100 protein-coding genes and 2 pseudogenes (1 of these 102 only partly in view) are annotated in these 104,106 nt (G+C 55.0%); 53 read left to right on the top strand and 49 right to left on the bottom strand.

What is annotated here, in order from left to right; translation table 11 throughout:
• Nucleotides 1-557 precede the first annotated feature (557 nt).
• Together ACUN9X_RS15880 and ACUN9X_RS15875 are read left to right on the top strand one after the other, a co-directional pair.
• Complete coding sequence (locus tag ACUN9X_RS15880; RefSeq protein WP_445473723.1) at nt 558-806, top strand: hypothetical protein; 249 nt, start codon at nt 558-560, stop codon at nt 804-806.
• 5 nt (nt 807-811) lie between these two features.
• The gene (locus ACUN9X_RS15875) at nt 812-1,234 is read left to right on the top strand and encodes a hypothetical protein (protein ID WP_445473722.1); all 423 of its coding nucleotides are present in this window, start codon (nt 812-814) and stop codon (nt 1,232-1,234) included.
• A gap of 184 nt (nt 1,235-1,418) precedes the next feature.
• Here ACUN9X_RS15875 and ACUN9X_RS15870 read toward each other — a convergent pair whose 3' ends face one another.
• From ACUN9X_RS15870 to ACUN9X_RS15855, 4 genes are all read right to left on the bottom strand, one after another.
• On the bottom strand, nt 1,419-1,655 hold the full coding sequence (locus tag ACUN9X_RS15870; protein ID WP_445473721.1) for a hypothetical protein: 237 nt from the start codon (nt 1,653-1,655) through the stop codon (nt 1,419-1,421).
• Nucleotides 1,656-1,683: 28 nt separating this feature from the next.
• Nucleotides 1,684-2,307, bottom strand: a complete 624-nt coding sequence (locus tag ACUN9X_RS15865; RefSeq protein WP_445473720.1) for an antitoxin Xre/MbcA/ParS toxin-binding domain-containing protein — start codon at nt 2,305-2,307, stop codon at nt 1,684-1,686.
• A 16-nt stretch (nt 2,308-2,323) separates the two neighbouring features.
• A complete protein-coding gene (locus ACUN9X_RS15860; protein ID WP_445473719.1) occupies nt 2,324-2,959 on the bottom strand; it encodes a metallophosphatase domain-containing protein in 636 nt (211 codons plus the stop codon).
• Nucleotides 2,960-3,047: 88 nt separating this feature from the next.
• A complete protein-coding gene (locus ACUN9X_RS15855) occupies nt 3,048-3,740 on the bottom strand; it encodes an exonuclease domain-containing protein (RefSeq protein ID WP_445473718.1) in 693 nt (230 codons plus the stop codon).
• 415 nt (nt 3,741-4,155) lie between these two features.
• Between ACUN9X_RS15855 and ACUN9X_RS15850 the strand changes: the two are divergent.
• Nucleotides 4,156-4,323, top strand: a pseudogene (locus tag ACUN9X_RS15850) (IS30 family transposase); the annotation flags it as partial.
• Between the two features lie 219 nt (nt 4,324-4,542).
• On the opposite strand, the gene ACUN9X_RS15845 reads toward ACUN9X_RS15850, so the two are convergent.
• Nucleotides 4,543-5,760, bottom strand: a complete 1,218-nt coding sequence (locus tag ACUN9X_RS15845; RefSeq protein ID WP_445473717.1) for a hypothetical protein — start codon at nt 5,758-5,760, stop codon at nt 4,543-4,545.
• 397 nt (nt 5,761-6,157) lie between these two features.
• Here ACUN9X_RS15845 and ACUN9X_RS15840 point away from each other — a divergent pair.
• A pseudogene (locus ACUN9X_RS15840) lies at nt 6,158-6,340 on the top strand (NAD(P)/FAD-dependent oxidoreductase); the annotation flags it as partial.
• Between the two features lie 446 nt (nt 6,341-6,786).
• Nucleotides 6,787-8,703 (top strand): LTA synthase family protein, encoded by a 1,917-nt coding sequence (locus tag ACUN9X_RS15835; RefSeq protein WP_445473716.1) that lies wholly within the window; start codon nt 6,787-6,789, stop codon nt 8,701-8,703.
• 115 nt (nt 8,704-8,818) lie between these two features.
• Here the strand turns inward: ACUN9X_RS15835 and ACUN9X_RS15830 are convergent, their stop codons facing one another.
• From ACUN9X_RS15830 to ACUN9X_RS15820, 3 genes are all read right to left on the bottom strand, one after another.
• On the bottom strand, nt 8,819-10,045 hold the full coding sequence (locus ACUN9X_RS15830; RefSeq protein WP_445473715.1) for an MFS transporter: 1,227 nt from the start codon (nt 10,043-10,045) through the stop codon (nt 8,819-8,821).
• A gap of 86 nt (nt 10,046-10,131) precedes the next feature.
• Nucleotides 10,132-11,190: an NAD(P)H-dependent flavin oxidoreductase gene (locus tag ACUN9X_RS15825; RefSeq protein ID WP_445473714.1), complete on the bottom strand. Its 1,059-nt coding sequence runs from the start codon at nt 11,188-11,190 to the stop codon at nt 10,132-10,134.
• A 220-nt stretch (nt 11,191-11,410) separates the two neighbouring features.
• On the bottom strand, nt 11,411-12,379 hold the full coding sequence (locus tag ACUN9X_RS15820) for an acyl-ACP desaturase (protein ID WP_260034670.1): 969 nt from the start codon (nt 12,377-12,379) through the stop codon (nt 11,411-11,413).
• Nucleotides 12,380-12,753: 374 nt separating this feature from the next.
• Between ACUN9X_RS15820 and ACUN9X_RS15815 the strand changes: the two genes are divergently transcribed.
• Complete coding sequence (locus tag ACUN9X_RS15815) at nt 12,754-14,091, top strand: substrate-binding domain-containing protein (protein ID WP_445473713.1); 1,338 nt, start codon at nt 12,754-12,756, stop codon at nt 14,089-14,091.
• Here ACUN9X_RS15815 and ACUN9X_RS15810 read toward each other — a convergent pair whose 3' ends face one another.
• The 3 genes from ACUN9X_RS15810 to ACUN9X_RS15800 all read right to left on the bottom strand — a co-directional run bounded on the left by ACUN9X_RS15810 (nt 14,092) and on the right by ACUN9X_RS15800 (nt 16,521).
• Nucleotides 14,092-14,667, bottom strand: coding sequence for a TetR/AcrR family transcriptional regulator (locus ACUN9X_RS15810; RefSeq protein WP_445473712.1), 576 nt, complete (start codon nt 14,665-14,667; stop codon nt 14,092-14,094). It lies immediately after the preceding gene.
• Nucleotides 14,668-14,771: 104 nt separating this feature from the next.
• Nucleotides 14,772-15,905: a thiolase family protein gene (locus ACUN9X_RS15805; RefSeq protein WP_445473711.1), complete on the bottom strand. Its 1,134-nt coding sequence runs from the start codon at nt 15,903-15,905 to the stop codon at nt 14,772-14,774.
• A 70-nt stretch (nt 15,906-15,975) separates the two neighbouring features.
• The gene (locus ACUN9X_RS15800) at nt 15,976-16,521 is read right to left on the bottom strand and encodes a PaaI family thioesterase (protein ID WP_445473710.1); all 546 of its coding nucleotides are present in this window, start codon (nt 16,519-16,521) and stop codon (nt 15,976-15,978) included.
• Nucleotides 16,522-16,871: 350 nt separating this feature from the next.
• On the opposite strand from ACUN9X_RS15800, the gene ACUN9X_RS15795 reads away from it, so the two are divergent.
• Both ACUN9X_RS15795 and ACUN9X_RS15790 read left to right on the top strand, forming a co-directional pair.
• The gene (locus ACUN9X_RS15795; RefSeq protein WP_445473709.1) at nt 16,872-17,204 is read left to right on the top strand and encodes a hypothetical protein; all 333 of its coding nucleotides are present in this window, start codon (nt 16,872-16,874) and stop codon (nt 17,202-17,204) included.
• Nucleotides 17,204-17,953, top strand: a complete 750-nt coding sequence (locus ACUN9X_RS15790; RefSeq protein WP_260034661.1) for a PP2C family protein-serine/threonine phosphatase — start codon at nt 17,204-17,206, stop codon at nt 17,951-17,953. Before ACUN9X_RS15795 ends, ACUN9X_RS15790 begins: the two co-directional genes overlap by 1 nt.
• Nucleotides 17,954-18,100: 147 nt before the next feature.
• Here the strand turns inward: ACUN9X_RS15790 and ACUN9X_RS15785 are convergent, their stop codons facing one another.
• Both ACUN9X_RS15785 and ACUN9X_RS15780 read right to left on the bottom strand, forming a co-directional pair.
• Nucleotides 18,101-19,210: a M48 family metallopeptidase gene (locus ACUN9X_RS15785; protein WP_445473708.1), complete on the bottom strand. Its 1,110-nt coding sequence runs from the start codon at nt 19,208-19,210 to the stop codon at nt 18,101-18,103.
• A complete protein-coding gene (locus ACUN9X_RS15780) occupies nt 19,179-20,678 on the bottom strand; it encodes a YjgN family protein (protein ID WP_445473707.1) in 1,500 nt (499 codons plus the stop codon). Before ACUN9X_RS15780 ends, ACUN9X_RS15785 begins: the two co-directional genes overlap by 32 nt.
• Nucleotides 20,679-21,088: 410 nt before the next feature.
• On the opposite strand from ACUN9X_RS15780, the gene ACUN9X_RS15775 reads away from it, so the two are divergent.
• Complete coding sequence (locus ACUN9X_RS15775) at nt 21,089-22,093, top strand: aldo/keto reductase (protein WP_260034656.1); 1,005 nt, start codon at nt 21,089-21,091, stop codon at nt 22,091-22,093.
• A gap of 158 nt (nt 22,094-22,251) precedes the next feature.
• Entirely contained in the window at nt 22,252-22,896 is a 645-nt protein-coding gene (locus ACUN9X_RS15770; RefSeq protein WP_260034655.1) for a transglycosylase SLT domain-containing protein, read from the top strand.
• A gap of 319 nt (nt 22,897-23,215) precedes the next feature.
• Here the strand turns inward: ACUN9X_RS15770 and ACUN9X_RS15765 are convergent, their stop codons facing one another.
• The 5 genes from ACUN9X_RS15765 to ACUN9X_RS15745 form a co-directional block, all read right to left on the bottom strand.
• Entirely contained in the window at nt 23,216-23,791 is a 576-nt protein-coding gene (locus tag ACUN9X_RS15765; protein ID WP_260034653.1) for a porin family protein, read from the bottom strand.
• 332 nt (nt 23,792-24,123) lie between these two features.
• Complete coding sequence (locus ACUN9X_RS15760; protein ID WP_260034652.1) at nt 24,124-24,819, bottom strand: MgtC/SapB family protein; 696 nt, start codon at nt 24,817-24,819, stop codon at nt 24,124-24,126.
• Between the two features lie 55 nt (nt 24,820-24,874).
• On the bottom strand, nt 24,875-26,593 hold the full coding sequence (locus ACUN9X_RS15755; protein WP_445473706.1) for a DUF3592 domain-containing protein: 1,719 nt from the start codon (nt 26,591-26,593) through the stop codon (nt 24,875-24,877).
• A 40-nt stretch (nt 26,594-26,633) separates the two neighbouring features.
• Complete coding sequence (locus ACUN9X_RS15750) at nt 26,634-27,362, bottom strand: response regulator (RefSeq protein WP_445473705.1); 729 nt, start codon at nt 27,360-27,362, stop codon at nt 26,634-26,636.
• 35 nt (nt 27,363-27,397) lie between these two features.
• Nucleotides 27,398-29,035, bottom strand: a complete 1,638-nt coding sequence (locus ACUN9X_RS15745; protein WP_445473704.1) for an ATP-binding protein — start codon at nt 29,033-29,035, stop codon at nt 27,398-27,400.
• A gap of 220 nt (nt 29,036-29,255) precedes the next feature.
• Between ACUN9X_RS15745 and ACUN9X_RS15740 the strand changes: the two genes are divergently transcribed.
• The 4 genes from ACUN9X_RS15740 to ACUN9X_RS15725 all read left to right on the top strand — a co-directional run bounded on the left by ACUN9X_RS15740 (nt 29,256) and on the right by ACUN9X_RS15725 (nt 32,619).
• Complete coding sequence (locus tag ACUN9X_RS15740) at nt 29,256-30,233, top strand: Bug family tripartite tricarboxylate transporter substrate binding protein (RefSeq protein WP_445473703.1); 978 nt, start codon at nt 29,256-29,258, stop codon at nt 30,231-30,233.
• A complete protein-coding gene (locus tag ACUN9X_RS15735; RefSeq protein ID WP_445473702.1) occupies nt 30,230-30,676 on the top strand; it encodes a tripartite tricarboxylate transporter TctB family protein in 447 nt (148 codons plus the stop codon). Before ACUN9X_RS15740 ends, ACUN9X_RS15735 begins: the two co-directional genes overlap by 4 nt.
• Nucleotides 30,676-32,202, top strand: a complete 1,527-nt coding sequence (locus ACUN9X_RS15730; RefSeq protein WP_445473701.1) for a tripartite tricarboxylate transporter permease — start codon at nt 30,676-30,678, stop codon at nt 32,200-32,202. The genes ACUN9X_RS15735 and ACUN9X_RS15730 overlap by 1 nt, the downstream gene beginning before the upstream one ends.
• A gap of 165 nt (nt 32,203-32,367) precedes the next feature.
• Complete coding sequence (locus tag ACUN9X_RS15725; protein ID WP_445473700.1) at nt 32,368-32,619, top strand: YkoF family thiamine/hydroxymethylpyrimidine-binding protein; 252 nt, start codon at nt 32,368-32,370, stop codon at nt 32,617-32,619.
• A gap of 9 nt (nt 32,620-32,628) precedes the next feature.
• Here ACUN9X_RS15725 and ACUN9X_RS15720 read toward each other — a convergent pair whose 3' ends face one another.
• On the bottom strand, nt 32,629-33,429 hold the full coding sequence (locus ACUN9X_RS15720; RefSeq protein ID WP_445473699.1) for a helix-turn-helix domain-containing protein: 801 nt from the start codon (nt 33,427-33,429) through the stop codon (nt 32,629-32,631).
• Nucleotides 33,430-33,572: 143 nt separating this feature from the next.
• Between ACUN9X_RS15720 and ACUN9X_RS15715 the strand changes: the two genes are divergently transcribed.
• Nucleotides 33,573-33,971, top strand: a complete 399-nt coding sequence (locus ACUN9X_RS15715) for a hypothetical protein (protein WP_445473698.1) — start codon at nt 33,573-33,575, stop codon at nt 33,969-33,971.
• A 72-nt stretch (nt 33,972-34,043) separates the two neighbouring features.
• Here ACUN9X_RS15715 and ACUN9X_RS15710 read toward each other — a convergent pair whose 3' ends face one another.
• From ACUN9X_RS15710 to ACUN9X_RS15700, 3 genes are all read right to left on the bottom strand, one after another.
• On the bottom strand, nt 34,044-35,423 hold the full coding sequence (locus ACUN9X_RS15710; protein ID WP_445473697.1) for an NAD-dependent succinate-semialdehyde dehydrogenase: 1,380 nt from the start codon (nt 35,421-35,423) through the stop codon (nt 34,044-34,046).
• A gap of 310 nt (nt 35,424-35,733) precedes the next feature.
• Nucleotides 35,734-36,642: a DNA-3-methyladenine glycosylase family protein gene (locus ACUN9X_RS15705; protein ID WP_445473696.1), complete on the bottom strand. Its 909-nt coding sequence runs from the start codon at nt 36,640-36,642 to the stop codon at nt 35,734-35,736.
• Nucleotides 36,643-36,729: 87 nt separating this feature from the next.
• The gene (locus tag ACUN9X_RS15700) at nt 36,730-37,656 is read right to left on the bottom strand and encodes a LysR substrate-binding domain-containing protein (protein WP_445473695.1); all 927 of its coding nucleotides are present in this window, start codon (nt 37,654-37,656) and stop codon (nt 36,730-36,732) included.
• 86 nt (nt 37,657-37,742) lie between these two features.
• Between ACUN9X_RS15700 and ACUN9X_RS15695 the strand changes: the two genes are divergently transcribed.
• The gene (locus ACUN9X_RS15695; RefSeq protein WP_260034638.1) at nt 37,743-38,612 is read left to right on the top strand and encodes a sterol desaturase family protein; all 870 of its coding nucleotides are present in this window, start codon (nt 37,743-37,745) and stop codon (nt 38,610-38,612) included.
• A gap of 98 nt (nt 38,613-38,710) precedes the next feature.
• On the opposite strand, the gene ACUN9X_RS15690 is transcribed toward ACUN9X_RS15695, so the two are convergent.
• Both ACUN9X_RS15690 and ACUN9X_RS15685 read right to left on the bottom strand, forming a co-directional pair.
• Nucleotides 38,711-41,062, bottom strand: coding sequence for a glucose/quinate/shikimate family membrane-bound PQQ-dependent dehydrogenase (locus ACUN9X_RS15690; protein ID WP_260034636.1), 2,352 nt, complete (start codon nt 41,060-41,062; stop codon nt 38,711-38,713).
• Nucleotides 41,063-41,205: 143 nt separating this feature from the next.
• Nucleotides 41,206-42,189 carry an MBL fold metallo-hydrolase gene (locus ACUN9X_RS15685; RefSeq protein ID WP_260034634.1) on the bottom strand — a complete coding sequence of 328 codons (984 nt, stop codon included), beginning with the start codon at nt 42,187-42,189 and terminating at the stop codon, nt 41,206-41,208.
• A gap of 259 nt (nt 42,190-42,448) precedes the next feature.
• On the opposite strand from ACUN9X_RS15685, the gene ACUN9X_RS15680 reads away from it, so the two are divergent.
• Entirely contained in the window at nt 42,449-43,726 is a 1,278-nt protein-coding gene (locus tag ACUN9X_RS15680) for an O-acetylhomoserine aminocarboxypropyltransferase/cysteine synthase family protein (protein WP_260034632.1), read from the top strand.
• Between the two features lie 104 nt (nt 43,727-43,830).
• On the opposite strand, the gene ACUN9X_RS15675 is transcribed toward ACUN9X_RS15680, so the two are convergent.
• A complete protein-coding gene (locus ACUN9X_RS15675; protein WP_260034631.1) occupies nt 43,831-44,259 on the bottom strand; it encodes an Lrp/AsnC family transcriptional regulator in 429 nt (142 codons plus the stop codon).
• Nucleotides 44,260-44,451: 192 nt separating this feature from the next.
• On the opposite strand from ACUN9X_RS15675, the gene astA reads away from it, so the two are divergent.
• A complete protein-coding gene (gene astA / locus ACUN9X_RS15670) occupies nt 44,452-45,591 on the top strand; it encodes an arginine N-succinyltransferase (RefSeq protein WP_260034630.1) in 1,140 nt (379 codons plus the stop codon).
• Entirely contained in the window at nt 45,581-46,387 is an 807-nt protein-coding gene (locus ACUN9X_RS15665) for a DUF1338 domain-containing protein (RefSeq protein WP_260034628.1), read from the top strand. The genes astA and ACUN9X_RS15665 overlap by 11 nt, the downstream gene beginning before the upstream one ends.
• Before the next feature lie 54 nt (nt 46,388-46,441).
• Here ACUN9X_RS15665 and ACUN9X_RS15660 read toward each other — a convergent pair whose 3' ends face one another.
• Entirely contained in the window at nt 46,442-47,251 is an 810-nt protein-coding gene (locus ACUN9X_RS15660) for a hypothetical protein (RefSeq protein ID WP_445473694.1), read from the bottom strand.
• 264 nt (nt 47,252-47,515) lie between these two features.
• On the opposite strand from ACUN9X_RS15660, the gene ACUN9X_RS15655 reads away from it, so the two are divergent.
• The 7 genes from ACUN9X_RS15655 (at nt 47,516) to ACUN9X_RS15625 (ending at nt 55,783) form a co-directional block, all read left to right on the top strand.
• Nucleotides 47,516-48,592 (top strand): GGDEF domain-containing protein, encoded by a 1,077-nt coding sequence (locus tag ACUN9X_RS15655; protein WP_260034625.1) that lies wholly within the window; start codon nt 47,516-47,518, stop codon nt 48,590-48,592.
• 193 nt (nt 48,593-48,785) lie between these two features.
• The gene (locus tag ACUN9X_RS15650) at nt 48,786-50,468 is read left to right on the top strand and encodes a carbon starvation CstA family protein (protein ID WP_445473693.1); all 1,683 of its coding nucleotides are present in this window, start codon (nt 48,786-48,788) and stop codon (nt 50,466-50,468) included.
• 101 nt (nt 50,469-50,569) lie between these two features.
• Entirely contained in the window at nt 50,570-50,848 is a 279-nt protein-coding gene (locus tag ACUN9X_RS15645) for a cory-CC-star protein (RefSeq protein WP_260034623.1), read from the top strand.
• Between the two features lie 19 nt (nt 50,849-50,867).
• The gene (locus tag ACUN9X_RS15640; RefSeq protein WP_445473692.1) at nt 50,868-51,878 is read left to right on the top strand and encodes an ArsA family ATPase; all 1,011 of its coding nucleotides are present in this window, start codon (nt 50,868-50,870) and stop codon (nt 51,876-51,878) included.
• A gap of 47 nt (nt 51,879-51,925) precedes the next feature.
• Nucleotides 51,926-52,243, top strand: coding sequence for an antibiotic biosynthesis monooxygenase family protein (locus tag ACUN9X_RS15635; RefSeq protein ID WP_445473691.1), 318 nt, complete (start codon nt 51,926-51,928; stop codon nt 52,241-52,243).
• Between the two features lie 307 nt (nt 52,244-52,550).
• On the top strand, nt 52,551-53,708 hold the full coding sequence (locus ACUN9X_RS15630) for a TAXI family TRAP transporter solute-binding subunit (protein WP_445473690.1): 1,158 nt from the start codon (nt 52,551-52,553) through the stop codon (nt 53,706-53,708).
• A gap of 89 nt (nt 53,709-53,797) precedes the next feature.
• Complete coding sequence (locus ACUN9X_RS15625) at nt 53,798-55,783, top strand: TRAP transporter permease (protein WP_445473689.1); 1,986 nt, start codon at nt 53,798-53,800, stop codon at nt 55,781-55,783.
• A 129-nt stretch (nt 55,784-55,912) separates the two neighbouring features.
• Here ACUN9X_RS15625 and ACUN9X_RS15620 read toward each other — a convergent pair whose 3' ends face one another.
• The 3 genes from ACUN9X_RS15620 to ACUN9X_RS15610 form a co-directional block, all read right to left on the bottom strand.
• On the bottom strand, nt 55,913-56,866 hold the full coding sequence (locus tag ACUN9X_RS15620) for an HlyD family secretion protein (RefSeq protein ID WP_260034617.1): 954 nt from the start codon (nt 56,864-56,866) through the stop codon (nt 55,913-55,915).
• A gap of 2 nt (nt 56,867-56,868) precedes the next feature.
• A complete protein-coding gene (locus tag ACUN9X_RS15615; protein ID WP_260034615.1) occupies nt 56,869-57,216 on the bottom strand; it encodes a DUF3302 domain-containing protein in 348 nt (115 codons plus the stop codon).
• Nucleotides 57,217-57,334: 118 nt separating this feature from the next.
• Nucleotides 57,335-57,823, bottom strand: a complete 489-nt coding sequence (locus ACUN9X_RS15610; protein ID WP_260034614.1) for a winged helix-turn-helix transcriptional regulator — start codon at nt 57,821-57,823, stop codon at nt 57,335-57,337.
• Between the two features lie 99 nt (nt 57,824-57,922).
• Here ACUN9X_RS15610 and ACUN9X_RS15605 point away from each other — a divergent pair, with 99 nt between their 5' ends.
• The gene (locus ACUN9X_RS15605) at nt 57,923-58,663 is read left to right on the top strand and encodes an SDR family oxidoreductase (protein WP_445473688.1); all 741 of its coding nucleotides are present in this window, start codon (nt 57,923-57,925) and stop codon (nt 58,661-58,663) included.
• Nucleotides 58,664-58,724: 61 nt separating this feature from the next.
• Nucleotides 58,725-59,315, top strand: coding sequence for a 2-hydroxychromene-2-carboxylate isomerase (locus tag ACUN9X_RS15600; RefSeq protein ID WP_445473687.1), 591 nt, complete (start codon nt 58,725-58,727; stop codon nt 59,313-59,315).
• A gap of 17 nt (nt 59,316-59,332) precedes the next feature.
• Here ACUN9X_RS15600 and ACUN9X_RS15595 read toward each other — a convergent pair whose 3' ends face one another.
• Both ACUN9X_RS15595 and ACUN9X_RS15590 read right to left on the bottom strand, forming a co-directional pair.
• The gene (locus ACUN9X_RS15595) at nt 59,333-60,145 is read right to left on the bottom strand and encodes a hypothetical protein (protein ID WP_260034611.1); all 813 of its coding nucleotides are present in this window, start codon (nt 60,143-60,145) and stop codon (nt 59,333-59,335) included.
• A 208-nt stretch (nt 60,146-60,353) separates the two neighbouring features.
• Nucleotides 60,354-61,349 carry an NADP-dependent oxidoreductase gene (locus tag ACUN9X_RS15590; RefSeq protein WP_260034610.1) on the bottom strand — a complete coding sequence of 332 codons (996 nt, stop codon included), beginning with the start codon at nt 61,347-61,349 and terminating at the stop codon, nt 60,354-60,356.
• Nucleotides 61,350-61,498: 149 nt separating this feature from the next.
• Here ACUN9X_RS15590 and ACUN9X_RS15585 point away from each other — a divergent pair, with 149 nt between their 5' ends.
• Nucleotides 61,499-62,410, top strand: coding sequence for a LysR family transcriptional regulator (locus ACUN9X_RS15585; protein WP_260034608.1), 912 nt, complete (start codon nt 61,499-61,501; stop codon nt 62,408-62,410).
• Nucleotides 62,411-62,445: 35 nt separating this feature from the next.
• Here ACUN9X_RS15585 and ACUN9X_RS15580 read toward each other — a convergent pair whose 3' ends face one another.
• A complete protein-coding gene (locus ACUN9X_RS15580; RefSeq protein ID WP_445473686.1) occupies nt 62,446-63,762 on the bottom strand; it encodes an MFS transporter in 1,317 nt (438 codons plus the stop codon).
• A 172-nt stretch (nt 63,763-63,934) separates the two neighbouring features.
• Here ACUN9X_RS15580 and cyoA point away from each other — a divergent pair, with 172 nt between their 5' ends.
• The 10 genes from cyoA (at nt 63,935) to ACUN9X_RS15530 (ending at nt 72,648) form a co-directional block, all read left to right on the top strand.
• A complete protein-coding gene (cyoA, locus tag ACUN9X_RS15575; protein ID WP_260034606.1) occupies nt 63,935-64,954 on the top strand; it encodes a ubiquinol oxidase subunit II in 1,020 nt (339 codons plus the stop codon).
• Nucleotides 64,955-64,973: 19 nt separating this feature from the next.
• Entirely contained in the window at nt 64,974-66,947 is a 1,974-nt protein-coding gene (gene cyoB, locus ACUN9X_RS15570; RefSeq protein ID WP_445473728.1) for a cytochrome o ubiquinol oxidase subunit I, read from the top strand.
• Between the two features lies 1 nt (nt 66,948).
• Nucleotides 66,949-67,572, top strand: a complete 624-nt coding sequence (gene cyoC / locus ACUN9X_RS15565) for a cytochrome o ubiquinol oxidase subunit III (protein WP_260034605.1) — start codon at nt 66,949-66,951, stop codon at nt 67,570-67,572.
• The gene (cyoD, locus tag ACUN9X_RS15560; RefSeq protein ID WP_260034604.1) at nt 67,572-67,976 is read left to right on the top strand and encodes a cytochrome o ubiquinol oxidase subunit IV; all 405 of its coding nucleotides are present in this window, start codon (nt 67,572-67,574) and stop codon (nt 67,974-67,976) included. Before cyoC ends, cyoD begins: the two co-directional genes overlap by 1 nt.
• Entirely contained in the window at nt 67,976-68,833 is an 858-nt protein-coding gene (locus ACUN9X_RS15555; RefSeq protein WP_445473685.1) for an SURF1 family protein, read from the top strand. Before cyoD ends, ACUN9X_RS15555 begins: the two co-directional genes overlap by 1 nt.
• A complete protein-coding gene (locus ACUN9X_RS15550) occupies nt 68,826-70,175 on the top strand; it encodes an ATP-binding protein (protein ID WP_260034601.1) in 1,350 nt (449 codons plus the stop codon). Before ACUN9X_RS15555 ends, ACUN9X_RS15550 begins: the two co-directional genes overlap by 8 nt.
• Entirely contained in the window at nt 70,165-70,701 is a 537-nt protein-coding gene (locus tag ACUN9X_RS15545; RefSeq protein WP_260034600.1) for a response regulator transcription factor, read from the top strand. The genes ACUN9X_RS15550 and ACUN9X_RS15545 overlap by 11 nt, the downstream gene beginning before the upstream one ends.
• 137 nt (nt 70,702-70,838) lie before the next feature.
• A complete protein-coding gene (locus tag ACUN9X_RS15540; RefSeq protein WP_260034599.1) occupies nt 70,839-71,252 on the top strand; it encodes a MarR family winged helix-turn-helix transcriptional regulator in 414 nt (137 codons plus the stop codon).
• A gap of 24 nt (nt 71,253-71,276) precedes the next feature.
• Entirely contained in the window at nt 71,277-72,155 is an 879-nt protein-coding gene (locus tag ACUN9X_RS15535; RefSeq protein ID WP_445473684.1) for an alpha/beta hydrolase family protein, read from the top strand.
• A gap of 52 nt (nt 72,156-72,207) precedes the next feature.
• Nucleotides 72,208-72,648 (top strand): hotdog fold domain-containing protein, encoded by a 441-nt coding sequence (locus ACUN9X_RS15530; protein WP_445473683.1) that lies wholly within the window; start codon nt 72,208-72,210, stop codon nt 72,646-72,648.
• Nucleotides 72,649-72,661: 13 nt separating this feature from the next.
• Here ACUN9X_RS15530 and ACUN9X_RS15525 read toward each other — a convergent pair whose 3' ends face one another.
• Entirely contained in the window at nt 72,662-73,615 is a 954-nt protein-coding gene (locus ACUN9X_RS15525; protein ID WP_260034595.1) for a quinone oxidoreductase family protein, read from the bottom strand.
• A 382-nt stretch (nt 73,616-73,997) separates the two neighbouring features.
• On the opposite strand from ACUN9X_RS15525, the gene ACUN9X_RS15520 reads away from it, so the two are divergent.
• The 4 genes from ACUN9X_RS15520 to ACUN9X_RS15505 are packed head-to-tail and all read left to right on the top strand — an operon-like array spanning nt 73,998 to nt 77,470.
• The gene (locus ACUN9X_RS15520; RefSeq protein WP_260034594.1) at nt 73,998-74,597 is read left to right on the top strand and encodes a paraquat-inducible protein A; all 600 of its coding nucleotides are present in this window, start codon (nt 73,998-74,000) and stop codon (nt 74,595-74,597) included.
• Nucleotides 74,594-75,214, top strand: a complete 621-nt coding sequence (locus tag ACUN9X_RS15515; RefSeq protein WP_260034593.1) for a paraquat-inducible protein A — start codon at nt 74,594-74,596, stop codon at nt 75,212-75,214. The genes ACUN9X_RS15520 and ACUN9X_RS15515 overlap by 4 nt, the downstream gene beginning before the upstream one ends.
• A complete protein-coding gene (locus tag ACUN9X_RS15510; RefSeq protein WP_445473682.1) occupies nt 75,207-76,877 on the top strand; it encodes a PqiB family protein in 1,671 nt (556 codons plus the stop codon). The genes ACUN9X_RS15515 and ACUN9X_RS15510 overlap by 8 nt, the downstream gene beginning before the upstream one ends.
• Nucleotides 76,874-77,470, top strand: a complete 597-nt coding sequence (locus ACUN9X_RS15505) for a PqiC family protein (RefSeq protein ID WP_445473681.1) — start codon at nt 76,874-76,876, stop codon at nt 77,468-77,470. The genes ACUN9X_RS15510 and ACUN9X_RS15505 overlap by 4 nt, the downstream gene beginning before the upstream one ends.
• A gap of 64 nt (nt 77,471-77,534) precedes the next feature.
• Here the strand turns inward: ACUN9X_RS15505 and ACUN9X_RS15500 are convergent, their stop codons facing one another.
• From ACUN9X_RS15500 to ACUN9X_RS15480, 5 genes are all read right to left on the bottom strand, one after another.
• Nucleotides 77,535-77,984 carry a DUF302 domain-containing protein gene (locus tag ACUN9X_RS15500; protein WP_445473680.1) on the bottom strand — a complete coding sequence of 150 codons (450 nt, stop codon included), beginning with the start codon at nt 77,982-77,984 and terminating at the stop codon, nt 77,535-77,537.
• Nucleotides 77,985-78,116: 132 nt separating this feature from the next.
• A complete protein-coding gene (locus ACUN9X_RS15495; RefSeq protein WP_445473679.1) occupies nt 78,117-78,896 on the bottom strand; it encodes a hypothetical protein in 780 nt (259 codons plus the stop codon).
• 200 nt (nt 78,897-79,096) lie between these two features.
• Nucleotides 79,097-79,498 (bottom strand): VOC family protein, encoded by a 402-nt coding sequence (locus tag ACUN9X_RS15490; RefSeq protein WP_445473678.1) that lies wholly within the window; start codon nt 79,496-79,498, stop codon nt 79,097-79,099.
• A gap of 72 nt (nt 79,499-79,570) precedes the next feature.
• A complete protein-coding gene (locus ACUN9X_RS15485) occupies nt 79,571-80,494 on the bottom strand; it encodes a cation diffusion facilitator family transporter (protein WP_445473677.1) in 924 nt (307 codons plus the stop codon).
• Between the two features lie 84 nt (nt 80,495-80,578).
• Nucleotides 80,579-80,911, bottom strand: coding sequence for a TraR/DksA family transcriptional regulator (locus ACUN9X_RS15480; RefSeq protein WP_260034585.1), 333 nt, complete (start codon nt 80,909-80,911; stop codon nt 80,579-80,581).
• 113 nt (nt 80,912-81,024) lie between these two features.
• Here ACUN9X_RS15480 and ACUN9X_RS15475 point away from each other — a divergent pair, with 113 nt between their 5' ends.
• Nucleotides 81,025-82,023, top strand: coding sequence for a ChaN family lipoprotein (locus tag ACUN9X_RS15475; protein ID WP_445473676.1), 999 nt, complete (start codon nt 81,025-81,027; stop codon nt 82,021-82,023).
• 1 nt (nt 82,024) lies between these two features.
• Here ACUN9X_RS15475 and ACUN9X_RS15470 read toward each other — a convergent pair whose 3' ends face one another.
• Nucleotides 82,025-82,588 (bottom strand): hypothetical protein, encoded by a 564-nt coding sequence (locus ACUN9X_RS15470; protein WP_260034582.1) that lies wholly within the window; start codon nt 82,586-82,588, stop codon nt 82,025-82,027.
• 294 nt (nt 82,589-82,882) lie between these two features.
• Between ACUN9X_RS15470 and ACUN9X_RS15465 the strand changes: the two genes are divergently transcribed.
• Complete coding sequence (locus tag ACUN9X_RS15465) at nt 82,883-83,605, top strand: substrate-binding periplasmic protein (protein WP_445473675.1); 723 nt, start codon at nt 82,883-82,885, stop codon at nt 83,603-83,605.
• Nucleotides 83,606-83,737: 132 nt separating this feature from the next.
• Here ACUN9X_RS15465 and ACUN9X_RS15460 read toward each other — a convergent pair whose 3' ends face one another.
• The 3 genes from ACUN9X_RS15460 to ACUN9X_RS15450 all read right to left on the bottom strand — a co-directional run bounded on the left by ACUN9X_RS15460 (nt 83,738) and on the right by ACUN9X_RS15450 (nt 87,784).
• Nucleotides 83,738-84,952: an SO2930 family diheme c-type cytochrome gene (locus tag ACUN9X_RS15460; protein WP_260034579.1), complete on the bottom strand. Its 1,215-nt coding sequence runs from the start codon at nt 84,950-84,952 to the stop codon at nt 83,738-83,740.
• A 60-nt stretch (nt 84,953-85,012) separates the two neighbouring features.
• Nucleotides 85,013-86,503, bottom strand: coding sequence for a parallel beta-helix domain-containing protein (locus ACUN9X_RS15455; protein WP_260034578.1), 1,491 nt, complete (start codon nt 86,501-86,503; stop codon nt 85,013-85,015).
• Nucleotides 86,504-86,746: 243 nt separating this feature from the next.
• Entirely contained in the window at nt 86,747-87,784 is a 1,038-nt protein-coding gene (locus ACUN9X_RS15450; RefSeq protein WP_260034577.1) for a helix-turn-helix transcriptional regulator, read from the bottom strand.
• 209 nt (nt 87,785-87,993) lie between these two features.
• Here ACUN9X_RS15450 and ACUN9X_RS15445 point away from each other — a divergent pair, with 209 nt between their 5' ends.
• The 3 genes from ACUN9X_RS15445 (at nt 87,994) to ACUN9X_RS15435 (ending at nt 92,448) form a co-directional block, all read left to right on the top strand.
• Nucleotides 87,994-90,840: an HD domain-containing phosphohydrolase gene (locus ACUN9X_RS15445; RefSeq protein ID WP_260034576.1), complete on the top strand. Its 2,847-nt coding sequence runs from the start codon at nt 87,994-87,996 to the stop codon at nt 90,838-90,840.
• Nucleotides 90,841-90,937: 97 nt separating this feature from the next.
• Nucleotides 90,938-91,801, top strand: coding sequence for a substrate-binding periplasmic protein (locus ACUN9X_RS15440; protein ID WP_260034574.1), 864 nt, complete (start codon nt 90,938-90,940; stop codon nt 91,799-91,801).
• Between the two features lie 74 nt (nt 91,802-91,875).
• Nucleotides 91,876-92,448: a gamma-glutamylcyclotransferase gene (locus tag ACUN9X_RS15435; protein WP_260034572.1), complete on the top strand. Its 573-nt coding sequence runs from the start codon at nt 91,876-91,878 to the stop codon at nt 92,446-92,448.
• Nucleotides 92,449-92,459: 11 nt separating this feature from the next.
• Here ACUN9X_RS15435 and ACUN9X_RS15430 read toward each other — a convergent pair whose 3' ends face one another.
• The gene (locus tag ACUN9X_RS15430) at nt 92,460-92,915 is read right to left on the bottom strand and encodes a DUF4124 domain-containing protein (protein WP_445473674.1); all 456 of its coding nucleotides are present in this window, start codon (nt 92,913-92,915) and stop codon (nt 92,460-92,462) included.
• An 88-nt stretch (nt 92,916-93,003) separates the two neighbouring features.
• Between ACUN9X_RS15430 and djlA the strand changes: the two genes are divergently transcribed.
• Nucleotides 93,004-93,777: a co-chaperone DjlA gene (gene djlA / locus ACUN9X_RS15425; protein WP_445473673.1), complete on the top strand. Its 774-nt coding sequence runs from the start codon at nt 93,004-93,006 to the stop codon at nt 93,775-93,777.
• Between the two features lie 60 nt (nt 93,778-93,837).
• Here the strand turns inward: djlA and ACUN9X_RS15420 are convergent, their stop codons facing one another.
• From ACUN9X_RS15420 to ACUN9X_RS15405, 4 genes are all read right to left on the bottom strand, one after another.
• Nucleotides 93,838-94,152, bottom strand: a complete 315-nt coding sequence (locus tag ACUN9X_RS15420) for an AzlD family protein (RefSeq protein WP_445473672.1) — start codon at nt 94,150-94,152, stop codon at nt 93,838-93,840.
• Nucleotides 94,149-94,859 carry an AzlC family ABC transporter permease gene (locus ACUN9X_RS15415; protein ID WP_445473671.1) on the bottom strand — a complete coding sequence of 237 codons (711 nt, stop codon included), beginning with the start codon at nt 94,857-94,859 and terminating at the stop codon, nt 94,149-94,151. The genes ACUN9X_RS15420 and ACUN9X_RS15415 overlap by 4 nt, the downstream gene beginning before the upstream one ends.
• 83 nt (nt 94,860-94,942) lie before the next feature.
• Complete coding sequence (locus tag ACUN9X_RS15410) at nt 94,943-95,857, bottom strand: Nmad3 family putative nucleotide modification protein (protein WP_445473670.1); 915 nt, start codon at nt 95,855-95,857, stop codon at nt 94,943-94,945.
• Nucleotides 95,823-96,428 (bottom strand): methyltransferase family protein, encoded by a 606-nt coding sequence (locus ACUN9X_RS15405; RefSeq protein WP_260034565.1) that lies wholly within the window; start codon nt 96,426-96,428, stop codon nt 95,823-95,825. The genes ACUN9X_RS15410 and ACUN9X_RS15405 overlap by 35 nt, the downstream gene beginning before the upstream one ends.
• 169 nt (nt 96,429-96,597) lie before the next feature.
• Between ACUN9X_RS15405 and ACUN9X_RS15400 the strand changes: the two genes are divergently transcribed.
• Complete coding sequence (locus ACUN9X_RS15400) at nt 96,598-98,028, top strand: amidase (protein ID WP_445473669.1); 1,431 nt, start codon at nt 96,598-96,600, stop codon at nt 98,026-98,028.
• Nucleotides 98,029-98,044: 16 nt separating this feature from the next.
• On the opposite strand, the gene ACUN9X_RS15395 is transcribed toward ACUN9X_RS15400, so the two are convergent.
• Both ACUN9X_RS15395 and ACUN9X_RS15390 read right to left on the bottom strand, forming a co-directional pair.
• Nucleotides 98,045-99,931, bottom strand: a complete 1,887-nt coding sequence (locus ACUN9X_RS15395) for a sensor domain-containing diguanylate cyclase (protein WP_445473668.1) — start codon at nt 99,929-99,931, stop codon at nt 98,045-98,047.
• Between the two features lie 157 nt (nt 99,932-100,088).
• Nucleotides 100,089-100,511 (bottom strand): secondary thiamine-phosphate synthase enzyme YjbQ, encoded by a 423-nt coding sequence (locus tag ACUN9X_RS15390; RefSeq protein ID WP_445473667.1) that lies wholly within the window; start codon nt 100,509-100,511, stop codon nt 100,089-100,091.
• 183 nt (nt 100,512-100,694) lie between these two features.
• On the opposite strand from ACUN9X_RS15390, the gene ACUN9X_RS15385 reads away from it, so the two are divergent.
• From ACUN9X_RS15385 to ACUN9X_RS15375, 3 genes are all read left to right on the top strand, one after another.
• Entirely contained in the window at nt 100,695-102,560 is a 1,866-nt protein-coding gene (locus ACUN9X_RS15385) for a putative bifunctional diguanylate cyclase/phosphodiesterase (protein WP_445473666.1), read from the top strand.
• A 137-nt stretch (nt 102,561-102,697) separates the two neighbouring features.
• The gene (locus tag ACUN9X_RS15380; RefSeq protein WP_445473665.1) at nt 102,698-103,453 is read left to right on the top strand and encodes an amino acid ABC transporter substrate-binding protein; all 756 of its coding nucleotides are present in this window, start codon (nt 102,698-102,700) and stop codon (nt 103,451-103,453) included.
• A gap of 14 nt (nt 103,454-103,467) precedes the next feature.
• Nucleotides 103,468-104,106, top strand: the 5' portion of a protein-coding gene (locus ACUN9X_RS15375; protein WP_260034558.1) for an amino acid ABC transporter permease. It continues 36 nt past the right edge of the window; the window shows 639 of its 675 coding nt (coding positions 1-639); the start codon lies at nt 103,468-103,470; the stop codon falls past the right edge of the window.

Raw genomic sequence — 104,106 nt, 5'->3', positions numbered from 1 at the left:
CATTCCTAAAAAGAGTCTGTACTTACCCCGGCCGTTTAATGCAAAGCCAATCTCTTCATGAAAAGGCCCCTTTCCCAATGGAAGAGCGGATCTTTAGAAAGCGCTGACTAATGTCCGCTTTTGTTTAAGAGCTTGAGCTTAACTGAACGTCCAGAAAGGTCCGCTTTGAAAACAGAGTGGACGCAAAAGTGGGGTGATTTTTTTGCGTGCTACTACATGAACAGAAGTCACGCCATGGTTTCTTTCAGCTAACTTTTAGGATTTTAGATTAGTATGCTTACTAAACCTAAAATCGCTTATTCACTCACTCACACGATCATTTGGGATGTTTTATATTGTTATAGGCAGCAAAGGAGCCAAAGGACCCAACGAATGGTTGCCGCCTAACGGCCAGAGCGTTTATGTCGCTCGCTTCTTTCGGATTGTGAAGGTCTACAAACTTGAGCCGCGACTGGCTGAGAATGAGTGGATACTAGCATTCCTGAATGACTGCCGAAGCTGAACATCTGTGACATTGGGAGTAACCTTGTCATCAAAGCAGTGAAGGAGGGTGATTTATGTCTATCAAGCGAATGACTGAAAAAGAACTTCTCGACGGTCTCGACGCCAAGGGTGCCCATGCCGATGAAGTGGCTAAACCGCTCCCACAGGAACTAACGCCATTGGAACGACTCAAGGGGTCGGTTAAACGCTATGAGCGACCAACCGATCCTGTATGGGAAGAATACGTTGATTCTGATGAGGGTGTGAGTGACGATTTCATGGAAGATCGAGATCAGTTGTCGCCGAGTCCAGGAAAGGACTAAGGGCAATGGCTACCCCCTACATCACAGGCATGACCGCTCTGTGCCTATTTCATCCGGGGCGGACCTGGAAACCCTTTTGGCATTCCGCCGGATCACCTGATAGGTGGCTCATCGCGGGCCAACATTATCCTGACACCTCGTCCTTTTTTGGTGATCAAGAACTCGTTGATTTATCTGAACTTCTGGCTGAATGGAGTATCGAGGCGCCGATCTGTATCAGTGCCAGCTACGAGCGAGCCGTTTTTGAAATTCTGTACAACCACATTGAACTTAACAATCAAATGGTACCAAACGTGCAGCCGTCAGATATTGATGACGTTGTAGATTTCAGTCGTGTTTCGGGCTGGGTGTCAGAGTGGGAACGGTCTGGCCGGCTAAAACGCGGGCCCGCCTTACGGGCATGGCTAGAAACCAAGCGCACTTGGTAAACAGGCTGACCATACTAAGCTTGCCAAAGGGTAATACCCTCACGAGCAATAGACCTCAAAAGATTTGGGTCAACAACTCGTGCGCCCTCAGGCTCTAGCCGTTCGACCTCCCAGACTGGATATGGCCGAATACGAACATCTGTGATTAGCAAACTATCATAAGCCACGCTCGCCAAGGCAAGCTTCATATCAACAAACGCTCCGAGCCGTGGCATTCTCCACGCAATAGAACCGCAACGTTGGTGTCGCTTTCCGCGCGGTAATCACCACGAGCCCGGCTGCCATACGGAATGACCTGCACAGCTTCGTATTGACCATCCAGTTTCTCCACAAACGCTAAAATGGCTTTTCGGATATCCACCCGTTCATTCATCACAGCTTGCACTATTGTTGCAGAGGGCATTTCATCGCTATTCAACATATAACTTACCTGGCCGTTTCGCTGATTATTAGGTTGGGATGCCGTGCTTCAATCGACCAATCAGAGTTCTAACCGTATCGATGCCTTTTGGCGAGTTAAGCAGTTCACTTGGAGCCCTATAGTTTAAACCCCTTACTTGTGAGCATACCCAGTGATCCGCTGCGCTTTTGTTGCCGTTGAAAAGATCCAAAATTTCAGCATAGGCTTGGCTGCGCAGTTGGTCGAGCCCGGCATTACTCATGGACGCATATTCCAAACCAGCGGGCTCGGCGTTTTCCCAAGCTTGCAACTCTTCTGGCATGGGTGCATCGGGATCGCACTGAGCAATTAGCTCATCAAGACTGAAACGCTGTCCCTGACCGGCATCCAGTTCTTCCATGGCCTTAACGATGGTGACGTTGGCCACCTGAACTTTTCTCAAGTATCCTCGGCGACCAAAAATGAGCACGGCCGAGAAGGCACTATTTTCGGTGTCAGAGAATTTTTCCGATGCTTGATACTCGCCATCCCAGTCCTGTGCATTTCGGTACCGGGTGACCTTCAGTGGCTTTAAGCCGGCAATGTCGTCGTAACCTGTTTCATAGCCCTCTACCAACACAGGCGTCTCGGGAGGTAAAGTTTTCAGTCGTTTGATCAGTTCCTCAGTTGTCATCGCTCGATCTCCTGCGTTATTCAATATCCAGCACTATCGGTGGGTTTGTAGGCTCATACCGGACGGTGCAGGTACTGGCATTGATCAGCCGAGCCTTACCCAGAAGATACTCTCCGTATCCTTCGTGGATGTGGCCAAAAACATGCGCTTTCAGGGACAACTGTGTGATTCGATGGAGCAGGTCTACGCACCCAACATTCTGGCAGCGGAATCCCATTTGTGCCTCATCTCCAACGCCCTTTGGTGGGCCATGGGTAATAAGCACATCGGTGTTTTCTGGAATTTTCTTCCAGCGATCGTGAAGCGCTCGTCCGCGATCCAGCATGAATGCCCAGTCCAGAAACGTCGGTGTCCAGGGAGAGCCCCAGAATCGAATCCCCTCGATTTCAACGCCGTTATCCTCAAGATATATGGCATTTGTCAAAGCTTCTCGTGCGAGATCTGGCGCTTCCTGAAACACCCAGTCATGGTTGCCAGCGATGACGATCTTATATCGGTGGGTCAGAGCACCCAACCAGTCGTTGAGATCCTCCACATTGTCCAGTGTGCCGGCGCCCAAGCAGTCGCCAGCATGGATTAATACATCACCCTCTGGAATCTCAGGTATCTGACGATGCAGGCTATGGGTGTCAGAAATACAAACGATCTTCACAGCCCTTCTCCAAGGCGTTTAATACCAATTAGTAACGCAAAATACTAATTAGTAATTCGCGTTACTAATTAGTATTAAAGGTGAGATTTCACTCAAAAATCTTACCTGCGTTTTCTCGGATAGCTTGTTCCATTTCTTCAATACTGATGACTTTACCCGACGTAACGAGGCCTTTCAGGCGCTCGACTCCGGGCCAGGTCAACAACTCCGCTTCCAATGACCAATCCATGAAGGGAAGCAAACGGACCATGTTGCGGGCATCGTCCACACCGCGATGGTGGCGCCCCTCTAATGCCAGTCCGTGATACTCCAAAGCATGGATCATTCCATTCTTGCGCTTCTGTCCCGTTGTTCTGCGCCAAATGCGTTTCAGGTTCAGGTGCGGATACTTCATTATCATCGGAAACGCGCCATATTTCTCACCTTCTGCCTGAATATGCAGGCGATCGTAGTTACCCCAACTGCACCAAATAAAATCGTCATGGGGTTTCCCCAGCCACGCATCGATCATCCGACAGGCTTCCGGAAGATTCGGAGCGGCATCAACCATAGGTTGGGTGATGCCGGTTAACGATGTACAGAATTCGCTTAGCTCTGGGTTCACCGTTGGTCGTACCAAAAATGACTGGCTATCCAGTAGTTCTCCATTCCGTTTGGCCAAGGCACAACCAAACTCAATGATTTCCATGTTGTGATTGGTCTGGGGTTCGCCGGCCGGAGTTTTTCGGTTCTCCCAGCACGTTGCCTCCAGATCGACAACCAACAGAGGACGGTTATCCATACGATGTTCAGCTCCCAACTCAGTCAAAAATCTCGTTAGCTCGCACCAGCACTTTTGCTTCAGAATGTCCGCGTGATATTGAAATCTTAGGGCCTTTGCTCCATGTGAACCTAGGCAAGATGCAAAACGCTATGTAGGCCTCCTCGTTTCAGCATTTTCAGCGGCGTATCGTCAGTATGCTCGGGGTTGTGTCTCACTAGTAAAAACCGGATAAGCTCCTCTGGCACCCAAGATGCTGTCTCGACCAGCAAAGTTTGAAGTCCTGAAAGCACCCGCCCTTTGGGTTCATCAAACTGAAACCGTGGAAAATTTAGCTCTCCGGAGGCCGTGCGTCGGGCAATCAGCGCGTTTTGCAGTGTAAGTGTTCTAACATCGTTTTCACTGATCTCTAGCAGTTGCGCGACCCATTGTAATCCCCCAAGGGACTGACTTTTCCAAAGTTACCCAGCGGGCGCTCAATCAGGTGGTCGAGGAACTGAATAACCGACCCCGGAAACGACTGGGCTACCGCACACCGGCAGAGGTCTTCTGGGGCGAATACTCAGGAGCTCTCAAAACAAGCGGTGCTGCACTTATTACTTGAACTCAGGAAAAAAGCAAACGGCTCTTCAACAAAGGCTCACCAGAAGACTTAACTGGATGCGATGGCGTGGCGAAATACTAACCGGTAAAGAACGTTAGTCAGCGCCGCAACTAAAAAGGGATACTTTCAAAGTAGAGGGGAGCAGATCAAAGAAGCTATTTGGAGTTATTAAATATTATCAGCCCCCTCTGTCAGTCTGGGGTGGATGGTTTAGCGGGATTAAAAGCCAAAGAACCTCTTACGTAAAGAGATCCTCTCGGGCACGTCGGGGGCATGTTCTGGAGAGGAGGGTTCGACATTTTCCCGAGCTTGTATTTTTTCTTTTTCTGCGACCTTTACTTGTGAACTAATGAAGTCAGTAAACTGGACGGTAGAACCGAGATAATTAGGGTAAGCTTTTTCGAGGTTCTTTACATCAGTCGCTGAAACGAGCACAGAGACCAAAACGTCATCTTTTAATTCACTTTCCTCTAATGCTTTCAAAGCATCATCAGACTCGTTCTCTTCAAAGGGCGTGAGTTCGACATCCAAATTAATTGCTTCTTTAATATTTTCTGATCTTTTCATGATGATTAGAAACATTCCCTTATGGTTCTTTATATCTCTGTTATTATTTATATCTCCATATGTCATTACTTTTATGGCAAGACCAAATTTGCCTAACGCTTTCCTTACTTCCAGTTGGCTCTCTAATTCAGTAAACTCCGCAATATACCCGCTGATTTCATCTTCAGGAATCGAAAAAGCGTTTTCTTCATGAGCAACTAAACGGCCTGCGATGTAAAAAAAACGTCTCCAATTATCATGTCCTGAAATTGAGGTTTTAAGGCTAAGATTCTCCAAGGTATCAATGATCTCTAGCGAAGTTGCCCATGCGTGCTGAAGTTCCGTTCTCAATTGAACTTCAATTTTCGAGCCCTTCCAATCACTGTCTCCTTCCTTGCCAGAAAAACAGCTATAAACAAGATGCACTCCGAGGTATCCACTATCCTTTGGATTGGACAAATAGTCGACGGTTTTTATTATCTGATGAACAGATTTGCTCGACTCAAGGCTTTCTTTTAGTTTGTACAAATGCCTCAGCTTTGGAAGTATTACTCTACATCCTCCAATATCCTGCATCCGCGTTAGCCGGATCTTGTTAGTTTGCTTGCCATCTAAAGTGGGCCGTTCAAGCTTATTGATGATGGTGGCTAGGCGTTTAAGACGGCGAACTATAATCGCCTGCTTGGAAACCTTTCGTACTGGATGGGAGAGATGATTTCTTATCAGCATTAACGGATAAAGATGAGTTTCCCTATAGTTTTGAATAACTTTTATTGATTCGTTTCTCAACTCCCCTGTGCAGCCTTGCCGAATATCTCTACTGGCTTTATCGACGCGTTTTTTTGAAAATCTAAGCTTCTTTTTCTGATTGTTGTATGTGTTGCTCGCCATTTTAGGCTCCGGGCTTAGGGGGGGTGCACGTTGCGTCTGTTCAGGGCGATGGATGAAACAATTAACGATGAGCCTTCGCCCTAGTTCAGGGACCTTGCGTAAAAGTCGATGTCCGTGGAGCGTTTATGGTTACGATTGCTTGTACGCCTCATCGTAGATTTCTCTGAGGCGTTTGCCTTGATATCGCCAGCGAGGTAAGTCGCTGAAGTGTATCATCTATATTCAATAAACTCTTGTTAACGCAGTAATCGATTAAGCTTCGCCTTCAAACACCACACTTACTCAGCTAGGTGTGATACGCCCCAGGCTCAAACGGATATCGTCTCAAAGGCTCCAATGCGTTCCTCTGAATGTCCGCTTTGCGACCATTTTTGACAACTTTCTGTGATGTGTTCGGAAAACAGCAGAGGTCACCCTCGGCGGCATCGATACCCGCCAGCTGTCATCAAAAACCATGGCAGTAACCGACAAACCCAACCTGTTCTTTATCGGCGAAGTCGTCGACGTCACCGGTCATCTTGGCGGGCATAATTTCAATTGGGCATGGGCGTCGGGTGTGGCGGCGGGGAATGCCGCCTGATCTCTGGCCTCGGATAATTCGACTTAAGACAACCACAATTGTTTCGATACAAACAAAACCCATTAATAATAATCTTTGGACATTCCCGAGGAGCCGGGGCCTGTCCATAGATCTGAACTCCTGAAAACTCGCCTCTCGGCAAAAGACATGAAATGGCATCGACCTGACATATTGTTGTGGTATCGGGCATTTTTCCGCGATAAAATCTTTGCTTCCTATGAATTGGCTCAGACGTGCGTCCCGTGCATAACGTCTCCGGTAATCGACGCCCCGTTACCCATGCGGAAGACCGTAGTTACGCCAGTTATTCATTTCTTGCCCCTTAGTGCATGTTGCTATTTCCAAAAATGAAACATCAGTCCCGCTTTCGTCAGCTGTCATTGTTTTTATTCCAGTGTTTTCTATTTTCCTTCAGCATACTGATGGTTTCACGCTACGTGTTTTTTATGCATATACAGGATGTGTTGCCGGAAACAGGGGTTGGTGATGACATCTGGAGGGCTTTCTTTGTTGGTGGACGCTTTGATGCCAAGGTAACTGCGATTGCCTATTCACCCCTTTTGTTAAGCGGCACTATCGCCGCTGCATTCCATGGAGCTTACCAGCGCTGGTTAAGATTTGCGGTCAGCTATCATACGGTTGTAGCGGCACTCTATGTGGTTGGTTGCATATGCAATTTCTATTACTACACGACCTACGGCAGTTATGTTGACCTATTTGTTTTCGGGCTATGGGAAGACGACTCTACCGCAGTGCTTATCAATATCTGGGAAGACTATCCCGTGGTACGCAGTTTTCTTGCGGCGTTCATTGTCGGTGTGCTGGCATACCTGACCTCCCGTTGGTTCCTCCGCAGCCGACTGGGTAAAATAAACCCGCGAGCCTATTGGCACTGGAGCGTTACATCGCTGGCGGTAGTCACAATTTTTCTGTCCACCTTTGTGACAGCGCGGGGCACCCTCGACAATCACCCGCTCAAGCGCTATCACGCCAGCGTTTCCCACTACAAACCGCTGAATATGATCACTCCGAATGTATTCATGGCACTGGACTGGGCGACCTCTGATTACGAGGAACAGCGGAGCTTTGAGCCGATTGCTGAAGCCACACTGACCGCCCAGATGGAGAAAGTGCTCGGCCAGCCGACCCCGGTTTACCACACGCCTGAAAACAATTACCTCCAACAGAATCCGCCCCATGTGGTTGTGGCCATGATGGAAGGGATGGGCATGAATATTATGGTGGAAGACAAACTCCCAGGTAACGACCTGCTGGGAAGCCTTCGCCCCCATTTCGCAGACGGTTTTCTTTTTCAGCGCTTTTTGGCGGGCACTTCCGGGACGATCGACAGCATTGTAATGACACTGTTTCATAGTCCCGTGGCGACCATCAGTCATTCCTCGGCCCAGAATACCGCCTTGCCAGGTTCTGCTGTTCTACCCTACAAGCAGGCAGGATATGAAGTGGCGTTCCTGTACGGTGGAAATGGCATGTGGCGTAACTTGGCCAGCTACCTGCCAGTACAGGGGTTTGATCGTGTCTATGATGAAAATGACATTATTGAAGCGATTCCGGAAGCGGCTGAATATTCAGGTACCTGGGGCGTACCTGACAGCTTTCTGTTCCAGTTTGCCAACAAGGTAATGGAAGAAGCGGATAAGCCAACCCTGCTCTTTATTATGAGCACCACCAATCATTCGCCTTACAAAGTGCCGGAGAACTATGAGCCCGGGCCGACGGAAATCAGCGACCGGTTTGCCGCCAGGACCGAGTATGAAGGCGAGCAAGCCAAGGTGCTTCTTGAGACTTTTCAGTACGCCTCTGATGCACTGGGTCAGTTCATCAACCGTATCAAGCAATCATCGGCTCTGCGCGACAAGACTATCGTTGCAGTAACCGGCGACCACCGCGTGCGGAACCTGAGTACAGATGAACCAACGGAGTTTGGCCTTAGTTACGCGGTACCATTCTTCCTGCACGTGCCGGACCCGATCCTTGAAAACACGCCACACAGATATGACCCGATGCGCATCGGGTCTCACCGGGATATTTTCCCGACTCTGTATCATTTCAGCCTGTCAGACCAAGACTACATTACCCTCGGTGGCGAAAACCTGCTGAGCCCGGACGGGATCAGTAACGTGGGGTACAACCTGAAGCGCAGTATCAATGAACATGGAGCGTTCAGTAACAACAAGTCCGGACTGTATTATCCCTGGCAGGAAGATGATCCCCTCCTCAACCATCAGCAGCCGGAGGAGAGCCGGCCATTCGATGCTGGGTGGCCAGAGGAATATCATCGGTTGATGGATTATTATCTTCGGTCCCAAGTACAGGCCTCGACTGGCCCAGAGTCCCCATAGCTATCCAGCAACCTGCCAGCGATTTAATTATTACCAGGGCAAGTCAGAGAAAGTTTTAAGTTACTTTTCAATGAATTATGCCGGGCAAGATTTCTAACCAACCGGCACAAAGCCTTCACGACGTCGCCGCCTGCAGCTCCCGCACCCGGCTTTCCCGAATGGGCCAGTGCAGCAGGACGGCCACGATACTCAGCGCCACGCCCGTCCACCAGACCAGATCGTAGTTGCCTGTACGTTCGTAGATCCAGCCGCCCAGCCACACGCCGGTAAAGCTGCCCACCTGGTGCCCGAGAAACACCACGCCATAGAGCGTTGCCATATAACGCGTACCAAACATGGTGGCCACCAGCCCGGTTGTGGGCGGAACGGTTGCCAGCCACAGAAAGCCTGTCAGGCAGCTGAACAGTAATACGGTGGTGAGCGACAGGGGCAGCAGAAGCAGGCCAACGGTGACGACCGCTCGACTGAGGTAGATAAACATCAGCACCCGCTTCATCGATACCCGCCCGGATATATAACCTGACGCCATCGCACCGATCACATTGCACAGCCCGATCAGCGCGATTGCCCAGGCCGCCACATCGGGGTCAAAGCCGTTATCGGTGAGGTAGCCCGGGAAATGCACAGTGATGAAGGCCAGGTGGAAACCACAGACGAAAAAGCCAACGGTCAGCAGCCAGTACGAGAGATGGCCGCGAGCCAGGCCGATAGTGGTCGCGAGTGAGTCTTCCGTTGCAGAGGAAAGCACGCCGGTTGCAGCCGGTTTTGCCATCCGGGCTAACGGCATGGCCAGAATCACGATGGCAAGGGCCATCAGGCCCATCGCGTTCAGAGCACCGCTCCAGCCGAACAGATCGATAAACTGCTGAGCCAGCGGCACAATCAGGAATTGCCCCATTGAACCGGCTGCGGTGCCGACGCCCAACACCCACTGACGGTCGTCTTCGCTGACCGCCTTGGCCATCAGCGGCAGCACAATGCCGAATCCGGTGCCCGCGATACCCGCTCCCACAAGCAACCCGGCCCCCATTTGCAGCGACCAGACCGAATCAACACCAGCGGTCAGCCATAGGCCCACTGCATATAAAACAGCCCCCACAACAATCACCCGCGTATTGCCAAAGCGGTCGGCCAGACCACCCGCCAGCACGGCAATAATGCCCCACGCCAGATTCTGGATTGCCAGGGCCAGACCAATAACATCCCGCCCCCAGTCGTTGGCAGCGGATATCGGCTGAACAAACAACCCGAAGCTGGCCCGAAAGCCAAACGCCAGCATCAGAATCAGGCAACCTGCGATCAGAATCGTCCAGGCAGATGGCGTTAATCGCGCAGCACTCATCGGTCAGAATCCTTAAAGGTTCGGGGCCTCAGATCCGGTCAGGCTCGGAGGTTTTCAGGTTTCGTGGAATTATCCACGATTGTGAGTCAGATAACGCTCAGCTCTTTGGCCAATTGCACGACCAGTTCACCTGCGGGCAACTCCCGGGCAAGCGCCGCGCCCTGCCCAGCCCAGTGGGCGTTGAAGCCATTATGGCCCGCGTGACGCGCAGCAGCTTTTAATGCCTTTCCGGCAGAATAGGCAATCGGGTAGGCCGGCAAATGGTGAGCCGCCACGCCCTCCACTTCCAACCACCAACGATCGACGATGCCACGGGCGGGCCTACCGGAGATCACCGAGGTAATCCGTGTTTCGAGGGTCTGGGCCTGCTTGAGAGATTTCCGGTAGGTGTCATCGGCGGCTGATTCCGGACACAAAATGAACGCTGTACCCATCTGCACGCCGCTGGCGCCCAGTGCCATAGCGGCGCGAATGCCCCGCCCATCCATGATGCCACCGGCTGCAATCACAGAAATTTCACAGGATGCACTGATCTGCCGCACCAACGGCAAGGTACTGATATCCGGATCCCCTGTCGTCGGCTCAAATACGCCGCTATGGCCTCCTGCCTCCTGACCTTGTGCAATCACCGCGTGCAGACCGGCCCGCTCAATCGCCAGCGCCTCGCTCAGCGTGGTTGCCGTGGCCAGCAGGCGGATGCCTGCAGCTTTCAAGTCGTCAATCCACGCCTGCGGGGGTAATCCAAAATGAAAACTGACAACAGCCGGTCGCTCCATCAGCAACATATCGAGCATGGCCCTGTTTTCGACAAAGCTGGGATAGGGCAAATCAAGCGTTGCCGGTGGCTCTGCATCAAACTCGACGAAGAGATGGGCAAGGTGCCCAAGCCATGCATTTTCCAGCGATGCGTCGGCATGCGCAGGCCGGTGGCAGAACAGATTGACGTTGAATGCTTCAGACGTGAGCGCGCGTGTTTGCCCGATCATAGCCCGCGCCTGCTCAACCGTACTGGCACCCAATCCGATAGAACCCAGCCCACCTGCAGCGGATACGGCTGCCGCCAGCCGTGGTGTTGAAACCCCGACCATAGGCGCCTGAATAATCGGGTGAGCAATTCCGAAAAGGTCTTCCAACTGGCTCATCATCCACTCTCCACATCCAACGTATGAGCTGAAAATAGCACTCGCACAGCATTAGCTGTAGGTCAGCCGCGTTATCTTCATTATTGATCTGATGAATGCAGCGTCTTAGCGGCTATGAGAGCGCCTGGAACAACGGTGGCCGCCCAGCCATGTTCAAGATGGGCCACAAACAGCGAAGGCCCCGAAGGGCCTTCTCGTGAATCATAAGTGGTAAACCAGCGCGTCAAAATTCCATAAGACGCTGGTAAATAAAGTCGAATGAAAAGCTTTTGCTCCGCATCCGGCGCTCTATAAGGTCGGCGAGTTTATCCAGCCGCGCAGGCACGGCCATCATCTTGTCCTGAGCCTCCCGGCCGGCGGCATCGTCTGGCGTCAGATCGGCGATACCCCAGGCATCGAGACACTCCTGCACCACCTTGCGGTAATCTCGTGGCCCATAAATCCCCGCGCGGTGCACGACATCCGCCATATCGCTGTAACCCGCAATATTGTGCCCAGGCATAGCCAGACGCGGCATGACCTTGAGAGCCGACTCCATTGCCCGCGTGCTATCAATGTTGAGCAAGCCAATAAAAGCATCCCGGTAAAAGCGGAAGTGGCGGGATTCATCTGCCGCAATGTGGCCGAGAATCCGCTGGATAATCGGTTCATGCTGCGCCGCCAGTTTGCCGGTGTTGGCATGGGCCGCCTGCGTCGCCCGCTCCTGCAGGCTGGTGTAGGCGAGCAACTGATAAGGATCGTCATGCCACGCCGGATCAAAGCCGGCCTCGATGTATTGATACTGAAGCTGCTCAAAGGCGCGCATATCGAACAAACGAGTATCGCGAACATAATCGTGAAGCACATTACCGTGTCGGTCTTCTTCCGCAGTCCACATGAAGTTCCAGCGGGACCAGGCGTTTTCGCTACCCAAGTGAACTGCGATCAACCGATGAAAATGAGGAAGCCCTTCTTCCGTCAGCAGGTTGAGCGCCAGGGACACCCGCACAGGGTCTGGTACACCGCGCACCCGATCCTGCAGTTCCGACATTGTCTTGATATCTTCGCCCGTCATCTGCTCGCTGGCGGGCAGAAAATCGCTGGGCATCCACAATTTACGGTCACTGAGATGTCTGGCCGTCAACTCTTCGACCAGAGGCTCCAGTGCCGCTAAAGCCTCCGCTTTGCCAGCATGGCCGGTTGCAGTTGCCATTACCTGTTCCTCCGAAAATGGGAAAGTATCAGGGCGAATCTTCCGTCAGGTATGTTCAGTAACCAGACGGAATGCCCAGTCTGGCAGTCTGATATGACAGCAGGACGACCCCTGATCATCTTTGATCAAAACGTATGTCATTCAAACTACCACTGCAGGCGATTCCCCGGCAATGTGTTCAGACTAAAGGATAAGTCATATCAGCCGCTTTCCCGGCGACGCTGTCTTAAACGACATGCGCTACGCGCGTAGGTCGCACCTACTTAAACATCAGGCCTTTTCCCTTTACTTACAATTCTCTACGAAACCTTCATAAAAACGTCACACGATTGTAGTTAGCTTGCTGTCTATCAAACCCTATCGGAGAACGTTTCGTGCCTTACGCCCCTGCCCGCTATCTGAGCGCCGCCCTCGCGACGGTTACCCTCATCACCTTGAGCGCCACTGCGCGGGCCAACGAGCTTGAAATCCATGGCTCAAACACCATTGGTGCCCGCCTTGCACCAGCATTGATCGAAGGCTACCTGGAGGCGCAAGGAGGCACGGGTATCGCAACGCGCCCAGGCAAAGTCGACAATGAACAGGTCGTCACAGGCAACCTCGCCGGCAGGCCATTCGAGGCAAAGGTTGCTGCACACGGCTCAGGCACCGGCTTTAGCGGCTTGAAAAGTGGTGAGTCTGATATTGCGGCCGCATCCCGCCCAGCCAAGGAAAAGGAAGTCGCACTGCTGGCCGGCATGGCGGACCTGCGAGACAAAGCCAGCGAACATGTCATCGCGATTGATGGACTGGCTATTCTGGTGCATCCCGATAACCCGATCGCTGCTCTGGACAAGAAAACGCTGGCCCGCATTTTTGCTGGCGAGACCACCAACTGGAAAATGCTGGGCGGCCCCGATCGCGCTATTCAAGTCTATGCCCGGGATGAGAATTCCGGCACCTGGGATACCTTCAAGAGTCTGGTGCTGGGCAAAGCCTTTCCGCTTTCACCAAAAGCAAAGCGCTATGAATCGAACGATCTGCTTTCTGACGATGTCAGTCGTGACCCTGAAGGCATCGGCTTTACCGGTCTGGCGTCAGTGCGGCAGAGCAAGGTGCTGGCCATTTCCGATGGCGACTCGGCCCCATTACTGCCAAGCCAACTGAATGTTGCGACCGAGGATTATCCGTTGTCCCGTCGTTTGTTCTTTTATTCTCTGGGCGCCAAAGACAAGCGCCCTACTACAGATTTTCTGACATTCAGCCAGGGCCAGCGCGGCCAGGAAATCGTCGAGGAAACGGGTTATGTCTCCCAGAACATTCAGGCGGTTGACGCGACTTTCGATGCTCAGGTTCCGGCGTCATTGAAAAGCCTGACCCGCAATTACCAGCGCCTGAGTGTCAACTTTCGATTTTCAGAGGGCCGCACAAAGCTCGACAACAAAGCAAACCGCGATCTTGAGCGCCTGAAACAGTTCCTTGAAATGAACAATGCCTCCGGCAGCGATCTGATGCTGATCGGCTATGCCGACAAACAATCCAATGAGCTGCGGGCACAGATGATTTCCGAACTCAGGGCATTGTCGGTCAAGAAGGCTTTACGCAAGGAACAGAATATCGAGTTAAAAGCGTACACCGGTTATGGCCAGTACGTGCCCGTTGGTGACAGCGGCGGCGAAACCGGGGCCAACCGCAATGGCCGCGTAGAAGTCTGGTTCCGGACCTCTAACTGATCAAGACGCGGTGTCGTCTGGGTCATACCGCTCGATCAGCAACCTGCGCGTGGTTTTCAGCAACCGGTCTGATAGTTCAGGGTCGTGGGCACTGCGTGATAGTACCAGTGCTCCAACGGCTGCAGACAGCAGCAGAACACTCTCGTCTTTAGACGCGTCGCCCACCATATTATTTTCAATGGCCGCAAGCCGGTTGAGGATCAACTGATCAGTTGTGGCACTGGACTCACCCCGCTGCCCCAGCTCGGCTGACATGGTTGGCAATGGACAGCCCTCGCCAGGTTCATTCCGGTGAGAGGACGACAGATACCCGGTGATAAATGCTTTAAGCGGCCGGTCCGACTCAAAGGCGCGGGCCGACGCATCCTTAAGCTGGTCGGCGGCACGGCGCAACGCGGATTCAACCAACTCGCCTTTCGACTTGAAGTGCGCGTAGAAACCGCCATGGGTCAGCCCCAGCGCCTTCATCAATGGTTGCAAGCCGGTGGCGCCAACACCATCACGCCGAAAACGCCGGGCGGCCTCATCGACGATTTTCTCGTGCGTTCGCGCTTTGTGATCTTCTGAATATCGCAACAGGCACCTCCGGCTCCACAAATTTACATGCCACTCATCATACTATAGCCTTGATGGATACGCAGTGCGGCAAGGTTCCACTGTGCCGAATTTGCCGCTGATGGCTACGTCATTCTTTCCAGCAAGGTCGCAACACCCTGCCCGCCGGCTATGCACTGGGTCGAAATGGCAAATCGACCACCGGTGCGCTGCAACAGGGACGCAGCCTTACCGGTAATGCGGGCGCCGGTCGCACCCAACGGATGCCCCATCGCCAGTGCGCCACCATCAATATTCACCCGGGCTTCGTCGAGGCCAAGTTCATTGAGGCAGGCAATCGACTGGCTGGCAAAGGCTTCATTGATTTCCACCAGATCAATATCGCTCATGACCAGACCGCTACGCTCAAGCACCTTGCGGGTCGCATTCACCGGCCCCATGCCCATGATGTCCGGCGCACAACCCGCAACCGCAACAGCTCGCACGGCAGCAAGCACCGGCAACCCGTGCTCACGCGCAAACGCGTCAGTACACACCAGCACCGCAGCGGAGCCATCAGTGAGAGGTGAAGACGTTGCCGCCGTGACAGATCCACCAAACGCAGGCGGCAGCCCTGCGAGCGTCTCGGGATCGGTCCCCGGACGGATGCAGCCGTCCGCTTCGACAACCCCGTCTGGCGTGGTGACCGGCACTATCTCGTCATCAAAGAAGCCTTGCTCCCGGGCGCTGGCCGCCTTGATGTGGGAACGCACGGCGAAAGCCTCCTGATCACCACGGGTAATGCCATAGCGAAGAGCAACTTCCTCGGCTGTCTGCCCCATGGACCAGTAAACCTCGGGAAAAGATTCCAGCAAGGTTGGGTTGGGAGACGGGTTGAATCCACCTTGCGGCACTCGTGTCATCGACTCCACACCACCGCAGATAAACGCATCCCCGGCTCCAAGCAAAATTTGACCTGCCGCAAAGTGAATCGCGGTCATGGATGATCCACAGAAACGGTTCACCGTCACCCCGCCAAGGGTTTCGGGGAAGCCCGCACGAAAGCTGGCAATTCGTGCGATATTCGCGCCTTGCTCTGCTTCGGGATAGGCGCAGCCCATGATCACGTCTTCGATCAGCACCGGATCGATATCAAGCCTTTCAACCAGAGCTTTCAGGACCTGCGCGGCCATGTCGTCGGAACGCAAATTGATCAAGCCGCCTTTGCGGGCAAACTGAAAGGGTGTCCGGGCGTAGCCGGCAATCACGATGTTATTCATTCAGACTCTCCTTTTTGTTGATCTGGGCGGGCCGCCCACCTCCATTAAATGTCGACCGACATTCTATTGATCACAATGAGTTGGGCATTTGCAGGATCAGACAGGTGGTCGAGCCAACCGCATACAGCCGATCGTCGACGTCATAAATACGTCCTTCGGCGATGGCAGTAGACCGACCCACATGCACCACCTTACCTTCCGCCCGCACCGGCCCCATATCTCCTCGTAAGGCGCGCACATAGCTGACTCTCAGGTCCGTCGTGGTGTATCCCTGCCCGGGTTTGAGCATCGTATGTATTGCGCAACCCATGCATGAATCCAGCAATGTCGCGGCATAACCACCGTGTACTGAGCCCAGCGGGTTGTAGTGGCGACCGTCCGGTGTGCCCTGAAAGACAAAGCGGCCGTCGGAAAATTCGATCGGAATAAAATCGACCAAAGCGCCAAAGGGCGGATGTGGAAACTCACCCCGGGAAATGCCATTAAAGAAATCTGCGGGCTTCATTCCAGCGACCTGGGCAAGCGTCATAGTCCCCGGTGTTGAGAGGTGATCTCTCATCGCCCTTTCTTCGGCTTTCCAGACGGCCAACAGCTCTTCTCTTGATGGTGATTGCATTGCGCTCTCCTTGTGGGTGCTGAACGGCGTACCGATCTGACAGGGTGCTGCCGATCTTTATATTATGACCATAATTCAAATTATATTAAGACTATAATTTAATTACAGCAAGCACAACCTGGAATCATGAAAAGCTTCCATAGCCTGATTCACAGAGGCATCAAAACAATCACTTACAAAAAGCCATCAAGTCTCTACACCCCTCGACAGCTACACTTTTTAGAATCCGCAGAGGCGCTTGAACTCTATTTTACGGAGATTGCATTATTCGCTTCCTGCTTTCGCACCTGTTCAGCCTGCGCCTGATCGTGTTGGCGCTGGGTCTGGTCATTGCTTTGACTGGTGTCGCCTTGCCAGTTTTCCAGCTTATCGATCACACCCTGCTCAGTGCTCTCTGGGGAACGCCTGCCAGCGGAAGCAATCCGGTCGTGGCCTTTTCCGGCAATGGCTTTCACGCCTATCTGCAACAACATCACGTTAAACAGCCCATCTGGATAGCGCCGGCTACCAATGCAGCCCTGATCGCCATCCTCGCACTAATGACGCTGGTGATTCCGGGGCTGAAAGCGATTCAGAAAGACCCGGCCAAGCGCTTTGCCAGTGCATCAGCCATGACCGATGAACTGCGCAGAATCACATCGCGATCAGGCACTCAACAGGAAATACGCAAGGAGCACAGTTAATGCCGCTGCAAGTTACCGGGATCACAGATACCGGCGTAAAGCGCACCAGCAATCAGGATTCAATCGCCTGGTATACCTCCAGGACTAATGACAACGTTATGGGCATCGTGGCTGATGGCATGGGCGGGTATAAGGGTGGCGAAATTGCCAGCCAGATCGCCGTCAACACCGTCACCGACGAACTGATAACACATCTCGAGCACGGCCCCCAACCGACAGAGACACGCATCGAAGCGGTCCGGACGGCGCTGGCGCTGGCCAACGAACAAATTCAGGCTTTACGGTATGAAGACGCCATCCTGTCGCAGATGGGCACCACCGTAGCCTTGTGCTGGGTGCAGGGTAGCGAGGCCATCATCGCCCACATCGGCGACTCGCGATGCTACCTGTTGTCAAAAGGTGAGTTGACCTTGCAGACCCGTGACGACACCGTACTCCAGAGCATGCTCGACGGTGGCAGCATTACCCAGACCGACGCACCACACACGCCTTTTCGTAACGTGCTGACCCGTGCGCTCGGCTCGACAGCTTCCATGAACGCTACCATCCAGACGCTGACCCTGGCACAGGGTGATCAACTCATACTCTGCTCGGACGGACTGACCGATGCCGTGCCGGACCAGCAATGGCCTGGCTTGCTAACGCCCAGCCACACCCTCGATCAACATGCCAGAACACTAATGGATACCAGCCTTGAAAACCGGGCAGCAGACAATGTCTCCGTCGTTCTTATTCGCATGGCGCCATAAACTGACCGCCCCGGAACCTGCATCGGCTGGAGCCTATTTCGGTTTACTGATGAAGAGGAAAGTACACTCGAGAAGACAGCGTTTATTCTGGAGGAATAACCGGACCCGCAGGCCCGGTTTACAACAAAGACTGCAGTGCGATCGGACTTATTGCGCTGCCGCCTCATCAAACATCCGCAGACGTTCTTCTGTCATGGGATGTGATGACACCAGGGCGCCCAGGTCAGACAGCCAGCTATCATCGCTGCTGTCCTCATCTTCCTGTGAAGCCCTGTCGTCAACCTCATCATTATGCTCATGGCTCGCTGACATCCGGCGCATGATGCGCGAGAAATTAGCAGGATCAATCCCCTGCTGCTGCATGGAAGTGAGCGCGAACTGATCCGCTTCCCTTTCCATATCCCGCGAATACGCCAGATTCATAAGTACCGCAGGGCCCGCCACCGTTGAGTCAGCAAATGACGACAAATCGCCTGTCATGATCACGATCAGCCAAAGCGTCAGTGAGGAATGCACCACACCTTTCATGCCATGGTTATGCACCACATGCCCGAGCTCATGGGCCAGCACCGCTTTGAGTTCGTCATCGCTCTGTGCGAGGTTCACCATGTCATCAGTAAAGATGATGGTGCCGTTCGGCAACGCCATTGCATTGGCTCCAATAGCTGGGCTGCTGCGAAAGTTGATATCAACCGGCACCGGCGAAGCCGACGCCAAATAGGTTTCAAAATGCGCCTTGAGTTCGGCCTGTCGGTCCGAACCCAGCTCGGACGGCTCCATCCAGCCTGAATCCAGCGTATCAAGCGTCGCCTGCCCCAACTGCTCAACAATTGACTGGGGCATCCATTCAGCAATGACCCGCGAGGCAAAAGGCACCCCGTAAACAAACGTACCCGCAATCGTCAGGCCGGCCACCACGACCGCCACCAGAATCAGACCGAGGTTATTCTCGAGCCGGTGAAGCATTCGAGCGCCGATGCCGCGCTTGAACTGGCGAGCCAGCTGGTCGACGCCATCGTTGTCCGTTGTTTCGAACACACCGTCATCCGGAAGATGAATGTAGCGCGGTGTGTTCCCCACTCGAGGCATCACGGTGACCGATTCCCAGTCCAGCAACCAGGCATCGGTTTCCGTCTTCAGCGCCAGCTGACCCTCGGCCAGCGACAGGCGAGCCTGCTGCCGGCGCGAAGTAGACCCACTGTAAAAATCACCTTCGATCTGCACCTCAGAATGCCGCAATGCCAACATCGAAAGCATCGCCCAACTCCTGACCAATGGCACTGGTACGACGATTCTCAGCAGCGATAAAGCCATCAAGATCACCCTCAATCACCATCGTTGTGCAGGAGGCGCGATAGCGTGCCATCCGGACCTTGGCCCAGGGGACAAACAGACCCAACGTCAGCGCGACCAGAATGCCATTGCTGATGTAAATCCAGATCATCTGCCCTGGCTGCAAGTCAGACTCGAAGCCGTGTCCTTTGAGAGTTGCGCCGTTCATGAAGATGTTAGACAGTCCTGCCATGAAGTAACCGAACACCGTAATGTAGCCCGCCACGAGCACCAGAGTGAACATGACCTGCCCGAACATCTTTGCACTGATAAAAGTCCCCACCGCAAAGGCAATGGCAATCAGCAACCCCTTACCAAAGAAGGCGTAATACTCACTGTTGGTATTGTGCAGCTTGAATGGCGTCGTGCCATAGCGCATACCATGCGCAATGAACTTGTGAGACTTCAGCACACTGAACGGCGTCAGCAACAGAATGGTCAGCACGTTCAATACCGGCCAGACCACCATTACCATCAAGGCATCGGCATAGCTCGCCTGAAAATCAAACCGGACATTGCGATACGCACTGTTGATGGCCCTGAAGCGAAGCGACCGGATCACGATCCAGGGCACAGCAAACAGGAAGCCGATACCCAATATGATGGCCAGCGGCTGATAAAGCTCGGTGAGCAAGCTGTAGAGGATAAAAATACCGACGGCGAGCAGACGACCTTTGAGGATCGTGACCGGATTAGCCAGATACTGAAAGCTGGCGTCATCCAGCCGGGTGTTTCCGTAGAAATACTGGTTGTTGCGCACGGTCGCCCAAGCAGAATAAATGCCCAGTGTCACGATCGTCAGCAGGATGTTCACAATCCAGATACCGAAGTATTCGCCGCCCCGCCCTACAAACTCGAACGGCGCCTGACGGATATCCTCAGGCTCGACCTCTTTCTTTACCGGTCGGCTTTGAGGCGTTGAACCCACTGGACGGGCTTCAAAACGCGCAGGACCTGTCGATGACGTCTCATCGGCCGCATTTGCGGCCATCGCTGCGGCAGGCGCTTCGCTATCGGCTTGAGACTTATCAGACTCAATTGGCTCAACCGCCAACTCGCTCATTTTGGTCGCATGAACCGGTGGTTTTTCACCTGCAGGTTCGGGTGCAGCAGGCGCTGCTGCCGCCTCATCCTTCATTGTCAGCTCGGGCTTTGGCGCGGCAACTGGCGTTACCCGGGCGTCAGCCCCGGCCTTCATCAGGCGATCACGATAGGCATTGGCGTCATCAAACGAAAGGTCGCTTTTGATCGTTCTAAGTGAACCATCAAACAGCGTTTCGATGCGGTCTGGAGAAAGCCGAAACAACGCTTGCAGGTTCTGTTTCACCAGATCCGGCGAAAATCCCTGAAGCACACGGCCCTCGAACTGAATACGGTAGCGCTCGGTGGTCATAATCAACCCTGTCATCGTCCATAAAAAGGCGCGCTCCGGGAGTGATCTCCTTCACGCGCCGCACGTGCTTCCTTGCTTGCGCAACGGCTGCATTTGGAAAAGTTACCAGAAATTCATGTCAGTGAATTGGCTTCTGCGCGTAATTTTGTCAAATCTCATAAAATCTCGTTACATTGTGTTATAAACACAACACGTAAACTTCAAAATGTTGATAACAAACAGTTAATTGCTGAACATCTGTTCGTTAATTTATCTTGAAATGGGCTCGTTTGCCTGATGAACTGACGGGCGTTGCTTGCATTTCCAAACCGTCACATCCCTTCCATTGATTGAGCCGTACCCCGTCCCCAGAGTATTAATAAGTTCAACGCACATTCTGAAAAGACATTCCGCGCAAAACGGGAGGCACGATGAAAACCAGAACGTTTGGCAATACGGATATTGAAGTTACCCCGGTTGGCCTGGGCACCTGGGCCATTGGTGGCTGGATGTGGGGCGGCACTGATGAGAGTGAATCCATCGACACGATCCACGCAGCTATCGACAAAGGAATTGGCCTGATCGATACCGCGCCGGTGTACGGTTTTGGCCGCTCGGAGGAAATTGTGGGCAAGGCGCTCGCGAATGGCCATCGTGACAAGGTGGCGCTTGCAACCAAAGTCGCCATGAACTGGAGTGACGATGCCGACAACCGGCAAGTCTGGCGCGACGCTTCCGCGGCCCGCATCGAGCGGGAGCTTGAAGACTCCCTGCGCCGGCTCAACACCGATCACATCGATATCTATCAGGTGCATTGGCCTGATCCGCAAACACCGATGGAAGAAACCGCCAGAGCAATGGAAAACCTGCTCAAAGCCGGCAAAATCCGGGCAGTGGGCGTGAGTAACTTTTCGGTGGATCAATTGGACGAATTCCGCAAATTCGCTCCTTTGCACAGCCTCCAGCCGCCTTACAACCTGTTTGAACGGGACATTGAGCAGAATGTTCTGCCCTACTGTCATGACAATGACCTCGCCACCATCACATACGGCGGTCTGTGTCGTGGACTGTTGAGCGGCAAGATGAATGCGGCCAGCGAGTTTGAAGGCGATGATCTGCGCAATAACGACCCCAAGTTTCAAGGGGAACGTTTTGAGCAATACCTGAATGCCGTTGCCGCGCTTGATGAGTACGCTCGCGATCACTTTGGCAAAAGCGTGCTCGCACTGTCATTGCGCTGGCTGATTGATCAACCCGGTGTCACAACAGCACTTTGGGGTGCCCGCCGGCCCGACCAGCTGGATCCGGTCAGCAACGTGGAAGGCTGGTCACTGAACGAGCAGGCGATGAAAGACATCGACGCCATACTGGCGGAACATATCAAGGACCCCGTTGGCCCCGAGTTCATGGCGCCACCTTCACGGGATAGCAAATAAAACGCTGAGCGCAGGCCGGGTCCCTGGTGGGTCCGGTCAATCTGCTGCTTTGAAATCATCCTCCCCGTCACACTTACCCTGCCCGCGTTATACTGATCAATGGCACTGGGAAAACACCCAAGGAGAGGTCCATTCGAGCTCGACTGAAATCGATTCTGATGGTGACCGCTGAAATCGCGATGCCGCTACTCGTACTCGGCATACTGGCCTGGTTGATCGGTGGTTACCGAATTCTGGTACCGCCCCCGCCGACAAATCAGAATGATGTCTGCGAGATTTTCCGGGAGCACCCGCAATGGTATGACTATGCCGTGGAATCAGAAGCGCGCTGGGGCACGCCTGTCGCCACGCAAATGGCATTTGTTCGCCAGGAGTCGGCATTTCAAAGCCATATCCGACCACCACGAACCCGGCTTTGGGATGTCATTCCCTGGCGCCGTCCATCCTCGGCCTATGGCTATGCGCAGGCGCAAGATCCGGCCTGGGCAGACTACATGGAGGATGCAGGCAGTCTCTTCGCCCAGCGTACACAAATGAATCATGCACTGGACTTTATCGGCTGGTATAACGCGCTCTCCCATCAATACGTCGGCATCTCGCTCAACAACCCCGAAGCGCTTTATCTCGCCTATCATGAGGGGCGGACGGGTTACCGGCGTGGGGATTATAAAAAGCGGCCCTGGGTGCAGAAAATCGCCCGCAAGGTTGCCAACCGTGCATCGGTTTATGATGGCCAGCTGCAGGAATGCAGGCAGGAGTTTGAGTGTCGACATTTTTACGAAATCTGGCCGTTCTGCCCGTAAACTCGATGGGTACAAAGGCTGCCACAGGGAGTACCTGTACACTCCCGTGATATGTGATCAACCACAAAAAAAGCGAAGGGCCAGCAATGCCCTGCCGACCCTTCGCTTTCTGTTCAAATCCATTGATTCCGTTTAGTCTTCAGTCGTTCCCTGTCACATCCTGTGACTCCATCTTCCGAACGATTGCCAATGCAATCGCGCCAACTTCCCTGTCAGGCCGAAACGCCTCAGGCTTCATGGGGACAGCGCATCAAGCCCTGCCCCATGTCCTGCGAGAGACGCTCCAAACCTTTAATCAGCTATCTGCTCAGGTGAATGATCAGAACATCACCCGCATACCAACCCGAGCCGTATCAAACTCAGGTCCGTCGTTGGTTACCTGACCGTTGAAGTCGTCTTCATCGATATCGACGTTGTAACGGTCATACTCTGCATAAGCACTCAGCATTTCAGAGATACGGAAGTCGACACCCGCACCTACGAACGGGCTGACCTCGTCATAGGTTTCGTCTTCATCGAATGCATCAACATCGAGCGCTGAAGCGAATGCACCGGCTTTGGCATAAACGCCGAAGCTGTCAGTGATTGGCAGGCGGCCACGAACAGCAAGGCCGAGGCCCTTGAGATCACCATTCACCTCGTCATCTTCACCGAACTCACCAAAATCGAGGTAGTCCGCTTCCAGTGCGAAATATTCGTTGAACTGATACCCCACTTGTCCGCCAAACAGGTCGTTCTTGTCGTCAAACTCACCACCATGGGATTTGTAGCCACCGTAGCTACCGCCCACATAGAAACCCGAATCATTTTCGTACTTGTCAGCCCAAACACTCGGCGCTGCGAATACAGTTGCTGTGAGCAAGGTTGCGGTTGCCAGTCTAGTTTTATGGCTCATAACGATCGGTTCCTTTTATCCAGTATCAATTCAGCTATCAGGCTCAGAGACTTCATAGAGCACCGGGTCGTCTTACGGGAGACCAACGAAAGTTGGAGGGCCCGAATCAGATGACTAAAGCGTACCTAATGTTCTGAATGAAAGGGATTAAATGAGGAATACTATTTCTTAATCGAATGGTTAGGTATGCCTTGCCCTTTCGGGCCAGGTTAGCCGTCACAACCGGTCAGCAGAGGGCTGAAGGAACAACCAATACATTGCAGGAAATTAAAACATGTCGCTTTAGTTGTCATTAACAACAAACTGCACACAGCTCAACAAGTTCAGCACGTTCAACTGCTGATGGGCGAGATACTAAAGGCAAGCACTGATTCATTTTGCTCAAGGGTTTGCGCAAGACGTGAAGCACTGTGCTGGTCAGTTGAACACAACACCATCTTGTGCCTGCGCATACGTGATTTTTCAGCGTAGAGGCGGTAACTGAAGTTGGCGATACTGAACCCGTGACTTTCAATAAAGGCCCGAAGCGCCCCCTCATCCATATCTTTCGTCGGGCTGAACTGGATATCGCAGTGGTAAAAAACCTGAGCAGGCACACGACTTTCAATCCACCGGAAGAGCGACAGAATGGAGAATGTAATCACCACCGACACCACCAGAGGGAAGTAGAAACCGATGCCAGCGAGGATGCCAATAGCAGCGGTGATCCAGATAGACGCGGCGGTTGTCAGGCCCCGCACCGAGAGACCTTCCTTGACGATGACGCCAGCGCCAAGAAAACCGATACCCGTCATGATGCCCTGCGCCATGCGAGTCGGGTCCAGCCTCACCATCGCCTGGGGCACGGTGACCCAATGGGATTCGTATACGGTTACCAGCATCAGCAAACTGGACGCGACACACACCAGTGCATGAGTTCGAAAACCTGCCGGCCGACCGTGATAGGAGCGCTCGTATCCCACCACAGCACCAGCTATGAGTGCGACCAGAAGCCGCAATAGCATTTCCAGCTGGTCACCTGTCAGCATCGGTGTTATTCCTCCGGATCAAGGCGTCATGACCCACGCCAACCGCATGGTGCATTCAGGGCAATCGCAACATCCGCACAAGATTGTCCCTCAGTGCTTCGGCCGCTTCACGCCCTGCGACGCTCTCTGCAATGCGTACCTGCTTACCGCCGGTTTTCACTTCAAGATGTACGTACTCGGTCATCTTGTGGCCTTGCGTCATCTTGCCGCCACTCTCAAGCACCAATTGGTCTGCCCTCTCGAGCTGCCCGGATCTTCGCCAAAGACCCAGCCCGCACCAATAACGGGTAACGTTGATCCGCTGACTCGTAACGCGAGCGTCCAGAGCCCTGCCAGCAACGAACACACCACCAATAAACATGGGGAAACCAAAGAGCCCGAAAACAAAAGACATCACGTATAACATGAAGCCTTCGGTTGCTGCAGCAATCCAGAGTCCGATAGATGCTCCGCCGAAGACGAGACCAAACAACGCCAGACCAAAGGTCATACCGGCGTTGCGGCCGATACGACTGTAGATCCGCATGCCATCACCCATCGGTTCGACATCGATTTGCTCTGCTGCAGAGCTAGCTGCCTGCACGCGGGCCATGCGCTCATATCGCTCAAGATGCGCTTCCGGTAGCGCGATATCCGATTTCAGGCTGCCCGTTACCGCTGGTAGCTCATAGGTGCGCTCCAGTTTTACCGGAGTCGATGGGCCCTCCAGAACCAGACGCCAGAGCACCTGATTACTGCCCTCATCGTCGGTTGCCGGCAAGTCTGCTGATGGCTCAAAACGAAATTGAAGGTGTGCGCCTTCGCCCTTCGGCACCAGATAAGGCGTCTGATGCGCCTGCCAAACAATGCTTTCACTGCGGCTGCTGTTTTTGCCTTTGCTGATACGCACCCGCACACATTGCAGCGTAAATTTCCAGGCCGCATCACCGGTGTCAGCCGTCAGCTTTTTGAGTGTCACTACACCGGCAACATCACCACCAATCTGCCCCGGAAACGGCTCCAGCTTCAGCGGGAGGGGGCCGTAATAACGCCAGTTTCGGCGCATAACCCAACCCATCCGTCCCATCACCACACCCACCACGGGAAATAGCAGTACCACCAGAATCAACCAGTTTTCTTTGCCGATTTCCTTCGGCACTGCCATGACACCGGGAAGGCTGATGGCAATAAACATGAACGACATAAACCAGAGGATCCAATGGCCATGGCGCTCCGATGAGTAGATCACGTCCTGGTTGTTGATCTTTTCCCTGTTACGCAACCGGAACAGAAATATGACACCTGCGCCGGCGCCAGCGAATGTGATCCCGAATAATGTCATGAATGCTATCTTCTTCCAGCGCAGCTCCCGCACCAGATAGCTTTCGGAAGGCGCCTGCGGATCAACCCACACGTGCAGATCCTGCTGGCTAGCCGCTTGTCGCATCCGCCACACCAGGTTTTGCTGGTAATCGCTAAGGTTGTCGCTGCCCCAGTCATAGCCCACACGATCGCCAATATATTGCTGGCCGTTATAGTCATAACGATAGCGCGCTTCCACCGAATAAGTGGGCGAGTTTTCGCCTTGGTGACGACGCAGATCAATCATCTCCAGCGTCGCTGGCACCTGCTGCCAGTTCGATGTCATCAAATGCCGATAAACTGATTCCAACGGGCCAAACACGACGACACCAAGCCCCACCAACAGAAAGATGCCACCGAAAAGAGTGACCCATAAGCGGCCCTTTTTGCTTTCAGTTCCCGAAGTTCCGGGACCTGTGACGGTTACGGCCACAACCTGTTTCTCCGATTGCCGGCCTGGAGGTTCACACCTTTCATGCTTTTTCCTTTGCTGTCGGGTCAGTGTCGCGCGTGACCCACCGGTAACGGCGCTCCGGACGACCTACCGCACCGTAATTCACCTCGGCAGAAAGTTCGCCGGCGCTCACCAGATGCTCCAGATAACGACGCGCCGTTGTGCGCGACGCTCCGATCTCCGCGCCGGCGGCTTCAGCACTCCAGCCGTCGCAACCATCATTGTGGCGCAGGACGTCACGAATTTTATCCAGCGTCAGCGCATCAATGCCCTTGGGCAAGCGCGGCGAGGCGTCCTGGGTCGGTTCGGGTTGAGTGCGAGGCAGTAGTGCATCGACTTCTTTCTGGGCCACATTGTCCAGTCGCTCCAAAGCACTCAGATGCGTGCGATAACGCTGAAGTGCTTCCTGCAGACGCTCAAACACCAGCGGCTTGAGAATATAGTCAAAAACGCCCCCTCTCAGGGCGCTGCGCAGGGTATCCACTTCTTTGGCAGCAGTGATCAGGATAACGTCGGTCGCACTATCGCCGGCGCGTAATTCGCGCAACAGGTCAAGCCCGCTACCATCGGGAAAGTAGACATCCAGCAACACCAGGTCTGGCTTGAGTACGTCAATCTGGTCACGGGCATCAGCCAGTGAGTGAGCAATACCGCAGAGTTCGACATAATCAACGCGCTCGACAAAGCGACGCTGGATCTCGGCAATCTGGCGGTCATCTTCGACGATCAGCAGACGGATGGACTTCAATTGCAGGTCTCCGGTTATCCGGTTGTTTTTGTTTGTTATCTGTTGGGTTGCGACAACTTTGATAACGATAACTTGGGTAAATACAGTGTAAACCGGCTTCCGGCTGGCTGCAGGTTTTCTATCGTAACGGAGCCGCCCCAACGCTCAACAAACTGGCGCACCAGATAAAGCCCGATTCCGTGATCGCCATCAGGTTTATTGGTCACGCCACGCTCGAAGATCCGCTCCTGTTGGGCGGGCTCAACTCCCGGCCCCTGATCCTCTATTTCAAAGATCAGGTCATTGCCCAGATCAGTCATACTCAGGTGCACGATACCGCCCTCGCCGCACTGAAAACGCGTGGCCTCCAGGGCATTATCAATAACGTTGCCCAAGGCGCTCACCAGTTGATCCCTCGGTAACTCTGGCGGCACATCGGCCATTTGGCTACCGGGGTCGATCACCAGCTTCAGCCCCATCTCCCGGGCGCGGTTGTATTTACCCAGCAGACAACCCGCCAACACCGGGTCCGGAACTGAATCCAGTAACAGATGAATGAGCGCCTGGTGATCACTGACCTCACTGCCAATCAGCGCCAGCGCTTCGTCATTGGCGCCAATCTGGATCAAACCTGCGATGGTATGCAGCTTGTTGGAGTATTCGTGGGTCTGGCTGCGCAGGGTATCGGCATACTGCTGGATACGGGTCAGTTGCCGACTTACCTGATCCAGCTCGTCGCGCAGACGGAAACTGGCGACAACACCGATGATCTCACTTCCCTGCTTCACAGGTAGCCGGTTCACGATCATCTGGCGGCCCTGTAACCATATTTCCTTGTCAAAATCAGGCTCGCCACTCTCCAGCACCGACATCAGATCATTTTCTGGCAACACGGATGAAATCGGCTGCCCCGCCAGACGGGTGGCAGGTTCAAGCCCAAGGGTTTCGATAGCGGTGCGGTTGAAGGTGGTGATGACGCCATCGCGATTGATCGCGATTATGCCTTCCCGGACAGATTGCAGCGTGGCGTCACGCTCCTGGAATAGCGCGGCGATTTCCTCCGGCTCCAGTCCGAAAATAGCCTGTTTGAAGCGTCCTGCGATGACAATGGCCGCAATAACGCTACCCAGCAGCATCAGCCCCATGACCGAATAGAGCACCATATTGTAGCGCTGGATAGTGGTAAAGACCTGGTCCAGCGAATAGCCCACCGACACAATGCCTATAATCTCGCCATCGCTGATATCAACGATAGGCGCCTTGCCCCGCATTGAGAGGCCCATACTGCCCAACGCCTTGGCAACGTAACCTTGCCCGTCCCGAAGCGCCAGCAAGCCGTCATCACCGTCGTCGTCAGCCATGCTTTTTCCCAGGCGCCGAGGGTCGGGATGCGCCAGACGAATCGCCTGGTGATCCCCGATCACGATAAACAGCGCTTCGTTGGTGGCCGCTACCCTTTTGCTTAGCACCATCAGAGCCTCGGTGTCCCGCGACCTGACGCCATCGATCACCGACGGCATTGCCGCAACGGTTTTGGCAACCATTAGCGCGCGTTGGCCAATCTGATCGTAGAGCGATTCGCTCAGGTAATAACCGGCAAATGCGCCAATCAACCCCGTCTGCAAGGCGCTGACCAGCCCCAGCACGATGATCATGCGGGTTTTGAGTTTCAGTTTTCGGTAGGAAAAAGCCATGCGAAATACAGTGTTAAGTCTTTGTACTCAGGTTAATGTAGCGCGCACTCCTTTGCCCGTGAACTTTATGCACAAAATGCCCTTTAAGTTCTTTAAAGGCATTACGCCCAAAAACTTCAGGTCAACCGCGTCGCTCCCTAGTCTGGTTGTTACGCCGTCCGAGGGTACACCTGCCCTCTCCAAATTAAACGGCCACAAAAACAAACCAGAGGTGACAACGATGCTTATTAAACGATGCCTGTCTTTCGTGGCAACCGCCGCATTCAGCCTGTCAGCAATGGCATGGCAACCCACCGGAAAAGTCGAATGTATTGCGCCTTCCGATCCTGGCGGTGGATGGGATTTCACCTGCCGCAGTGCCGGCAACGTCCTGAAAGACCTTGATCTGGTGCCAGGCACTGTCCAGACCACCAACATGGCCGGCGCCGGTGGTGGGGTGGCTTTCGCACACACGATCAGCAAGCGCTCCGAAGATGACAAGCTGCTGGTTGCCGCCTCCACCGCCACCACAACGCGCCTTGCCCAGCAGCAGTTCCCGGGAATGGACGCCAGCATGGTGAAATGGGTCGGTGCACTCGGCGCTGATTATGGCGTCATCGCAGTTGGCAAGGATTCGCGCTTCAAGACACTCAAGCAGCTGATGGATGGCATGAAGGAAAACCCCCGTTCGGTTAAATTCGCCGGTGGTAGCGCCCGCGGTGGCTGGGATCACCTCAAGGTGCTGATTGCGGCAAAGGCCGCTGGTGTAGACAAGCTCCCGTCGGTCCCCTACCTGTCCTACAACAACGGTGGCGAAGCGCTGACTCAGGTCATCGGTGGTCAGGTCGATGCCTTCACGGGCGACATTTCAGAAGCGACGGGGTTTATGGATTCCGGCGATCTCCGCATACTCGCCGTGCTTTCTAACGAGCGCCTGCCAGGAAAATTCAGCGAGATTCCCACAGCGAAGGAACAGGGCATTGATGCCGTTGCGCCCAACTGGCGCGGTTTCTACATGCCTAAAGATACCTCCGACGAAGCGCAGGAATACTGGACTGATGCACTGGAGAAGGTCTACGCCAGTGATGAATGGAAAGCCGTCATGAAGAAAAACGGTCTGATTCCGTTCCAGCCCGAGTCCGGCACATTTGAAGAGTTCATCAATAAGCAGGTTGCCGATATTGAGCAGTTGTCCCGTGAAATAGGGCTGCTGAAATGACAGCCCGCGGTGACCGCATACTGGGTATCGGTCTGCTGGTTCTCTCTGTTGCCTACGGCTGGGTTGCCCAAGGGTGGCCCGAGCCGTTCGGCGGCGCCGAGACCGTCGGCCCGGAGACCTTCCCTACCCTGCTGGCAGTCGTGCTAGGGCTCTCCAGCGTCTACCTGATTCTCAAGCCTGATCCTGACACGAAATGGCCTATGGGGCGCACCGGGGCCGAAATTCTGCTGTCGATCGTTATCCTTGCACTCTATGCCTTTCTGCTGGAGCCGCTGGGGTTCGTCATCTCAACAACGCTGGCAGTAAGTGCTCTGTGCTGGCGCATGGGCGCACGTCCGGTCTCTGCTTTTCTGACCGGCCTGATCAGCGCCGTTGTTGTATTCGTTCTGTTCAACTACGCGCTTGAGCTGAGTCTGCCCGCCGGGCTGCTGGAGTTCGAATAATGGATACGCTTCAGTTCTTAATGGATGGCTTTGCCGTCGCGTTGACCCCGACTAATCTGCTGTTTGCACTGTTCGGCGCCTTTATTGGCACCTTGATCGGTGCATTACCAGGTCTGGGCCCCGCCAACGGTGTGGCGATTCTGATTCCGCTGGCATTCACACTGGGCCTGCCACCAGAAACCGCCATGATCCTGCTGACATCGGTCTATGCCGGTGCCATGTACGGTGGCCGCATATCGTCGATTCTGCTCAATATTCCCGGCGACGAGCCGGCGATGATGACCTGTCTCGATGGCTATCCGATGGCACAGAAAGGCAAGGCCACAGAAGCATTGGCCATGTCGGCAATCGCCTCGTTTGCAGGCAGCCTGATCGGCACTATCGGCCTTATTCTTCTTGCACCGGTGCTGGCGCGCTTCGCGCTGACCTTCGGCCCTGCCGAGTATTTCGCGCTATTTATGCTGGCCTTTGCAACGCTTGGCGGTATCACCGGCAAGAATCCAATGAAGACGGTTGTTGCTGCCACCATCGGCATCATGATCTCCACAGTGGGCATCGATATCGCCACCGGCACTCAGCGCTATACCTTTGGTGTGCTGAAGCTCTACGAGGGGATCGATTTCATTCTGGCGATAGTCGGTCTGTTCGCTATTTCAGAGTTGCTGTTCTTCATTGAGGAACGCGCCGGAGCCGGACGCAAGATGATCAAGGTGGGCAAGCTGATGCTGCGCCCCAAAGAGATTCTGGCGGCAGTTCCCACCATGTTCCGTGGCGGCATACTGGGCTTTATCGCCGGCGTTCTGCCTGGCGCAGGGGCTTCTCTGGGCAGTTTTATCAGCTACACCATGGAAAAGCAGTACCTGGGCAAGAAAGCGCACTTCGGCGATGGCGACCCCCGAGGCGTAGCAGCACCTGAAGCCGGCAACAACGGCGCTGCATCCGGCGCACTGGTACCAATGCTGACACTGGGTGTTCCCGGTAGCGGTACAACTGCCGTTCTGCTGGCGATGCTGATCTCCCTCAACATCACCCCCGGCCCCCTGATGTTCACCCAGAACGCGGACATTGTCTGGGGTGTGATCGCGGCACTGCTCATAGGCAACGTGCTGCTGTTGCTGCTGAACATCCCGCTGGTCGGCTTCTTCGTCAAACTGCTGTCAGTGCCGCCGATGTATCTGCTGCCTATTGTGACGATGGTCGCGTTCGTCGGCATCTACTCAATCAGTCACAGCGCCTTTGATCTCTATTTCATGATCGCCTTCGGCGTCGCCGGGTACGTTCTGCGGAAGCTGGAGATACCGATGGTGCCGATCATACTCGGTATGTTGCTGGGGCCCGAAATGGAGAAAAACCTGGGGCACGCGCTGGTTATATCCGACGGCGAATGGAGCATCCTCTGGGCCAGCCCGCTTGCACTGGGGCTATGGATTGTCGCCGGTCTGGGCCTGATCCTGCCCTACATCATCGGCCCGATCCTGCGGCGCCGCATGAACAACGCCATGAAGGAATCACCCACATCTGACTAATCCCGATGATCTGCAGCGGGCTTATTTTGGGGTATCGGGCTTTGCCTGATACCCCTTTTTTTAAATCACAAGTCTTCGAAAACCATGACGTGGCAGCATTTCCTGAGTTAGGCTGACAAGACTACGAAGTTTTCGTTTTACACAAAGCGCGAACAGGGAGGCACCATGTACCTGTCAGTCCAGCTTAGTTATTACCCCCTCACAGATGACTACAAACCACCCATCAAGGCGCTGATTGAGCGGCTCGAAAAAAGTGGTCTGGAAGTGCACTCTAACCGGATGAGTACCCAGGTTTTCGGTGAGTACGATAGCGTGATGACAGTATTTTCCGACACGCTCAGGTGGTCGTTTGAAACTTATGGCAAGGCGGTGTTCACTGCGAACTTTATTGAAGGTGATCGTCGGCCCCGTGATTGAGCTATCGGGTCAGGCACACTCAATGCCGTTGCTCTTCGCGAACCCATGAAAAAACCGGCGCGTGGCATCGTCTACCGGGAAGTAGCTCTCGACCAACAACTCCTGCGCGCCAACATCCAGCGCGGTCCCGAATCGGCTAAGCGTCGAGAACAGACTTAGCCGCTGACCGCCGATTGCCATGTCAAAGGTGATCATTGGCCCTTCGATTCCATCCTCATTCGGTTGCTGCCAGTTAGCAGGCGGATCCATTGCGAGCAACCGGGATAAGAGCCGTCGCATGCTCTCGTCCGGAAATGCGGTCAATTGCCGGCGCAATCGCCTCAACATCCAACTGGCGAGCATTTCCCAATTCGTCACCAATGGTCTGAATGCCTGCGGGTCGAATAACAACTCCAGCACATTCAGCCTGCCCTGGCGTTTTTGTTCAGGAACAATCGCATCCAGCAGTGCAGAATGAACACGGTTGCCCATCAGGATATTCCAGCTGCCATCCACTACCGTTGCGGGAAACGGCTCCTGATTACGCAGCATAACCATTAGCGCATCACGTATCGTTTTCATTTCAGGGCTTGAAAGGTCCGCGTCCGAATATGCAGGCGTAAAACCTCCGGCTGTCAGCAGCATGTTGGTTTCCCTGTGAGGCAGATCCAGCACGTCCGCCAGCCGCATCAACATATCCCGGCTGGGGCTCGCCCGCCCTGTTTCGACAAAGCTGACATGGCGGGTAGACACATTTGCCTGAAGCCCCAGATCAAGCTGCGACATGCGACGGGCTCTGCGGTATTCGGCTAGCAATTGGCCGGCTGACATCGTTGATCTCCTTTGCGCCTCTCACCTGGTTCCATCATTTTCCGGTAGCAGCTTCCAACGTGCCATTACCTCCGGGGTAATTGAGAGCATAACCTTACCGCGCGATTCTAGCCTTGAACTTACAATCAAAAGGAATCGATGCCATGCAAACGATCACACTTAAAACACTCAAAGCCACGCTCTACATCAACGCAATGTCATCAGCGGCGATCGGCCTGCTGCTTGCGGCAGCATCCGGCCCAATCGCATCGCTGATGGGCGGTTTCAATCCAGCCATCGCTTTCTGGGTCGGCGTCGCTCTTATACCATTTGCAGCAGGGGTCGCGTGGGTTGCCAGAGCCCTTCCGAGCGCCCGTTTCTGGGTAAAGGAAATTATGCTTGCAGATATCGCGTGGGTCGCAGCAACGCCCATTGTACTGGTCGTGTTTTCAAATCAGCTCAGCGTGCTGGGCCAGCTTCTGATCGCTGGCGTCGGATTGGTTGTCGCGGGCTTCGCCGCTATCGAATGGCTGGGGACGCGACAGAAAATGCAGACAGCGTGATTGGTTGGCCGACAAAAAAAGCCCGCGCTCAAAGAGTGCGGGCTTTTGGTTTTGCGATGTTCAGTGAATCCGTTACTGATCCACAATCATCACCGACTTCACGTTCACGAATTCCTTGATACCGAAGCCGCCGTGCTCACGGCCATAGCCACTGTCCTTAACACCACCAAACGGCAGTTGAGGTTGAGCCAAGCGGTAACCATTAATGTTGACCATCCCGGTATCGAACAGGTCGCGGGCAATGGTAATGGCCCGATCTTCGTCTTTCGAGAAGATACCACCGCCAAGACCGTAACGTGAGTCATTGGCGACCTCGATTGCCTCTGCCTCGTTTTTAACCCGGATCAACGACGCTACAGGGCCAAACAGCTCCTCATCGTATGCCGGCATGCCGGGCTTGAGATCTTCCAGCACTGTTGCCGGGTAATAGTACCCAGGACCATCCGGAACCTTGCCGCCGGTCAGGCACTTGGCGCCCTTTTCAATAGACTTGCTGACCAGGTCATGCAGCGTGTCCCTAAGATCACCCCGGGCAATGGGCCCAAGCGTGGTGTTCTGATCAGTTGGATCGCCATATTTAACCTGACTCATCTGCGCTACAAAGGAATCACGGAACTGCTCGTAAACCGAGTCCACGACAATAAAGCGTTTGGCCGCAACACAGGTTTCACCGTTGTTGTACATCCGGGCCTGAACACAGGTATTAACCGCTTTTTCGATGTCGGCGTCTTCCAGCACCAGATAGGCATCGTTGCTACCCAATTCCAGCACCGTTTTCTTGAGACATTCGCCAGCTTTCGCGGCTACAGTTGCGCCCGCTCGCGGGCTGCCTGTCAGCGTTACACCGCGGACGTGTTTGTGCTCAATCAACTCGTTTATCTGGTCGTGGTCTGCCAGCAACACAGTGAACACGTTCTCTGGCAAGCCTGCATCTCGATAGATTTTCTCGAGCGCAAGAGCTGAACCCCAGACGTTGGCGGCGTGCTTCAACAGCACCGTGTTACCCGCCATGATGTTCGCAATACTGTAGCGGACCACCTGATAAAGCGGGAAGTTCCAGGGTTGGATCCCCAGAATGACACCAATCGGCTGGTAGCTGACCAGTGCGCGACCACCGTCGAGAGGCCGCTCCTCATCGGCGAGCATTTCATCTGCATTGTCAGCGGTGTATTCGCAGATGGCGGCGCAAAGCTCTACTTCATCTCCGCCTTGGGAAATCGGCTTGCCCATTTCAGTGGTCATCAGACTGACCAGCGAGGACTTGTTCTCGCGGAGCTGTTTGGCGATGGCCCGCAGTATCTTGCCACGCTCATCCAGGTCGGTTTTCTTCCACTCCTGAAAGGCGTCATGGGTTGCCGCCAGCAATGAACGTACTTTGTCGTCGCTCATCATCTCGTAGGTCTGAATTACTTCACCCGTAGCCGGGTTAATCGTCTGGTGCTGTCCACTCATGTTAAACCTCCTCAGATTCACATTGGATATTCGGTGGTTTTACATCTGGTAGTGGGATCATTCTACGAGCAAATACAGAATTAGACCACTCGGTCTAATTTTTCGTAACCTGAGGCGACTAAACAAAACGTAATCATCTGAAGCCTGCACTGCTATGAGGCATTAACATGCACTTCCGGGCATTAACTATCAGACATGATCGATCTCACACAAAACGACCGGCAGTTTATTCAATTGGAATAGTTCGGATAGACACGCGAAGTCAGACGCCTTCTTGCTGCGAGGCCCAGCGTTACTTTTTGGCATTCGATTAATAACCGGATTTAGATTGCATCGCCCATAGATGGGCAGCGACCAGCGCCCGCCAGGGAGAGAACTCCTCAAGCCAACGACGTGTTTCATCCTCCGTCAGCTTTTCGGACTTCCCCAGCAGTGTTTGCAGGTTGCGACGCACGGCCACATCACCATGCAAGGAACCGTCGAGCCAACCAAACCCTCTTAGAAGCGCGTAACTGACGGTCCAGGGCCCGATACCGCGAATAGCCAGCAATTCGTTGCGAATGTCATCAACCGGCAGCGTGTCATCTGCCCAGGACTCGAGCGGGAGCGGTGCCTCTATCACCCGTTCACTCAGAGCGATCAAGGTAGCGGCTTTGGTTGTCGACAAGCCTGCACTACGCAAATCATCCATTCGCTGCGATATCAGCTGCTCGGCTTCCGGGTGGCACCACAGGCCACCAGAATGCTGTTGACCGGCCATCTGAATCAGACGGCGGCGAATAGATACCGCCGCGCTGACACTTATCTGCTGACCGATAACGGCCCAAACAATCGCTTCAAAAGGTGTGATCGCCTGCGGCACACGCAACCCGCTATTGCGCCCCACCACGGCGCCCAACTGCGAATGCCCGGCATACGACTGCTCGAACACATCGATCGGCTGATTCAGCCCCAGCATTCGCTTGAGTCTGCGCAGCAACAGCGCCGAGTCACCAGAGGCAAACACGCCGTCAGAGGTAACCTGCGCGGTCGCGCAACTCTCTTCGAAGCGGATGCTCAGGCAGGCAGGGGACCCGTTCCATATCACACCCTTTTGCATCTGCGCCTGCTCGACCCTTTCCGAGACTTCCTGCTGATCACGACGATGAAAATTCAAAACATCGTTCGCGCGAAAGCCGGCAGGCAGATCAACGCGGCATTGCAGTAACGTTTCCGGCATACCGGTTTCCCTCTTCGATCTCTTGAATTGGCATGACTGCCTGGTGAATGAGGATGGCAAACTCGAACCCAACTGAGCATCGCCCCCTCAAGCGTCGGGAAGTGACAATAAAACGGGGATGGTCTGCATCAGAAATTCGCGAAACCACCGATGGGCTTTATCCTTCTCCAGTGCAATCGGCCAGAACAGATAGATCGGCACATTGGGTGTCGCAACCGGGAAAGAAAAAACCTGCAGATCCAGGTTAGCGGCCATTCTCTCGGCCATCCGCGCAGGGACAGTTGCAATCAGATCAGAACTGCTGGCGACCGACAGCAGGTTGCTGAAGTGCATGACCTGCGCTCCAATCTTACGCTGCCAGCCAGGGTGGCCAAGAATCTGATCCAGAGGCAATGTGTGGCGTTCACGCTCTGGCAGCACGACATGCTCGGCCTCAAGAAACTGCGCCATGGTCAGCTCGCCTGAAATCACCGGATGCCCTTTTCTCGCCACCACTGAAATCTGCTCGTAGCCGATCACAATGCCATTGAGCCGCTCGCTCTCGGGCATCATTGAATCCATGCCGAAGTCCAGCTCGGCGCTGATGAGCTGTCGGTGCCAATTCCCTTGCTGGGGCACTATTTTGATCCCGATTGAACGACTCTGCTGCCGCAAAAAGGCCATCAGCGAGCCCAGCATCAGTGTCTCGAAATAATCGACAGCACATATCTGAAAGACGCGATTGGCCGTACCAGGGTCAAACTGCCGGCCTGGATCCAGTGCATCAGCAATGATGTTCAGCCCGCCGGCAATCTGGTCGCAAAGCTCCCGCGCGCGGGGCGTGGGCACGAGCCCTGTCCGGGAGCGTGTGAACAGCGGATCGCCCGCAGTCACGCGCAGCCTTTGCAGTGCAGCGCTCACAGCAGGCTGGCTCATGCCCAGACGATCTGCAGCCCGCGACAATTGCCCTTCTTCGACGACGGCGACAAACACGGGTAACAGGTTGAGGTCGATAGATCTTAAATTCAGCTTCATGGATATTATATATACAGCATATTCATTAGACGAAAAAGACAACACTGGACATGATGAGCTCAGGTTTAATAAAGCGGAGAACAATAATGGACCTGAACGATCTCGTTGGCGCTGCGGTACTTGGATATATTTTTCTCGCGGCGATCTATGAATGGGCAAGCGGGCGCAGCGCCAACGGTGTGCGCACAGCACAGGACTGGAAAATTGCCGGTCTTACTACCGTAATGATGGTGGTTATTCAGCGGCCGCTGGTACTGCTGATTATCAGCTACACCCTCACATTACTGGTTCCGGGTAGTGCGGGTTCACTGGCATGGCTTGATAACCAGTACTTCTGGCCAACAGTGATTGCCTTTTTCTGTCTTGAAGAACTGATTCACGGTGCCGGTCACTATTTTGCGCATTGCAAGCGCCCAAAGCATCGCTGGGCGCAAGCCATCCAGGCCGTCTACAAACTCTCGCACCGGCCGCATCATTTCAGTGGCGATGATGAACGCGGAAAAGTCACCGTGACACAGACCTTCACCAACGGCTGGCTGTGGTGGCTGATCATGCCCAACTACTGGTTTCAGCTGCTGGCACTCTATCTGGGACTGGTCGACGTCTTTCTCTGGGGCACTGTCGCAAAAGGACTTTGGGCGGCCCATACCCATACGCAATGGAACTACGACCTTTATTTCCATAATCACCGCTGGGCCTGGGTTCGCAAAACCATGTGGGCATTGGCGCATGTGATCACGTTTCCAACCCAACACCATCAGCACCATGCCCGGGGCCGGAACTCTGCAAAAAATGTCTGCGGCTCGCTCGCTCTCTACGACTGGCTGATTTTCGACACGCTAGCAATCGAAACCAAAAAGCCCGAAATCTACGGTTGGCGGCAATCCGAACGGGAACAGAAAAGTGTGCTCTACCGGTATTTCAATACCGACCTGAAGAAATACCTGAAGACCTGAAAGTCACCCGTCTATAACCCACGCACAAAAAAATGCCGCAGCGTAAACTGCGGCATTTTGGTTTCTCACGCTTTACGTGAACATTCAGGACATCACAATCAGCGCAGTTTATACGCCATCACGTAATCGCCAATGGTGGTGCCAATTGAACCATGACCACCTGCAACGATGACCACCATCTGCTCACCTTTACTGTTCAGGTACGTCATGGGTGTAGCCTGACCACCAGCTGGAAGCCGTGCTTCCCAGAGCTGCTCACCATCGGTCACGTTGTAGGCCCGCAGGTAGTTGTCTACCGTAGCCCCGAGAAACGCAACGCCACCGCCGGTAATGATCGGACCGCCGATACCGGGCACACCAAGCTTCAACGGAATCGACAAGGGCGTCATATCCTTGATGGTGCCGTTCTTGTGCTTCCATTTAATCTCGCCACTACGCAGGTCTGCGCCCGCAACATAGCCCCAGGGTGGCTGTTGACAGGGCACACCCACCGGCGACATGAAAGGTTTGAGCTCGACTGAGTACTCAGCCCCTGCGTTCTCGTTAAGGCCCTGTTCTCCCACGTTCATAGGCCCCGTTGGCTCGCCGCCATCTTTAGGCACAAGCCGTGAGGTGAAGGCCATGTACAGCGGCATGCCGAACATCACCTGACGCTCGGGATCAACTGCAATACCGCCCCAGTTGAAGACACCAAAGTTGCCAGGGTACACGATAGTGCCCTGCTCCGAGGGCGGCGTATAACGGCCGTCGTATCGGAGACTGCGGAACTGGATACGACAAATCATCTGATCGATTGCTGACGCCCCCCACATGTCCGATTCAGTCAGCTTGGGCGGCGTGAAGCTCAGGCCGGAAACCGGTTGGGTTTCAGCCGTATGATCGCCGGGAATCGCACCCTTGGGAGCGGGTTTTTCGGTGATGGGGATGATGGGCTCACCGGTTTTGCGGTTGAGCACATACACGTCGCCCTGCTTGGTCGGCACCACCAGCCCGGGCTCTACGCCATTGGCGGTTTTGATATCCACCAGACTGGGTTGGGCCGGTGTATCCATATCCCACAGATCGTGATGGACAAACTGCTGTACCCAGGCGGGCTTGCCGGTTTCAAGGCTAAGTGCCACCACAGAGGTCGCGTATTTCTCTTCTGCCGGCGAGCGGTACATGCCGAGCTGATCCGGCGTGCGATTCCCCATGGGCAGATAGATCAACCCGAGCTCTTCATCCGCACTGGCGACTGACCAGCTATTGGGTGAGCTGGTGGCATAGGTTTCGCCTTCGCCAATCGGCGCGGTTTCATCGGGATTACCGGAATCCCAGTTCCATTGCAGCTCGCCTGTTTTGACATCGTAGGCACGGATAACACCCGATGGCGAGTTGATGTCGTAGTTGTCGTTGACCGACCCGGCCACCACTATTTTCCCGTTCGCCACCACCGGCGGCGAAGTCGCATAGTAGTAACCATTTTGTTTGAACGGCATGTTATGCATCAGATCGAGCACGCCGTCTTCGGCAAAATTGCTGCAACGAGCGCCGGTAGCAGGATCAACCGCGATCAGGCGGGCATCAGATGTGGGCATGAACAACTGCGCGTCGCAGACTTTGCTGTCCAGCGCCTCGGCTGGTGTTAAGGCTTGAGCCTCGCTGTTACCCGCTGCCGCGACTGCTGTCGTTGAATCCGCCGGGGGCAGATAGGACACGCCTCGGCAAGTCTGGTGCTGACGCTGGCTTTCAGCCGGCACTTTGGCGTCATAAACCCAGCGCTTTTTACCGGTGTCCGCGTCCAGCGCCACCAACCAGTTGTGAGGCGTGCAAAGATACAACGTGTTGCCAACCTTCAGCGGCGTCGCTTCATAGGTCGTCTCAGTGACGTCATTCGGCCCTTTGCGATCTCCGGTGCGGTATTGCCACGCCAATTCAAGCTGGCCGACATTTTCCGGGGTAATCTGATCCAGCGGCGAATAGCGCTGACCAAGGTTGCTGCGACCGTAACTGATCCAGTCCCCTTCCGGGACATTGCCCGTATCCGGGTTCTCAATGACACGCTCGGTAGTCAGCTGGCCTTCAATGCGGTGAACATCAGTGAACAGCGTGGAGACGGTTATCAAGCCAACCACCACCCAGACTGACGCCAGCGCGAACACTCCACCCCGGCCGCCGTAACGGGCAGGAAACAGCAACGGAATCGCCAGCAGCAGGAAGACACCGAGGCGGGCTGCCAACGGCCACCAGTCCAGTCCGGATTCCCATATTGCCCAAACCGCTGAAAACAGCAGGAACAGGGCGTAGACCAGCTGCGCACTGGTGCGTTTGCGCATCACCAGACAGCCGGTTACCACCAGCGCGATACCGGCGGGGGCGTAATACCAGCTTCCGCCCAGTGTGATAAGCCACGCGCCACCCGCAAGCAACGTCACGCCCATCAAGACGAAAATAATCGCCATAATGATCATAAGATCAATCCTTTGTAATGAATCTGCGTGAAAGAGGCTACGCATCATAGAGCGACAGTGCGACCAGCCCGGTTGAGACAGCTCATCTCAAGCATAGCCCTGATGACAGAATTTTCCCCGTCAGTCAGGGCGTCACCTGGCTGTCAGTTACCTTCCAGACATCCTTTCTGGCAAACACCGTCTTCATCAAATGACATGGTGGCATCACTTAACGGGATGTAGACCGGCACCTGAGTCGCAGCCGCGAATTCTGCCGTCCTTGAGTCCGGCAGCACTTTGCCCTCTTTGGTAGACGGTTGATTCGCATGGGACGGGATGACAGCAGCGGGCTGGACCAACTCGTTAACAACATGAGCCGCCTCTGTTGGCCCGGTGGTGTAAGTGTCGCCAATGTTCATGACGGCCAACTTCGCTTTGTAGAAGTCATGCACGACCAGCTTCTGGTCGGCAGTAATCCCCGTGTCTCCGGAAAGATAGACCACAAGGCCATTACTGAATTTGAGAATATAGCCGGTCGGTGGTCCAACATAGGCATTCACGCCCGCCTGCTTGAGGTGGTCAGCCAGCGGACCGGTCAAGAACCCCGGCGCAAGTCCGTTGCTGTGCACCGCCGGCACGGTTGTAATGCCTACACCGCCTACCGTCTGCATGGCGCCGAATCGCACCAGTACCGAGTCTTCGGCTTTACCGCCTGCGGCGGTCAGCTTGGTCGCAAAGAAGCTTGGCATCTCACTACCGGTCAGTATTTTAGCCCCCTTCCCGACTGCAATATCGACACTGTTTGAATTGGGCGTTGCGTCAACAGAGGCTTCCGGACTGGCACACGTGCCGGCACCCTGCTCGGCAATCCGTCGATCACCAATGTGATCACCATGAACATGGGACACCAGAACAACATCGATATCACCAAGGCGCGGATCATCCGGCCCGGCGACGGTACGCCCTGCATCGTAAAGGATACGGGTACCGTTCGGATCCTCGAAAACCATGGCCCGGTCCAGTGAACAGAACTCGCCCTTGTGGCTACCAAGCGGTGTAACCCTGACATGATCCTCTGCCGCAGCTTGTGCACTCAGACTTGCCAAACTGACGGTCAGCGCCGCACTCCACCAATGTTTCCAATTCATGACCTATGCTCCTTGCTGCAAACGTTTTAAGAACTGTCAGTATAGCTACGACGCATAACCTGACATGTATCAGACAATGGGAATGCCATTGCAGACCCGATTGTGGCGCTTCAGGGTGCTCGCCAAAGAGTGCTTCAATGGCTGTCGGTGTAATGCCATAGTATCCTCCAAGGCATGCCTTACCCATTGTCCGGGCACACTTCGAATGATCCTGGGTCATTCATCCAACAACAATTCTCACAACAAGGGAAACAACGCAATGAAAGCTGAAACGCTTGCCCTGCACGCCGGGTTCAGCGGCGATCCTACAACCCATGCCGCCACAACCCCGATATACCAGACCACGTCTTACACATTCGACGATACCCAGCACGGCGCTGATCTGTTCGATCTGAAAGTGCCCGGCAATATTTACACCCGCATAATGAACCCGACCAATGCGGTGCTTGAAGAGCGCATGGCAGCGCTTGAAGGCGGTATCGGCGCGCTAGCGGTTGCCTCGGGCATGGCGGCCATCACCTATGCCCTGCAAACCATCTGCCGGGTGGGCAGCAACATCATCAGCACCAGCCAGCTGTATGGCGGAACTTACAATCTGTTTGCGCATTCCCTGCCTAACCAGGGTATTGAGTGCCGTTTTGTCCGGCATGATGATTTTGATGCGATAGAGAAAGCGATTGACGACAACACCCGTGCGCTGTTCTGCGAATCCATAGGCAACCCGGCGGGTAATATCGTCGATATCCAGCAATGGGCCGACATTGCTCACCGGCACGGCGTACCGCTGATCGTGGACAACACCGTAGCCACGCCCTTCCTGTGCCGTCCTTTTGAGCACGGTGCCGACATTGTCGTGCACTCCCTGACCAAATATATCGGAGGCCACGGCACAACCGTCGCCGGTATAGTGGTGGATTCAGGAAAATTCGACTGGGCCGCCAACAAGCAGCGCTTCCCGATGCTTAATGAACCGGACCCTTCCTATCATGGCGTGGTCTATACCGAAGCGCTCGGCGCTGCCGCATTTATCGGTCGATGCCGGGTGGTGCCTCTTCGTAACACCGGCGCTGCGCTATCCCCATTCAATGCGTTCCTGATCATGCAGGGCATGGAAACCCTCGCACTAAGGATGGAACGGCACTGCGAGAATGCCGAAAAAGTGGCAAGCTTTCTGGAAAACCACCCCCTCGTTGAGTGGGTCAACTACGCCACATTGTCCTCCAGCCCCTACAAGGCAACCTGCGACAAAATTTGCGGCGGGCGCGCATCCGGCATTCTCAGCTTTGGTATAAAGGGAGGCAAAGAAGCCGGCGCACGGTTTATCGACGCGTTGCAGCTGATCTACCGACTGGTGAACATTGGCGATGCCAAATCCCTGGCCTGTCATCCGGCGACCACAACCCACCGCCAGCTTAACCCTGAAGAGTTGAAGAGTGCAGGCGTGAGCGAAGACCTGGTCCGCCTCTCCATTGGTATTGAGCATGTCGAGGATATTATTGCCGACGTCGAACAGGCACTGAAGGTGGCTTGTCCATAACTCATAAAGCCGGACATCAGTGGACTGGTTTCAATTGACCCCGTCCCTGTAGCCAAAACTGAAACTTCGGCTACAGGGGCGCTGAACGTCGTTTGGATTAGCCTCTATCGCTTGAATTTGGTTTCCAGCACGACAGCCGAGTTCGTGCGCTCAACACCGTCCAGGTTGCCAATATCATCCAGCACGGCGCTTAACTCCTCCAAAGATTGAGCCTGTACAATCGCCAGTAAATCGTATTCACCACTGACAGAGTAGAGCTGCACCACCTGCCCTATTTGTTCCAGCGCGATATTGGTTTTTGCGGTGAGCTTCTGATGCACTTTGATCGATACATGCGCCTCGACCTTGTTCGCCGAATACTCCCCTCCCACGTCCAGCGAATATCCCCGGATAATCCCCGCAGCCTCCAGTCGGGCGATGCGATTTTGTACCGTCGACCGCGACAGACTCAATTCCCGCGCAAGATCAGAAATACTGGCCCGGGCATTCTGACGCAGCAGAAATAACAACTGCTGATCCTGTTTTTTTATCATAGCGCCACTCTACTAAATCATTTTAACCAATATTCTCATCAATTCGCTCATTTTGACACTGCAAATTAGCCAGCACGCTGTTCATACTGACCGAAATGCGGCTGGATAAAAGGTCACCCTGTTGGAGTCGGCAAGACCAACGGAGACAATCGGCGCGCTCACATAAGATTTTTACGGCGGGGAGTACAGCTGATGTTCATTCGTCCAATAGCCCACAAGGATCTAGACGTCCTGCAGGAGATTGCGGTTGAATCCGGTCCCGGCTTCACGTCGTTGGTTGATGATCGTGACTTTCTCACCCAGAAAATCCAGCACTCCATTGATAGCTTTGCCAGCTCGGTGACGCAACCCTGCAGCGAAAGTTATCTGTTTGTGCTTGAAGATCCGGATACCGGTGATGTTATTGGCACCACCGGAATTGAAGCTTCCGTCGGTATGGACAGCCCGCTTTACCATTACCACAAGAGCCAGGTGGTGCATCACTCCCGTGAGCTTTCGCTATTCAAGCGCGTTGATGTGCTCAACATGTGCAATCACTACACCGGTTGCACCGAGATCTGCACGCTGTTTCTGCGGCCACAGTTCCGCCGCGCCTACGCTGGCAAGTTATTATCAAAAGTGCGCTTCCTGTTTATGGCGCAGCATCCCCAGCGCTTTGCCAACACCGTGATTGCCGAAATGCGCGGGGTTTCCTGTGACGATGGCCGTTCGCCATTCTGGACCTGGTTGCGCGACCACTTTGTTGATCTCGACTTTGCCACAGTGACCGGCCTGGTGGGGTCGGGTAACAATCGGTTCATCGCCGAGCTCATGCCCAAGTATCCGCTCTATACTCATTTGTTGAGTCCCGAGGCCCAACAGGTGATCGGTCAGGTCCACGACAAAACCCGGCCTGCCCTGCATATGCTGGAGTCCGAGGGCTTCCGCCATAAAGGCTACGTGGATCTATTCGACGCCGGCCCAACCGTCGAGGCTGAGCTGAGCCAGATCCGCAGTATCGCAGGCTCAATTGAATGCCGTGTTCAGGTCATTGATGCGGAAACTCCGATATTTAATCGAGGTCAAAAGCAGGATCAGCACGAGGTTCTGGCCATTGCCAATACGGCGACTGCGGATTTCCGCGCCACAGTCACCGAAGAGGCGACGTATCTGCCGCAGCATAACCTGCTACAAATACCGTCAGCGCTTTGCGAATCACTGGGCCTGACGGATGGCGCCACGGCGCGCTTCGTTCAACTGGCGGCCGCCAAATCAGCGACCGCAACCGAGACGCAAACATACGAACTTAAAACCGCCCACAGACACCAACAGGAGTTTTTGTATGCACTCTGATATCCAGTCCTTGTTCAGCAACCTGTGGGACAACTACAAGGCCGTCACGCCATCCGCCCAGGAGATTCACTGTATTCTCGGCGGCACTCAGGGCCACAAGATCATTAACGATCATATTGCCCTGCGCACATTCAATCTGGAAAAAGTGAATCTCGACAAGCTGGCCGCTCATTTTCTGGCGTTGGGTTATACCGAAGGCGGGGACTACAATTTCGAAGCGAAGAAGCTCTATGCCAAGCATTATGAGCATCCGGATCCAGCAGCACCCAAGGTCTTTATCTCGGAATTGCTGGTTGAGAAGTTCTCGCCTGAGCTTCAGGCCGTGGTCCGTGACATCGTTGATCAGGTCGATCCGGACGCCGTGACCGCCGATAACTTCCTCTACTCCGGCACTCATTGGAAAGTGGATTACGCCACGTACAAAGCTCTGCTGGCTGAAAGTGAGTATGCGGCCTGGGTGGCAGCCTGGGGATATCGCGCCAACCACTTCACGGTCAATGTGAACCAACTGGAGCAATTCGACAGTGTCGAAGCTATCAATGAGGTGCTGAAAGAAAACGGCTACAACGTCAACACGTCAGGTGGCGAAGTAAAAGGGTCGCCGGCCGACATGCTGGAACAATCATCAACTATGGCCGACAGGGCAGATGCGCGCTTTGCCGACCAGACCGTATCGATCCCAAGCTGCTTCTACGAATTTGCCAAACGTTATCCAACTGCTGATGGCAGCCTTTACACAGGATTCGTCGCGGCCTCTGCGGACAAGATTTTCGAGAGCACAGACGCCAGAATGTAAAACGCCTGGCCACGCGCTCTAACTTCCGAAGATTGCTCAGGGACGAGCAACATCTTAATCGGCTTTTCCATCATCCGGCTGCTCAACCCGATTCCTTGCGACGTATTCGTCTACTGTATCTTCAATGATCCGATCGTACTCACCACCCCGCTTCATGGCGGAGAGCTGTTGTGACAAACAGGGCACGCTCGCAGCTCTGGTTTCATGTACAAAGTGATACAGCGTCACATGACCAACCGGTTCCCCGACTTCAAGGCCCTTGTCGATTCTGGAATAGACCCGGGCGTCGAATGCCATCATAAGCGCCGCATCAATGCGATGCCGATCAAGCAGGTCGTACAACTGCTTTGTACCCCGCACAGGCACCGCCGTTACTTCAGAGGGCAGCATTCCGGCGAAACGGCGATAACCTTGCAAGACGCCCCACCTTTCACCCGATGCTCCCGTCGGCGGCGACCGATCATTAGCTGAATACACTGGCACCAGCGGCAGTTCGAGCAAGATCTCAGTGAGTGACCGCAATGGTGCTCCGGGTTTTACGGCTTCTTTCGCCCGGGCAAGCTCACCATCAGACTGCCCGGCTTCTGCCATCACAAAAGCCCTGGCCGCCGGCACCTCGAGGAAATGAACGTCGTCGCCGCAGTGCCGATACATGGCACTGACAATGCGTTGCCCTACATTCACAGAGACTTCCCCGGTCGAGGATGGCGAGGTGATAACGCGCTGATCCGCAGCCAGCATCGGGGCGCCCAAAACCGTCATGCTGCAAAATAACCAGCGCACCAGCAAAGCTTGCGCCCTCTGGAGGTAATGATAAATAAGGCTGAACTGGGTATCGCTGTGTTGGGTTGTCGACATGGACATGCCACCCATCTCCCTGAATTACAGATCAAGCTTTTTCCATCAAGCCTGCCGGTACGTACTTCCTGAATTGTAGCAGCCACTCCGAAAAGCGGCACTCAAGGGTTCAACAACAAGCGTCTACGACTTTAGTATCGTTTTTTGTGACATATCATGAAATATGGGCAAGTGGCGTCGAAACCGCGCCGTAACAATCCTTGTTTTCTTGTGTTTGGAGGTAGCGTCTATTAACTTCAGAATGGCAATGACGCATTCCGGACTCCTCAGATGGATATCTCCGAAACGAGCCTTAAACTGGCTCGGCCACATCGTAAAGCCGTGCTGGTTTCCCTTCTATGGCTAACCGCCATAGCCGGCATCATTTTCGGGATAGGGAATATATTTCGCGGCAACATCATGCTGTCTGTCGCTGAACTATGCATGGCAGCCTATTCGATTTTCCTGATGATTGCTGGCCGCAACACCAAGAACCTGCAACGCTGGATTTTCTGTTACACCATACCATTCTTCTGCGTCATGATGTTCGCCATGACCACTCCCCGTGCCACCCTCTCCGTCTTCGGGTGGGTGCTCCTGATCCCACTACTTTCTCATCTTCTGCACGGTCGCAAAACCGGGCTCGTTATGTCCATCACTTTCACACTGATCGCCGGCATTATTTTCGTTATGAAGTACCATGACTCTGCTGAATTGATGCAGCCTATGCCATTGATGAATATTGCTATATTGTCAATCTGCATCGTCACCTTCTCTCATGTTTATGAAGTCAGCCGAGAGCGCACCGAGCTAAGCCTGCTGCAAATGGCGCGCACTGATTTCCTGACCGCCCTGCCCAATCGCGCGATGTTCAGGGAAGTATTTGAGCAGCAAAAGGCGCAGGCGACCCGAAACGCCAGACCACTGACGCTGTTCGTGATCGATCTCGACTATTTCAAGGAAGTTAACGACCAGTATGGGCATGATGTCGGCGACCAGGCGCTCATTCATGTGGCGCGCCTGCTGGAGAAGAACCTGCGTGCAGGGGATCTGGCCTGCCGTCTTGGCGGCGAAGAATTCGGCGTGCTGCTGCCGGGCACCAACAGCTTGCAGGCCCGCACTGTATGCGAACACCTGCGGGACACCCTGGCGAACACCCCATTAACTTTTGAAGACAAAACCATTTCGCTGACAATGAGCGTCGGTATCGCTGAAATCGGCGCCGACGGCAACAGCCTTCGAAGCCTGCTCACCCGGGCAGACCATCGCCTCTATACCGCCAAAGCTGAAGGCAGAAACCGTGTTGTAGGACCCGAGGTCGACGGGCACATGCCCGTACCCGAAACGACGACGTCTCAAACCGCCTGAATTGGCGCCTCCCGTCATTATGACAGCAGTTGCTCCAGAGCACGGGCGCTTGAGCCACATCAATTCCGGTATTAGCCATTAGGCGCAGATCCATTGAATTTTTCAGCCCCAACGCCGAGCATGGCAGTTCTGACTGACCTATCTTTAATAGAACCCTCGCACAACAAACCAACCAACTCTTCAGGAAACTGTGATGAGCGCCATACTGCTGCTGATTATCGGACTGGGAGCGATGGCTGCGGGTTATTTCATTTACTCCCGTTTTCTCGCCAAAGTCATTTTCAAACTGGATGACAAATTCAAAACGCCGGCTCATGAGTTTGAAGACGGCGTCGATTTTGTTCCCACAAACAAATTCGTTCTGTGGGGGCATCACTTCACCTCGGTTGCCGGTGCCGCGCCGATTGTCGGACCGGCCATTGCGGTTATATGGGGTTGGTTGCCCGCTTTCCTGTGGGTCACTATCGGCACTATTTTCTTTGCCGGCATTCATGATTTTGGCGCCATCTGGGCCAGCGTGCGCAACAAGGCAAAGTCAGTAGGGACGCTCACAGGCGAAGTTGTCAGCAACCGCACACGATCAATATTCATGATTGTGATTTTCCTGGTTCTGTTGATGGTCAACGGCGTCTTTGGTGTGGTGATTGCCAAGTTGCTGATCAACAACCCGGGCTCGGTAGTGCCGGTATGGGGCGCTATTGCGGTGGCACTGGTTATTGGCCAGTTGATCTACCGCGCCAAGATGAGCCTGCCCATCGTGTCGCTTCTGGGCGTCACCGCACTTTATTTCCTGATCTACATCGGGCCTTCCGTGCCTGTCGCCCTGCCCGAACAGGTTATGGGCATGTCTGACAACGCAGCCTGGATTCTCATCCTCTTCGCTTACGCCGCCGTGGCGTCACTGCTGCCCGTCTGGATGCTGCTGCAACCCAGGGACTACATCAACGGTCTTCAGTTGTTTGTGGGGCTTATCGCACTTTATGCCGCAGTTCTGATTGGCAACCCGACCGTCGTTGCTCCGATGATCAACAACAACTTGCCGGCGGATACCCCCTCCATGATTCCGCTGCTGTTCGTGACCATAGCCTGCGGCGCAATCTCAGGCTTCCACGGGCTTGTCGCATCCGGCACCACCTCGAAGCAGCTCAACCGGGAATCCGATGCCCGCTTTGTGGGTTACTTTGGTGCCACTGGTGAGGGGGCGCTGGCACTGGCGGCTATCATCGCCGGTACAGCCGGATTTGCTTCGCTGGCCGATTGGCAGGCGGTCTACACCGCGTTTGGCCAGGGCGGTGTATTGGCATTCGTCAATGGCGGCGCGACCATCCTGAGCCAGGGCACAGGTATGGATGCAGCGGTAGCCGGCACCATGCTGACGGTTATGGCGGCACTTTTCGCCGGTACCACGATGGATACCGGTCTTCGCCTGCAACGCTACATTTTCCAGGAGTGGGGCGAGATCTACGACATCAAGTGGATGGCCAAAGCAGCGCCCGCAACACTGCTATCCGTGGGCTCATGCCTGCTGTTGGCGTTCGGTGCGGGAGGCGCAGATGGCTCCGGTGGGCTGCTGATCTGGCCGCTGTTCGGCACAACTAACCAGCTGCTGGCCGGGCTCACGCTACTCGTCGTGACGGTGATGCTGGTACGCCGCGGTTCGCCGACGATTTACGCGCTGGTGCCGCTGATTTTTCTGCTGTCGATGACCCTCTACGCGCTACTGCTGCAACTTAAAGGCTTCTACCTCAAGAGCGACTGGTTCCTCTTTGGTCTTGATCTTGTGGTGTTGGTTGCAGCGGTGCTGGTCACGCTAGAGTGCACCGCCACGCTGCGCAGGGTTAAGCGCGAGAAAAAAGCAGAAGCAGGCAACACCTGACGATACGTCAGCGACTATTCCAATATAAGGTGTAGTCGCTGACAATACCCTTTTTCCAATAACCTGTGCCCTGTCGCGGGCTTGCCGGAACGGAGCGCACCATGAATAAAACCCTGGCTCGTTTCAAATACTGGTACAGGCGCGCCAGCGCGGCAGGTACCGAGTATTACAACGCGCCATACCGTGCCGCAATCGCCCGCGCTCAACGGGACGAAGATGATCTCTTCATGCTACTGGTATTCGGTGAAATGATGGGAATTCCCAACCCTGCCAGCTGGTATTGTCTTGAGCTGCAGCCCCTGTTGCTGGAACGTTTCCATGACTGGCATACCCGCATGGGAATGGAGCGCTCGCCACTTGATAATATGCGCTGCTGCTAATCGCTTACCTGAGGCCTTTATGCTCAATATTCCGGATCTGATTGCAAACCGGCAGCTGCTGATGGTCGGGGGCAAAGGCGGTGTCGGAAAAACCACCGTCGCTTCGGCTATGGCCGTGGCCGCAGCTGATGCCGGACGGCGTGTACTGCTGATCTCAACTGACCCGGCTCACAGCCTGTCCGATGCGTTTGATCGCCCGATCGGCAACCGGCCAACCCGCGTCTGGCCGAACCTGACCGCGCTGGAGCTGGATCCTGACACCGAGGTTGACGCCTACCTCGAGCGTGTTTTTTCTCAGATGAAGCGCTACGTCGGGCCGGATCATGTCAAAGAGCTGCAACGTCAATTGCGGCTGAGCAGCCAGTCTCCGGGCGCTCAGGAAGCCGCACTACTTGAACGCATGTCCCGCCTGATCGAGGACAGCCAGAACGACTACGACCTGTTGATCTTCGACACCGCCCCAACCGGCCATACCTTGCGGCTGCTCAGCCTTCCCGAAGTGATGGCCGCCTGGACAGACGGCCTGCTCAAACACAACAAACGCTCTGAAAAACTCGGCAAGGCGCTGGCGCACCTGACACCAGGCCGTAGCCTGGACAACCCCATGTCCGATCCTTCGGAAAACGCCCTCGAAGGTCTGGACGACCGAAGCCGTGAACTCACCGAGACGCTGCTAGCGCGCCAACGGCTCTTCCATCGCACCCGACGATTGTTAAACGACGCATCCCACACCGCTTTTCTATTCGTGCTGACGCCCGAGCGATTGCCAATTCTGGAGACTGAACGGGCCGTGAATGCCTTGAAAAGTGCCGCTATTCCGGTGGCCGGCGCTATCATCAACCGGCTTTTACCAGAGGACGATGATAGTGCATTCTGGGCGACCCGAAGGGAGAGACAGAGCCGCCACCTGGCGGACATTGATCAACGTCTGAAAGGCATCAAACAACTGAGGCTGCCACTATTCGAGGATGATATTCAGGGTGGTGACGCGCTGCAGGCCTTTGCGGCAAAACTTGTTGATCCGGCGTAAAATTCACGAGCTTGCCCAATTGAGCGCCTGGCCAATACGGAGGCTTTATGAAATACATTTTCGAAGTGCACATCAAGGACGGCCACACCGCAGAGGAGTATGCCGACGCCTGGGTTCGCGCCAGCGAGATCATCCAGCGAGCGCCCGGTGCCCGGGGTACTCGATTGCACCGAAAGCTCGACGATCCGAATGTACTGATTGCCATCGCCAGCTGGGACACCAAGGCTCAAAGAGATGCGATGGAAGGCCAGCACAACCCCGACGTTGCCGAAATCATTCGCAGCGCTGCACCCTTTTGCGATATCCGACCGATCGGGGCTTTTGATGAGCCTGAATGGGTCGTATTGCCGCCGGAGCAATCCTGACGAATACCACTGCTGCGCAGAACATCGCGTTCTGGCAGCGCCTCTCTGGGCGCCTCAGGCCCAATCGATTGTTGCCTCGCACAAATAAATACCCAGCCAATTCGATCCGCATTTTGCTGATGGCCCCGCGCGCCTGAACCGCACTGCAAGAACCTGCTACACACCACCCTCAATGCGACAAAACGTGACAGATTAGACATAACAATTGACACCACCGGCAAGGCCCGTCTATTTTCGTAAATGGATAACAAAATGTTATTTCGCATTGCGAAACGCAGACCCATAAATACAAACACAGGACTGTCTAATGTTACGTGTCTTTCGGTGCTTACTGGCTACAGCCGTTGCAGCCTCTCCCCTGTCCGCAATCAGCGCGGAAAAAGTAGACCTCCCCAACACCCTTGCCATGACCGCTTATGGCACAGGATCAGCCGGTTACAGCCAGATGGTGTCTATCGGCAACCTGTTGCAGAACGAATATGGTACAGCGGTACGTATTCTGCCTGGTGAAAACGACGTCTCCCGTATGACGCCGCTCAAAACCGGCCGTGTGCCACTTTGCGCATGCGGTATCGCGAGCTACTACGGCTCTGAAGGCGTTCTGATGTTTGCTGACCCCAATTGGGGGCCGCAACCCATTCGCGTCATTACAACGTCGATCGCCAGCTTTGGCCTGGGTATCGCCGTCGCAGGCGACATCGACGTCAAATCACCGAAGGATCTGAAAGGCAAGCGCGTCTCCTGGATACGCGGTGATGACGCTCTGAACCTTGGCACTGAAGCATACCTGGCGTTTGGCGGCCTCACCTGGGATGACGTCGAGAAAGTCGAGTTCCCGGGTTACGGTCGTGCGTTCGAAGGCATTATCTCGGATCAGGTCGATACCGCCTTTACCGTCAGCGTCGCACCGCCACCTCAACAACTGGCCGCCAGCCCTCGCGGTATCGTATGGCCCGAGCTGGACCCGAACGACAAAGAAGGATGGAAGCGCCTGCAAGCGGTCGCACCTTACTTCCAGCCGCATAAAGTCACGTCAGCAGCGGGCGAATACAGCAAAGACAACCCATGGATCGGAGCGAGCTACCCGTACCCGATTCTGGTAGCAAACGCCGACACTGATCCCAAGCTTGCTGACAGCCTGATCCGCGTCTTCCACGAAGACTTCGATAAATATAAGGACGCAGCTCCCGGAAACGGCGGCTATAGCCTGGACAGCCAGAATTTGGAATGGGTCATTCCCTTCCACGATGCCGTCGTCGCCTATTACAAGGAAATCGGTGAATGGACCGATGCTATGCAAGCACATCAGGACAAGCTGGTTAAGCGCCAGAACATTCTGATGAAAACCTGGAAGACTTACACCGGCAACAACCCACCTTCCGATGAAGAAGCCTTTCGTGACGGCTGGATGGACGCCCGCGCAACCGCTCTTGAAGCTGCGGGCATGAACCCCGTATTCCGCTAAGCCAGCACCCCGGGTGAGTCAGCCATGACTCACCCGTTCTATTGCTTGACCACCTCTTTGTTCACTTCTACTTCGGAGCAGTGTTACCGATGAATGTTCCTCAAGAGACCGCCAGTCCACCGGAAAACATTTCCGGTATTCGCCAGTTAACCGGTTTCTGGCTTTGGGTACCCCGTGTTGCCACCGTCGTGATGACCCTCATCACCATCGATTACCTGTTCAACCTGCAGCTCATCGGGTTTATCACGCAGGTCGAAAGTCAGTTTTTCTACATGGTCGTCGCGCTCATGCTGCCACTGGTCTACGTCCTGTGGCCGATGAACAAACATGCGTCGCGAACACAAGTTCCCTGGTACGACGTGCTTTTGTTCCTTGCGACGACGGGCATCTGTGGGTTCTTCGTTTATAACGCCGAACAGATTCTCGATCGGGGCTGGGAGTATGAGGCACCGCAATACGCGATGGTCGTGAGTTTCATGCTTTGGGCCACTATTGTTGAGGCCGTTCGCCGGGCCGGCGGACTTCCCATCGCCATCATTGTCGGCATCGCCAGCCTCTATCCCATTTTTGCCGATTTGGTGCCCGGTCCGATTCAGGGCTTTCCCTCTTCGCCAACCCAGACCGCGATTTACCATGCCATGAGTCGCGAAAGCATCATGGGCATTCCGCTGCAGGCCTTTGCCAATCTTGTCATCGGCTTCCTTTTGTTCGGCGTAGCGCTGCAGCAAACCGGCGGCGGCAAATTTTTTATCAATCTGGCCTTTGCCCTGCTTGGAAACGTCAGGGGCGGACCGGCCAAAGTGGCCGTGTTCTCCAGTGGTCTCATGGGGTCCATGAGCGGCAGCGTCATCACGAACGTGCTCACGACCGGTGTGTTGTCGATTCCGGCCATGCGGCGGGTCGGCTTCAGCCGTTCCTATGCCGCAGGTGTTGAAGCCTGTGCATCAACAGGTGGCGTGCTCATGCCGCCCGTGATGGGCGCTACCGCCTTTATCATGGCAGCGTTCCTCAACATTCCCTACGGCACTATTGCGCTCGCCGCCGCGGTGCCGTCGGTGCTTTACTTCCTGGGGCTGTTTATCCAGATCGATGCCTACGCAGCTCGCCACAAACTTGAAGGTCTGCCGGTCGATGAGTTGCCATCCATCAAGCAAACCCTGAAAGAAGGCTGGTACTTCATTTTCGTTTTCGTGCTGCTGATCTGGCTGCTGTTTTTCTTGCGGCGTGAAGCGACCGCGCCCTTTTACGCAACAGCATTGCTCATCGCAATCAATCAGATTCTGCCCTACCAGCGGTGGGGCTGGCAGGATGTAAAAGACTTCTTCTCGAACTCGGGCAAGTTGTTTGCTGAATTGATCGCGATTCTGGGCGGTGTCGGCCTCTTGGTGGGGGCGCTATCCGTAACCGGGTTATCAGGGACAATCGCCAACGATCTGATCTTTCTTGCCGGCGGGAACACTCTGGTATTGCTGCTGATGGGCGCTTTAACCAGCTTCATTCTCGGCATAGGCATGACTGTCACCGCAGCCTACATATTCCTCGCTGTCGCTTTGGCACCCGCATTGATTAACGGCGGGGGTATGGATCCGCTCGCAGTGCACCTGTTCATTCTGTACTGGGGCATGCTCAGCTTTATCACGCCCCCGGTAGCATTGGGTGCATTCGCTGCAGCGACTGTGGCGGGAGCACGACCGATGGAAACAGGTGTGCAGGCGATGCGTCTGGGCAGTGTTATTTACTTCATTCCGTTCCTGTTTGTGCTTAATCCCGCGCTGATCTTTCAGGGCAACTGGAATGAAATCGCTATTGTGATTGCTCAGGCACTCGTTGGCATCACGCTCATAGCCGGATCGATGCAAGGCTATTTGCTGGGCGTGGGCGATCTCAGTGCGAGCAAACTGCTGCAGTGGCCGATACGACTCGCGCTTATTCTGGGGGGCATGTTGCTGGCCATTCCCGGTGGCGGGCCTGTGCCGCTGAGCAACGGGGAACTGTCACTGGCCAGTGCCATCTTGATAGTCCCCGCAATAGCCGCCGCGTGGCTGGCGACAAAGAAACAACCGGCGATAGCCTGAAAAGATGGTTTATCGGGAAGCGTGAGGTGCTGAGCCTGAGATCAATACCGTCGCTTCCCACGGAACCTCAAATACAACTGAGGCCGGTTTCCCGGCCTCAGCGTTAACCTGAAAACACGCGCCACTGATTCAGTGGAACGGGAACAGGTAGTTCATCCAGGCGGACATTCGAAGCAGTATCTGCCGCATAATCGCAATATGGTGGAAATGATCGCTGTAAAGCGCCATTTGACCGTAAGCGCCGGCAGGAACCTGGCTCCGATACTGGTCAAATGAAGGATCAGTGATCCGGATGGTCACCGGAATCCGACCCGGCCCGGCGTCATCCTTGGCGAGAGTACCCGATGGCTGCAACTGCCCTTCTGCAAGAATAGGCAGAACTGAGTCGACCTCCCCGGAAAACACCTTCCCCGGAATACCATCCAGCGCAATCTCTGCTTCGTCACCCACTTCCAGTCTCAACAAGCTGTTCTGCCGGAACCAGCCGGTATAGATATCAGCCTCCTGATGTACAAAAATCATGGATGGACGTAATGGAAGACTGACGGCAATCATGCCCGGGCGCAAAAACACCTGGGATACGTAGCCCCGCGTCGGCGCGCGCACCACGGTCTCATCAAGATTGAACTGCGCAGCAACAAGCTGGTTTTTCAGATCGTCGTAACGCGCCTGGGCCAGATCCCGATCCCTGCGTGAACCCGCCCCGGTGCGCGCCAGTTTCGTGGCACGATCAAGGTCAAGCTTGGCAGACGTTAACTGAGCCGTCAGAGAATCCACAATTGCCCGGTATTTGGTCTGATCGAGCGTGAAGAGCACATCGCCTTTCTCAAGCAACACGTTCGCGGGCGCTTCAACGGAGTCAACGCGGCCTGAAATGGTCGGCACAATCGGCGTTGTGCGGGCATACTTGCGGGCCTGCTCGGAATACGGATGGTTGTAATTCATTATCACGATCAGCGAGCCCAGCAGAAAAATACCGCCAAGAACCGCTGTCGGTACCGTCCATTTGTTCAGGGGCACCTTGAACACTTTGAAAACGGCAATACTAAAAGCGGTGTAGGTCAGAATCAGGAGTACATCCACGATCAGTTCTCCTGGTCGTTGCTGGAAGAAGGTGACGCTTCAACCCGATCCAGCCGGGCTTTCAACTCTGCAACCTGCACTTCCAGATCTGCGAGATGGGTATGATCGGACCTGCCGTCCTGAAATCCCCAACCCCGATCCTTTCGGTAGAGCGTTGCCCAAACCCAAAGAAACGGCCACAGGATATGCAAGGTCAGCAGACTGACCCAGCCGGCAACATGAATCGCATCCTGATGGGGATGATTTCTGTGTTTGGCAATATCGTATGGAATATCGTGAATCACGATAACGCCGTAAAACAGCACGATCGCAACAAAGAACAGCAAGCAAAGCGCTACATAGTCGAGCATAGAAACCTCAGCCACTACCGAAAATTATTATGGATTTATGCGAACCCGAAACCCGGGTATTAAACCATAGATGTATTCTGGCAGGGATTGGCAAGTAATCTGAAAAATTACCGGAATGCTAGCCGATCTCTATTGGCATAACGTCTGTCGCCTGTGCCGCCCAGCCCGTACCTGGCTCAACTTTCACTTCCCTGGCACTAACGGGCTCACCGCATTCGGAACACACCATCACCGGCCGCATGACTTCGCCACAACCCTTGTGAATCCTGACGATGGGGGCACCACGATCATCTGCCATATGATGATCGCCCCAACTGACCAAGGCCATCAGGACCGGATGCAGATCAAGTCCTTTATCTGTCAGCCGGTACTCTTCCCGCCGCGGTTTATCCTGGTATGGCGCCTTGTACAACACCCCTTCATGAACCAGCTTCTTTAGCCGATCGGTCAGCACGTGGCGGGTAATCCCCAAACGTTTTTCGAACGCATCGAACCGCCGCACTCCGAGAAAACAATCCCGCAGCACCAGCAACGTCCAACGGTCACCCACCACCGACAAAGCCCGGGCAACGGAACAGGGCTGTTGATCCAGTTCTTCCCAACGCATGCTTCACCCTCCTTTTAGCGACAGCGATAGAATAACTTGACAAGTTCCAAAAAGGAACTGAGTATCAAGGTTCCAAAAAAGAACCTATGGAGATATGCCATGCCCAACTCACAAAACAGGCCACAGGTCGCCGTCATTATCGGCGCTGGTGACGCGACCGGTGGCGCCATTGCTCGCCGGTTCGCCCGGGAGGGTTTCACCGTCGCAGCCACCCGGCGTCAGGCTGATGCACTGCAGCCCCTCGTCGACACTATTGAGTCGGAAGGCGGCATCGCCCATGCCTTCGGTTGCGATGCGCGCGAGGAAAGCGCCATGGTCGATCTGTTCAACACGATCGAGCGGGATATAGGTGAGGTCGGTGTGGTGGTATTCAATATTGGCGCCAACGTGCGCTTTTCAATTACCGAAACCACTGCCCGGGTTTACCGCAAGGTCTGGGAAATGGCGGCGCTGGCAGGCTTCTTCACCGGGCGCGAAGCAGCCAGAGTGATGCTGCCCCGCAACCGCGGCACCATCATTTTTACCGGAGCAACGGCCTCACTTCGAGGGAGTAGTGGCTTTTCAGCATTCTCAGGCGCCAAATTCGCGTTACGGGCACTGGCCCAAAGCATGGCGAGAGAGCTTGGACCGCAGGGCATCCATGTGGCACATCCGATTATCGACGGTGCTATAGATACCGCATTTATTCGCGACAATTTCCCTGATCGCTATGCCCTGAAAGATCAGGACGGCATTCTCAACCCTGATCATATCGCAGAGCAGTACTGGCAGATTCACCGCCAGCCAAAGGACAGCTGGACCCACGAACTCGACCTACGCCCCTGGATGGAAACCTTTTGATTCCCTTAAATCAAACCTGTCCCGGATCTGCGCAAAAATGCACAAGAAATAGGAGCCACAAATGAGCAAGCGTATTGAGTTTTTCTTCGACGTTGGCAGCCCTGCCAGTTATATCGGCTGGACCCAAATTGCAGCCATTGCAGAGCGAAACAACGCCGAACTCGAGTGGAAGCCCATGCTTCTCGGTGCTGTATTTCAGGCCACTGGCAACCAGTCCCCTGCTGCTGTTCCCGCCAAAGGTCGCTACAGCCGGATGGACCTCCAACGCTACGCCCAGGACTATGGGGTCACGCTGAACTTCAATCCTTTCTTCCCGGTTAACACTTTGCTGCTGATGCGAGGCGCTGTGGCCTATATGGATACACCCCGTTTTCAGGACTACCTGAACGCCGTCTTCACCGGCCTCTGGATCGACGAGCTTGACATGGGTCAACCTGAAGTCGTCGCCAAGGTGCTGTCCAAAGCCGGCTTTGATCCACAAGAAGTACTGGTTAAATGCAACGATCAGGCGACCAAGGACAAGCTCAAGGCCATCACGTCAGAAGCAATCGAGCGTGGCGTATTCGGTGCGCCCACCACCTTTGTCGGTGATGAGATGTTCTTCGGTCAGGATCGATTGAATTTTGCAGAAAAAGCACTGAAGGCAGACTAAACTCAGGGCCAGTGGCGTCAGTCACTCTCCTGATAGGTCTTCAGTCGATTCAACCACCCCGGCAACCACTGTTCGCGTTCAATGGCTTTTTCGGCATTGGTTGCCCGGCGGGTCAGCACCGCTGCGGCGGCTTCCTGAAACTGGCCGAGGGCCGTATCGGCGTCGCTTTCACGCATTTGCTGCAATACCTGCAGCAAGCCCCAGCCCTGACCATTATAAGTCTCGGTTGGTGACAGTCCCTCGCCCTTGAAATTCACATAGTCCATTAACGCGTAGGCACCACCGGGTGTGGTACTGAGTGCGTCAATTCGTTGCCGGATTGCGTCCTGCTGATCCTCAGGGGCTGCACTGATCACCCGCTCGAGCGAAGATTGCGCACGCCTGAACATGAAATCGGCCTGCAGTCCCTGTGTCTGTTCCAGAAAACCCCGTAATTCGACAACTCGAGGGCTTCCTTCCTGCTCCAGAAAAGCGCTCCGGTCCGGCCAGGGTGCATCAAGCGGCTCCATTTCATCCAACCACTTCGGCAGCGTGGTTCCTCGCTTTCGCATAAAAGCGATCAGCTCCGGAAAGCTCTCCACAAACCGGCCATCAACGTCCTTCGGATACCAGATGAAGTGCCCTATTCCCAATGAGGGAAAGGCTTCGCCCTGATTCCAGTGGACCAGACATACAATCTTGCCTGCGCATTCATTCTGGAAGATCTTTTGCCCGACCTGTTGCAGCTGGGTGTCGGTCAGCGTGATTTTCGACAAAGGCTCATCTTCCGAGCAGCCGGCAAGCGACAAAGTCAGCAAGGCTATCAAAACAACCAGAAAGGGTGCACGCATGAAGGACTCGGTTTTACCTAACGGAATGGCCGCAGGACGATCTGAAGGCCGGAAACAATTGCGCAACAGTATGCGTGCCCGCGCATCGCTATGCACCTTGTGAGGCGTGAAAATTGTTTAACGGATAATCCAGAGGGGGAAGGAGAAGCTATCAGCCCCGCCGTTAACGAGGCTGATAGTTTGCGCGGGCGTTACCCGCGAATCAGGATCAAAGCTTAACGATCAGCTTGCCCTTGTTTTCACCCGTGAAGAACAGGTTCAGGCCGGTCATTGCAGACTCCAGTCCCTCCAGGATATGAGAGCGGTATTTGATCTGCCCTTTCTGCACGTAGGGCGTGATCTTTTCCAGCAGCTGCGGCGTTTTGTGGCGATGATCCGGCATTGTGAAGCCCTTGATCGTCAAGCGCTTGCGGATAATGTTCATCCAGTTTGGACCAGCGCTGGGCTGCTTGGCGGTGTAATCAGAGATCATCCCGCACACTACGATGCGGCCATGGGCGTTCATGCGTTCGAACACACGGTGCTGAATCGGGCCCCCGGTATTTTCGAAGTAGAGATCGATACCGTCTTTGGCCAGTTCGTTCAGTTTGGCCCCGATATCGTCTGTCTTGTAGTTGATCGCACCGTCGAAGCCCAGTTCGTTGACGATCCAGTCTGCTTTCTCGTCGGATCCGACAACACCAATGACTTTCAGGCCATCCGCCTTCGCCAACTGTCCGACGATGGAACCGACCGAGCCCGCGGCGCCTGAGACAACCAGGGTTTCACCCGGTTTCGGATCGCCTTCGCCATAGAGGCCCTGGGTTGCAGTCAGGCCCGGCAATGCGAAAACGGACAACACCATTTCGGGATCAAGATTGGAATCCACCTTGTTGACGCCTTTGCCATCACTGAGCGCATATTCCTGCCAGCCAAACATACCCATCACCTGATCGCCTTCGGCAAAATCAGGGTTGCGCGATTCAACCACTTTGCCCACGCCGGATGAACGCATCACATCGCCCAGCTCCACAGGCGGGATATAACTCTTGGTATCGGGCGACATCCAACCCAGCATCGCCGGATCCAGCGACATGTGGGTCTGTTTGACCAGGAATTGTCCGTCTTCCAACTGGGGCACTGTCTTTTCGACGACTTCAAACAGCTCCGGCCCAATGGATCCGGATGGACGTTTGACGAGATTGATTGCGGTATAAGTGCTCATAAACAGGTCTCTTTGGTCGAGTGCGTGTGTATACCACCATTATTGATGCCCATTTAGGTGCCTTAAAGTGCCATAAAAGCTAAACTTTATTGTCTTTAAGACAACAGTTGTGCGTTTAGCACTTTTAAAACCGACAAACAGGAGCCCCAATGGATCAGCTGCGCGCTATCCGGTACTTCGTAAAAGTCGCTGAAAGCGGCAGCTTCAGCCGGGCGGCGGAACATTTCGATGTGCCGCCCTCTTCACTGTCCCGCCGGGTTTCAGATCTGGAGGCAGCATTGGGCGCCACGCTGCTGAAACGCTCGACCCGCGTCGTAAAGCTCACGGAAATCGGTCAGCGTTACTATGCAGACGTCACCAACATTCTGCTTCAGCTTGAGGCCACCCACGAATCAATCAGCCAGTATCAAACCAGACCTATGGGGCAGCTTCGCATCAGCAGCCTGGCAGGCTTTGGTGATACCGTCGTTCTGCCGCTGATGGACCGCTTCAGTCTGTTATATCCGGACATTACGCTGGATATCACGCTCAGCGATTCACTCAGTGTACTGGGGCGGGATGAAGTCGATCTGGCGATTCGCGGGGGTTTTGCGCCGGATGAGCGGGTCGTAGCCCACCGACTGATGGACAATGAGTTTATTGCGGTTGCCTCACCGGCCTATCTCGAACGCTACGGTACACCCACGCACCCATCCGAACTGCAGCACCACAAAGGCCTGTTCTTTCGAACGCCTAACGGCCCCAACCCCTGGATGTGCGAGCTGGATGGCCGTTGGCAGGAGGTATCGGCTCCAGCTGTTGCGATCAGCAATGCCGGACGCTGGCTGATACAACGGGCAGAACGGGGTGAAGGGATTCTGATGCTGCCACGCTGGACACTGGGGCCCGCGCTGAAGGCAGGCACGCTGGTGCCACTGGAGATGGATATTCCGCTCAAGGTAACCCGAAACCCGAATCTGGCGATCTATCTGCTATACCAGAAAACGCGGTATCAGGTACCCAAGATCAAAGTGGCAGTGGATTTTCTGATGCGCGAAATTCCGAATCAGCTGGCGCTTTGAGGTCGCTCAACACTCTCGGCTGAGCGGCCCCTGATCTACTGTTCCTGCATATAGGATTTCTTGTTGAGCCAAAGCACCCCGAGTGTGCACAAGGCTCCGGATAGCAGGTAAAAAGTGACCGCTGACAGGCCGAACTCTACCGACAAACCCAGAGCGACCAGAGGCGCAAACGCAGCACCAGCCAGCCAGGCAAGATCTGCCGTCAACGCAGCGCCGGTATAACGGTACCTGGGTTCAAAGTTCGACGTTACCGCGCCCGATGCCTGACCGTATGACAGTCCCAGCAGAATAAAGCCGATAATGATGAACGCATCCTGACCGAACTCACCGCCCCCGATCATCATCGGCACAAACCCGCTGAACAGGGCTATCAGGAAGGCCAGCGAGCCCAGCATGGTGCGACGCCCCACCTTGTCTGCCAGTTTGCCCGAAAGAATGACGCAAACAGCAGCAAGGGCCGCGCCGACGATCTGGATAATGAGGACATCGCTGACGGTTCGCTCGGAATACAGCGTCATCCACGACAACGGAAATACGGTGACCATGTGAAACAACGCATAGCTCGCCAGCGCAGCGAGTGCGCCGATCAGAATCACACTGCCCTGAGACTTGGTGAGACGCGTCACGCTGGAGGGCTCAAGTTCCTTTTCATCCAGCAATTCCGAATAGTCATCGGTAGCAACCAGACGCAACCGCGCAAACAGGGCAACCACATTGATCGCGAAGGCGACGTAGAACGGGTAGCGCCAGCCCCACTCAAGAAACTCTTTCTGGGAGACGTTGACCAGCAGATAGGCAAACAGGCTGGCCGCCACCAGAAAGCCCACTGGCGCTCCTAACTGACCCAGCATCGCGTACCAGCCCCGTCGGCTAGGCGGTGCATTGAGCGCAAGGAGCGACGGCAAGCCGTCCCAGGAGCCCCCGAGAGCAACGCCTTGAGCGATACGGAACAGCGATAACAAAATGACAGCGGCGAAACCGATGTCCTGATAACCCGGCAGAAAGGCGATACCCGCTGTCGCAACCCCAAGGGCAAACAACGCGACGGTCAGCTTCACTTCACGCCCGAAACGGCGCTGCAGTTTCATAAAGATAACTGTACCAAACGGTCGCGCGATGAACGCAAACGAGAAAATCAGGAACGAGTAAAGAATTCCTGTCAGCTGTGACTCAAAAGGAAAGAAAACAGCCGGAAAAACCAACACCGACGCAATGGCGTAAACAAAGAAATCGAAATACTCCGACGCACGACCTATGCTGACGCCTATGGCGATCTCTCCGGGGGTGATCGGAGCATGGTCGTGAGAAACATCCGGGGGCATGGCACCACTTTGCACGTGGGTACTCGTCATGATCATCGCCTCTTTATTTGTCATTGTTGGCAATTGAACCTGCTATCGCTATCGCCTCTTCCTGATCAGTGTCCCCTCAAAGAGGGGGGGGGAGGACAAAGCGTCCAATCGCCGACTCAAATCAGATTTCGTACAATACGCAACTCTCAATCTCTATACTGGACCTGCTTGCATGTCTTTTCCAATACCTCGACGTGGATTACTTCTATTACCTCTCGCCCTCCTTGGAGGCTGTGACATGGTAGTAATGGACCCATCCGGTGATATCGCTTCCCAGCAAGCCCAGCTGATCGTTGTTTCAACGCTGCTGATGCTGCTGGTTATCGTGCCCGTCATCTTCCTGACTTTCTTCTTCGCATGGCGTTACCGTCAAAATAACACCGAGGCGACCTACGATCCTGAATGGGATCACTCAACCAAGCTTGAACTGGTCATCTGGGGAGCGCCACTGCTGATTATCATCGCGCTTGGCCTGATCACCTGGATCAGCACTCACAAGCTCGATCCCTACCGTCCACTGGACCGCATTGACGCTGAGCGTTCGATTCCCGAAGGCGTTGAGCCTATGACGGTCGAAGTGGTCTCGCTCGACTGGAAATGGCTGTTCATCTATCCAGAACAGGGCGTGGCCTCGGTCAACGAGCTGGTGACGCCGATTGACGTCCCCATCCGTTTCCAGCTCACTTCCGCCCGGGCGATGAATTCGTTCTATATTCCCGCGCTGGCCGGCCAGATCTATACCATGCCCGGCATGCGGACAACGCTTAACGCGGTGATCAACGAAACCGGCACCTTCAAGGGCTTCTCTGCAAACTACAGCGGTGCCGGCTTCTCGCACATGAACTTCGAATACCATGGCGTGTCAGATGGCGACTTTGAGGAATGGGTCAACAAGGTGCGATCCAATGGTGGGACCCTTGATCGGGATGAATACCAAGAGCTCGAGAAACCAAGCGAGAAAGACCCTGTCAGCTACTACGGCATGGTTGCCCCCGATCTTTACCACGCAATAGTCAATCGCTGTGTTGAAGAAGGCAGTGTCTGTATGGATGAGATGATGTCTCATCACAGCCACAGCAAACAGGCAAGCGCGGACACGATAACGCCTAATTTCTGCCTGGCTGAGTCACAACCTGGCACCGCGGTAAACACCCCGTCTCCATTTATTCAAGAGACTGAAAATGCAAGATAATACTGACCTGACTACGCTAATCTTCGGTCGTCTCACCTGGGAGTCGATTCCGTATCACGAACCCATCCTGGTAGCGACTTTCATCGCTGTCGCCATCGGCGGCATCGCTGTTCTCGGCGCCATGACTTACTACAAGTTCTGGGGCACGCTGTGGCGCGACTGGATCACCAGCATCGACCACAAGAAAATCGGCATCATGTATGTCATCCTTGGCCTTGTCATGCTGCTGCGAGGCTTCGCTGACGCCTTGATGATGCGCGGCCAACAGGCCATGGCGTTCGGTGAGTCAACCGGATACCTGCCGCCCGAACACTATGACCAGATCTTCACCGCCCACGGCGTGATCATGATCTTCTTCGTTGCCATGCCACTGGTCACCGGCCTGATGAACTATATCGTGCCTCTGCAGATCGGTGCCCGCGACGTTGCCTTCCCTTTCCTGAACAACTTCAGTTTCTGGATGACCACTTTTGGCGCCATGCTGACCATGATTTCCCTGTTCATCGGTGAGTTCGCCAAAACAGGCTGGCTGGCTTATCCGCCACTCTCCGGCATCCTCGGCAGTCCGGGGGTCGGCGTTGACTACTACATATGGTCACTTCAGATAGCCGGGATAGGCACATTACTATCCGGCGTCAACCTGATAGTGACCATCGTTAAAATGCGCGCACCGGGCATGTCCCTGATGAAAATGCCGGTCTTCACCTGGACAGCGCTGTGCACCAACGTCCTGATCGTTGCCGCCTTCCCGGTTCTGACCGCTGTTCTGGGCATGCTGTCCATGGATCGCATGCTGGGCACCCATTTCTTCACGAATGACATGGGTGGCAACATGATGATGTATGTCAACCTGATCTGGATCTGGGGCCACCCTGAAGTCTACATCCTGATTCTGCCGGCATTCGGCATCTTCTCTGAAGTGGTCGCCACCTTCTGCAGAAAGCGTCTGTTTGGCTACACCTCCATGGTCTACGCGACGGTGGTCATCACCATCCTGTCGTACCTGGTGTGGTTGCATCACTTCTTTACTATGGGATCCGGCGCCAGCGTTAACTCGTTCTTCGGGATAACAACGATGATTATCTCGATACCGACCGGTGCGAAGATATTCAACTGGCTGTTCACCATGTACCGCGGTCGTATTCGCTTCGAACTGCCGATGATGTGGACCATCTCGTTCATGATCACCTTCGTTATCGGTGGCATGACAGGCGTTCTGCTGGCTGTTCCATCTGCGGACTTCGTCCTGCACAACAGCCTGTTCCTGATTGCCCACTTCCATAACGTGATCATCGGTGGTGTGCTGTTCGGCATGTTTGCCGGCATCAACTTCTGGTTCCCGAAGGCATTCGGCTTCAAGCTCGATACCTACTGGGGCAAGTGGTCATTCTGGCTGTGGACCATCGGTTTCTACGTCGCCTTTATGCCACTTTACGTCCTGGGTCTGATGGGCGTGACACGTCGCCTCAGCCAGTTTGCTGACCCGTCACTGCAGATCTGGTTCCAGGTTGCCGCATTCGGCGCCGTATTGATCCTGGGCGGCATCCTGACATTCATCATCCAGCTGGTGGTCAGTTTCCGCCGTCGCGAAGCACTGAAAGATGTGACCGGCGATCCGTGGGAAGGCCGCACTCTGGAGTGGTCGACATCGTCACCACCGCCAGAATACAACTTCGCTTTCACCCCGGTTGTGCACGATACCGATGCGTGGGCAGACATGAAAAAGCACGGTTACGAGCGTCCGAAGGACAATTTCGTACCGATTCATATGCCCAAAAACACAGGCGCCGGTTTTGTTCTGGCAGCCATGAGTTTCGTCTGTGGCTTTGCTCTGATCTGGCACATGTGGCCACTGGCCTGGCTGTCATTCGGCGCCATTGTGATTAGCGCGATTGTTCACACGTTTAACTACAACCGTGACTACCATATCCCCGTGGAAGAAGTTGTCCGCGTAGAGGATGAACGCACACGTTTGCTGGACGGGTATGCCTGATATGACAACCACTACCGCCGGCACGAACAAAGTTCTGCCAAGCACTCACTTCTACGTTCGGGAACATCACCCCGAGCAAGGCACCCTGCTGGGGTTCTGGCTCTACCTGATGAGCGATTGCCTCATCTTCGCGAGCCTGTTTGCCACCTACGCTGTATTGGGCCAAAGCTTTGCCGGCGGCCCAAGCGGCAAGGAAATCTTTGAACTCCCACTGGTGGCGCTTAACACCGGTTTCCTGCTGATCTCATCAATTACCTACGGGTTCGCGATGCTGGAGATGCAGCGTAAGCGTGTGAACGCCACACTCCTGTGGTTGGCCGTCACAGGCCTGTTGGGTGCAGGCTTTATCGGCCTTGAGCTCTATGAGTTCACCCACCTGATCAACGAGGGCTATGGCCCTCAGCGCAGTGGCTTCCTTACCGCGTTTTTCGCGCTGGTCGGCACCCACGGCCTGCACGTCACCTTCGGCATTATCTGGCTGATCACGCTGATGATTCAGGTCAAGCGATTCGGTCTGACTACGGAGAACGGCCGCCGCCTGATGTGCCTGTCGATGTTCTGGCACTTCCTGGACGTGGTCTGGATCGGCGTTTTCACCTTCGTCTACCTGATGGGAGTTTTGTGATGAGCGAACATAATGCACACCCGGCTCATGGCGACGACCATAATCATGGTCACGATCATCATGACGACCACGCCAGTCACGGCAGCCTGAAGGACTACACCATCGGGTTTGTGCTGTCGGTAATCCTGACAGCCATCCCCTTCTGGCTGGTGATGGGCGATGTCATCGCAGATCCCGGCGTGACAGCCATCGTGATTCTGGCCTTTGCCGCAGTCCAGATCGTCGTTCACATGATCTACTTCCTGCATATGAACACGGAGTCAGAAGGCGGCTGGAATATGCTGGCGCTGATCTTCACCGTGATGCTGGTCGCGATCACCCTGATCGGCTCTATCTGGGTTATGTACCATCTGAACACCAATATGATGCCCGGCATGATGTCCGAGCCCACCCAGAAGATGTAATGGTTAATCAGCCGCACTCCGGCCCTGCCTCGTCACCCGGCGACGCAGGGCCACTTCCCCACTCGGTGACCAAGGTCGCCGTTTGGGCATTTCTCATACTTCTCGTCTTTGCCGGCTTTCTGGCACTCGGTACCTGGCAGGTCCAACGCCTGCACTGGAAACTCGATCTGATCGAGCGGGTTAATCAACGGGTCAATGCCCCTGCTGTAGACGCACCCGGCCCAAAAAAGTGGCCTGACATAACCGCAAAGAGCGATGAATACCGCCATGTCACAGCGACTGGCACATTCCTCTACGACCTTACGGCCCGGGTTCAGGCAACAACGGAGCTTGGCAGCGGTTTCTGGCTGCTGACACCACTGAAGCAGGCTGATGGCTCTATCATTCTCGTCAATCGCGGCTTTGTGTCGACCGGCACAACAGAATCACCCAAGCCGAAGAAGAACGAGGCAAACGGGATGACCCAGGTCACCGGTCTGCTGCGTATAACAGAGCCCGGTGGTGGCTTTTTGAGGGACAATGATCCGGCAACTGATCGCTGGCATTCCCGCGATGTCGCCGCTATTGCGGCGTCACGGGGACTCACTCAGGTTGCACCCTATTTCATTGATGCCGATGCAGGGCCTAACCCACCGGATCTCAATGCACTGAAAACGACCTGGTCAGAGCCTGTAGGGGGCCTCACCGTGATCTCGTTCCACAACAACCACCTTGGCTACGCGTTCACTTGGTATACTCTCGCACTGATGGTGGCCGCAGGCGGTTTGTGGGTTGGCAGTGAAGAACGCCGGCGCTGGCGTCGCCGTGCAGCGTCCAATTCCAGCAGTCACACCTCCCCGGAGCAGCCAGGTGACTGATTCTGCCAACACTCTGGCAAGCGAGAGCAGTTTGAAATCACGTTGGATAGCCGCTCATGGCGCAGGCATTTCGGGCGGCCGCAAGAACATGCAACTGCTCATCCAGTTACGCTGGATTGCAGTTGTCGGACAAATCACAACCATTTCGGTCGTCAGTCTGGCTTTCGGCTTCAAGCTCCCGCTACTGCCGATGATGACGGTTGTCGCCTGGCTGGTCATTTTTAACCTGTTCAGCCAGTGGCGCCTGGGCGCCGAACAAGCCGTGACCAACCGCCAGCTGTTCTCCGCCCTGCTACTGGACGTTGTCAGCCTGACACTGCAACTGTATTTCAGTGGCGGCGCTACCAATCCCTTTACCTTCCTGTATCTGCTTCAGGTCATCCTGAGCGCGGTCTTGCTTGAAGTCTGGTCGACCTGGATTGTTGTCGGGATTGCCGGGCTTTGCCTGTCGGGCCTGGCCGTGTTTTACATTCCGCTGCACCCTATGGTCGACAGCACTCACCCCTACTCTGCCCTCTATGTCGAAGGCATGTTGATCAGCTTCCTGCTGAACGCCATTCTGGTCGCCGTTGTGATCACCCGTATCACCCGCAACATGCGTTCCGGCGACGCCCAACTGGCCGACATGCGACAACGCGCAGCTGAGGAAGAGCACATTGTCCGAATGGGCTTGCTGGCTTCCGGCGCAGCCCATGAGCTTGGCACGCCGCTGGCAACTCTGTCGGTCATTCTGGGAGACTGGCGGCGAATGCCTGAACTCGAGCACAACGCCGAAATGCAGGAAGAAATCACCGAGATGCAGACACAGCTTCAGCGCTGTAAAACCATTGTCAGCGGCATCCTGCTGTCGGCCGGCGAGACGCGGGGTGAGTCATCGATGAAAACCACGCTCTGCACTTTTCTGGATGATCTTGTGCACGAGTGGCGTGCAATCAGGCCTATTGAGGTTTTTCTTTACGACAACCGCATCGAAGCCGACGTGCCTGTGGTTTTTGATACCGCGCTGAAGCAGATGATCTGGAACGTTCTTGATAACGCCCTTGAGGCCTCACCCCACTGGGTCAGGCTTGATGTCAGCCGCGAGAGCGACACCCTCAGACTGGTTATCACGGATACCGGCCCGGGCTTCCCCTCCGCTATGCTGGCCGAGTTCGGCAAACCTTACCAGTCGAGCAAAGGCAGGCCTGGCGGAGGCCTGGGCCTGTTTCTCAGCGTCAATGTTGCCCGTACACTGGGCGGCACGGTGACCGCGCGCAATCGCCCGGAAGGCGGCGCAGTGGTGCAATTGACCTTGCCTCTTGTGGCGATATCTCTCGAACAGGACCCAAGACATGGTATCTGAACGATTGCTGCTGATAATCGAAGATGACGAAGCATTTGCCCGCACACTGGCGCGTTCTTTCCGCCGCCGGGACTATGATGTACTGATCGCCTCCACCCGCGACGATGCCGTCGAACTGCTCAAACAACATTCTCCCGGTTATGCGGTGGTGGATCTCAAGTTAAGCGGCAGCTCCTCGGGGCTCGAATGTGTGCAGCTTCTGCACCAGCACGACCCCAAAATGCTGATAGTCGTACTAACTGGATTTGCCAGCATCAACACGGCTGTCGAAGCCGTCAAACTCGGCGCCTGCCAATACCTCGCAAAACCCTCGAACACCGACGATATCGAAGCAGCTTTCGGCCATGTGGCGGGCTCGGGCGAAGTAGAACTGACTAACCGCCCTACCTCCATCAAAACCCTGGAATGGGAACGCATTCATCAGGTACTGGCCGAAACCGACTTCAATATTTCCGAAACCGCTCGCCGGCTCGGCATGCACCGCCGCACGCTGGCCCGGAAGCTTGAAAAACAGCGAGTCAAATAAGCTAAACTCAAACCCATGCCCCCCCATGCTCCGCAATGGCGGCCTCCCCTATACCGAAATGCATCACATTTTCCGCTTGCCATTTATTACATATATAAACTATATTTAGTTCACACGTGTAGTAAATGGTAGAACAAATGGATCAGCGACTTTTCTATCTTCTCAATATCGCCCGTCACAAGGTGTACAAGTATGCAGACCAACAGAGCGAGGATGCCCTCGGGGTCTCAGTCACCCAGCTCGGCGCGCTAATGTTGATCGATCAGGATGATGGCTGCCTTCTCAAGGATGTCGCCAAGCGGCTCCACCTCAACAATTCAGCCCTTACCGGGTTGGCCACGCGCATGGTACAGAACGGGCTTGTAGAGCGTCGCGCCTGCGACAAAGACGGTCGCGCATCCCGCCTGCATCTGACCGAATTGGGGCGCAGCAAGATCGAAGAAGCCAAGCCACTGATCACGCAGTTGAATGCCGTTATGAAAGAAGGCTTCAGCGAAGACGAGGTGCAGGTCATTCTGCGTTTTCTAAACCGCCTGGTTACCGCCTTCTAACCCGATAAGCCTTCAGGAGCCTCCATGTCAGCTCAGGAGCAATCAATCGTCCAGAACGATTTTCAGACCCTTTCGCTGAATACACCGGCCGGTCACAAGATCAGCCTGCGCCTGTTTGCTGCCGATCGGCCCCGCTCGGTCGTCATCATCGCCGGCGCCATGGGCATCGCCCAGCGCTACTATGAAAAGTTCGCCCGCTATCTGTGCTCGCAGGGGTTTACTGCCATCACCTTCGATTATTTCGGTATGGGGGCATCCCTCGAGACGCACCTACGGGAGTGCGATACCTCGGTAATTGAATGGGCGACGGAAGACTGCAACTCGGTGATCGGATTTGCCCGCGAGCATTATCCTGAGCTTCGGTTGCAGTGGATTGGCCACAGCGTGGGCGGGCAGTTACTGGGCATGACACCTCGCGTCAACGAGTTAGATAATATTGTGACGATGGCGTGCGGCAGTGGCTACTGGCTTAAGAATTCGCCACCAACCAAGCGTGTGGCGTGGCTACTCTGGTATGTACTGGCTCCGATCAGCGTGCCGCTTTGCGGCTACTTTCCCGGCGTTCGGCTGAAAATGGTAGGCGACCTTCCGGCCAACGTGATGCGCCAATGGCGCCGCTGGTGCCTGAACCCGGAATATGCCGTTGGGGCCGAAGGCACCGTTATACGCAATCAGTTTGCTGCCGTTACTGTCCCGATCACCTCTGTCGCTTTTACCGATGACGAGATGATGTCCCGGCACAACGTGGAATCCCTTCACAGCTTCTACAGCAACGCACCCGTCACCCTGAAGCGCATAGCGCCGCAGGATATCGGCGAGCAGCACATTGGCCATCTGGGCTGGTTCCGTGAGCGCTATCGCGAATCCATCTGGGCGGGGCAACTGCTGCCGCTGCTCAGCTGAGTCCCGTTGCTATCACTGGCAAAACACCATAAAACCAAAAAGGAAATACACCATGAGTCAGTTTCTGAAGATGTTCGAACAGATGGGACCAGAGCAGTTTTCGGCCGGTATCGGTACGATTGCGCCCTACTTCTCTACAATTGATCCTGAAGTCACGGCACTTCGCCAGGGCTACGCCGCGCTGACCTTGCGGAACCAGAAGAAAGTGCACAACCACATTGGTACAGTCCACGCGATCGCCATGTGCAACGCCGCCGAACTGGTTGCCGGCATGGTGACCGACGCCAGCATTCCGGCAGGTGCGCGCTGGATTCCCCAGGGGATGACGGTGAAATATCTGGCCAAGGCTAAAACAGACCTGAACGTGGTTGCTGATGGCAGCGAGGTCGATTTCAGCAAGGAAGGAGACATTATCGTGACTGTCGGCGCCTACGACACCGACGATACACTGTGCTTTACAGCCGAGATCAACATGAATGTTAAGCACGGCTGAACACAGGTCCTTGTTACAACGTAAATACGATTCGGCCGCCGCCACTCCCGGTCCAGGCCGTCTCGACATCCGTCAGTGGCACTGCCATGGCATCAACCTGCAGGTTGGCAGAGTGAATGACCTTGAACATCTCACCAATGCATTTGACCAGTGCCGCATTGGAGACGCTACCAAGGCCACTGCCCATCAATTCAAGCCCGCTGCTGCGTAACGCGGCGGCAGGCAGATCAATGACGGCACCCCCCAAACCTCCGATATTCACGAAACGGATCCGTCTTCCGGCTTCACCCTCAGCATGATCAGCAGCAGCTGTCATCAGCGCCACGGCCGTTGGCCCCCACAGGTAATCAAGCACCACATCGACGCCTTCGGCGATTTCCCTGCGGAAGCAGTCCGTCAAAGCCTCAGGTGATTGGGCCAGCGGCACAAAGGTATCAGCGCCCAATGCCAGCAGCTCAGCCTCATAGTCCGGGTTGCGTCCGGTTGCAATCACCCGACCGGCGCCCAATTGTTTCGCGATCTGAATTGCCAGCCTGCCGGATGCGCCTGTGGCACCATTGACCAGAACCGACTCGCCCTTCTTCAGAAACGCACGTTCGGTCAGCGCGGCCCAGGAAGACATTCCCGGATTGGCGATTGCCGCAGCCATAACGTTATCGACTTCGTCCGGTAACGCCACGGTATAGTCTTTCTGGACAGCAACCTTCTCCGCCATTGCGCCAGCCGGTGCTTTCGGGAACGCAAAGTACACCCGTTGCCCGTTCTCGAGCGTCCCCACGCCATCAACTCCGGGAACAAAAGGCACCGTGGGGCTACTGTAGTGTTTGCCCAATGACTGGGCCCGAACCAGCTGACTTAATGCTGCGGCAGCCACTGTCACCACCACTTCATTGTCACCGGCAATGGGGTCATCGCATTCGGTGTATCGGGGCGGACGTTTGTAATCTTCCACAATGGCAGCTTTCATTTGTCAGCTCTCCTCCAATAATCCGTGACGCAGCCCTTGCTGCGAAATTGTGAAGACAATTATGGCACGGGTACTGACGCTGCCACTCTATTCGTCAGCCGTCGCGATGCTCTGTAGCAAGATTCTGCTCGTCGGGTGAAGAGCACTTTCACACTCAACGAGACCTGTCGCCAGGTACGGGCTATGCTTAAGGCGTCTCTCTGAATCAAGGGACGGCAACATGAACAAATCACCACTGGACAAAAGATCACTTATCTTTCAGTTTGTTGCAGAAATATCACCCCGTTTTCCGCTTTGGACCTGGCGGCGCATTCGGCTTTCAGGGAGCGCCCCGGCGGGCAGCCTTTTAGAGTCATAATCAGAGGTTTCCGGATCTGATCCGATGAGTTATCCGTCTGACATTATTATTTGCGAGTACTGCGATTCGGCCTACCACCGGCCACAACTCGCCCGTAACCAGAAAGCGACCTGTCAGCGTTGCGGCGGCATCATTGCGCGTCACCGGATGCTTTCGATTGACCAGGCTCTGGCTCTGAGCGTGACAGCGGCGCTGATGATGGCGGTCGTATGCTTTGTACCGGTGCTGTTCATTCGGGTTCAGGGGCAAGTGCACTCTGCCACCCTTCTGGATGCAAGCCTTGCGCTGGCTCAAGGCCCGATAGGTCTTATGGCGTTGACGGTTGCTTTCGCGACCCTGACAGTACCGATACTGCAGGTTTCGATGATGACCTGGCTATTTGCTTTTGCCCGTAAACATCAGCGGGCACCCGGCTTTCGTTGGCAGATGCGCGCGCTGGAAGCATTGCGACCCTGGAGCATGCTTGAGGTATTCCTGCTCGGCGCTCTGGTCAGCGTCGTGAAACTGTCGGGGCGACTGGATGTCTTTCCGGCAGTCGGCCTGTTTGCTCTGGCCGCGCTGAGTATGTTGATCATCGGCCTGGCAGGTCGCGACCTGCCGCTGCTATGGAACGACGCCCGATGAATCCGCCATTTGCCGCTGATCTGAATCTTCGCTTATGCCACAGCTGCAAGCTGAGCTGCTCACTGGATCAGTCCCCAGATAGCTGCCCTCGTTGTGGAGCCAGGCTCCATCACCGCAAGCCCAACGCGCTGTCCCGCACCTGGGCGCTGATGATTGCTGCGCTGGTGCTCTATATTCCAGCCAACCTGCTGCCCATCATGCACACCAGCTCTCTTTATAAAGAGTCGTCGCCCACCATACTGGGAAGCGTCGTGCAGCTCTGGCGGGGCGGTTCCTGGGACATTGCCGCCATCATATTCATTGCCAGCATTGGCGTACCGGTCACCAAGTTTCTGGTATTGACGCTCCTGCTGGTCACCGTCCAGACACGTCGCAATCTGGCGTCCTGTCGGGACCGGACCCGTCTGTTCCGTGCGCTTGAGCTGATAGGCTACTGGTCTATGCTCGATGTATTCGTGGCCGGACTGCTAAGCGCTCTGGTCCAGTTTGGCGTATTTGGCGTTATTGAGCCCCGGCTTGGTATTCTCTTCTTCGGTATAGTGGTCATATTAACAATGCTGGCGACACTGTCCTTTGATCCACGATTGATATGGGATAACAATCACGACCATGAATGATGGCCGAACGAACAACCAGGCAGGTGATGCCGATATCCGCACCCGACGCTGGGGACTTTCGCTGGTCTGGCTGGTGCCCATTGTCGCGGTGCTGATTGGGCTGTCCATGCTGTACCAGTCCTGGCAGCAGTCCGGCCCCACCATCAAAATCACGTTCCAGACTGCCGGCAGCCTGACCGCAGAAAAATCGCCAATCAAGTATCGCAACGTGGTGATTGGCGAAGTCACCGACGTCACACTCAGCAAGGATCACAAAAACGTCATTGTCACCGCTGAACTGAACCGCGAGGCGGCATCGTTTACCCGGGAAGATTCCCGCTACTGGGTCGTGCGACCGCGCGTCGGCGCCGAAGGGGTCTCCGGCCTCGATACCCTGCTTTCCGGTGATTTTATTGCTGCGGATCCTGGCACATCATCCAAGCGCTCGGAGACGTTCAGCGGTCTTGAGTCTCCGCCACCGGTCACCTACGGCGAGCCCGGCACCCGGTTTCGGCTGAAAGCCCGCAACCTTGGCTCGCTGGATATCGGATCCCCTGTCTACTTCAGAAAGGTGCGGGTGGGCCAGGTCGTCTCATTCAAGCTCGATGAATCCGGTGACGGCGTAAATCTCGATATTTTCGTCAACGCGCCAAACGACAAGTTCGTCACGTCGGATACCCGGTTCTGGAATGCCAGCGGCATCAAGGTCGGCGTCAACGCAAACGGACTTGAAGTGAACTCTGAATCGCTACTATCAGTGCTCTCCGGAGGTGTCGCCTTTGGCTCCCCCCCGAAGTCCGACGACACACCGGCTGACCCGGTCGTTACGAGCGACAACCAGTTTCAGTTATTTGATGATCAGGACACCGCATTCGCCCCTGGAAAAGGACCTTCACAGGCTATCAGCATGCGGTTTGATCAGTCGCTAAGAGGCCTGAGCAGTGACGCACCAGTGTATTTCATGGGTAAGAAAATCGGCGAAGTGAGTACAGTTTCACTGGATTACGACGAACAGAACAGAACCTTCCCCGTCATTGTGGAAGCCGATGTGTATCCGCGACTGATGGGCAAAGCCTATCGCAAACTGACCCAGTCGCAATCAGGCAAGAACAGCCAGAAAGACGCCGTTCTGATGATGTTCGACCAGTTTGTTAAACAAGGCCTGAAGGCAGAGGCACGCAAAAGTAACCTGCTAACCGGCCAACTGCATATAGCACTCGAGTTTCACCCGGACGACGCATCAGAAACCGTCCGGATGGACACCAGTGGCAAGGTGGCGGTGATTCCCACCCGCGCCACCAGTCTCGACAAGCTGCAAGATCAGCTCGCTGACCTGGTTGAGCGATTCAGCGCTATTCCGTTTGAGAGCATGGCCGCCAACCTTGACGGCAGTCTGGCCGAACTCAAGAAGACATTAGCCAGCGTCAACAATGACGTGCTGCCTTCAACCCGCACAACGCTGGAAGGCATCGATGAACTGATGTCCCAAATGAAAACCACCTTGCAAACAGCGACCGACAGCTTTGCTTACGACTCGCCCGAGCGTCAGCGCATTGGCCAGGCGCTCGATGAGCTGGAACGTATGTCCCGCTCGGTTCGCGAACTGTCTGACTATCTGCGCCGGCACCCGGAAGCGCTGATTCGAGGCCGGCCAGAGCAAGACTCGACAGGAGTAACCCGATGACAGCGGCAAATCCAAACGGCCTCTATCGCGCAGCCTGTGCCGCCTTCGCCGCTGCACTGCTATTAATGGCAGGCTGCAGTAGCAGCCCGCAACTGCACTATCACACGCTGGTGCCCTTGCCTCAGACTTCTACGGAAAGTGATACCGGCAACGGGATCTCTATCGACAATGTGAGCGTGCCGCCACAGGTGGACCGCAGCGAACTGGTCATACGCCGGGATGTTAGCGGCCTTGTTGTGCTGGAATCCGAGTGGTGGGGAGCGCCGCTGGCAGACGAAATCCGTAGCGCACTGGCGACCCGATTCTCCAGAGCGGGTAGCCAAACGACCTCCATGAGCGTTTCGGTTACCGTCACTCGGTTCGATTCGGTGCCCGGGCAATACGCCTGGCTCGACGCCCGCTATCTGCTTATCGATCACGAAACCGAAGGAGGTTCCCGCCTGACGTGCAATACCCGCTTACGAAAAACGGCACCGGACGGCATAGACCCGCTGGTAAAAGCCCATCAGGACAATATCCAACAGCTTGCCGATCACATCATTGCTGCGGCGGGCCGGCTGCAAGCCGACGGTGCGACAGCGCCCTGCCCTTAACGGCTAAGTCTGACAGGCAGTGAAGCTGAATCTGGATAGCTGCCGATGCCCGGCAGCTTCAGACTCACTGAGTCGCCGCTTCCGCGAACTTGCCAAGCGCACCGTCTATCTTTTTGAGCACGGCATCGCAGCCCTCAATAGCGTGGCGCTTGCGCAAAAACTCGGGATCGTTATACCCCAGCCAGACCTGCCCGTCAGCGTCTTCCCAGATCAGCGCTTTTTGCGGCAAATCAATGGCGACACTTTGTTCGCACTGCATCAGTGGCGTGCCGACTTTCGGGTTACCGAAAATCACCAGTTCCGTCGGCCGCAAATCCAGGCCGGCTTTTTTGGCGCCTTCAGTATGATTTACACGCGTAAAGACCGTCATTCCCTTCTGGTTGAGAACAGTCTCCAGCTTGTCAGCCGTCTCTTTGACACTGTGCTGACTCTTGACCGTCACCAGGCCTGCGGCGGCCAGTGTGAAAGGTGAAACGAGGAATAGAACGGTAAATACGAGCAGATGTTGGCGCATGGGGATTCTTCCTGAAGATAGAGTCGAGGTGTTGCTAAAGCGTAGTTGAAGCTCCATAGGTCTCAAGCCACAGGGAATTCAAAGCCGCCTGTTCGCACAAGACTGTTACCGGAGCCAGACTAGCTCAGCAGATCACTCCCCCACGAATCTAACGGCCACATTTTCTGCTGCGGCGCCAAAGACCAGCATACCGCCAACGTCATCAGGTATGAAGATGCCCGTACCCTCATATTGTCCATTGCGAGGATCCGGCTCGGTTCCACTCTTACAGCCCGACGCAGTGAAATCCACCAGAATGATATTAACAGAGGGGTCCGGCACGGTTAACGCACCGTCGAAAGCGCATGCACTACCGTCACTCCCAGACAGATCGCCATTTGATTCAACCGTAAAGGCAATGGCCGGGTTAGCACCATCATCCATCATATAGGTGCCCTGGGCAGCAATTGCATCGAGCGTCACGCCAATATCAGATGCGTCGTTATCGCGCTTAAAATCGAATGTCAGGGATGTCCCATCTGATTCGGTTTTAAGTATCATCGTTTGCGGGGAAGTCACCGTACCGGTCGTTGGCAGATCGGCCGAAACACCACTTCCGCCTGACAGAAAGGCTCGCCCCGTTGCCGTCAAAGTACCGTCACCTTTGAACGTGATGTCTCCTGCAATGAATCCGCCACCGACCGATGTTAAATACCGGCCCGTAGGACTCAAAAACAACAAAGATTCGGCCGTGGAATCATCATTCCCATTGGTAGCAACACCTTCATAAACGCCGGCGCGGGGAGCAGGCGTCACATTGCTCTCATTGTTATTATCGCTACTACCACTGCCTCCCCCACCACACGCACCCAAGAAAAGCAGCGCGCCAAACAACCCAACACGCACGAAAAAAGCATTCAGTGATCGAAGCATTAACACCTATCCTCGCCAAACATCATGACGGCTAATCGAAGCCAATAGCGCAGCACGGCAACAGCCACGACAGCGCCGTAAAGTGGCGCTCGTCTGACTGTCATCGTTCTGTAAACTATAGACGAAGAGCGGGATTGGCGATGTTAAACATCGTCTAACAATGCGAAATTGGGCGCCAGTCATCAATACCGGCGACGTTTTCAGGACGGATCGGGACCGATCCAGACAAACGGGTTATGGGCGATCTCCCAGAGGTAGCCGTCCGGGTCTGAAAAGTAGCCGGAGTAGCCTCCCCAGAACACTTTCTGTGGCTTTTTAATCTCCGTCGCCCCGGCTGCGATAGCGTCTGCCATCATGGCATCAACTGCCTGTTCCGAATCGAGGTTATGGGCAATGGTGAAACCGGGGAACGCTGCCTTTTCGCCTACAGGTACGCCCACATCTTCTGCCAGCGAGGCTCTGTTAAAGAGCCCCAGCCAGGTGCCATTAAGGGTGAAAAAGGCGACTGAAGGGGGTGAATCCAGTTGCGGCAGCCCCAGGCCATCGCGGTAAAAGCTGACCGCGCGCGCAAGATCATCTACTCCCAGGGTTAACATGCTCATTCGGGGATCCATAAACGCCATCCTTGTTAATGTCGGAGTACGGGTTGCACCGGCAGCCCACCTGTCCGGGCCTCAGCAATGCCCCGGTACAGGGCAGCCTGATTGATCACGCTCCCACTGAATGGTGACGTGCGTGATATTAAACGTGCTGCGCAGCTGTTTCTGGATGTCATCCAGCAGCACATCGTCGGAATCCGGTTCAGGCTTCACCAGATGCGCCGTTAACGCATTCTCGGTGGTGCTCATGGCCCATATATGCACGTGGTGAACGCCATCGACACCCGGCGATTCCCGCAGCACCCGGTGGACCTCATCGGGATCAATGCCCGCAGGTACCGCATCCAGACTTAGATTCAAAGACTCCCGCAGAAGCCCCCAGGTGCCCACCAGGATCACCATTACGATCGCCAGGCTCACGACCGGATCGATCCATGTAGCGCCGGTCCAAAGGATCAGCACACCGGCCAGGGCTACGCCAACGGACACGCCCGCATCAGCGGCCATGTGCAGAAAAGCGCCCCGGATATTAAGATCCTCTTTCTGCCCGGCCATAAACAGCATCATCGTCGCCGCGTTGATCACAACGCCGACCAGGGCCACCACAATAACCGTCACGCCTGCGACATCCTGAGGCTCGGTAAACCGGCGAATCGACTCCCAGGCGATACCGCCTACCGCCACCATCAGGATCAGCGCGTTGAGAAGTGCGGCCAGAATTGTGCTTTTCTTCATGCCGTAAGTGCGCCACTTGGTGGCCTTGCGCTGAGCCAGCCACGCGGCACCCCACGCCAGCGCCAGCCCCATTACATCACTCAGGTTGTGGCCGGCATCCGCCAGCAACGCCATTGACTCGGCCATCACCCCGTATACCGCTTCGACAACCACGAAGACGAGATTCAGGATAATACCGATCGCAAAGGCGCGATTATGTGTCACACCATGGGCGTGTCCGCCGTGGCTGTGACCTGCGTGTGAATGGCCGTGGCTATGCCCCATGAAACGCTCCCCTTTCAAATGATGTGGCGCTATCTATAAAGGTTGTAACCACTTCAGGGTCAAGGCTTTGCTGAAAGCGACAGATTATTCCTCTTCCATTTTCTCGGCGCAGGCCACGCACACTGTCGATTGGGGCAGCACTTTCAAACGCTCGGGATTAATCACTTCACCGCAGAGTTCACAGCCATCGCCATCACCGTTTTCAATCCGCTGCAGCGCCTTTTCAACCTGTATCAGCTCTTCCCGTGCTTCGAGATCGAGCCCGTCCACCACTTCATCGTTCTGACGCTGTACCGCCTGTTCTGCAAAATCAGCCTCCAACGCACCATCATCACGATGCTGATGGGCTGAATAGCGCTCTATCCTCTCTTTCAGCTCCTTTCGGAGCGCTTCGAGAAACCCTTTGCGATCTGGCATGGTAGGATCCTTTTCAACGTTATCATCAAACGACTCCTTTATAAGAATAGGTCGATTTCAGCCAAACGATACAGTTTTCGGCCAAGCACGCGGGCCTGTCCCGGAGGAACCGAATGATCCCTTTGAAGCACCTGTTGACCGGCATTCTCGCCGGACTGATGACCGCCTGCGCCAGCACCCAAAATCCTGATCCTGATTCCGACATGAGGCAGCTGACCGGGCTCTATGACTATCGCATCATCGACCCGGACACGGACAAAACGCTCAGCGTCACCGCATTGGCCGATCAGTGGCAGGATGCAGACGTGATCATCATCGGCGAGTTTCATGGCCATAACGGCGCCCACCTGCTTGAAGCCCAGCTGCAAAGCGCGCTCTATAAGTTGAGACCCAACCAGGTACTGTCGATGGAACAGTTCACAGTCGATCATCAAACGGCCGTCGATCGTTACCTTGCAGGAGAAACGGGTGAAGAAGAACTCATCAAAGAAGGTGCGGCATGGAACAACTACAAGGCCTCTTACCGCCCCCTGGTCGCATTTGCTGCAGACCATCACTTACCTGTCGTTGGGGCCAATGCGCCGGCAGACATGGCCAGATGCGTCGGACGAGAGGGAAAGCAGGCTATCGACGGGATATCGGCAGATAAGCAACAGTGGTTGCCAACGAACCCCCTATTCAGCCCGCCGGGTTACCGGGAGCGCTTCTTTGGCGCAATGGGCGGGCATCATGGTAATACCGGGGACCCGCGACTGGAGAACAGCTATCTGGCGCAGTTGCTGCGGGACAACACCATGGCAACGAGCATCGAACGAGCACTGGCCGAGCAGCCCGGCGACCAGGTGATTCACCTTACCGGCACCTTCCACAGTGAAGGTCGCTCGGGCACGGTGGCCGCCCTGCTCCATCGTTCCCCTTCACTCAATATAAAGGTACTGAGCCCTGTGATCGCAGACGATCCGCGGGTCCCCGCACTGGAAAAAGCAGATCGGGTAAAAGGCGATGCCGTCTACCTGCTCTATCCTCTACCAGACGAATACAAAAGTGATGACGCCAGAAACGCGGCCATTGCAGAAAGGTTCAAGCAGGCCCCGCAACCGGCGTGTGACTGATTTACGCAGGCAGGGTTGGCAAACGACGCCGGATACGACCCAGGCCCGCCATTAGCAACCCCAAAGCCAGCAATAAACCGCTGGCCGGCTCTGATACCTGCGCAATAATTCCTTTGGTGAATTCGCCCTGGAAAAACCAGGTGCGATCACTGTTAGCCAGATAATTATATTGCTCTACTGCGTTCTCAAAGTAATCAAGCGGGTTACCTTCGGTTGGCACAAAAAACAGATCGAGGAACATCTCCACACTGTATCCGGAATCCGTCACCACGAAGTTTGTAGACATCAGGTCGCCGTCATCAACCGACCACCCATCGGCGTAGGGCGTGAGCTGAAGGCTGCCCGACCAGTTCACATCAAAATCGGCGGATGATAGCGACAAGGCCAGAAGCGTATTCTGATCCGTATCCAGCAGAAGACTACCCACTCCAGCCTCGGGGGCAGGCGAACAGCCAGTATTGCAGTCCGTCACATCGGTATAGGCAAATGCGTAGTCATACTGAATCATGGACGCCGATACAGGACCGCCAACAAGCAAAAGAAGAAAACTCACTAACCGAAACATGGTTCCATCCTTGAAACATTCGATATCAACATTGATCAATTAATATACCACCCTGCCACGAATGCGTCCTGTTAAAACATTATTTCTACCTCACCATTACATGAGTTAATTATGTAAAATTGAGCGTCACTCCAGTTCGCCATCGATAATGGTGAGCGCATCAGGCAGAGCACTCTGGCAATTGTCTGCGCCTGAACCATACTTTCATCAAGTCAATCTGACTCACAGCCACCACCGCGCCAAGGGCTCGATATCAACATGCGCTGCATAGCCTTCGGATCAATGATTGTCAGTATGCTCTGGTCACTGACGCTGCAGGCACAGCAAAATCGATCGCTTACCTGCCTCAGTGCCGCCTACCCGCCTTATGTTATCGACGATGACGGGCTGACCGGCATCGATGTTGATGTCGTGCGTGAAGCAGGTAGACGGCTGGGGCTTGATATCAAAATCCGGCTGGAGCCCTGGAAACGTCTCGAAGAGGCTCTTTCCGCAGGCTTGCGGGACTGCGTGTTTTCCTACTTCAAAACAGATCCCCGCAAAGCCTACGCGATGTACACCAGCGTGCCGCTGCATATCACCCAGTACACACTGTTTGTCAGAACAGACCAGGCACCACAAACCAGAACGCTTCAAGACTTGTTCGGCAAAACCATTGCAGTAAACAGGGGCTTTCAGACCACAACGGAGTTCGAGAGCGCAAGGCGGCAGGGCCAGATCAAGGTCATTGAGGTCGGCAGGGATGAACAAAGTATGAAAATGCTGGCGCTGGGTCGCGTTCATGCAGTGCTGACCAACGCCGATGTTGGCCAGCATGTGATCCGGAAACTGGGACTCGACGATATCGAGCCGTTGATGCCACCAATGTCGATTACACCAGCCTATCTGGTGCTGCGAAAAGCGTCCGAATTCGAGACCCTTCGAGATCAATTCAACTGGGCCCTGTTCGAGATTCTCAAAGATGGCACCTACGAGCGTATCCGCGAACGCTACATTGATGAAACTGGATCGGACTGACACGACCAGCGACCGCACAGGTACGCAGCACACTTTCCATTTGCCAACTTATCAGGTGCACGAACAAAAAGAGCCCGAGGCTTACGCTCCGGGCTCAATAACGACCTGATAATGTTGTTTTACAGGATCATGTCAGGGGGTGCAGGCCGGCGCACTCGGCATGCCGCGATTGATCCACTCGGAAATCAGCTCAACACCTTCTTCATGCACCGATGTACGGCCAATCTCAGGCATTTTGTCGCCTGGTTTGGTGGTGTTCATCCTGAAGTGAATGATGGAGTTCTCCGCATCTCCCGGCACGACGTCATAACTCAGGCTGCCGCCGCCATAGGCGACAGGCTTCTTGCAGACACCGTGATGACTCAAGTTGGCGGCGAACTCACGCCAGTATTCCAGATGCAGCCCGGTATTGCTGGCGCCGCCTTCCGGCCGATGGCAATGGGAGCAGTTGATGTCCAGATAGCCTTTTGCCAACGCCATTAGCTCAGTATCACTTTTTCCTGACAGCAAGCTGGCGTCTGCATCGGTGTATGCAGGGATCGTATCAATTCCGAATTTATCAGCAGGTGCTCCATCAAGGATGCCGGCTGCTTCCCAGTGCGAGAGCTGGTTCTCCTCACCGGATGGGTAGTTGAAATTACGGTTAAGCAAACGCGCTTTGGGGCCGATCGGTGAAATTTCTGACGCCGATTCCGAAGCCACCTTTACCTGATGACACTGCTTGCATTGGGTTTTATCCGGCACACGGTAGTTGATTTCCATCTGATTACCATTGTGGACGGTTGTGACCGGAACGGCTCCGCCCGCAATTTGCAGTGTTGCATCGGAGAAGTCATCGTTCCAGATATAGGGCAGCGTAGCCCAACCATCGGCGCGACGAATCATCAGACGGGTCTCAATCAACCTTTCATTTTTGAATCCCCGGAACGCGGTATCCGCTGGCATGCTGAAGGTTTTAGATATAACCGTGCCCACCGGAAAATCAAATGCTTCTTTCTCGCTGTATTGCGCCTGCTTACCCTCTGGCACGAAAACAAACCGGTATTTGCTGCTGTAGTCCGTAAAAAGGGGCGTGGTGAGATCATAGGGAATACCCGTGCCGTTTGGTGCAGTCGTCGGGTTGGTCTCATCGCCAAACAGACGATAGCTGCTCAGGTACTGGCAGTCCGCGGTTTCAAGCGCAGACTGATTAATATCGCCAGCCAACTGACCACAAACGCCCGTCTCCTTACCCGTTTCAGGCATGGCGCTGTCATCATCGCCACTGCCACCACCGCCGCAGGCAGACAACACCGCCGCACAGGCCAAAGCTCCCAGCGCGCCCCGATAAGTCTTCAGGAAATGCATACTGTTGTACTCCTTGAAGTACCCCGTGGCTTGCGCCACGAGGTGTCATAACAGGTGAGGTTAAAGTGCGCAGGATGCCGCGCTGGAATCGCCGGATTCACTGGAACCACAACCGTAGGACTTACCGTTGATCGTGGCTTTAGCAGCGCTGAGGCGTGGTAGTGGGGTAGCGCAGTTCAGCAAGGCGGACTGTGTAGTCTCAAAAAGCAGGCGAGCTTTGGGGCCCGAGCCATCTATGTTCGCAGGATTCGACGGGTCAGTACCGTAAACTTGACCGTAACTGGCCACATTATTCTCAGCGCAGACTCGATCGCCATCGGCGAATGGTGCGCCAGCGACTTGCGGATCAGCACCAGCGTTCGCCAGCAATTCACCCAAACCGTCGTATAGCAGCGCGGGGACAGCGCCAGCAGTCGCAACATAACCGTTAATAATATCCTCTATCAGCTTACCTTCAGGCGCGGAACCCGACGTTGAGATCGCGTTGTCGTGAACATGAATATTGCGCGGAACAGGATCCCAACCATCATCAATCACATTTTGGTGGGTTGCATAGCTAAGCGTTTCATCTGCAAGGTAATAACTGGTAATCGCCACAGATGTGGTTTTGTGGTCGCTGATTTCATTTTTGTAGATTTCCACATCACTGGTAGACAGCACGATCACCCCGGTTCCTGGCGGCACGATATGCACACCGGCAGGGTTGGAGCTGGCATTAGCGAAGTTGGCCGCATTGTTCTTGCTAACTTCGTTATCGAACACCCGCACTGTAGAGCCGTACAGGTGGTTACCGATAGGCAGGTCAAATACCAGGATACCGCCGGTATTGCCGGTCGCGACGTTATCGTAGACATCCGCGTTTGTGGAGTTTTCGATTTCGATGCCGGCAACGTTTTCCACGGCCTCATTGCGACGCAATACGATGTTGCTGGACTGGCCGACATAGACCCCTGCATCCGCTGACCCGCGCACGTATGAATCTTCAATCAGGATATTCTGGGATTCGACCGGATAAAGGCCGTAAGCGCCATTGTCCTGATCCAGCGCCCCTTCCCAGACTGTTGCTACCGACTGGATGTGGATACCGTCAGTATTTTTCAGCTTGATGCCGTTGTTAGCCGCTTCGTATACACCGATGTTCTTGATGGTGACATTCATGCCGTTCTGGATGTAAATCCCGTCGCCACCGGCTGAGCCGGAGAAGTCCAGAATGGTCTTATCCTTGCCGTAACCCGTGATGGTGATGTTTTCAATTGAAGTGCCGCTGGTACTGGCATCGAAGCCGAGCGTATCGTCAATATCGAAACGGCCTTCAGGAAAAACGATAACGTCACCGGACTTGGCGTTGATAAACGCCTCTTTGGCGCTTTGGGTAAGGTTGCCCGCATCCAGCATGACCGCACCTTCGGGGAACTGCGGGGTGCTGCTGGTATCGTCGCTATCTGAACTGCCGCCACAACCGGCGAGTATGCCGGTCAGCGCTACCGCACCGATGACAAGGCCTGTCTTTACAGCACTGTGCGGGAAACCCGCGTTCTTTCGTATTGTCATTATTAGCCACTCCGCTGACTGCTTTCTTATTGTGATTAGGGGATCGGGCTCTATCCGGCCCGACCAGACACCACAATAGGAAGCCGCCATCACAGCAGCGAGTGGAACCTGTGTGCAGATTCATTCAGACACTGTGCAATTCATGCAAAGCCTTGCAAGACAAGACATACAGACTATCTTTATCAATGAATTTTCGCTGTGCAAATAACACAATTTGATTATTTAATCGGTTGGATCTGCGCGTTATTTGCCGCTTTTGGCAGGTCCTGTCTGTTGGCGATAGGCTGTCGGCGTAGTGCCTGTAATTTCACGAAATGCACGATTAAACGAACTCAACGTTCGGTACCCAACATCCAGGGAAATATTCAGTACCGGCGTTTCCGGTTCGCAGACCAGTCGCGTAGCAGCATCCGCGATACGTAGCTGATTGATATAATCGTTGAAGTTGCGGTAGCCCAGAGTCTTGTTAATCATGCTGCGCAAGCGGTATTCCGGTAGTTCTGTTTCGGCCGCCAGCATCGCCAGCGTCAGTCGCTCGGTCCGGTAATAACCTTTTGCCATAACTTCCTGCAGGCGCTTTTCATCCGCTGTATTAACCGGTTTATCTTCTTGAACTATTGCCTCGACTTCAGGGTCAGGCTCATTTGGCGACCGCACATCAGCGTTGGCAACTTCAAGCACGCCCGCCCGACCCTGCAGCAGAAAAAAAGCGGTCGAAAAAGCGGCAATAGCAACGATAACGCTATTGGTGTAATACCCGGAGAACCCCATATTCAGCGATACTGCAGCCCAACCCACCGCACCACCGACAATCAGCAACAGAATCAGTCTCGCACGGCGGCGCGCCTCGACCAGATCGTCTCGCCAGTGTGATACCACATGCCAGAACCCCCTGAGCATGATCACGTACTCCAGCAACCGCCCCAGCGTCCAGCCGAGAAAAAGCCCAACACCCTCCTCTGCATCCGGCGGAATAAACAATCGGGCGATCGCCGGCGCAATGAACGTATAAGCCGCCATGCAACTCCAGACGCTCAACAACCGCGGGCGACGAGCAAACGTCAGTTCACAAAGCAGCCAGAACAGGCCCGGCAATGCAGTCTGTATATCAGAGGTCAGCCAACGGAAACCCGGAGCCACAAGCGGGTCGAGCAGGAACGCGATAGAAGCTACCACAATCAGCAGGAACACCTGACCAATCAGCAGGTGCCTGAAGTCACGGTACAGAATAACTAACAGAAGACAGAGACAACTCAACCCAAATCCGGTGAGCAATAACACAGCGTACGTCCATTATTGTTGTTGATTTTCAGGGAAAGCCCGAATCACCAATCGCCTTGATCCCTTCGATTTCCGGATTCGGGTGAAGAGTAAACCCCATCGCAAGAATAACGGCAAGTGAGACAAGTTACTGAATCCATACTAGTCTGAGGAGGCAACCGGCAAACATAGCGTCATAAAGTGCCGCAGAACCATAAGGACTGGAGTTCATGAAGCGGAGACCCGCTCGGTTTTCCCTTGCGTTGCTTATAGCATTAGCCATCACTACCGGAATGATCACGCTGACCAGCATCCTGGTATTCCAGGGATACCGCGGCATGGAATCTGCGAAACTGGCGGCGACTGCGCAATCCGTCGATGAACTGGTGATGTCGGTGAATGACCGCATCAAGACATTGACCGATCCGCCCATTACTTCGCTGCTGCTGCTCAAAGACAGCATGCTGCTTCACGCGGACACACTGGAGGAGCGCGTCCGACGCCTGCCGGTGCTGGCCGACATTCTGCGGATTAACAACATCGTCGACGCGGTATATGTCGGCTATCCAAGTGGCGATTTTTTCCTCTTACGTCGGCTTGAATCGCGGGCAAAATCGCTGTTTTCTGCCCCGCAGAGCAGTCGATTCATGCTGCAAACTACCTCCCGAAATGACAAAGCGGAGCAGGTCGCCGAGTTGCGGTTCTACGATGATCGCCTGCGATTACTGGAAACCCGCCAGAATCCGGACAATACCTACGACCCCAGAAGCCGTGACTGGTATACCTCAGCCAGCCTGACAGACGATATCACCCTCACCACACCCTATGTATTCTTCACCACCCGCGAAATCGGCATTACACTTGCCCAGCGGGGTAACAACACGCCAGCCATCGTCGGTCTTGATGTCACCGTCAGTGCGCTCAACAGCCAACTGGAGAGCCTGAAGTTCACGCCGTCCACCGAAATTGCCATCATCAACAGCGACAACGAAGTACTGGCATATCCCGGCAGTGAGCACATCACCTACCCCGCTGAAAACAGACCTGCACTGGCAACATTAGACACGTTGGGGGCCACCCCGCTACAAAACGTCGAGTCGATGAAAGCCGACGCTCACGCCCGGTATTTCGAGGCAGCCAATCAGGAATGGTATGGCACCAGCGCCTCTCTCACTTCAGCCTATGCCAATGATCTGAAGGTGCTCATCGCGATTCCAGCAGATGAACTGCTATCCGACGTGTGGACTGTCATGAGGCAACAAATTGCGATCGGTGGCGCAGTCGTATTGCTTTTGATCGCGGTGGGCTGGCAGATCGGCAAGCGCTTGGGGGCTTCGCTACAAGAGCTCACCGGGCAAGTGCGGGCGCTGTCCTGGTTTCGCTTTGACACCCCCATCGGGGTTGAATCCAATATCCGCGAGGCACAGAAACTCGGCAGCGCGCTGAACAACATGACGTCCACTGTTCGCAGTTTCAAGGCGATCTCCCTGACGCTGAACCGGGGACAGGATCTGGATGCGCTGCTGCGGGACATTCTTCACGAGCTGATCAGCATCATCGGTCAGCAGCACGGTGCGGTCTACCTGTATTCGTTTAAATCCCGGGCAATGGAATTGGCCGTTTCCGAAGGCCATGACCACCTCCCGCGACTCGACAATGTGGTGAAGGCGGACAGCGACGACGACATAATCCAACGCTTTCGCAAGACCGGGTCCGACCATGCGGTTTACACCGTGCTGCGCAACCGCAGCAATCAGCTGGTTGGCGCCCTGATGATTGACCTGGACGAACGCCAGTTCGCGCGGCTTGATAAAAACCTGATCCAGTTTGTCTCGGAAATCGGCGGTTCGGCGGCGGTTGCAATCGAGACCCGGCAATTGATCGAAAGCCAAAAAGCTATGCTCAACGGCGTTATCGAACTTATCGCAGGCGCCATTGACGCAAAATCACCCTACACCAGCGGCCACTGTGAGCGGGTACCTCGACTGGCACAAATGATCGTAGCGCAAGCCGAACAATCGGATCAGCCGCCGTTTGCCGGTTTCAGCATGACCGAGGATGAGCACTACGAGTTCAATCTGGCAGCATGGCTGCACGATTGCGGTAAGATCACCAGTCCGGAATATGTCGTCGACAAAGCCACCAAACTGGAAACCATCTATAACCGCATCCACGAAATCAGGACGCGATTTGAGGTACTCCACCGCGATCTAGAAGTTGCCTGCCTGCAACAACAGCTGGAAGGTGCCGACCCGGAAGCAGCAGTTGCCGCGCGGGACCACGCCCAACAGCAGTTGCAGGACGATTTTGCTTTCCTGGCGCAGGCGAACCTGGGCGGCGAATTCATGAGCGACGAGGCCATTGAACGCATCAACAGCATTGGTGACAGGACCTGGCAACGGTATTTCAGTAATCGGCTGGGCCTGTCCCAGGACGAGCAGTCACGGCTCGAAGGCTTCCCTGAGCCCGCCATACCGGCCAATGAGTCTCTGCTATCTGACAAACCGGAACACATCATTCCCTGGGGCACACGCAAGCCCCCCGTTACAGCCGACGATCCCGACAATCGCTGGGGGTTCGATATGGACTTGCCAGCGCAGGCATACAATTACGGCGAGCGGTATAACCTGGTCATAAGACGGGGCACCCTGACGCCTGAAGAACGATTCAAAATCAACGATCACATCGTCCAGACCATCATCATGCTGGAAGCACTCCCCCTGCCACAGCGACTCTCGAACGTGCCGCGCCTGGCCGGCAGCCACCACGAAAAGATGGACGGCACCGGCTATCCGAGGCGCTTGCCAGGCGACGCCCTGAGCGTTCCGGAAAAAGCGATGATGATAGCCGATATATTCGAAGCCCTGACCGCGATTGACCGGCCCTACAAAGAAGGCAAAACCGTAAGTCAGGCGCTGGGTATATTATCGGCTATGGCCAAAGACGGTCATATTGATATTGAGACCTACAATCTCTTTGTGACATCCGGCATACCCGTCGAGTATGCAAGGCAATTTCTGCGCGAGAGCCAGATCGACGATGTCGACCTTAACGCCTTTGTGGTCGACGCCGGGTGATCGCACAGAAAACTCAAAAAGAATGCAACGACCCAACACAAGAAGCCGTATTCATTATGGCCACTCCAAAACTGCGATCAGCAGGGGTGATAGCGTCATGATACTAAAGCGATGCAGCGACACCCTGATTTCAGGCATCAGGATTCTTCAGATATTCATGCTGGCCACGATAGCGAGTGGCGCTCTGGCGGCTGATACTTCCGAACCTGTCAGAATCACCAACGGAGACTGGCCGCCATACCTTGTCGCAGAGCCACCGCACGGTGTCATTTCTCGCATTGTCAGTAGCGCTTTCAAGGCTGAAGGGCTCTCTACCGAGTTCGGCTTTTTCCCCTGGTCACGCTCTTTCGCGCTTGCCCAAAATGGCACCTGGGATGGCAGCGTAGCCTGGTCCTGCAATCTGAACCGCCTGAAAGACTTCTATTTCAGTATGCCCGTCTTCCCGGCCACTATTGTGTTGTTTCATCGGACGAGCAAGCCCGTCGACTGGGAAACGCTCGAAGATCTGAGCCAATACCGCATCGGCACAAGCCAAGGGTACTTCTACGGCAACCCGTTCATGGAAGCGGTCAAATCAGGCATGTTAAAAACCGAAACGGCCACCTCAGACACTATCAATTTTCGTAAATTGCTCGCCGGAAGAATTGATGCATTTCCAGTTGACGTGGTGGTCGGTAATGAAATATTGCGTGAAACCTTCACTGAAGAAGAGCGCAAGCGCCTGACCTTCGATGTAAAAGAGGTGTTTGTCGGGGATCTACATTTAATGCTGTCACGCCAGGTGCCGGGTAACGCCGCTTTGCTCAAAAAATTCAACCACGGGCTGGAAACCATCAGACACTCGGGCGAAATGGCCCACATCATCCGTACGTCGCTGGGGTTCGTGCCGCCGCAATCCAGTCACCCGGAACTGGCATACACCGATGCCAGTTGCCGCGAAGCCATTCTTAACGGCACCTGAGCGGGCTTGAAGGTGTAACCCAATGTGGCAGAATGAGTGAGCTCACGCGCACCTCTGCAGGACCCACAACGCTCATGTCACACAATACAGTGGAAATGAACAGACAGCGCCACCGTTTCGATGGCCGTGAATCTGTCTGGCTGTTCGGCTACGGCTCTTTGATATTCAAGGCTGACTTCCCCTTTCTCGAACAGCGGCCAGCCGAAATCCGCGGCTGGCAAAGGCGTTTCTGGCAAGGGTCCCATGATCACAGGGGAACGGTTGAAACACCCGGGCGCGTCGCCACGCTGATTGAGGCCAGCGGCGCGAACTGCAAAGGCATGGCCTACCTGATTTCACCGACGGTGTTTGAACATCTCGATTTTCGGGAAAAGAACGGCTATCTGCGGTTTCTGACCACCATGACGTTTGACAATGGTGAGCATGCGGAAGGCCTGGTGTATATCGCCACCCCTGAGAATAGCGCGTTTCTCGGACCCGCCGCTGAGCGGGATATCGCGCGGCAGATTGCCAATGCCAGAGGCCCCAGCGGGCCTAATGACGAATACCTGTTAAGACTCGCCGACGCGCTGCGGGCACTTGCAGATCCTGACCCTCACGTCTTCGAAATCGAGCGCCACCTCAAAACCATTCCGGGACCTGAATAAGTGGCGACTTGTCAGATATCACCACATTCGGACTGATAGCGCTGGCGAAATGCCTCACGGTGGCGATTGCCTGTTTCGTCGTCGAGAAACACCCGTTCGCCCTGCTCATTGAGTTCATAAAATCTCGTCACCCGCTCAGTGTGGCGCAACTGTGACAACATCTTGCGGCAGTGCTCCTTACGGGCTTGCCGGCGTTTATCGGCCTGTTCCTGTACTTTTTCGTCAGCCAGCCGCTCGTTCTGGCGGCGTTCGAAAAAACTGTCGACTTCACGCTGGCGCTCGCCAGCGGCCTCCCTGTCAGAGTTCAGATGGGTAGGAGGCTTGATTTGCATCGGCTTTGCCCCTACATCTTCCGGCGGACGGTCTCCAAAATGCACCCGCCCCTGTGCATCTTTCCATTGGTAAACTCCCGCACTGACCTGGAGCGGTAAAACACATATGATGATCCACACAAATCCCTTTAACACGATCAGACTTCCTTCTGGTTCGACAATTCATCCTGACCGCTAATTTATCGCAAGCGCCGGTCTGGCTCAAAAGACGAAAGGAAACTTCATGTTTTTCTCTGTATTTATTGGCGGTCTGATTGGTTTCCAGATCGGAAAAGTGACCGGACTGCTCATCGGCGCCGTCATTGGTTATCTGATCAGCACAACGCTGCGCAAAAAGCTGACTGGCGGACTGCTTCAGGTGCAGAAGCAGTTTCTGGAATCCACCTTTGCCGTCATGGGTGCCATGTGCAAAGCCGACGGTGTGGTGACCCAGGACGAAATTCAGGTCGCCGAAACCCTGTTCACCAAGCTCAGGCTATCCCCGGAACAAAGAGAAACAGCCAAGGCCGCATTTGGTCGGGGCAAAGCGGACGGATTCGACCTGGATGCCGAGCTCGCGCAACTATTGAAAGTCACCCGAGGCCAGCGCGCCTTGCTGCAGATGTTCCTGCAGGTGCAGATGTCCGCCGTAGCAGCCGATGGTCAGATCCACCCGGCTGAGCACGACATGCTGATGCGGATTGCCCGTCAGCTCGGGCTTCCTGATGCCCAGATCGAACAGCTTGAGGCCATGCTGCGAGGCGCATACACCGGCCAGGCGGGCGGTGCCGGCGGCGTGTCAAGCGAACAGAAACTGAACGATGCCTATAAAGTGCTAGGGGTCGACCCTTCTGCCAGCGATGCCGAACTCAAGAAGGCCTATCGCAAGCTGATGAGCCAAAACCACCCGGACAAACTCGCGGGTCGCGGTTTGCCGGACAGCATGCGTGAAATGGCAGAAGAAAAAACGCAGGAAATCAGTAACGCGTACGACATCATCAAGACTGCGCGTCAGTAAGCAGGCGAGTATTTTGCGATAATCCAGACCACACAGTGGTGTGGCTGGATTTGAAGGTGCTCAGGCAAGCCAATAGCGCACCAGCCCCGCCGCCAGAATACCCCCGGCGATCGCGGGCAACGGTTTCCTGAGCGTGAGCATCAACAATGCTGTGGTGCCCAGTGCCGCGCGGGCACCCCAATCGCCCTCAACCGCCATTGGCGTGAGGATTGCGATAAGCACCGAGCTGGCCATGGTGTTGATAAAGCTTTCGATGCGCGGGCTGATGGTCACGTAAGACATCAGAAACGGACCGCCGAACCGGGTCAGCAATGTCACTAATGTCATCACTGCGATAATCATCAGTACGCCGGTGCTTGTGGTTTCGATACTCATGCCGGTGTTTTCTCCAGCCAGAAGTAACCCACTGCTCCACCAGCCAACGCGCCCGCCACCACATGTGTATGCGGGGGCAACCACCAATAAGCCACCATGGCGGCACCAGCAGCCACCATCCAGGCCAACAGCACCCTTGGTGACTTGCGCCCTCCCAGCGCCATTGCCAGCAGAAAACAGCCCAGTACCATATCCATGCCGAGGCTGGCCGGATCCTGAATCAGGCCGCCGAAGTATACGCCCAGCAAGGTCCCCACCAGCCACGCGATCCAGAGAACAGCGCCGCCTCCCAGAATCACTTCCAGGTTACGGTGACCGTTCTGGTAATCCTGCGCAGCGACCGCCCAGTTGGCATCGGTCAATACCAGCAAAATACCGTAGCGCTGGCCTACCGGGAGGTCTCTTAGCATGGGATAGAGCGAAGCGCCCATCAGGATGTGTCGCGAGTTGATCGCAAAGGTAATGGCCACCAGCGGTAGCAGCGCCACCTGATCGCCCCAGAGTTCAAGTGCGGCAAACTGGGAGGCACCGGCGAACACCGCTGCGCTCATCAGGGTCACCTCGAGCGGAATGATCCCCGTTTGTACGGCTGCCAAACCAAAGGCAGCGCCAAACGCCACCACGAAAAGCGAGATGGGAAGCAGTCTGATAAATTCAGAACGGACCCGGGACGGGTCAAGCCGATAAGGCACAGATTGGGAAGGCATCACAGGAAACTAGTTAAATGCGGTTAATAAGCGTATCAGTAGTTTCCACATCAACTACCTGGAGGTCACGACAGAGTCGCGTATCAATCGTGCAGGGTCGCGTTAGAGGTCAGGATACACCGCATCCAGCGGACTGCTTCCGGAAAGGCTTGGGTATCCAGTACAAACTCCTGACCGCGCGAAACAGCCTGCAGCACAACCTGATGCGTATCACGCCGCCAGCGATCCGTTCTTCCATGGTAGCTTAGCGGCACTTCTCCCGAAGCCTTGGGAAAACACCAGCGTGGCAATGCCCATATTCCCGGCCGCTCTGCGCGCCGATCAGTCAGCTGCAGGGACGAGCTGAAATGTTTGAAACATCCGGAACCGGACAGTGACGTCCCGCCCCCCATTTCGAGCCTGTTCTGCGGCAGATAAAGGGTGTTGCTCGGGTCATCGTTCCAGCGGAAATGCGGGTGATACTCTGCCCAGTGGCGCAGGTTTTCATCTGCCTGATCGACTTTCAGAATATCGCCGACCTGCAACCAGCCCCATATCACATGGCGCGCCGGGCTTGCGGGATCAAATCGCCAGCCGTCGCCTTCCCTGAGAACCGGACGGAACAGACCAAAAAATACAAATAAATCGCCTGCGCCAACTTGCTGGTTATGCAGATGTCCCTGAGCCGCCCCCGACTGCCCAAATACCGGTCGCCAGCCGGGTTGCCGCGCTATGGCAGTTACATTCAGGTCCGGGTCGATATGCGCACCGCTGGCACTGTCAAGCCTACCCTTGGTCAATGCTGTGACGGGGTCCGCCAGATTGATGCCGCAGTGTTCAATATCGCCAAAACGTACCTTCGAACGGGTATCCGGGATGGGTAGCGACAGCAAACGACCGTCCGGCAGGATCGGGCTGGGGCAACCACCGGAACTGGTGTCGAACCCCTTGCGACTGAAGATGATTTTGCGCGGCTTCAACACCTCAGAACCACCGGGGTACACGCGCGAGATAGGCACTATAGTCATCACCGTACAGGCGGCTGAGTGCATGCTCTTCTGCCCTCGCCTGCCGAACGATAACGACCATCCCGACAACCAGACATACCAGTGAAAACACGCTGGGTAACGCCAGGAAGAAGCCCACCTGCCCCAACATAATGGCCATGAACAACGGATTCCGCGAACGGCGGAAAGGCCCTGTGGAAATCAGTTCCCCCTGCTGCTTCTCATCGATACCGGTGCGCCAATCCTTGTGCATGTACGCCTGCACATAATCAATCAGACTGAACGACGCCAGCAGCAACACAACACCGGCAACGAGTATCGGCGCCTGGAACATATCGCCAAACCGCCCCAGCCAGGGATCAATATCAAAAAACACGCGGGCGACGCAGACCCCAAGAATGGAAGCCCGGAACACATTAAACAGATGACGGTGCCACCAGACACCCGAGCCACGCACGCCGTAATGGATATGGGAAAACCGCATACGCTCAAACAGACCGAGACTGCGACTGGTGTAGTGCAGGCCAATCATCAAAAAGTAAATCGCCAGAAAATGCCTGACGAAAAGATCAACTGAACTCATCAATGAGCCTATTGCCGTTTGGTCTGGGGAGGATCCGTAAGTCATTGAGCAAAAAGCTTAACCTCACGTCACAGAATGAACAAGAGACACCGGATTTTCCTGATATGACATTCCGTCAGCTTTGGCCCTGCGCTAGAGTGCCTGAACACCCACGGAAACGGATCCCCGTATGAGCGCATTTGAGCAACTAGGCCCGATACACGCATTTACCGACGATGTGATGGGAGACCATGACGCCACTGCGCTGGCAGCGCTCATCCGCAGCGGTGATATCAGCCCACAGGAGGTTCTGAATGCCGCCGTTGCCAGGGCAAAGCAGGTGGAGGACAAGCTCAATGGCATCGTGACACCGGCGTTTGATTTCGATGCCCCGCCTGCGATTGCGCCTTCACGTGGATTCTTCGCCGGCGTGCCGACGCTGATCAAAGACAATACGGACCTTGCCGGGCTCCCCACGCTGCACGGATCAAAAGCTGTCGCCCATCACCTGGCCGGCCAGTCCAGCCCATTTGCCCGGCAATACATGGCTCAGGGCTTCGTTGCGTTGGGCAAGAGTAGCCTGCCCGAATTCGGTTTCAACGCGTCAACCGAACCGGCGCACGCGCGAGCGACCCGCAATCCCTGGAACCCGGCCTTTTCTTCAGGTGCTTCGTCCGGCGGCTCTGCAGCACTGGTTGCCGCAGGTGTCGTGCCGATCGCTCACGCCAACGATGGCGGCGGTTCAATCCGCATACCCGCTGCATGCTGCGGTTTGGTGGGCCTGAAGCCCTCCCGGAACCGTATGGTAAACAACCCTGCTACCAAGGCGTTGCCCATCAACATTATCGGCGAAGGTGTGGTGACCCGCAGCGTGCGCGATACCGCTCACTTTTTTGCAGAAGCCGAAAAGTACACCTGCAACCCTCGCCTGCCGGCTGTTGGGGAAGTCCGTGGGCCTGCCGCGAAACGTTTACGAATCGGCCTGGTAATGGATTCCATCACAGGCCAGGCAACGGATCACGCCACCCGCCAGGCAGTTGAGAAAACGGCCGCCCTGCTGGAATCCCTGGGCCACACCATCAAACCCATGGAAGTGCCGATACACCCCTTGTTTGCAGAAGACTTTGCGCACTACTGGTCAATGCTGGCGTTCCTGCTTAGTAAAGCGGGCAAGCACGCGATCGGTGCGGGTTTCGACGCCCGCGCGGTTGATGGCCTGACGACCGGTCTGGCACGACGCTTCAGATCAAATTTGAGAAAAACGCCCGGCATGCTTTGGCGCCTGAGTCGCTCACATGCGGCTTACACTCAAGGCATGGACGGCGCCGGCGTCGATCTGGTGCTTTCCCCGACGCTTGCACATACCACCCCTAAACTGGGCTACCTGAGCCCGGAGCAGCCATTCGATGAATTGTTTGAGCGGCTGATGCAGTACGCTGCTTTTACTCCGCTGGCTAACGCGACAGGTGCGCCGGCCCTGTCGCTGCCAATGGGAATGACTGACCACAATCTGCCCGTTGGTGTGCATTTCTCAGCTCACCACGGCAGGGAAAGAACATTGCTGGAACTGGCTTTCGAGCTTGAGGAGGCGGCGCCCTGGAGGCGGATCCAGGACAGGTAAACGGCCCTGCCGATGCTCAGTGTGGCACGGGTCGAAGCTTGGTCACTTTGTCAGCGCGATCCCCGCCGCGATAGACCGACACGCGATTGCGGCCACTGCCTTTGGCTTCGTAGAGCGCTTCGTCAGCTTGACGGAACAGCTCCCTGGCCGCTTCAGCATGGGAAGGAATCAGGCTCCGCACGCCAATGCTGATGGTCAGTCTGACCACCTCGTCTGACACCCGAAAGTCGGTATTTTCGATCTGCTGACGAATTTTCTCCGCCACCCGGACTGCACCGTTTTCCGGTGTATTCGGCAGCAGAATAACAAACTCTTCGCCACCGTAGCGGGCCGCCAGATCCTGTGGTCGAGTGACAAATTCACTGATCCCCGACGCCACCATCTGCAGACAATCATCGCCCACCAGATGTCCAAAAGTATCGTTGAACTGTTTGAAGTGGTCGATATCCACCATCAACAGCGACAGCGGCTGACCAAAACGATAGGCCCTGACGCAGGCTGACTCGAACGTCCGGTCAAAATGGCCGCGGTTCTTGAGACCCGTCAGGGCATCAGTGGAACTGAGTTCAAGCAACTGTTCATTAACGCTTTCCAGATCTCGGGTACGCTCCTGCACTCTCGCTTCCAGCAGGGTATTGGCTTCCTGCTGGGTCTGCAGGTTTTTCTCCTGGACCAGACGTGCTTTGCGCTCCTGCCGGTACAACTGCTCCTGCGCCATGAACGCTTTGCGCTTTTCCTTGTTCAGCCTTTCTGCCAACGCGATCGATAGCAGGATCACACCGAGGGCCGATCCCACCTGCGCCGCATTCTCGGTCAACACGTTTTGCGGCAGGATGGTGAATTTATTGAGGGCCAGCACAATGCCGCCAAGCAACATGCAAAACCAGGCGAGCAAATAGTAACGGGCGGCGGGGTCTTTCTCACGCAAGCGCACCACGCTCATCAGCATCAAACCGGAACACCCCAGTACTGCCAATACTATCGTGGGCATAATCATCAGGTGATAGGGCGCGATGCAGGACAACACGCTAAACATCACAGAGGTTGCGATAATGGCGATAGCCAATCGTGACAATCTGGGATGAGTCGCCGGCAGCACCGATAGAAAGCGCATTGCGAAAAGACCGCCGAAAGCAATTGTCAAATTGAGGAAGAACACGATTGCCTGATCATTCCACCAGGTCGCTTCGGGCCACAGGTATTGGAACGCCACACCATGCAGGCTGGTCAGGAATAGCGGCATCGCCATGATGTAACCGACGTAAAACAGAAAACTACGTTCGCCCACAGCGAGATAAACGAACAGGTTGTACAGCACCATCACAAGAATAATGCCGTAATACAGACCTTCCATCAGCAGCCTGGGCTGTTCCGCCGAGAAAAACGCCGTTTGCCTCCACAGCACCAGAGGTAACTGCATTGAACTGCTCGTATGCACTTTAAGGTAAAGCGTACCGCTGCTATTGGCATCAAGCCTCAGGGGAAGGAGAAAATTCCGGTGATCGACGGGACGATCATGGAACGACTGTTTGTCTCCCAGGAGCCACTCTTTGCGCACCTCGCCGTCGACGACATCGTAGGCGGCGACATGATCCAGAACAGGGTAAGCCAGCTCTATCAGGAAGTTATCGTTGCTGGCGTAGGGGTTCGTAATCGTCATCCGGAACCAATAGGTGTCATCGGTGTAGCCCAGATTCACATCATCGCCGCCATTGGGGACCCAGTCTGATTCCGGCACCGTGAGAACATCGGCCAGTTCAGTCTGCGTGTCCGGGGCTTTCCAGTAGGAAACATGCGGCGCCAGGCGCTCTTTCTGGGTCAACGGGCCTACCACCAATGGGTCAGCAAACCCATTGGTGACGATGCCTGCCAGCAATAAGACACACAACCACCACCTGTTCATAAGATACTTTACACAGCCACAGTCACGGGATTCAGCTCCACCTTGAGTATGGAACAATTAGCAAAGCCGACCAGATCAGTTTTGTAACCAACTGTTTTATCTTACAAACGTTAAGAAAGCCTTTATTGCGAGCCGCAATAGGGCCTGAGCACGACGTTTACTCGCCCTGCAGCGTGGCAATGATTGTGCGCCCACTGGCATGATCCCTGTGTTCGCACAGATAAATGCCTTGCCAGGTCCCCAGAAGCAAACGCCCTTCACTCACAGGAAGGGTCAAAGAGCTGCCGAGCAGCACACTCTTGATGTGGGCGGGCATGTCGTCGGGGCCTTCGAGTGTATGCTGATAATGCGGGGCATTCTCGGGCACCATCACGTTGAAGTGCCGCTCCAGATCTCCGCGAACATCTGGGTCTGCGTTTTCGTTTACCGCCAGGGACGCTGACGTGTGCTGGATAAAAAGGTGGAGCAAACCAACCTGCAGTTGATGAAGGTCATCAATACCTCGAAGAATATCCGCTGTGATCAGGTGAAAGCCCCGGGGCATTGCCCCCAGCTCGATGCGGTTCTGATACCAGACCATAGACGCCCTCCGGTTTCATTGGTGCTTATCGAAATGTGGCCCGAAATGACACAACGCACGCCTTTGGAGGCCATTTCGCCAATTGGACAACTGTTCCACCGGTTGCCATGATTAAAGGATCCTGTTTGCCCCATTCTGCCTGTGACGGTGCGAACAAATGAATTGGCAGCGGTGAATCTTTCCATGTCCGAAAACACGATATTTATCGAGTTTCATGAGGCCCTGGCGAAACTGAGTCATTCCCAGGACTTTATCAACGACAATCGAGAGAGAAAACTGACCCTGCTCACCGAGCTGGTTAGTCGGCTCCTGAATGCCGGTCGCGTCAGTGTCTGGCAGCTCAATACCGCGAGAAATCAGATCACCAGTGAGATCCTGTTCGTCGCGAAGCCCGGCTCAACGACCGGAACGGTTGATACGACTTCGAGCGTCCTGAACTCTACCGATAACCCGGCATACTTCGAGGCACTTACCACCGCCCGCGTTATCGACGCCAGCTCGGCACGCTCTGACCCGCGCACCCAGGCGTTCACCAAAGGCTATTTTGATGTGCTCGACATCCACTCGTTACTGGATGCCCCGATTTTCGATGGCAGCCGACTGAGCGGCGTCGTATGCATCGAGTCGCATACACTACGTCGCTGGACCCTGCCTGAAATATCGTTTGTGATCGCGATTGCCGATACCATCAGCCTGATCAACACCCACGACAACTGGCAGCGTTCCCAACGCCAATTAGATTACGTCACCCACTACGACAGCCTGACAGGGCTGCCTAACCTGCAATCTATCCGCGAACGCCTGACCCAGCTTATCCGCAAATCCAGAACGGACGATCAGCGGCGCATCACCCTCATCTGGATCGACCTGGATCGACTCAAAACGGTAAACGATGGTCTGGGCGCGACAGCCGGCAACATGATTATCGCGGAAATAGCCAATCGGTTGCGGAGCCTTTACGTCAAAGGGCGCGATAAACTGGCGCGCATTGGCGGTGACGAGTTTGCGTTGCTTCTGCGGAACGCTGAATCCGATTGCACCGTTTCAGACGCACTGCAGCGGATACAGAGCTGCATCAACGAACCGATTCATGTGGAGAACCGGACGGTCTCAATGACCGCCAGCGTCGGTGTGTGTCATTACCCGGTCGACGGTCAAGACGGCGAAGCACTGTTGCGATCCGGCGAAACCGCGATGTATCACGCGAAATCATCTGGCCGGGCGCAGATCCAATATTTCAATGCGGATATTGACACCTCTGCACGGTCACGCTTTGTGCTTGAGAGCGAACTGCGTAATGCCATTCGGGAACGCCAACTGGAGGTGTACTACCAGCCGATTATGGACACTAAAACAGGCAGGTTTGTGTCCAATGAAGCATTAGTGCGCTGGCATCATCCTGAACGGGGCTGGCTCTCCCCTATCGAGTTTCTGGATGTCGCCCGCAACGCCGGTCTGATGCTGGAGCTTGGCAACGCCGTCATTGAACGGGTCTGCGAACACCGCAGGGAAGCTGCACGGCGCAAACAACCCATGGCGCCCACAGCGGTCAACCTGGCATCGGAACAGGTGCTGGATGACCAGCTCGCGCACAAAATTGGCAAGACACTGCGTCAATACGGAGTGAATGGCAACGAACTCCACTTTGAGGTGACCGAGGATGCCATCAAAGGCGACTCCAATACGTTAAAAACCAGCCTAAATGCTTTAGTGGCACTGGGTTGTCAGCTCTCTATTGATGATTTCGGCACCGGTTATTCTTCTCTGTCACGCCTGAAGCATCTGCCTTTTTCCAAACTCAAGATTGACCGCTCGTTTATTCAGGATATCCCCGCCGACAAGGACGACTGCGCCATCACCCTATCGATTCTGGGTCTCGCCCGCGGACTGGGGATGCAGGTCGTCGCCGAAGGTGTCGAAACAGAGGCTCACAAGCACTGGCTTGAAGCGGAAGGTTGCGACCATCTGCAGGGCTACCTGTTCAGCCGACCCTTGCCATTTGAGCAGCTACTGCAATCATTTCCCGTTGCTGTAGACGCCCTCTCTTGAGCTCGCCCCAGGCAGCCTTGACCCAAGATCAGATGAAAACGCCCTTGAAACCGGTAAATACCGGACGAATATATAAAGGTTAACCCTGAAACGAATCCATACTTTCTATTCAATCGCATAACGGCCTGGAGACAAAGATGAAAACGCTTTTGTTAAGCATGATCACTGCTCTCACCCTGGTCACGAGCCCAATGGCTCTGGCACAGGACAAAACACTGCGTGTTGGCATGTCGGGGCAGTATTTCCCGTTCACCTTTGTTGAACAGGATCAGCTGAAAGGCTTTGAAGTCGACGTCATGAACGCCATCGGAAAAGAACTCGGACGCGACGTAAAATACTCGACCGCTGCGTTTTCCGGCCTGTTCGGCATGCTGGGATCCGGTCGCATCGATACCGTCGCCAACCAGATCACCATCACGGATGCGCGCAAGCAGAAGTATGTGTTCACCCAGCCTTACGTCTATGACGGCGCGCAAGTGGTGGTCAAAAAAGGCAACGACGACATCAAAGGCGTGGAAGACCTCAAAGGCAAGAAAGTGGCGGTCAACCTGGGCTCCAACTACGAGGCCCTTTTGAAAGATCTGCCTTACGCCGATGAAATCGATATCCGCACCTACGAGAGCAATATCGAGCAGGACACCGCGCTTGGTCGTGTTGATGCGTTTGTGATGGATAGAATCAGCGCCAGCCAGGTCATCAAGGAAAAGCCATTGCCGCTGGCACTGGCCGGTAAAACCTTCTCGAAAATTGAAAACGCCTACCCCTTCCCGGATACCGAAGAGGGTCGAGCGCTACGTGACGAAGTGGATCAAGCCATCACCACCCTGCGTGAAAACGGTACCCTGAAGAAAATATCCGAAACCTGGTTTGGGAGTGACATCACCACACCCTGAATCAGGACACATTAATGGATATTCTGAACGTCACTTATATGGTGGAGCTGGTTCCTATCCTGCTCCGCTATCTTCCGTTGACCCTGCAGATGGCGACGCTTGGCATGGCGCTCGCCCTCATACTGGCGTGCGGTCTTGCGGTGGTGCGGGTGTTGGAGATTCCGGTTATCAACCGGCTGACGATACTCTTCATCTCGTTTTTCCGTGGCACACCGCTGCTGGTTCAGTTGTTCCTGTTCTACTACGGGTTGCCGCAGCTGATGAGTTCGATGACATCCATCGACGGCGTCACCGCCACCATCATGGGGCTGACAATGCATTTCTCCGCCTACATGGCTGAGTCCATAAGGGCCGCTATCGTAGGTGTGGACCGCAACCAGACGGAAGCGGCGCTGTCTATTGGCATGACCAACGCCCAGTTGATGCGACGTATTATCCTGCCGCAGGCCACCCGGGTGGCTGTGCCGACGCTGATGAACTACTTCATCGACATGATCAAATCCACGTCACTGGCCTTTACACTGGGGGTAACCGAGCTGATGGGTGCAACCCAGAAAGAAGCGGCCAGCAGTTTTCTTTATCTGGAAGCCTTTATCGTCGTCGCCATCTTCTACTGGGTCATTGTGGAAATGCTGTCATGGGTCCAGCACCAT

It is taken from the genome of Marinobacter sp. V032 (genome assembly GCF_052645435.1).
This window is presented reverse-complemented; position numbering and strand designations above follow the sequence as displayed.

Bases quoted from the DNA above. Each gene is read 5' to 3' on its own strand.
- ACUN9X_RS15880 (WP_445473723.1), top strand. From the start codon at position 558: ATGTCTATCAAGCGAATGACTGAAAAAGAACTTCTCGACGGTCTCGAC.
- ACUN9X_RS15875 (WP_445473722.1), top strand. From the start codon at position 812: ATGGCTACCCCCTACATCACAGGCATGACCGCTCTGTGCCTATTTCAT.
- ACUN9X_RS15870 (WP_445473721.1), bottom strand. From the start codon at position 1,655: ATGTTGAATAGCGATGAAATGCCCTCTGCAACAATAGTGCAAGCTGTG.
- ACUN9X_RS15865 (WP_445473720.1), bottom strand. From the start codon at position 2,307: ATGACAACTGAGGAACTGATCAAACGACTGAAAACTTTACCTCCCGAG.
- ACUN9X_RS15855 (WP_445473718.1), bottom strand. From the start codon at position 3,740: ATGGATAACCGTCCTCTGTTGGTTGTCGATCTGGAGGCAACGTGCTGG.
- ACUN9X_RS15845 (WP_445473717.1), bottom strand. From the start codon at position 5,760: ATGGCGAGCAACACATACAACAATCAGAAAAAGAAGCTTAGATTTTCA.
- ACUN9X_RS15835 (WP_445473716.1), top strand. From the start codon at position 6,787: ATGCATATACAGGATGTGTTGCCGGAAACAGGGGTTGGTGATGACATC.
- ACUN9X_RS15830 (WP_445473715.1), bottom strand. From the start codon at position 10,045: ATGAGTGCTGCGCGATTAACGCCATCTGCCTGGACGATTCTGATCGCA.
- ACUN9X_RS15825 (WP_445473714.1), bottom strand. From the start codon at position 11,190: ATGATGAGCCAGTTGGAAGACCTTTTCGGAATTGCTCACCCGATTATT.
- ACUN9X_RS15820 (WP_260034670.1), bottom strand. From the start codon at position 12,379: ATGGCAACTGCAACCGGCCATGCTGGCAAAGCGGAGGCTTTAGCGGCA.
- ACUN9X_RS15805 (WP_445473711.1), bottom strand. From the start codon at position 15,905: ATGAATAACATCGTGATTGCCGGCTACGCCCGGACACCCTTTCAGTTT.
- ACUN9X_RS15800 (WP_445473710.1), bottom strand. From the start codon at position 16,521: ATGCAATCACCATCAAGAGAAGAGCTGTTGGCCGTCTGGAAAGCCGAA.
- ACUN9X_RS15790 (WP_260034661.1), top strand. From the start codon at position 17,204: ATGCCGCTGCAAGTTACCGGGATCACAGATACCGGCGTAAAGCGCACC.
- ACUN9X_RS15785 (WP_445473708.1), bottom strand. From the start codon at position 19,210: ATGCTTTCGATGTTGGCATTGCGGCATTCTGAGGTGCAGATCGAAGGT.
- ACUN9X_RS15780 (WP_445473707.1), bottom strand. From the start codon at position 20,678: ATGACCACCGAGCGCTACCGTATTCAGTTCGAGGGCCGTGTGCTTCAG.
- ACUN9X_RS15775 (WP_260034656.1), top strand. From the start codon at position 21,089: ATGAAAACCAGAACGTTTGGCAATACGGATATTGAAGTTACCCCGGTT.
- ACUN9X_RS15770 (WP_260034655.1), top strand. From the start codon at position 22,252: ATGGTGACCGCTGAAATCGCGATGCCGCTACTCGTACTCGGCATACTG.
- ACUN9X_RS15765 (WP_260034653.1), bottom strand. From the start codon at position 23,791: ATGAGCCATAAAACTAGACTGGCAACCGCAACCTTGCTCACAGCAACT.
- ACUN9X_RS15760 (WP_260034652.1), bottom strand. From the start codon at position 24,819: ATGCTGACAGGTGACCAGCTGGAAATGCTATTGCGGCTTCTGGTCGCA.
- ACUN9X_RS15745 (WP_445473704.1), bottom strand. From the start codon at position 29,035: ATGGCTTTTTCCTACCGAAAACTGAAACTCAAAACCCGCATGATCATC.
- ACUN9X_RS15740 (WP_445473703.1), top strand. From the start codon at position 29,256: ATGCTTATTAAACGATGCCTGTCTTTCGTGGCAACCGCCGCATTCAGC.
- ACUN9X_RS15735 (WP_445473702.1), top strand. From the start codon at position 30,230: ATGACAGCCCGCGGTGACCGCATACTGGGTATCGGTCTGCTGGTTCTC.
- ACUN9X_RS15730 (WP_445473701.1), top strand. From the start codon at position 30,676: ATGGATACGCTTCAGTTCTTAATGGATGGCTTTGCCGTCGCGTTGACC.
- ACUN9X_RS15725 (WP_445473700.1), top strand. From the start codon at position 32,368: ATGTACCTGTCAGTCCAGCTTAGTTATTACCCCCTCACAGATGACTAC.
- ACUN9X_RS15720 (WP_445473699.1), bottom strand. From the start codon at position 33,429: ATGTCAGCCGGCCAATTGCTAGCCGAATACCGCAGAGCCCGTCGCATG.
- ACUN9X_RS15715 (WP_445473698.1), top strand. From the start codon at position 33,573: ATGCAAACGATCACACTTAAAACACTCAAAGCCACGCTCTACATCAAC.
- ACUN9X_RS15710 (WP_445473697.1), bottom strand. From the start codon at position 35,423: ATGAGTGGACAGCACCAGACGATTAACCCGGCTACGGGTGAAGTAATT.
- ACUN9X_RS15705 (WP_445473696.1), bottom strand. From the start codon at position 36,642: ATGCCGGAAACGTTACTGCAATGCCGCGTTGATCTGCCTGCCGGCTTT.
- ACUN9X_RS15700 (WP_445473695.1), bottom strand. From the start codon at position 37,656: ATGAAGCTGAATTTAAGATCTATCGACCTCAACCTGTTACCCGTGTTT.
- ACUN9X_RS15695 (WP_260034638.1), top strand. From the start codon at position 37,743: ATGGACCTGAACGATCTCGTTGGCGCTGCGGTACTTGGATATATTTTT.
- ACUN9X_RS15690 (WP_260034636.1), bottom strand. From the start codon at position 41,062: ATGATCATTATGGCGATTATTTTCGTCTTGATGGGCGTGACGTTGCTT.
- ACUN9X_RS15685 (WP_260034634.1), bottom strand. From the start codon at position 42,189: ATGAATTGGAAACATTGGTGGAGTGCGGCGCTGACCGTCAGTTTGGCA.
- ACUN9X_RS15680 (WP_260034632.1), top strand. From the start codon at position 42,449: ATGAAAGCTGAAACGCTTGCCCTGCACGCCGGGTTCAGCGGCGATCCT.
- ACUN9X_RS15675 (WP_260034631.1), bottom strand. From the start codon at position 44,259: ATGATAAAAAAACAGGATCAGCAGTTGTTATTTCTGCTGCGTCAGAAT.
- astA (WP_260034630.1), top strand. From the start codon at position 44,452: ATGTTCATTCGTCCAATAGCCCACAAGGATCTAGACGTCCTGCAGGAG.
- ACUN9X_RS15665 (WP_260034628.1), top strand. From the start codon at position 45,581: ATGCACTCTGATATCCAGTCCTTGTTCAGCAACCTGTGGGACAACTAC.
- ACUN9X_RS15660 (WP_445473694.1), bottom strand. From the start codon at position 47,251: ATGTCCATGTCGACAACCCAACACAGCGATACCCAGTTCAGCCTTATT.
- ACUN9X_RS15655 (WP_260034625.1), top strand. From the start codon at position 47,516: ATGGATATCTCCGAAACGAGCCTTAAACTGGCTCGGCCACATCGTAAA.
- ACUN9X_RS15650 (WP_445473693.1), top strand. From the start codon at position 48,786: ATGAGCGCCATACTGCTGCTGATTATCGGACTGGGAGCGATGGCTGCG.
- ACUN9X_RS15645 (WP_260034623.1), top strand. From the start codon at position 50,570: ATGAATAAAACCCTGGCTCGTTTCAAATACTGGTACAGGCGCGCCAGC.
- ACUN9X_RS15640 (WP_445473692.1), top strand. From the start codon at position 50,868: ATGCTCAATATTCCGGATCTGATTGCAAACCGGCAGCTGCTGATGGTC.
- ACUN9X_RS15635 (WP_445473691.1), top strand. From the start codon at position 51,926: ATGAAATACATTTTCGAAGTGCACATCAAGGACGGCCACACCGCAGAG.
- ACUN9X_RS15630 (WP_445473690.1), top strand. From the start codon at position 52,551: ATGTTACGTGTCTTTCGGTGCTTACTGGCTACAGCCGTTGCAGCCTCT.
- ACUN9X_RS15625 (WP_445473689.1), top strand. From the start codon at position 53,798: ATGAATGTTCCTCAAGAGACCGCCAGTCCACCGGAAAACATTTCCGGT.
- ACUN9X_RS15615 (WP_260034615.1), bottom strand. From the start codon at position 57,216: ATGCTCGACTATGTAGCGCTTTGCTTGCTGTTCTTTGTTGCGATCGTG.
- ACUN9X_RS15610 (WP_260034614.1), bottom strand. From the start codon at position 57,823: ATGCGTTGGGAAGAACTGGATCAACAGCCCTGTTCCGTTGCCCGGGCT.
- ACUN9X_RS15605 (WP_445473688.1), top strand. From the start codon at position 57,923: ATGCCCAACTCACAAAACAGGCCACAGGTCGCCGTCATTATCGGCGCT.
- ACUN9X_RS15600 (WP_445473687.1), top strand. From the start codon at position 58,725: ATGAGCAAGCGTATTGAGTTTTTCTTCGACGTTGGCAGCCCTGCCAGT.
- ACUN9X_RS15595 (WP_260034611.1), bottom strand. From the start codon at position 60,145: ATGCGTGCACCCTTTCTGGTTGTTTTGATAGCCTTGCTGACTTTGTCG.
- ACUN9X_RS15590 (WP_260034610.1), bottom strand. From the start codon at position 61,349: ATGAGCACTTATACCGCAATCAATCTCGTCAAACGTCCATCCGGATCC.
- ACUN9X_RS15585 (WP_260034608.1), top strand. From the start codon at position 61,499: ATGGATCAGCTGCGCGCTATCCGGTACTTCGTAAAAGTCGCTGAAAGC.
- ACUN9X_RS15580 (WP_445473686.1), bottom strand. From the start codon at position 63,762: ATGACGAGTACCCACGTGCAAAGTGGTGCCATGCCCCCGGATGTTTCT.
- cyoA (WP_260034606.1), top strand. From the start codon at position 63,935: ATGTCTTTTCCAATACCTCGACGTGGATTACTTCTATTACCTCTCGCC.
- cyoC (WP_260034605.1), top strand. From the start codon at position 66,949: ATGACAACCACTACCGCCGGCACGAACAAAGTTCTGCCAAGCACTCAC.
- cyoD (WP_260034604.1), top strand. From the start codon at position 67,572: ATGAGCGAACATAATGCACACCCGGCTCATGGCGACGACCATAATCAT.
- ACUN9X_RS15555 (WP_445473685.1), top strand. From the start codon at position 67,976: ATGGTTAATCAGCCGCACTCCGGCCCTGCCTCGTCACCCGGCGACGCA.
- ACUN9X_RS15545 (WP_260034600.1), top strand. From the start codon at position 70,165: ATGGTATCTGAACGATTGCTGCTGATAATCGAAGATGACGAAGCATTT.
- ACUN9X_RS15540 (WP_260034599.1), top strand. From the start codon at position 70,839: ATGGATCAGCGACTTTTCTATCTTCTCAATATCGCCCGTCACAAGGTG.
- ACUN9X_RS15535 (WP_445473684.1), top strand. From the start codon at position 71,277: ATGTCAGCTCAGGAGCAATCAATCGTCCAGAACGATTTTCAGACCCTT.
- ACUN9X_RS15530 (WP_445473683.1), top strand. From the start codon at position 72,208: ATGAGTCAGTTTCTGAAGATGTTCGAACAGATGGGACCAGAGCAGTTT.
- ACUN9X_RS15525 (WP_260034595.1), bottom strand. From the start codon at position 73,615: ATGAAAGCTGCCATTGTGGAAGATTACAAACGTCCGCCCCGATACACC.
- ACUN9X_RS15520 (WP_260034594.1), top strand. From the start codon at position 73,998: ATGAGTTATCCGTCTGACATTATTATTTGCGAGTACTGCGATTCGGCC.
- ACUN9X_RS15515 (WP_260034593.1), top strand. From the start codon at position 74,594: ATGAATCCGCCATTTGCCGCTGATCTGAATCTTCGCTTATGCCACAGC.
- ACUN9X_RS15510 (WP_445473682.1), top strand. From the start codon at position 75,207: ATGAATGATGGCCGAACGAACAACCAGGCAGGTGATGCCGATATCCGC.
- ACUN9X_RS15505 (WP_445473681.1), top strand. From the start codon at position 76,874: ATGACAGCGGCAAATCCAAACGGCCTCTATCGCGCAGCCTGTGCCGCC.
- ACUN9X_RS15500 (WP_445473680.1), bottom strand. From the start codon at position 77,984: ATGCGCCAACATCTGCTCGTATTTACCGTTCTATTCCTCGTTTCACCT.
- ACUN9X_RS15495 (WP_445473679.1), bottom strand. From the start codon at position 78,896: ATGCTTCGATCACTGAATGCTTTTTTCGTGCGTGTTGGGTTGTTTGGC.
- ACUN9X_RS15490 (WP_445473678.1), bottom strand. From the start codon at position 79,498: ATGAGCATGTTAACCCTGGGAGTAGATGATCTTGCGCGCGCGGTCAGC.
- ACUN9X_RS15485 (WP_445473677.1), bottom strand. From the start codon at position 80,494: ATGGGGCATAGCCACGGCCATTCACACGCAGGTCACAGCCACGGCGGA.
- ACUN9X_RS15480 (WP_260034585.1), bottom strand. From the start codon at position 80,911: ATGCCAGATCGCAAAGGGTTTCTCGAAGCGCTCCGAAAGGAGCTGAAA.
- ACUN9X_RS15475 (WP_445473676.1), top strand. From the start codon at position 81,025: ATGATCCCTTTGAAGCACCTGTTGACCGGCATTCTCGCCGGACTGATG.
- ACUN9X_RS15470 (WP_260034582.1), bottom strand. From the start codon at position 82,588: ATGTTTCGGTTAGTGAGTTTTCTTCTTTTGCTTGTTGGCGGTCCTGTA.
- ACUN9X_RS15465 (WP_445473675.1), top strand. From the start codon at position 82,883: ATGCTCTGGTCACTGACGCTGCAGGCACAGCAAAATCGATCGCTTACC.
- ACUN9X_RS15460 (WP_260034579.1), bottom strand. From the start codon at position 84,952: ATGCATTTCCTGAAGACTTATCGGGGCGCGCTGGGAGCTTTGGCCTGT.
- ACUN9X_RS15455 (WP_260034578.1), bottom strand. From the start codon at position 86,503: ATGACAATACGAAAGAACGCGGGTTTCCCGCACAGTGCTGTAAAGACA.
- ACUN9X_RS15445 (WP_260034576.1), top strand. From the start codon at position 87,994: ATGAAGCGGAGACCCGCTCGGTTTTCCCTTGCGTTGCTTATAGCATTA.
- ACUN9X_RS15440 (WP_260034574.1), top strand. From the start codon at position 90,938: ATGATACTAAAGCGATGCAGCGACACCCTGATTTCAGGCATCAGGATT.
- ACUN9X_RS15435 (WP_260034572.1), top strand. From the start codon at position 91,876: ATGTCACACAATACAGTGGAAATGAACAGACAGCGCCACCGTTTCGAT.
- djlA (WP_445473673.1), top strand. From the start codon at position 93,004: ATGTTTTTCTCTGTATTTATTGGCGGTCTGATTGGTTTCCAGATCGGA.
- ACUN9X_RS15420 (WP_445473672.1), bottom strand. From the start codon at position 94,152: ATGAGTATCGAAACCACAAGCACCGGCGTACTGATGATTATCGCAGTG.
- ACUN9X_RS15415 (WP_445473671.1), bottom strand. From the start codon at position 94,859: ATGCCTTCCCAATCTGTGCCTTATCGGCTTGACCCGTCCCGGGTCCGT.
- ACUN9X_RS15405 (WP_260034565.1), bottom strand. From the start codon at position 96,428: ATGAGTTCAGTTGATCTTTTCGTCAGGCATTTTCTGGCGATTTACTTT.
- ACUN9X_RS15400 (WP_445473669.1), top strand. From the start codon at position 96,598: ATGAGCGCATTTGAGCAACTAGGCCCGATACACGCATTTACCGACGAT.
- ACUN9X_RS15395 (WP_445473668.1), bottom strand. From the start codon at position 99,931: ATGAACAGGTGGTGGTTGTGTGTCTTATTGCTGGCAGGCATCGTCACC.
- ACUN9X_RS15390 (WP_445473667.1), bottom strand. From the start codon at position 100,511: ATGGTCTGGTATCAGAACCGCATCGAGCTGGGGGCAATGCCCCGGGGC.
- ACUN9X_RS15385 (WP_445473666.1), top strand. From the start codon at position 100,695: ATGTCCGAAAACACGATATTTATCGAGTTTCATGAGGCCCTGGCGAAA.
- ACUN9X_RS15380 (WP_445473665.1), top strand. From the start codon at position 102,698: ATGAAAACGCTTTTGTTAAGCATGATCACTGCTCTCACCCTGGTCACG.